Source organism: Stenotrophomonas sp. SKA14, from assembly GCF_000158575.1.
GTDB classification, from domain to species: domain Bacteria; phylum Pseudomonadota; class Gammaproteobacteria; order Xanthomonadales; family Xanthomonadaceae; genus Stenotrophomonas; species Stenotrophomonas forensis.
On record NZ_DS999412.1, the window covers coordinates 1,408,583 to 1,523,925 of the forward strand.

Genomic DNA, 115,343 nt, shown 5'->3' on the forward strand with positions numbered 1-115,343 from the left:
GCCAAGCCCCCAGGGGTGAGGGCGCTTTGCTTGCGAAGCACTGCTTCGCAAGCGCCCGAACGCACAGCCGCCAGCGGCTGGGCCGGACCCCGGAGGGGGGTTTACGGCGTCCCCTGCCAGCCCACACCGCCCCGGCCCACCCACAGCATCACAAGGCGCCAGCGCTTTGGCTCTGGCTGTTGCTGTTGCTGTTGCGCCTCTGCCTGCCGCAGGCATCGGCCCTCCCACCACCCGCACCCGATACAATGGCCGTCTGCCGTAGACCGGCATCCCGTCCCTGAGCCAAAGAGTTGCCCATGTCCATCGTCCGCATGACCGACCTCGACCTCTCCGGCAAGCGCGTGCTGATCCGCCAGGATCTGAACGTGCCGATCGAGAATGGCCGCATCACCTCCGAACAGCGCATCACCGCTTCGCTGCCGACGCTCAAGCGCGCGCTGGAGCAGGGCGCGGCGGTGATGGTCACCTCGCACCTGGGGCGCCCGAAGGAAGGCGTGTGGAGCGAGGCCGATTCGCTGGCGCCGGTCGCCGCACGCCTGTCCGAACTGCTCGGCCGCGAAGTGCCGCTGGTGCGCGACTGGGTCGACGGTGTCGACGTGCAGCCGGGCCAGCTGGTGCTGCTGGAAAACTGCCGCATGAACGTGGGCGAGGGCAAGGATGACGAGGCCCTGTCGAAGAAGTACGCCGCGCTGTGCGACGTGTTCGTGATGGATGCGTTCGGCACCGCGCACCGCGCCCAGGCCTCGACCCATGGCGTGATCCGCTTTGCTCCGGTCGCCGCCGGTGGCCCGTTGCTGATGGCCGAACTGGACGCACTGGCACAGGCGCTGGGCGCGCCGGCCAAGCCGTTGCTGGCCATCGTCGCCGGCAGCAAGGTCAGCACCAAGCTGGAACTGCTGGCCAACCTGGTCGGCAAGGTCGATCAGCTGATCGTCGGTGGTGGCATCGCCAACACCTTCATCGCCGCCGCCGGCTACAACGTCGGCAAGTCGCTGTACGAACCGGACCTGCTGGATACCGCGAAGAAGATCGTGGCCGATGCCAAGGCGCGCGGCGCCGACATTCCGCTGCCGGTCGACGTGGTCACCGCCAAGCAGTTCCTGCCCGATGCCGCGGCGGAAGTGAAGGCGGTCGACGCCGTCGCCGAGGACGATCTGATCCTGGACATCGGCCCGCAGACCGCGGCTCAGTACGCGCAGCTGATCGAGAAGGCCGGCACCGTGGTCTGGAACGGCCCGGTCGGTGTGTTCGAATTTGAAGCCTTCAGCAAGGGTACCGAAGCGCTGGCCCGCGCCATCGCCAGCTCGAAGGCGTTCTCCATCGCCGGCGGTGGTGACACCCTGGCCGCCGTCGACAAGTTCGATATCGCCGGCGATGTCAGCTACATCTCCACCGGCGGTGGTGCGTTCCTGGAGTTCCTGGAAGGCAAGACGCTGCCGGCCGTGGCGGCCCTCGACGCGCGCGGCGCATGAGCACCGACCGCAGCAGGGATGTCCTGTTCTTCGACCTCGACGGCACGCTGATCGATTCGCAGGTGGGTATCACCGCCTGCATCGCCTACGCGCTGCAGAAGATGGACCATCCGGTACCGCCGCAGGAGACACTGCTGGGCTGGATTGGTCCGTCGCTGCGCACCACCTTCGCGCCGTTGTTCGTTGAACCGGCGCGGGTGGAACAGGCGGTGGGCTACTACCGTGAACGCTTCGACGCCGAGGGCTGGCGCGAGCACACGGTGTACCCGCAGGTGGAAGACACCCTGCGCACGCTGCATGGTCGTGGCCACCGCATGGCGGTGGTCACCGCCAAGAACGAACCGCATGCGCGCCGCATCCTTGCCCACCTGCCATTCGGCGGGCTGTTCGAGGAGATCATCGGTTCGACCCTGGACGGCTCGCGCAGCCACAAGCCGGAGCTGGTCGGCGAGGCGCTGCGCCGGCTGCAGGTGCAGCCCGCACAGTGCTGGATGATCGGCGACCGCCGCATGGATATCGAAGGGGCGCGTCACCACGGCCTGCGCAGTGTCGGTGTGCTGTGGGGCTTTGGCGGCGAAGCGGAACTCACCGAGGCCGGCGCTGGCCAGTTGGCCCGTGAGCCGGCGCAGCTGGAAACGCTGCTGGCCTAGCTCCCTGTAGAGCCGGGCACGGGTTCGGCTCTTCAGAACGCCCTGCGCCAGCGTATGTCCGGACCATGTCCGTTCCATGACCCGCGAAGTCAGGCAGCACAAGGCTGTAACCGTATACATGCGGCGTGAAGGATGTGCTAATTTCCGTTCTTTATCGGGAGAGGCCCCTTCACCATGTTCGAGCGTCAGCGTCGCACCAAGATCCTTGCCACCCTCGGCCCGGCCACTGATCCGCCGGGCGTGCTGGAGGATCTGTTCCGCGCCGGCGTCAACGTGGTGCGCCTGAACTTCAGTCACGGCGATCCGTCCGGCCAGGCCAAGCGTGCCGCCGAAGTGCGCGCCGCTGCGGCCCGCGTCGGCGTGGAAGTGGGCATCCTGGCCGATCTGCCGGGCCCGAAGATCCGCATCGAGCGCTTCGCCGAAGGCAAGGTGCAGCTGAAGGCGGGCGACCGCTTCGACCTGATCGCCAGCGAGAACGCCGGCCCCGGCAGTGCCAGCCAGGTCGGTGTCAGCTACCTGGGCCTGCCGCAGGACGTGGGTCCGGGCGACGTGCTGCTGCTCGATGACGGCCTGATGCAGCTGCAGGTGGTGGAAGTGCAGGGCGAGCGCATCATCAATACCGTGCTCAACGATGGCGCGCTGTCCGACCGCAAGGGCCTGAACAAGCAGGGCGGCGGGCTGTCGCTGGGTGCACTGACCGAGCGCGACAAGGAGCTGATCGGCATCGTCGCCAAGATCGGCGTGGACTTCATCGCCGTGTCGTTCTGCCGCAATGCGCAGGACATGAATGATGCGCGTGAGATCGCCGAATCGCACGGCTGCTATGCCGCGCTGGTGTCCAAGATCGAGCGCACCGAAGCCATCGAGAACCTGGAAGAGATCGTCGAAGCCAGCGACGTGGTGATGGTGGCGCGTGGCGATCTGGGCGTGGAGATCGGCGACGCCGAACTGCCCGGCCTGCAGAAGAAGATCATCAAGGCCTCGCTGGCGCAGAACAAGGTGGTGATCACCGCCACGCAGATGCTGCAGTCGATGGTGGAAAGCCCGATCCCGACCCGCGCCGAAGTGCTGGACGTGGCCAACTCGGTCATCGATGGTACCGATGCGGTGATGCTGTCGGCCGAAACCGCCGCCGGTGCCTATCCGGTCAAGGCAGTGGAAGCGATGGCGCGCATCTGCCTGGGCGCCGAGCGCCAGTTCCAGACCGAGACCGACTTCAACGCCTCGCCGCGCAACCTGGAGCGTGCCGACCAGGCCATCGCCATGGCCACCATGTTCCTGTCGCAGCACGTGGGCGTGCGCGCGATCGTGGCGATGACCGAATCCGGCGGTACCGCGCGCTACCTGTCGCGTTTCCGCGCCAAGGCACCGGTGTTCGCGGTCACCCGCCACGACGGCGCCCGTCGCCAGATGGCGCTGATGCGCGATGTCTATCCGATCAATTTCGACAGCCGCGGCCTGACCCCGCGCGAAGCCGCACGCGGCAGCATCCGCCTGCTGGTGGAATCAGAACTGCTGCAGGCCGGTGACCGCGTGGTGTTCACCAGTGGCGAGCACATGGAAACCCTGGGTGCGACCAACACCCTGCGCCTGCTGGAAGTGGGCGAGGACGGCCGCGCCAGCGGCCTGGGCGATCTGTAAGAGACGGACTGCATCGGGCCGGAACCCTGCGCCGGTCCGGCCCCGGGGCCGGACGCCAACGTGGCTCTGGCCCGGTCGTGGCAGGTCAACGTCTGTCCTGTGCGGACATTGGAATCGTTTCCATCCTGGCCTCGACGTCGAGGCAACGGGTGGCGGGGCTATACTTACGTTTTTCCCGCACCCGCCACAGGAAGTACATGAGCATCGAACAGCTGGCTGAAACCGCCCAGGCCATGGTTGCCCCGGGCAAGGGCATCATCGCGATCGACGAATCCACCGCTACCATCGCCAAGCGTTTCGCTGGCGTCGGTATCGAGAACACCGAGGAGAACCGTCGCGCCTACCGCGAACTGCTGCTGACCACGCCGAAGCTCAACGAGCACATTTCCGGCGCCATCCTGTACGACGAAACCATCCGCCAGTCGACCAAGGACGGCGTGCCGTTCGCCAAGTACATGGCCGACCACGGCATGATTCCGGGCATCAAGGTGGACAAGGGTGCGCACCCGCTGGCCGGCTGCCCGGGCGAGCTGGTGACCGAAGGCCTGGACGGCCTGCGCGAGCGCCTGCAGGAGTACTACAAGCTGGGTGCGCGCTTCGCCAAGTGGCGTGCGGTCATCAACATTGGTGAGAGCATCCCGTCGGGCACCTGCATCGAGTCCAACGCCCACGCGCTGGCCCGTTATGCCGCCCTGTGCCAGGAATGCGGCCTGGTGCCGATGGTCGAGCCGGAAGTGATCATGGACGGCGACCACGACATCGAGACCTGCTACGAAGTCACCGAAGCCACCCTGCGCTCGCTGTTCGACGCGTTGTACCAGCAGAACGTGCTGCTGGAAGGCACCATCCTGAAGGCATCGATGGTCATCTCCGGCAAGGGCTGCGACGAGCAGGCCGACGTCGAGGAAGTGGCCGAGTCGACCGTGATGTGCCTGAAGAGCACCGTGCCGGCGATCCTGCCGGGCGTGGTGTTCCTGTCCGGTGGCCAGAGCGACGAGCAGTCCACCGAGCACCTGAACGCGATGAACCAGCTGGGCAACCTGCCGTGGCCGCTGAGCTTCTCCTACGGCCGCGCCATGCAGCAGGCCGCACTGAAGCTGTGGGCCAAGGACATGAAGGGCAACTACGCTGCTGCCCAGAAGACCGTGTACGAGCGCGCCAAGGACAACGGCCTGGCCGCGCTGGGCAAGTGGAACGGCTGATCGGTTCCATCGCTGGATGAACAAGGCAACGCCGGCATCATGCCGGCGTTTGCTTTTGCGGGTATCTTTTCCGCCCCCGCGTACCCGGCCGGTACGTGGGAATGACATGGAAGGCCAAGGAGAAACAACATGCGTTTGGCAGCACTTACACTGACCGTTGCCGCGGTCCTGGTCGCCGGCGGTTGCAACCGCATCGGTGCGGGCATGGATGCGGGCAAGGCCGCGTCGCTCGAATTCGACAAGCCGGTGTCCGGCGAGATCACCACGCGCAGCGGCATCAACTTCAACGACGGCAGCCATCACCAGCTTTACCAGATCAAGCTGGACGACAACGACCTGGTTGGCCTGAAGCTGACCGGCAGGCTCAGTGGTTCGATCGCCGTGTTCAACAACGGCAGCCTGGTATCCACCAGCACTACCGTCTACGAGCGCGAAGGCGACGTCTCGCTGGCATTCCGCGCCAATGGTGGCGGCACTTACCAGGTGGCGGTCAATGCCGATGGCCCGTCCGCTTTCGGTCCGTACCGCCTGCGTGCCGAGAAGCTGAAGCCGTATGACGGCAAGCCGCTGGTGGGTAGTGGCGAAATCGTCGACATGCTGGCCAGTGACTCGCAGGACTACACCCTGCAGGTGGAGAAGGAAGGCCTGTACGAGATCCGGCTGGTGTCGGATGTCTTCGATCCGGTGCTGAAGGTGTCCGGCCAGGGCGTGGATGCCGAGAACGACGATGGCGGTGACAGCACCAACTCGCGCCTGAGCCTGTCGCTGAAGCCGGGCAAGTACACCCTGAGCGCGCGCGGCCTCGGTGACGGCGTCAATGGCATGTTTACCCTGTCGGCCACCCGCATCGAACTGCCGGGCAATCTGGTCGAGCGCGATGGCACGCCACTGCCGACCTCGGGCAGCGTGTACACCATGCTCGACAGCGAAGGTCGCCGCCGCTTCCTGCTGACCCTGGACCGTGCGGCCGATGTGCGCCTGGATGCGATCTCCAGCCAGGTCGACACCGTGCTGCGCGTGGTTGGCGCCAATGTCGAGCTGTCCGACGACGATGGTGGCAATGGCACCAACGCGCGCCTGCAGGAAACGCTGCCGGCCGGCCACTACACCGTTGACGTGACCAGCCTGAACAACGGCGCCGGCCTGGTGGAAGTGCGCGTGCAGGTGGATGGGGCAAGCGCCGAGGGCGCCGCTGCCTCGGCGGCACGTGCCGCTGCCGACGCGGCGGCCGTCGCCGACGATGACGCTGCAGTGGAAGCGGCGAGCCGCTGAGGCAGATCCACACCCTGTGTGGATGACATCGACGATGCAACGGAAAAGGCCGGGCAATGCCCGGCCTTTTCCTTTCCGCGAAATAGTGTGGCTCAGTGTGCGGCGGCGAAGCCTGTATCGCCCAGTGGCGGCAGCAGCGGGCTGCGCGCTTCGCTCTCCATGCTCTGCCCGGCGGCTGCCAGTGCCTGCTGGTAGGCCTTGGCGGTGGCGGTATTGAACGCAACCAGCACGATGCGCATCGGCTGTGCATGGCTGCGCTGCCACGCCAGCGTTTCGGTCACCGCAATCTGCGCGGCCTGGTACAGCGGATAGCCGTACACACCGCAGCTGATCGCCGGGAACGCGATCGACTGCACGCCCAGCGACTCCGCCAGCTGCAACGACTTCCAGTAGCAGTTGGCCAGCAGCGCCGGTTCGTCACGCTGGCCGTCGTGCCAGACCGGTCCCACCGTGTGCAGCACATGCCGCGCCGGCAATGCGTAGGCGCCGGTGGCGCGCACTTCGCCGGTCGGGCAACGCACGCCCGGGCGAAGCTCCGGCAACTGTTCGCATTCGGCCAGCAGTGCCGGGCCGGCCGCGCGATGGATCGCACCGTCGACACCGCCGCCACCGAGCAATGTTTCATTGGCCGCGTTGACGATCGCATCCACCGCCAGGGTCGTGATGTCGCCCTGCCAAACTTCGATCTTCATGCGTCCGTCTCCTGCCTGTGAGGTGATCCGCGCAGCATCTGCGCCGGCTGTTCCCACGGTAGGGGACAGGGCATCGATACTGCGTCATGACCGTCTCACGCGCTGCGATCCGACGGCCTTCACGCACGATGGCGGGCGGCGCCTTCACGCAGGCTGAAGCAGGTGGGGTTTGTGACGGGTGGCAACGCCGGGCCGCGCCCGGCGGTATGCGTCACGGCAGCCCGGCCAGCCAGTCGTCGTCAGACCCTTCGTTCACATCGGCGAACAGCGGCGTGGAGAAGTAGCGTTCACCGGTGTCCGGCAGCATGGCCAGGATCACCGAGCCCGGTTCGGCACGCGCGGCCACATCCAGCGCGCTGGCTACGGTGGCGCCGGCAGAGATACCGACGAAGATGCCTTCCTCGGCGGCCAGGCGGCGCGCGGTGGCGATCGCGCGGTCATCTTCGACCGACACCAGTTCGTCCACCACATCGCGGTTGAGCACGTCGGGCACGAAGTCCGGCGTCCAGCCCTGGATCTTGTGCGGCTTCCAGTCATCGCCCTTGAGCAGAGCGGCGCCGGCCGGTTCGGTGGCAATGATGCGGGTCTGCGGGCGCGCGACCTTCAGCACTTCGCCCACACCGGTGAGCGTGCCACCGGTGCCCCAGCCGCTTACGAAGTAGTCCAGCCGCTTGCCGGCGAAGTCGCGCAGGATCTCGGCGGCGGTGGTGTTGCGGTGATACGCCGGGTTGGCCGGGTTGGCGAACTGGCTGGCGAGGAACCAGCCATGTTCTTCGGCCAGTTCGCGCGCCCTGCGTACCATGCCGCTGCCGCGTTCGGCGGCCGGGGTCAGGATCACCTTGGCGCCATAGGCGCGCATCAGCTTGCGGCGTTCCACCGAGAAGGTCTCGACCATGGTGGCCACGAACTTGTAGCCGCGCGCGGCGGCGACCATTGCCAGCGCCACGCCGGTATTGCCGGAGGTCGCCTCGACGATCGTATCGCCCGGCTTGAGCAGGCCACGTGCTTCGGCATCGAGGATGATCGCCAGCGCCAGGCGGTCCTTCACCGAGCCGCCCGGGTTGAACGACTCGACCTTGGCGTAGAGGCTGACCTGCGGTGGCGCCAGGCGCTGCAGCTTGACGATGGGGGTGTTGCCGACGGTATCGAGGATGGAGTCGTACAGGGCCATGGAAGCGCTCCGGAAACGGGGCCGCGCCGGGCTTCGGCGGGCGAAGGGGGAGGGCTGGCTGTTCAGGCCAGCGGCTGCCGGCTGACCGTAGCGCCGGCATATGACGCCCGGAAATGACCAGATGCCTTTCTTAAACAACCTTTGGTTATAAGCTGGTGACGGCAATAGACCCTAGAGTGGACCTCCGCCCCTTGCGCCCCCGCCTCCCATGACGCTGACCCAGCTGCGCTATCTGGTTGCCATCGCCGACGCCGAGCTGAACATCACGCTGGCCGCCTCGCGCGTGCACGCCACCCAGCCGGGCCTGTCCAAGCAGCTCAAGCAGCTGGAGGACGAGCTCGGCTTCCTGTTGTTCGTGCGCAAGGGGCGCAGCCTGGAATCGGTCACCCCGGCCGGTACCGAGGTCATCGCCCGCGCCCGCGCGGTGCTGGCCGAGGCCAACAACATCCGCACCTATGCCGCCAACCAGCGCCGCGAGAGCCAGGGCCAGCTGATTCTGACCACCACCCACACCCAGGCGCGCTTCGTGCTGCCGCCGGCGGTGGCGGCGATCAAGCAGGCGTACCCGCAGGTCAGCGTGCACCTGCAGCAGGCCGGTGAAGCCGATGCGCTGGACCGCTTGAACCAGGGTGACGCCGATATCGCCATCATCAGCACGGCCGGTGGTGAGCCGACCGATGGCATCGCCGTGCCGTTGTTCCGCTGGCGGCGTCTGGTGGTGGTGCCCAAGGGCCACCCGCTGGACCGCGCCGGCCGCGCGCCGGACCTGGCGGCGCTGGCCCGGCAACCACTGATCAGCTACGAATCCTCGACGCGGCCGAATTCCTCATTGCAGCGTGCCTTTGCTGCCCACGGCCTGGTGCCCGACCTGGCGCTGACCGCGCTGGATGCCGATCTGATCAAGACCTACGTGCGTACCGGGCTGGGCGTGGGGCTGCTGGCCGAGATGGCGGTCAGTTCCAACGATGAGGACCTGCGCTCGTGGCCAGCCCCGGCGCCGATCACCGAGTGCATCGCGTGGGCGGTGCTGCCGCGCGACCGCGTATTGCGCGATTACGCGCTGGAGCTGGTGCACGTATTGGCACCGCAGATCGATCCGCGCGATCTGCGTCGTGTGCTGGATGGCAACCAGGCTGCGGCGTGGCCGGTTCCCCCGACCTGGGAGTCACTGACCCAGACCATCACGGTGTGAGGTGGGTCGAGCAGGGCTTGCAGCCCTGCACCCGCGGTAGTGCCGGCCGCTGGCCGGCAACCTCAACAGCAACAGCAGAAGCGGCGTTCCATGGGATGGCGGGGCGGTGTCGGAGTGCGGGGACGCCGTAAACCCATCCATGGGGGCTTGGCCGCGGCATCCATGCCGCGGACACCCCGCACTCCGACACCGCCCCACCTCTGACAGATTTCTACGGCTGTCGGTGGGTGTCGACCTTGGTCGACACGGTGGATCCACGCCATGCGTGGATGCTTTTCGATTCCAATTCGAAATATTCGATTCCGATGGAGATTCATCCACGCATGGCGTGGATCTACTGCAGATCGCGGGAATCTGTCGAAGGCGGGGTGGGTCCGGTTGCGGGAGTGTCCGCGGCATGGATGCCGCGGCCAAGCCCCCATGGGTGAGGGCGCTTTGCTTGCGAAGCACTGCTTCGCAAGCGCCCGAACGCACAGCCGCCAGCGGCTGGGCCGGCCTGGGGGTTTACGGCGTCTCCCGCAACCGGACCCACCCCGCCATCCCACGGACTGCCCGCTTCTGACGTTGATGTTGATGTGGATTCGGCGGGTGCAGGGCGCAGCCCTGCCGATAACCCCCTCCTGCGACGGTTCGTCGCACGGGTAACCCTGGACCCGGCTCTACACTAGCGGGGTGACTCGCCTGTCCCGCCCGCACCGCCTCCTGCTCCAGCTCGCCGTCCTGGCGACGCTGCTGATGGTGCTTGCGCCACTGGTCAGCCGCGCGCTGCAGGCACAGCCGATGGATCATGCGGCAATGGTGGGCATGGACCACGCCGCAATGGGCCATGACATGCAGGACATGGCCATGCCCGGGCACGATCACGACAGCGCAGCGTCGGCAACGCCCAGCCGACCGGCCGACCCGCACGCCATGCATGGCGAAGCCTGCGAATACTGCGTGCTTGCCATGCGCCTGCTGCCGTGGCTGGCGGTGCTGGTGCTACTGTTGCCGCTGCTGTGGCGGCCGCGGCTGGCGTTCCCGTGGTCGCAACGCGTGCTGCCCGCCGCGCGCTGGCCGGCACATGCCGCGCGTGGGCCGCCGCGCCTCTCCACCGTCCGCTGATGTCCTTATCGAATCTGCCGCACGACGCCTGACCGGGCGCCGTGCGCGCGTGCGTACCCTGGAGCTGTTCCGATGAAAATGACTTCCCGCCCCGCGGGCGCCTATGCGCGCCTGCCGGTTGCCCTTGGCCTGGCCGTGGCCGCGTCACTGGCCCACGCCGCGCCCGCCGACGAGGCGCGCACCCTCGACACGATGGTGGTGACCGCCGCCGCACCGTCTTCACCACTGCACTGGGTGACCGATCCGCGCCTGCCGCGGCAGCCGGTACCGGCCAGCGACGGTGCCGATTACCTGAAGACCGTTCCCGGCTTCTCGGCCATCCGCAACGGTGGCACCAACGGCGACCCGGTGCTGCGCGGCATGTTCGGTTCGCGCCTGAACATCCTCAGCAACGACGGCAACCTGATCGGTGCCTGCCCGTCGCGCATGGACAATCCGCTGTCCTACATCGCCCCGGAAAGCTTCGACCGGCTGACCATCATCAAGGGGCCGCAGAGCGTGCGCTGGGGCGCGGGTGCCTCGGCTGGCACCGTGCGCTTCGAACGCGATACGCCGCGCTTCGAGGAACCGGGCCTGCGCGCCGATGCCAGTGCGCTGGTCGGTTCGCGCAACCGCAACGACCAGGTGCTGGACCTGACCCTGGGCAACCCGACCGGTTACGTGCGCGCCAGTGGCAACCGTTCCGAAGCCGACGACTACAAGGATGGCCACGGTGATGTGGTGCCGTCGAAGTGGCGCAAGTGGAACGGCGACGTGGCCATCGGCTGGACACCGGATGCCGACACGCTGCTGGAGATCTCCGCCGGTGCCGGTGATGCGATCGCGCGCTACGCCGGGCGAGGCATGGACGGCGCGGCCTTCGAACGCACCAGCTATGCCGCGCGCTTCGAGAAACGCAACCTGCCCGGCGCGTGGGACACGGTGCAGGCCAACGTGTACTACAACGAGGCCGACCACGTGATGGACAACTACACGCTGCGCACGCCGAATCCGCACAGCATGATGCCGATGCCGATGGCCTCCAACGTGGACCGCCGTACACAGGGCGGCCGGGTCAGTTCCGAATGGCGCTGGCAGGACGTGCAGCTGGTGGCCGGTGTGGATGGCGAAGACAGCCGCCATCGCGGTCGCATGGGCATGGGCCGCGACACCTACCGCCAGGCCGCCTGGGAGACCGATGCCAACTTCCGCCGCTATGGCGTGTTTACCGAGATGACCCTCGGTGCCGGCACCGACCAGCGCTGGATCACTGGCCTGCGCATCGATCGCGCCAGCGTGCGTGACGAGCGGCAGTCGATCCGCGGGATGATGGGCAGCATGCCCAATCCGACCGCGGGCCAGCGCCGGAAGGAATGGCTGGGCAGCGGTTTCCTGCGCTACGAACAGGACCTGGCCGATGGCCTGACCTGGTATGCCGGCCTCGGTCGCAGTGAGCGCATGCCCGACTACTGGGAGCTGTTCTCGCCCGACCATGGCCCGGCTGGCGCGCTGAACGCGTTTGCCGGCATCCAGCCCGAGCGCACCACCCAGCTCGACGTCGGCCTGCAGTACAAGGGGCCGCGCGTGCAGGCCTGGGTCTCTGCGTATGCTGGGCAGATCCAGGACTACATCCTGTTCACCTACCACGGCAGCGGCATGATGGGCATGAGCCAGGCCAGCAACGTCGACGCACGCATTGCCGGCGCCGAGGCGGGGCTGGAAGTGAGCGTGGCCGAACAGTGGAAACTGGGTGGCACGCTGGCCTACGCCTGGGGCGAGAACCGCGACCAGCAGCGTCCACTGCCACAGATGCCGCCACTGGAAGCGCGTTTGAGCGCGAACTGGGAAGGCCAGCGCTGGAGTGCCGGTGCGCTGCTGCGCGCGGTGACCCACCAGCACCGTGTCGCAGATGGCCAGGGCAACGTCGTCGCCCAGGATCTCGGACCGAGCGCCGGCTTCGCCACGTTCGCGCTCAATGCCGCCTACCGTTTCAGTTCGCAGCTGCAGCTCAGCGCGGGTGTCGACAATCTGTTCGACCGGGCCTACAGCGAGCACCTGAACCTGGCCGGCAGTGCCGACTTCGGCTTCCCGGCCGACCCGGTGCGCATCAATGAGCCGGGGCGCAGCGTGTGGATGAAGGTGAATTACCGGTATTGATCCCTTCGTGTCACCGGTAGCGCCGGGCAATCCCCGGCGCTGCAGGCGCGGCTGGATACACCCCGACACATGCCGACACTGCCCGCGGCAGCCTTGCACGGAACGGGTTCAAGGCGCTATCGCGGCCCTGGTTCCACGCCGGTAAACGCTTGGCACATACCGCTTTTGCAGGCGCTTGCCTACACTCGGCGGCCGTGGATCAATCAGGACCGTTCATGTTGGCTCGTATCGCTTCGACCCTGGCCCTTGGCCTCAGCCTGGCCGTGCTGGCCGGGTGCGCAGGCAAGCAGGAGGCCGCCGCGCGTCGGCAGGGCGAAGCGGTGCCGGTGACCGCGCAGGTGGTGCAGCCCACGCAGTGGAACGACACCCTGCAGGCGCTGGGCACGGCCAAGGCACGCGAGTCGATCAGCGTGACCGCCAAGGTCAGCGAAATCGTCGAGAAGGTGCACTTCGAAAGCGGCCAGCACATCGCCGCCGGTGCGCCGATCGTGACCCTGCGTGGGCAGGCCCAGGAAGCGGCGCTGGTGCAGGCGCAGGCCACCTTCCATGAGGCCGACCAGCTGTACAAGCGCCAGCGCGAACTGGCCACGCAGCGCCTGGTGTCCAGCGCCACGCTGGATACGCAGAAGTCGATCCGCGATGCCGCCGAAGCGCGCGTGGCGCAGATGCAATCGGACATCGGTGACCGTCGCGTGCGCGCGCCGTTCGCTGGCGTGCTCGGCATCCGCCAGGTCAGCCCGGGCACACTGCTGACGCCGACCACGGTGATCGCCACGCTCGACGACATCGAACACATGCATATCGATTTCCAGGTGCCGGAAGTGGAACTGGCCGCGCTGGGCGTGGGTGACAAGGTCAGCGCCACCAGCGTGGCCTGGCCCGGCCGTACCTTCGAGGGTGTGGTCAGCACCATCGATGCGCGCATCGACCCGGCCACCCGCGCGGTGACCGTGCGCGCTGATTTCGCCAACGGCGACCACGCACTGCGCCCGGGCATGCTGCTGGACGTGCGCCTGTTCCACCCCGAACGCGCGGCGCTGGTGGTGCCGGAAATCGCCGTGGTGCAGGTCGGCCGCGATACCTTCGTCTACCGCATCAAGGCCGACGACAGCGTCGAACGGGTGGACGTGGTCACCGGCGCACGCCGTGCCGGCGTGGTCGAGATCAAGCAGGGCCTGGAGGCCGGGCAGCGCATCGTGGTGGATGGCACCGGCAAGCTGCGCCCGGGCCTGAAGGTCGCCGCCAAGGACGCCGCACCGGCCAGCGGTGCCAAGCCGGCTGACGCGCCGGCGCCGGTCGCCGCCGAGGGCCACGGCGGATGAAGCTGTCCGACATCTCCATCCAGCGGCCGGTGTTCGCCGTGGTGATGAGCCTGTTGCTGCTGGTGCTGGGCGTGATGTCCTTCACCCGCCTGACCCTACGCGAGCTGCCAGCCATCGATCCGCCGATCGTCTCGGTCTCGGTGGACTACACCGGCGCTTCGGCGGCGGTCATCGAAAGCCGAATCACCCAGGTGCTGGAAGATGCGCTGGCCGGCATCGAAGGCATCGATACGATCAACGCGCGCAGCACCAACGGTCGCTCGCAGGTCAGCATCGAATTCACCTCCAACCGCGATATCGAAGCGGCGGCCAACGACGTGCGTGATGCAGTCAGCCGCGTCGCCGACCGCATGCCGGAGGAAGCGCGCCCGCCGGAAATTGCCAAGGTCGAAAGCGATGCCGACCCGATCATCTGGTTCAACATGGTCTCTTCGACCATGGACACGCTGGAACTCAGCGACTACGCCGATCGCTACGTGGTCGATCGCTTCTCCAGCCTCGATGGCGTGGCCCAGGTCCGCATCGGTGGCCGCCAGCGCTACGCGATGCGTATCTGGCTGGACCGCGACCAGCTGGCCGCGCGCGGCCTGACCACCGGCGACGTGGAAACCGCGCTGCGCAACGAGAACGTGGAACTGCCGGCCGGTCGCATCGAATCGACCGACCGTGATTTCACCCTGCGCGTGGAGCGCAACTACATCAAGCCGGAAGACTTCGCGACCATCCCGCTGGGCAAGGGCCGCGACGGTTATGTGGTGCGCATGGGCGACGTGGCGAAGATCGAGCTGGCCTCGGCCGAGCGCCGCGCCTACTACCGCAGCAACGGCGAGCCGGGCATCGGCCTGGGCATCGTCAAGACCTCCACCGCCAACTCGCTGGACGTGGCACGTGTGGCGCGCGCGGAAGCCGAGCGGGTTGCGTTGACGCTGCCCAAGGGCACGCAGATCTTCGTCGCCTTCGACAACACCACTTTCATCGAGGCAGCGGTGGACCGCGTCTACGCCACGCTGGTCGAGGCGATGATCCTGGTGCTGGCGGTGATCTGGCTGTTCCTCGGCAGCTTCCGCGCCGCACTGATTCCTGCGGTGACGGTGCCGGTCTGCCTGGTGGCCGCCTTCATCGCGCTGTACGCGTTCGATTTCTCGATCAACCTGCTGACCCTGCTTGCCCTGGTGCTGTGCATCGGCCTGGTGGTGGACGATGCGATCGTGGTGGTGGAGAACGTGCAGCGCCGCATCGACCTGGGGGAGCCACCGCTGGTCGCCTCCAAGCGCGGTACCGCGCAGGTCGCCTTCGCGGTGATCGCCACCACCGCCGTGCTGGTGGCGGTGTTCCTGCCGGTGGGCTTCCTGGAAGGCAACACCGGGCGCCTGTTCCGTGAACTGGCGGTGGCGCTGGCGGCGGCGGTGGCGTTGTCCGCCTTCGTCGCGCTGACGCTGACGCCGATGATGGCCTCCAAGCTGCTCAAGCCGCACACCGGGCAGGCGCCGCGCGGCCTGCATGGCTTCGTCAACCGCAACCTGGAGCGCCTGGCCGGCGCCTATGGCCGTGTGCTGGACCACCACGTCGACCGCACCTGGATCTACCTGCTGGTGATGGTGGCCGCGCTGGCCGCCAGCTGGGGCCTGCTCAAGCTGTTGCCCTCGGAACTGGCCCCGGCCGAAGACCGGGGTTCGTTCCAGATCATGATCGATGGCCCGGAAGGCGCCGGCTACGACTACACCGTGCAGCAGGTGCAGCAGGTGGAAGCCATGCTGGCCCCGCACGTGGGCGCGGACAAGCCGATCGTGCGCGCCAACCCGCGCGTACCCGGTGGTTGGGGCGCCAGTGAGGAAATGCACACCGGCCGTGTGAGCATCTTCCTGCAGCCCTGGCGGCAGCGCAGCGAAGGCACGCCGGACGTGGCCAACGAACTGCAGAAGGAGCTGGACACCATCCGCGGCGTTCGCGTGCGTACGCAGGTGGGCGGGGGCCTGGTGCGCAGTGGCGGGCAGCCGTTCCAGATCGTGCTGGGCGGGCCTGAATACGCCGAAATCGCCCAGTGGCGTGACCGTATCCTGCTGCGCATGGCCGACAATCCCGGCCTGGTCGGCCCGGACTCGGACTACAAGGAAACCCGGCCGCAGATGCGGGTGAACATCGACCGCCAGCGTGCGGCCGACCTCGGCGTGCCGGTTACCGCGATCGGTTCGGCGCTGGAAACCATGATGGGCTCGCGTCGCGTCACCACCTTCGTCGACAACGGCGAGGAGTACGACGTGCTGGTGCAGGCCGGCCGCGATGGACGCACCAGCCCGGCCGACCTGGCCGCGATCCGCGTGCGCGCCACCTCCGGCGAGCTGGTGCCATTGTCCAACCTGGTCACGCTGAGTGAAGTGGCCGAGGCCGGCACCCTGAACCGCTTCAACCGCCTGCGCTCGATCACCATCACCGCGGGCCTGGCGCCGGGCTATCCGCTCGGCGAGGCCATCGCCTGGGCGCAGAACGTAGCGCGCGAGGAACTGCCGCAGTACGCGCAGGTGAACTGGAAGGGCGAGTCGCGCGAGTACCAGAGCGCCGGTGGCGCGGTGCTGCTGACCTTCGCCATGGCGCTGCTGGTGGTGTACCTGGTGCTGGCTGCGCAGTTCGAGAGTTTCATCCATCCGCTGACCATCATGCTGACCGTGCCGCTGGGCGTGCTCGGCGCGCTGGTCGGGTTGTGGGTGAGTGGGGGTACGGTGAACCTGTTCAGCCAGATCGGCATCGTCATGCTGGTCGGCCTGGCCGCGAAGAACGGCATCCTCATCGTCGAATTCGCCAACCAGCTGCGTGACGACGGGCGCACGGTACGCGAGGCGATCATCGAATCGGCGATGGTGCGCCTGCGCCCGATCCTGATGACTTCGATCGCCACCGTGGTCGGCGCGGTCCCGCTGGTGGTGGCCGGTGGCCCGGGTTCGGCCAGCCGTGGCACGATCGGCATCGTGATCATCTTCGGCGTGACCCTCTCGACGTTCCTGTCGCTGTTCGTGGTGCCGGCGTTCTACGCGCGATTGGCGCCCTATACGCGTTCGCCGGAAGCGGTGAAGCGCGAGCTGGAAAAGCAGGAAGCCGCGTCGCCGTCGGTGGGCGGCCATGCCTGACCCGGCGCAGCGCCTGTACGGCGAAGGCTTCGTGCTGAGGCCGTGGTGCAGCGACGACCTGGACTCGTTGCTGCGCCACGCCAATGACGCCGAGGTCTCGCGCGGCCTGCGCGACCGCTTCCCGTTCCCGTACACCCGCGAGGATGGCGAGGCGTTCCTGGCCGGCCGCGTACTGGCGCCCGGAACGCTCAACCTGGCCATCGAGATCGACGGCCAGGCCTGCGGCAGCATCGGTGCCCAGCAGGGCAGCGCCGAGCGCGCGCACATGGCCGAGCTGGGCTACTGGCTGGGCCAGGCCTACTGGGGCCAGGGGCTGATGACCCGCGTGGTCGGTCTGTTCGCCCCTTGGGTGATGGACGAACTGCGCCTGTTCAGGCTGCAGGCCACGGTGGTCGATTTCAACCTCGGTTCGGCCCGGGTGCTGGAAAAGAACGGTTTCCAGGAAGAGGGCATTGACCGCTGTGCGGTCTACAAGCGTGGCGTCCTGCACGACCTGCGCCGCTTTGCCCGGGTACGCATGCAGCTGCCCTGAGCGGCGAATTCCTTCTGGCGCTACCGCAGCGGCCTTCGATCAGGGAGAATCGACCGGTCCCCTCCAGCCGACGGGACGTCCTTACAACCCGCCGACTGGAGAGAGCGCGCGTGGAAGCTACCGTACATTTCATCAACAGCATCATCTGGAGCAAGGCACTGATCTTCATGTGCCTGGCCGCCGGCCTGTTCTTCAGCCTGCGCACCCGCTTCATGCAGATCCGTGGTTTCCTCGAGATGTGCCGCCTCACGGTCAAGGGTGAGAAATCCGACGCCGGCGTGTCCTCGTTCCAGGCCCTGGCGATGTCGATGGCCGGCCGCATGGGCATCGGCAACATCGCAGGCGTGGCCACCGCCATCGCCTTCGGCGGCCCGGGTGCGATCTTCTGGATGTGGGTGATGGGCTTCCTCGGCGCGTCCACCTCGTACGTGGAATGCACCCTGGCGCAGATCTACAAGACCAAGGATGCCGAAGGCCGCTACCGCGGTGGCCCGGCCTACTACATCGAAAAGGCCATGGGCCTGAAGTGGTACGCGCTGGCCTTCGCCATCGCCACGATCATCGCGGCCGGCTTCCTGATGCCGGGCGTGCAGGCCAATGCCATTGCCGACAGCATCATCAACGCCTGCCGCGGCACCGCGCTGTGCGGTCCGCTGGATGGCCAGACGCTGGGCATGGAATCGGTGCAGGCGCTGAAGCTGGGCATCGGCATCGTGGTGGGCCTGCTGCTGGGCGTGGTGATCTTCGGCGGCGTCAAGCGCATCGCCAACTTCGCCGAGGTGGTGGTGCCGTTCATGGCGGCGGCCTTCATTCTGACCGCCATCGTCATCATGGTCATCAACTACGACCGCGTGCCGGAGATGTTCGGCATCATCTTCAAGAGTGCCTTCGGCACCCACGCCGCGTTCGGCTCAATGATGGGCCTGGCGGTGGAGTGGGGCATCAAGCGTGGCATCTATGCCAATGAAGCCGGCCAGGGTTCCGGCCCGCACGCGGCCGCGGCTTCGGAAGTCTCCCATCCGGCCAAGCAGGGCTACGTGCAGGCCTTCGCCATCTACTTCGACACCATGATGGTGTGCACCGCCACCGCGTTCCTGATCCTGGCCAGCGGCACCTACAACGTGTACTCGCCGGTGGAAGGCGCGCCGCCGCTGTTCCAGGGCCTGGCCGGCATTCCGGAAGGCGCGGGCTATGCGCAGGCCGGCGTGGAAGCGGTGCTGCCGGGCTGGGGTTCGGCGTTCGTCTCGATCGCCATTTTCTTCTTCGCCTTCACCACCATCATGGCGTACTACTACATGGCCGAGACCAACCTCAGCTATGTGAACCACAACAAGAAGCGCCCGCTGACCGTGCTGGTACTGCGCCTGGGCATCATCGGCATGGTGGTGTTCGGTGCGTTCCACAACGCGACCCTGGCCTGGGCGCTGGGTGACATCGGCGTTGGCCTGATGGCCTGGCTGAACATCATCGCCATCCTCATCATCCAGAAGCCGGCGATGCTGGCCCTGCGTGACTACGAACGACAGAAGAAGCTGGGCCTGGATCCGGTGTTCGACCCTGATGCCCTGGGCATCAAGAACGCCGATTTCTGGCGCCAGCGCAAGCAGGAGAGTGTGTAAGTGAACAACCCTTGGAACAACCGCCGCCCGTCCGCCCGTCCGCCGCGCGCAACACCGTTGCCGCGTCCGGAGGTGCCGGCTACGGGCGGTGGTGGGCGCGGCAGCAGCGACGAGCTGCGCCTGTACGGCCTGAATGCCGTGCTGGCCGCGTTCGACGCGCGGCCGCAGGCGCTGCGCAAGCTGTACCTGCTGGAGGCGCGCATCCCGCGCCTGCAGCCACTGCTGAAGTGGTGCGTGGCCAACCGCGTGGGCTATCGCGTGGTCGAGGACGGCGATCTGAACAAGCTCGCCGGTACCACCCATCACGAAGGCGTGGTGGCCGATGTGCTGCGCGCACCGGCACTGCCGTTGGCGCAGTGGCTGCAGCAGGTCGGTGACGGCCCGGCACTGGCGCTGTGGCTGGACGGCGTGGGCAACCCGCACAACCTCGGCGCGATCCTGCGCTCGGCAGCGCACTTCGGTGCCAAGGCGCTGCTGCTGCCCGAAGGCAGCACGCTGGCGCTGTCCGGTGCCGCCGCGCGCGTGGCGGAGGGCGGTGCCGAAGCGGTGCCGCTGGTGCAGCTGCCGGCCACCGCGCAGGCGATGGCGCAGCTGCGGGACGCCGGTTTCGGCCTGGCCGCGACCCTGGTCGAGGGCGGTGACGATGTGTTTCGTGCGGCGCTTCCGGCGCGGCTGGTGTATGTGATGGGTGCCGAGGGCGAGGGCATGGACCGTGCACTGGCCAGCCAGTGCGATCAGCAGGTCTCGATCCCCGGCAGCGGAGCGGTGGAAAGCCTTAACGTGGCGTCGGCCACCGCAGTACTGCTGGCGCAGTGGGCGAGCCGTCGCGACGGCTGATACCGCCGCGACACCGTCCCATTGACGACCTGGACCCGGCCCCCGTGGCCGGGTTTTCTTTTGCGCCATGCAGAAGCGGACGTGCCGCGTTGCCTGCCAAGCCGATTACGTCACTACGCGTTGCATCAAGCACGCTTGATCGAGGATCAGGTGTTTTTAGTAATTGTCTCATTGTCGAGCCATATCCCGCATCGCACGGTGGATCTCCATCCAACGTCGAACAGGAGTGGTTCCCATGCATCGAGTCAAACACCCCACGATGCGCGCATCCCTGCTGCTGGCCCTGTGCGCGTTTGCCGCACCGGCGGTGCAGGCCGATGAGCGAAGCCTGGACGGCATCAACTTCACCGGGCCGCTGATCACCCCGAATCCGGCCGGCCTGCCGCAGGGCAACTGGTACATCGAGCCCTATCTGGTGCGGGTCGACAGCCGCGAACACTATGACGACAACGGTGACCGTCGCCGCAGCGCCGAGCGCAGTGGCGCGTGGGCAACCGTGGTGCCGATCATCTATGGCTTCAGCGACCGGGTGATGGGCCAGGTCAACCTCAGTGCGACACGTTCCGAATCCGGCAGTGCACGCAGCAGTGGTTTCCGCGCTGGCGACACCACTGCACGGCTGCAGTACCTGCTGCAGGCGCCGAACGCCGATGGCACCCGCCCCGCCATCTCGGTCGCGCTGGTACAGCGCTTCAGCACCGGCAGCCATGACCGCATCACCGGCAATCCGCTCGATGCGCAGGGCGACGGTGTGCAGCGCACCACTGCTGCCCTGGGCGTGCAGCAGGTGGTGTGGCTGGGCAACGACCGCCCGCAGTGCCGGCCCCGCTCCCTCGCGTACCGCCATTTCCGGCACCAGCGTCTACGGTACCGACGACAGCTTCCAGGGCCACATCGCGCGTGGCTCGGTGCTGGGGCTGTCGGTGGGCGCCGAGTACAGCTTCAATTCGCGCTGGGTGGGGGTGATGGAACTGGCCGCCAGCCGCGAGACCGGCCAGCGGCTGAGTGGCTTCGCCCGCAACGGTGCGGGGGTAATCGAGCGCATCGACGAACGCCGCCCGGCCAGCCGCAACGTCAGCCTGGCGCCTGCCGTGGAGTATCACTTCAGCCCCTCGCTGGGGTTGATTGCCGGCGTCGAATTCACCGTGGCCGGGCGCAACACCGGGCGTATCGTCAGCCCCCAGGTCGCCCTGGGCATGTTCTTCTGAGGGGCCGCCGATGAACATCGAATCCATCGTCAATGCGATCCTGGGTGTGGTCTGGAGCCCTTACCTGGTGGTGCTGTGCCTGCTCACCGGTCTGTACTTCAGCGTGCGTACCCGCTTCATCCAGCTGCGCGCGCTGCCGGACATGCTGCGCCTGGTGCTCCGCCATGAACGCTCCGAGTCCGGGGTGTCACCGTTCCAGGCACTGTCGATTTCGCTGTCCAGCCGGGTCGGTGTAGGCAACATCGCCGGCGTGGCCATGGCCATCGCCTTCGGTGGCCCCGGTGCGATCTTCTGGATGTGGGTCGTTGCCTTTCTCGGTGCCTCCAGCGCCTTCATCGAATCCACCCTGGCGCAGATCTACAAGGACCGTGATGCCAAGGGCCAGTACCGCGGCGGGCCGGCGTACTACATCGAGAAGGGCCTGGGCCAGCGCTGGTATGCAGTGCTGTTCGCGCTGGTGACCGTGCTCGCCGGCGCCATGCTGGCAGGGACCCAGTCCAATGCCATCACCAGTGCGGTGAACGAAGCCTGGGATGTGCCGGTGATGACCACCACCGTGGTGCTGCTGGTGGTGCTGGGCATCATCCTGATCGGTGGCGTGCGGCGTATTGCACGGGTCGCCGAATGGGTAGTGCCGCTGATGGCGGTGGCCTACCTGATGGTGGCCGCAGTGGTAATGGTGCTCAACGCGGAAAAAGTGCCCGGCGTGATCATGCTGGTGCTGAACAGCGCATTCGGCGTGGACGCGGCTTTCGGCGCGATGATCGGCACCGCCATCCAGTGGGGCGTTCGCCGCGGCGTGCTGTCCAACGAGGCCGGCATGGGCAGTGGAGCGCATGCGGCTGCCGCCGCCGAAGTCTCGCATCCGGTCAAGCAGGGACTGGTGCAATCGTTCTCGATCTACATCGACACGATGGTGGTGTGCAGCGCAACCGCATTCCTGATCCTGTCCACCGGCCTGTACAACATCTACGACCCGGCGGTGAACGGCGTTCCCGATGAGGCCCGCCTGCTGCTGGCCAATCTGCCGGGTGTCGAGGCCGGGCCGCGCTTCGTGCAGCACGCCGTGGAATCGGCGCTGCCAGGCTTCGGCCGTTCATTCGTGGCGCTGGCGATCCTGCCATTCGCGTTCACCACCATCCTGGCGCTGTACTACATGGCCGAGACCAACGTCAGCTACCTGTGCCGGGATCGTCCTTCCCGGTGGGTGATGGGGGCATTCCAGCTGCTGTTCCTGGCAGTTGCCGGTTACTCGGCAGTGAACAGCGCAACGGTGGCGTGGTCGCTGGGCGATATCGGGGTGGGCCTGATGAGCTGGCTCAACATCATCGCCATCCTGCTGCTGCAGAAGCCAGCGCTGGCGGCATTGCGCGACTACGAACAGCATCGGCATGCCGGTACGGAACCATTGTTCAATCCACAGCGGCTGGGCGTGCGCAACACCCGTGTGTGGGAGGGCTGACACGATCGGAGTCAGATCCCTCGCCAGGGCGAGGGCTCCTGACCCACGCCACGCCCTGTGGGTGCGCCATTGCCCGGTGGGTGCGAACCTCGGTTCGCACCGCTCTTCCCGCTGCGTTCGCCGGGCATGGCCCGGCGCCAGCGCATCATTCGTTCGGCGGCGTGGTCGCCTTGGCCTCGCTGCCGAAACCACCGTCAGCTTCGGCGGCCAGGTACGCGAATACCGTGTATGCAGCCACGTTCTGCGCCAGGGCCTTCGGGTCGATCTTGTCCAGCGTGTCGTCGGCGGTGTGATGCAGGTGGAAGTAGTCCGAGCCGTCCTGCGCCAGCCACGCCCACGCACCGCCCTTGGCCGCCAGCGGGCCGACATCCGGCCCCGGGCCGCCCTTGTCGGCCTGGTACTCGATGCCCAGCGGCTTCATCACTTCGGCGATCTGCCGGGTCGCTTCGCGCGAGCCTTCCGGGTTCGGCGAACCGGTGTTGAAGGCATAGATGCGGCCGGCACCGAAGTCGCTCTCGGCTGCCAGCTGATGCAGGGCCACGTCCTTGGCGTGCGCTTCGGCGTAGGCCTTGCCGCCGTACAGGCCCTGTTCCTCGTTGGCGAAGGCGATCACGCGAATGGTGCGCTTCGGCGCCTGCTTGAGCTGGCCGATCAGGTGCCCGGCCGCCATGGTGATGCCCACGCCCGCGCCGTCATCGACCGCGCCGGTGCCCAGGTCCCACGAATCCAGGTGACCGCCGATCACCACCACTTCCTTGGGCAGGCTGCGGCCGGTGATCTCGCCGATCACGTTGTACGAGGTGGCCGTGCCATCCCAGCCGCAATCCAGCGCCACCTTCACCGTGGTGCTGCCACGAGCCAGCAGGCGCGCCAGCTGATCGGCGTCGGGCACCGACAGTGCTGCCGACGGCACCGGCGTCAGGCCTTCATCGAAGCGGGTGATGCCGGTGTGCGGCACGCGATGCGAGTCGGTACCCGCCGAGCGCATCAGGAAGCCGACCGCACCCTTGCGGATCGCCTCCGACGGGCCCTTGCTGCGGATCGCGCCGCCACGGCCGTAGTCGCGGCCATCGCGGAACGGCAGCATCTGGTAATCGACGAAAGCGATCTTGCCCTTCAGCGAGCCGGCCGGCGCCGCCTGCAATGCGGCCAGGTCGGCAAAGCGCACCACCTCGGCTTCAACGGTGCCGCCCGGGCTGCCGCCCAGCGCGGTGATCTGCAGCGGCTGCGGATTCCTGCCGGTCACGGCGGCATGTTCGCTGCGGCGTTCCCACTTCGGGAAGGTCACCGGTTCCTTCCATACCTTGTCGAAGCCGAGTGCCTTGAACTTGGCTTCGGCCCAGGCCACGGCGCGGGCATCGGCCTCGCTGCCGGCGATGCGCGGACCGATCTCGGTGGTGAGCGATTCGACCACTTTCCAGCCGGTGTCGTCAGCCAGTGCCTGGTCGCGCAGCTGTGCGGCGGTGGCCAGCGAGGCCGGGGGCAGGGTGGTGGTGCGCGGCGCCGCGAAGGCCGGGGCGGCCAGCAGGGCGAGGGAGGATGCGATGGCAAGCACGCGGCGACGCATGGACAACTCCGGGAAGGGACCTAAGCCTTGGAGCTTAACAGTCGTTCAGGCGTGCGCATGGGCGGGAGGTCATGGCTGGCGCGAACGCTGTTTTCCGCCACGTCCGGCAAAGCGAAAGCCCCGCGATGGCGGGGCTTTCGGTAGTCGCGGTAGTGCCGGCCGCTGGCCGGCACCAGGGTTGTTCCGACCTTGCCGGCCAGCGGCCGGCACTACCGGCAGGCGACCTTATTTCTTCAGGCTGTCGCGGATCTCGCGCAGCAGCACCACTTCCTCGGCCGGTGCGGCCGGGGCGGCTTCCTGCTTGCGCGACAGGCGGTTGATCGTCTTCACCACCAGGAAGATGGCGAACGCCACGATCACGAACTGGATCAGCGTATTGATGAAGTCGCCATAGCCGATCACCACCGCCGGGATCTCCTTGCCGTCGGCACCGATGCTGGCCGGTGACAACGTCCAGGCCAGCTGCGAGAAGTCCACCTTGCCGATCAGCAGGCCCAGCGGCGGCATGATGATCTTCTCGACCAGTGCGGTCACGATCTTGCCGAAGGCCGCGCCGATCACCACGCCGACGGCGAGGTCAATGACGTTGCCGCGCATCGCGAATTCCTTGAACTCGGTGAGCATTCCCATTGTTGTTTTTCTCCGGTGGGGGAAGTGGACAGCGCGCAGGGTAGCGCAGGTGATGTCAGCCGGCGATCACGCCGTGGCGCTCGGCCACGTTTTCCAATCGGGCACTGAAGCGGTCGCCGGGCTTCAGCGCAGCCACCCCGGACGGGGTGCCCATGAACACCAGGTCGCCGGCGCGCAGCTGCCACAGCTTGGACAGCTCATGCAGGATCTCCGGCACGTTCCAGATCATCTGGTCGAGCAATGCCTGCTGGCGCACTTCGCCGTTGACCTCCAGCGACAGGTTCAGCGCGGCCAGGTCGCCAACCTCGGCGGCGTGGACGATCTCGCTGATCGGCGCGGAGGCATCGAAGCCCTTGGCCGCATCCCACGGATGACCCTTGTCCTTGGCGGCCGCCTGCAGGTCACGGCGGGTCAGGTCCAGGCCGACGGCATAGCCGTAGACCAGTGCATCGGCATCGGCCACGGCCAGCTCGCCGGCCGGTGCGTCACGGCCGATGGCCACCACCAGTTCCACTTCGTGGTGCAGGTTGGCAGTCGCCGGCGGATAGGGAATGGCATCGTCATGGCCGACCACGATCGCATCGGCCGGCTTGCTGAAGAACATCGGGCGGCCGCGATCATCGGCGGCCGGCACCGCCGCGCCCATTTCACGGGCATGGTCGGCGAAATTGCGGCCGACGCAGTAGATGCGGTGCACGGGGAAACTGCCGCCGCCCACGACCGGCACACGCGGCAGGGCAACGGCAGGGATCACATCGGAGACATCGGACATGCGGGCATCCAGGAAGGGCGTGCCCGCAGTCTAGAACGCATGGCGCCCGCCGTCAGCGGGCGCGTAAGGCATGGATCAACGCGAGGCTGGCAACACCGGCTTGCGCACCACGCGGTACTCGCCCTCGACCACGGTCGGATCGACCGGACGGGTGGTGCCCGGCTTGCGCGAGGCCAACAGCTTCCACGCCAGCCCGACCAGGATCATCGCCGCACCAACGAACACGCCGATGAAGACCATCGCGGCCAGGATCGCCAGGCCGAGCAGGCCCACGGCAACACGCACCAACGGATGACGCGGCTTGCGCGGCGCGAACAGGGTGCGGAACTGGGTGAAGGCGGATGCGCGATTGAACATGGCGGCTCGATAGGCTGGGATCAGCGAAAACAGAGTATCGGGACGCGCCACTGTCATTGAGTGAAAAACTCGTTAAATATAGCCTGTGCTTATTACGAATCAATGACTTGTGTTCATCCTGCAGCCAGTCACCTGAGCAGGCGTGCGACAATGCCGCTTTACTGTCCGAGCCTTCGCCATGACTGCCGCTGCTGCCCTGATCGCCCTTGATGCCATTGCCGATGGCGCGTTTGCCGAGGTCGAAGCGGTGGTTGATGGCGATGCCGAGTCGGTGGTGCTGTATCGCGACGGCGCGCAGGTGCACGCCTTCCTGAACATCTGCCCGCATGCCGGCCGCCGCCTGGACTGGGCGCCCGGGCAGTTCCTGAAGAGCCGCGAAGGCCATCTTGTGTGCGCCGCGCACGGTGCTTCGTTCGCGGCGGACAGCGGCGACTGCATCGCCGGCCCGTGCAAGGGCGACCGCCTGCGGGCCGTGCCGGTGGACGTGCGCGACGGGCAGGTCTACCTGGCCTGAGGCCACCGGCGTGCGAACCAAGGTTCGCACCCACAGGATCAATGGGTATCCAGAGATTCATCCACGCATCTGGCAGATCGCGGAAATCTGTCGAAGGCGGGGCGGGTCCGGTTGCGGGGGCGTGAGCCGCATGGATGCGGCGACCGAGCTTACATGGATGTACTTGCAGCGTCCCCCGCAACCGGACCCACCCTGGCACCCCACAGGAAGCCAGCTTTTGATGTTGACGTTGCTTCGGCGGGTGCAGGGCGCAGCCCTGCCGATCAATCCCCTCAGAACATCAGGTTGATCATCAACACCACCACGCAGGTGTAGATCAGCGACAGTGGGCCGCCGACCCGCCACATCTCGCGCGGGGTGTAGTTGGCCGGACCGGTGATCATCGAGATCACCGGATTGGAGGCCGTCATCAGGTTGTTGGACGCCGACAGCGCCACGATCAGCGCGAATGCGGTCGGGCTGCCGCCGGCAGCCAGCGCCAGGTTCACCGCGATGGGGACCATCACGATGGTCGCGCCCACATGGCTGATCACCAGCGAGAAGGCCGTGGTCAGCAACGCCAGTGCCACTTCCAGTACCCACAGCGGAATGCCGGTGGGCAGCTTGTCGATGGTGTGCCCGGCCACCCATGCCGCCGCGCCACTGGAGTCCATTGCCCAGCCCAGCGGAATCAGCCCGGCCATCATGAACACCGTCTTCCAGTTGATCGAGGCATAGGCCTCGTCCATGCGCAGCACGCCGGTCAGCAGCATGCCGGCGACACCGGTCATCAGGGTCAGCGCTACCGGCAGCTTGCTGGTCAGCGCGATCAGGATGGTCAGCGCGAAGATCGCCATCGCGATCTTGAACTTGTGCGGGCGCTGCTCGCCGGTCGGGTAATCGGTCACCACCACGAAGTCCCGGCTCCTGGCGGCCTGTGCCAGGTCGGTCCAGATGCTGTGGAAGACCAGCATGTCGCCCGCGCGCAGCTGCACGTCGCGCACGTCTTCGCGGATCACCTGTTTGTCGCGGTTGATCGCCAGCAGGCTGATGCCGCGTTCCTTGCGCAGGCGCAGGTCGGCCGCGCTCTTGCCGATCACGTTCGAGGTCGGCGGCACCACGGCCTCGGAAATGCCGGCGCGGCTGGGGTTGAACAGGTCGCCCAGGTGTTTCAGGCGCGAGGACATGCGCAGGAACTGATTCTGCGCGAAGTCGCTGATCTGCTGGCGCGGGCCCATCGCACCGAGCACGCTGCCGACCCAGATGCGCATCTCCGCCGGCGGTGCCAGGCGGGTGTCGTTGCCGGTCTTCAGGGCCAGCATCAGCGGTGCATCGTGCAGGTTCTCCGCTTCGCCCAGGGTCATGCCCACCAGCGGGCTCTCGGCGCTGACCACCAGCTCGAACACATCACCTTCAATGCCGTAGGTCTTGGCGAAGTAACTCTCGGTACGTGCCGGGGTGACCCCGTCGTTGACCAGGTTCTCTTCCTCGATCAGCTTGCGGTCGCCGTAATAGCGGAAGTACAGCAGCGAGGCGACCAGCAGCGCCACGCCGATCGGCAGCGGCGCGAACATGCGCAGCGGCTCGATGGTGGCCAGGCCCGAGGGCAGGTTGTTGTTGGCCGAGGCCAGCAGGTCGTTCAGCAGGATCAGCGGCGAGTTGCCGACCATGGTCAGCGCGCCGCCCATCACGATCGCCGCCGAGATCGGCAGCAGCAGGCGCTGCAGGGTCAGCCCGGTGCGCGCGGCCAGCCGCGAGGCGACCGGCAGGTACAACGCCATCACCGACGGGTTCTGCATGAAGGACGAGTTCAGGCCGGCAATGGCCGTGGTCATCATCAGCAGCCGCTGTTCGACACCATGGCCGCGCCGCAGCAGCCAGGCGGCCAGTCGGTTCAGCGCCCCGGTGCGGTCCAGGCCCGCACCGAGGATGGTCGTGGCGATGATGCTCATCACCGCGTTACCGGAGAAACCGCCGAAGATCTCCTCCGGCGCGATCAGCCCGGTGACGCCGAGCACCACCAGCACCACCAGTGCGACCACGTCGGCACGGATGCGCTCGAACAGGAACATCGCCATCGTGAAGCCGACCAGCCCAAGCACGAGCTTCATGTCGTTGGTCAGCGTCAGCGCGGTATCCATGTGGGGCGCGGCGTCCTCAGGCGATCGTCAGGTGCGGTCGTACAACAGGTCCCAGACGCCATGGCCGAGCTTCTGGCCACGGGTCTCGAAGTGGGTCTGCGGGCGCCAGTCCGGGCGCGGCACGCTGCCCCGCGGGCCGGCACGGTTGACCAGTCCGGCGGTGGCGTCGAGCACGTCCCACATCTGCTCGGCGTAGTCCTCCCAGTCGGTCGCGCAGTGCAGGCGGCCACCCGGGCGCAGCTTGCGCACCAGCAGATCGGCGAACGCCGGCTGCAGCAGGCGGCGCTTGTTGTGGCGCTTCTTGTGCCACGGGTCCGGGAAGTAGATGCGCACTTCATCCAGCGCGCCGTCGGCGATCTCGTTCTGCAGCACTTCCACCGCATCGTGGTGGTACAGGCGCACGTGGTCGGCGTTGTCGTCGGCCAGCGCGTTCAGCAGGCGGCCCACGCCGGGCGCATGCACCTCGATGCCAATGTAGTCGCGCGACGGATCGTGCTGGGCCGCGAAGCGCAGCGCGGCACCGTTGCCGAAGCCGATCTCCAGCACCTTGTGCGCCGGGCGGCCGAAGGTGGCGTCCAGATCGCGCGGCTGGCCGTTGTAGTCGATGCCGAAACGCGGCCAGCGTTCGTCGAACGCACGCTGCTGGGCGGGCGTGAATCGGCCCTGGCGCAGCACGAAGCTGCGCACTTCACGGCGGCCTTCGCTGACGGTGAAGGGCTTGGGCGGGGCCTTGGAGCCGGCGCTGTCGAAAGGATTGGTCATCAGCCGATCAACCCATCCAGCGGGGAGGACGCGCTGGCGTAGCGCTTGCGCGGGATGCGCCCGGCCAGGAAGGCCTCGCGGCCGGCCTCGACGGCTTTGCGCATCGCGCTGGCCATCAGCACCGGGCTGCGTGCGCCGGCGATGGCGGTGTTCATCAGCACGCCGTCGCAGCCCAGCTCCATCGCGATCGCCGCATCCGAGGCGGTGCCGACGCCGGCGTCGACGATGATCGGCACCTTCGCGTCTTCGATGATCTGCAGCAGGTTGTACTTGTTCTGGATGCCCAGGCCCGAGCCGATCGGCGCGGCCAGCGGCATCACCGCAGCGCAGCCGATCTCTTCCAGGCGCTTGGCCAGGATCGGGTCGTCGGAGGTGTAGACCATCACCTCGAAGCCGTCCTTGACCAGCTGTTCGGCGGCCTTGAGGGTCTGCACCACGTCCGGGTACAGCGACTTCTGGTCGCCCAGCACTTCCAGCTTGGTCAGCTTGTGGCCGTCCAGCAGCTCACGGGCCAGGCGGCAGGTGCGCACGGCGTCCTCGGCGGTGTAGCAGCCGGCGGTGTTGGGCAGGATGGTGTAGCGATCCGGCGGCAGCACGTCCAGCAGGTTCGGTTCGCCCGGGTTCTGGCCGATGTTGGTGCGGCGGATGGCCACGGTGACGATCTGGGCGCCTGCAGCCTCGGTGGCCAGGCGGGTTTCTTCCAGGTCCTTGAACTTGCCGGTGCCGGTCAGCAGCCGCGAGCCATAGGTCTTGCCGGCGATCACCAGCGAATCGGGGGAGACATGAACGTTCATGGCGCGATTATCGCTTATCCGCCTGAAGATGGGGTCACGCAACCAAAGGTAGTGCCGGCCGCTGGCCGGCAGATGTGAGGCGTCAGGCAGCATCGGATTGCCGGCCAGCGGCTCGCACTGCCCGGAATGGTTTCAACCGCCGCCCAGCGCGTGCACGATCTCCACTACGTCGCCCTCGGCCAGGACATGCTCGCCATGGCGGCTGCGGCTGACGATCTCGCCGTTAACCTCCACCGCCACCCGGCGCTGCAGCAGCTGCTCGGCCTCAAGCAGGTCGTGAAGGGTCGCCGAAGCGGGCAGGGTACGGGGTTCGCCATTGAGCTGGATGTTCATCGGCGCATTGTCGCTGATAGCCCGCCAGGATCGGAACCGTTGCAATCTGTTCCAGATGCCACGTCCTGCACAGCACGTTGGCGCAGGGCCGGGTGACAATCCATGCGGCGGCGCAGCGTGAGCAAAAGGCGGCGCGGTGAAACCATTCACCGTGCGCCGGCGTACGTCCGCCGGGTCCTCAACGATTTCCCCACAGGAGTTCTTTACATGCTGCTCAGCAAACGCCCGATCCGCTCCCTGATGGCGGCCGCGATCGCGCTGGCCGCGGTTCCGGCCATGGCAGGCGAATCCCCGTATACCCACGCGGTGTTCTTCGGCGACAGCCTGACCGACGCCGGCTACTTCCGCCCGCTGCTGCCGCCGGGCGTGCAGCCCGTCACCGGCCAGTTCACCACCAACCCGGGCTGGGTGTGGTCGCAGCAGGTGGCCAACTACTACGGTGTCAACGGCGCGCCCAATGGCAACGGCCAGAACGGTGACAACTACGCCGTGGGCGGCGCCCGCGTGTCGGTGGAAGGGAGCGGCGGCCTGGGTCCGATTCCCTCGCTGAAGTCGCAGGCTGCTCGTTACCTCGCCGCAAATGGCGGCAAGGCTGACGCAAATGCCCTGTATACCGTGTGGGGCGGCGCCAACGACCTGTTCGCGGCGGCGGCTGCGCCGGCACAGGCGCAGGCCATCATCGGCGCAGCGGTCACCGACCAGATCGCCCTGGTCGGCGCGCTCAAGCAGGCGGGTGCGCAGTACGTGCTGGTGCCGAACCTGCCCAACGTCGGCCTGACCCCGTCCTTCCGTGGCCCGAATGCCGGTGCCGCCACCGCGCTGTCGGCCGGTTACAACAAGGCCCTGTACGGTGGCCTGAAGCAGGCCGGCATCGAGTTCATTCCGCTCGACACCTTCACCGTGCTGGGCGAAGTGGCCGCCAACCCGGCCATGTACGGCTTCACCAACGTCACCAGCACCGCCTGCAAGATCGATCCGACCAATCCGACGCAGAGCATCCTGACCTGCAACCCGACCAGCTATGTCAGCCCGGATGCGGCCAATACCTATCTGTTCGCCGATGGCGTGCATCCGACCACGGCCGGCCACCAGCTGCTGGGCCAGTACGCGGTCTCGGTGCTGGAAGCCCCGCGCCTGCAGCAGGTACTGAGCCACTCGGCACAGACCATCGGCCGTTCGCGCGCCGACCAGGTCAGCATGCACCTGGGTGGGCGTCCGGCCGACGGCCTGTCCTGGTGGGGCGGCGTGCGCGGCGATCTGCAGCGCTACGACCACGCCGACCTGTACGACGGCCTGGCACCGGCCGGCCTGTTCGGTGTCGACTGGGCGCGCGACGGCATGGTGTTCGGCGGCTTCGCCGGCTTCGGTCGCCTCAATGCCGACTTCGGCAACAGCCGCGGTGACTTCACCCAGAAGGACACCACCGCTGGTCTGTTCGCCGGCTGGTACCACGACCGCATCTGGGTCAACGGCCAGGTCAGCTACACCTGGCTGTCCTATGACGTGAACCGCAAGGTCCAGCTCGGCCCGGCTACCCGCGAGCACGGCGGTTCGCCGGACGGCAGCAACCTGACCGCAGCGCTGAACGCCGGTTACGAGTTCGGCACCGAGGGCGGCTTCCGCCACGGCCCGATCGCCTCGGTGATCTGGCAGAAGGTGAAGATCGACGGTTACACCGAAAGCGCCGCGACCGGCACCCTGGCCACCGCGCTGGGCTATGACCGCCAGAATGTCGATTCGACCGTTGGCCGCATCGGCTGGCAGGCCCGCTTCGACGGTGGTGCGGTCAAGCCGTACGCGCAGCTGACCTACGACCACGAGTTCGAAGACAACAAGCAGGCCAGCGCCTGGCTGCAGACCCTGCCGGAACTGGGCAGCTATCGCGTGTCGGGCCTGAACTTCGACAAGAACTACGCCACCGTGGTGCTGGGCGCCCGTACCGAACTGTTCGGCCTGCAGAGCAACTTCGGCGTGAGTGCTTCGGCCGGGCAGAAGCGTGCCCAGGACGCGACGCTGTTCGCCAACTTCAGCGGCAGCTTCTGACCCACGCGTCATCCCGGGCACCACACGGTGCCCGGGATGCCTGACAACAGCGCCGGACCGTGTCCGGCGCATGCGGCGCGGCCAACCATTGCGCAACACCGGCCCCAGCGCATAGACTTTCCCCCGCAACGCGGGCGTAGCTCAATGGTAGAGCTGTAGCTTCCCAAGCTACTGACGTGGGTTCGATTCCCATCGCCCGCTCCACTTCGACTTTCCAGGGACTTCCACCGGAGTCCATAGAACGCCGTAAGTCATTGTCAGGATTGAGGATTTCCACCCAACCTCGATCCACTGACATCCAGCGAAATCCACTCCCAGCCGGTTCTAACTGGTACGTTGAGCGGTACATTGGCAATGCGGAGGTTCCCAAAACCGTATTGTTGCTGGAGGAGCCGGGGTTCCGTCGGGAACATGGCATCCAACTCGCTTCGCAGGAGTTGGGCTCATGCTTTCAGACCTCCAGGTTCGACAGGCCAAGGTGACCGGCAAGGCGTACTCGCTTGTCGATTTCGACGGTCTCTACTTCCACATCTCCGCCACCGGCTTCAAGGCCTGGCACTTCCGCTTCACTTGGGGCGGCAAGCGCGAGCGCATGTCCTTCGGCGGCTATCCCGCGCTTTCCCTGAAAGACGCTCGTAATCTGCGCGACGAGGCCCGGGCAATGCTGGCCAAGGGCATCAACCCGCATTCGGAGCGCAAGCGCAAGCGCCACGCCATCGTCCTGGCGGGCGAGCACACCTTCCAGGCCATCTACGACAAATGGCTGGCCCACCGCAGCCTCTCTCTGGAAAATGAGGGCCGCCAGAGCACGCCCAAACAGATCGGGCGCGTCTTCGCCAAGGATGTGTTTCCCGTATTGCGCCACCTGACCATCTATGACGTCACCCGCGCCCATCTGCTGGACATCATCGGCAGAGTGGAAAAGCGTGGCTCGCTGTCGGTCGCCGAGAAACTGCGCACCTGGTTCAGCCAGCTATTCACCTACGCCTCGGTGGTGGTGCCCAACATGGGCGACAACCCGGCCAAGGATTTGGATGTGGTGGCGATGCCGCTGCCGCCGGTCGAGAACAACCCCTTTTTGCGCATGCCCGAGCTGCCGGCCATGCTGCAGACGTTGCGCAAGTACAGCGGTCGCCTGAATACGCAACTGGGTCTACGTCTGCTGCTGCTCACGGGCGTGCGCACCGGTGAATTGCGCTACGCCACGCCCGATCAGTTCGATCTAGAACGCGGTCTGTGGATTATCCCGGTTGTCAGGCTCAAGCAACGCAAGCAACTCACCAAGAAGAAGCGCCAGCGCTTCGCCGACATCCCGCCATACATCGTGCCACTGTCGTTGCAGGCACAAGAAGTCGTTCGTCATCTGCTGGGAAATCTGAAGCCAGCGCAGGTCTATCTCATCCCCGGTGATTGGTGCCTGAAAAACCCTCTCAGCGAGAACACGCTCAATGGCGCGCTCAAGCGTATGGGATATGAAGACCAGCTCACTGGGCACGGCGTTCGCGCCACAATCTCGACCGCGCTCAATGAATTGGGCTATCCGCCCAAGTGGGTAGACGCCCAACTTTCGCATGCCGATCCGGATCGGATCAGCGCGACCTACAACCACGCCGAGTACGTCGAGCAGCGCCGCGTCATGATGCAGGACTGGGCCGACCGTCTGGACTTGTTCGAGCAGAATCAGGTCGAAGTTGCCAGCACACACCTGACCATCACGCTGCAGGGCCTGCCCACGATTGCCGGACAGGCGGCAGCGCAGCCGCCCGCCCTGAATCCAAACGCCCCTCAGTTGATCGTTGCGCCTGCACCGGATGCGCCAGCGGTTCCAGCTTCCGTCTATCGACTTTCGGCGGTGCATCTGCCCGAGTACGCGCGACCCACGCTGTCAGAGGTGCAGCGCGAGCGCTTGCAATTGCTGGAGATGTTCGAGGCGCCTCACAACCTATCAGTCGCCGATTACGCCAAGCTGGTTGGCAAGTCCCGCCGCTGGATCACTTACGAGATTCAGGCCGGCAATCTCCTGTCGATCCATCTGGGTCACCGTGGGCAGCGCGTCCCGGACTGGCAACTCGACCCCATCAAACGCAAGCTGATTCAGGCTGTCCTGAAGCTGGTGCCGCGCGGCATCGACACTTGGCACATCTATCACGCACTGCTGCGGCCATACGATGCCCTGGGCAAGTGTCCAGTCATCGAGGCAGTCGATCCGACCAACCTGCATCTTGCAGCTCGACTGGTCGCCGCACATGCCATAGAAACCGATGAGCTTGCAGAGCAATCGGAGGCGTCTCCGGTGCTGGCCAGGCAGACTGTAGAGCGCCTGGTAAAAACGGCAATGTTGGTTGATACGCCCGAAGATCTAGTCGCCCGTTGAGCTGAGGCCGGACGGCAGCACCGTCCGGTCAAGGTCAAAGCAGGGAACAAAGGTTGATCGCTTCGCATGACCAACCCTCCGTCTTCTGCGCGGCCAACTCGCAATGTTCAGTAGCAGGTAGCGTTTCGCGTCGAATCTGCGCCTGGCAGTCACCATGGGCGACTTCTCTGTGATGCTATCTCGCTATATCAGTATCCAGATCGGATATGACGCCAGCAGATTTCCGTTGCCAATCCCAAGCCCCGAGCAATAGATTCCGACCGCTCGCCGCTTTTTGAAACCGCTGGCGTATCAGACCATACCGATACGGTTTTGCGGGAGCCGCAACTTCTCACGATCCTGATAGCGCAAGCGTCACTGTCGAGCCGCGACGGACGCTCGATTTTCTTGTGCTCGATGGATTTTTGCACATCGAGCACACAACGCCTACTCGTTGCGCGAACTGATCAGAAGTAATCAAAAGCGGGTGTCATCACTCGCGTCTTGCGCGGACAACAGGCCGACCATGAGGACGGCTGCAAAAGCAGTCGGCCCTGTAGTTCTTCTCCTGGAAGGAGACGGAGCATGCACGAGAACAAAAATGATGCACCAACATCAAAGGTGTTCTACCGCCCGCTCGAAGCATCCATCCGCTGGGCCGGACTGCTGCGATACGAGCAGGTGATCCTGGCTTCGGTCTCGTCGCCTATGAATCTGCCGCAGTCGCTGGACTGCCCACGTTTGGGCGAACTGCGGCTGTACACCGACCGCATCTATGACGGCATCCTCAACGGGGAACTGCCCTTCGGGCAGCACGGCATCACGACGCGCGACACCGCGTTGATCGAATCGCCTGATCTGACGGTACGCCATGTCGATCTGAAGTGCTGGATGCGCCAGCACTACCCCGAGCAGCGGCCCGGCTTTCTCTTCTCCCGCGGCGAGCGCATCACCCATCCCTTCATCTCTCTGGAAACAGGGCAAGCCATGCTGGTCGAACGCCAGGCTTTGAAATCCGTCCTGGAACAGACCAAACGTCAGCTTCGCGAGTTGCAGGACAAGCATGACGCGCTGCTCAAGCAGCCCACGGTGATTCCGGCATGCGCGCAGTGTCCGATCAGTGATCGAGCCGAGGCCACCTACCTGAACATCGTTGGCGGCCTGTTGGAGCTGATGCTCGGCCAGTCGCCATCGGGCACGCCGTACTCCAGCTTCAAGACGCAGGAGGCCGTGGTCAGCGCGCTGGTCGCCCATCACAGCGGTGCCATGGGCATCGCGGAGCGGACATTGAACGGCAAGTTCGCCACCGCCAGGCGCCGGCTGCGTAGCACTTCCCTCTGAGATTTGCCAGCTTGTATGTGCAGTCGCGGAGATTGCATTTGCAATGTCTTTTCGCAGCCGTGTCTATTGAATAGAGGTCACGCCAACAAACGCCACTGAGCGTTCAGGAGTGACCGCCATGTCGCAAACACCTGTACTGCAGCCAAACGAGCGCCGCATCCTGCGCCTGGAAGAAGTCGAAGCGAAATCCGGTTTCAAGCGCGCCCACATCTACAACCTGATGAAGAAACGCCAGTTCCCGCAGGCGCTGCGTCTGGGCGTGCGCGCCGTGGGCTGGGATTCCATCGAAATCGATCAGTGGATCGACGAGCGCGTCAATAACCGGGCCTGACCCGTCCTCCCGCGGACTTTCCATCCTCATACGGAGAACGCCATGCAGGTCGTATCCATCATTTCAACCAAAGGTGGGGTCGGCAAGACCACCACGGCTGCAAACCTGGGTGGTCTCGCTGCGGACGCCGGGCTGCGCGTGCTGCTGCTCGATCTCGATGTGCAGCCCACCTTGTCCTCCTACTACGAGCTGGCTCACCGCGCGCCGGGCGGTATCTATGAATTGCTGGCCTTCAACGAGCGCGACCTCGACCAGCTTGTGTCCCGCACGATCATCACGGGCCTGGACTTGGTGCTCTCCAACGACCACCGAGGCGAACTGAACACCTTGCTGCTGCACGCGCCAGACGGGCGCCTGCGGCTGCGGCATCTGCTTCCGGCGCTCAAACCCCTCTACGACCTGGTGCTGATCGACACCCAGGGCGCGCGCTCGGTACTGCTGGAGATGGCGGTGCTGGCCTCCGACCTCGCGCTGTCGCCAGTGACCCCAGAAATCCTCGCCGCCCGCGAGCTGCGGCGCGGCACCATGCAGTTGCTCGCGGACATTGCGCCGTACCGGCAGCTGGGCATCGAGCCGCCGCCGCTGCACCTGCTCATCAACCGCGTCCATCCGGTGTCCGCCAACGCCCGGCTGATCCAGCAGGCGCTGCGCGATCTGTTTCAAGACCATACCGACATCGGCGTGTTGGCCACCGACGTGCCGGCCATTGAGGCTTATCCGCGTGCCGCGACGCGCGGCCTACCGGTGCATCGGGTCGAGTACCGCCAGCCAGTGGGCAGAGTCGCTCCCGCCGCGCTCGCCACCATGCGCGATCTTGCTGGCGAATTGCTCCCGCAGTGGCAGGATCGATTTGCCGCAGTGTCCGGCCGTCCGCCACAGCCTCTTGATACCAGGAGGCCCCATGGCCAACGCACATGAACTGGCCCGAGGCCACAGCCGGCTGCGCGCCCTGATCGAGTTCGCCGTCGGCGAAGGCTGGCACGTCAAGCGCACGGCGGGCGGTCACCTCAAGTTCACCAAGGCAGGCTGCGCCGCGATCTACACCAGCTCGACGGCCAGCGATCACCGGGCAGCCCTCAACGCCCGTGCGCAGATCCGTCGCGCCGAGCGCGAGACCCGATCCCTAGCGCAGGGGGGCGGCCATGACTGAGATCACCTCCCAGCAGATGGCCGGCAAACTGCTCGCGTCCGGGTTCGAGCGCAGCGGCCCGTCAGCAACGACCTTGAGCGACCCGATCGCCGACACGCCCATGATCGTGACGCTCGACCAGTTGCGCCCCTACGACCACGACCCGCGCAAGAAGCGCAATCCGGTGTACGAGGAAATCAAGGCATCCATCCGCGAGCGTGGCCTGGACGCGGCTCCGGCCATCACCCGGCGGCCCGGCGACGATCACTACATCATCCGCAATGGCGGCAACACGCGACTGGCAATCCTGCGCGAACTCTGGTCGGAGACCAGGGACGAACGTTTTTTTCGGGTCTCATGCCTGTTCCGCCCATGGCCCGAGCGTGGCGAGATCGTCGCGCTCACCGGGCATCTTGCGGAAAACGAACTGCGCGGTGGCCTCACCTTCATCGAGCGCGCTTTGGGCGTCGAGAAAGCGCGCGAGTTCTACGAACTGGAAAGCGGCCCCACCCTGAGCCAATCCGAGCTGGCCCGCCGCCTGGCCGCCGACGGATACCCCGTGCAGCAGTCGCACATCAGCCGCATGGCCGACGCGGTACGCTACCTGCTGCCCGCAATCCCGACCGTGCTCTACGCCGGCCTGGGGCGTCACCAGGTCGAGCGGTTGTCGGTCATGCGCAAGGCCTGCGAGCGCACCTGGGAGCATTACGCCAAAGGCCGCTCACTGGTTCAGGGCTTCGACGAATTCTTTCAGGAAGTGCTGTCGCAATTCGATGTCCAGGCCGACGAGTTCTCTGCGCAGCGCATACAGGACGAGCTGATCGGCCAGATGACCGAATTGCTGGGTGTTGATTACGACGTGCTCGCTCTGGACATGACCGAATCCGAGAGCCGCCAGCGTGCCTTGGTCAGCGAGCCGACGTCGCCCCCGACGCCGCCTGCCTTGCCAGAGCCAGAGGCCATCGCGCGCCCGCCTGTCAATACCGCGCCACCCACCACGATGCCGACGGCAACTCCCTCGACGGGCGAGAGCGACGCGGATGCCAGTCATTCGGGCGCAGTCAGTTCGGCGGTATATGACGACCTGCTTCAGGAGCACATTGTCTCGCCGGCGCCGACAACCGAGCGGCTTGAGTCCATCCAGCGCATGGTCGCCGACCAGTTGGGCGATGCACTGCCGCACGATTTCTCGGCGAACGTCTTGCAGTCCATCCCGGTGCAGGCTGGCGGGCTCTATCCGATCTCGGATGTCTGGTACATCGCCCCCGGCCTGGACACACCCGAGCACCTGCGCATCCACGTCGCGCAGTTTGCCCGCGAGATTGCGGTCGAGGCAGACCTGGGCGAGTGCATCGATGACCGCCCAGACGGCATCGGCTTCGCCTGCCGTGCTCGCACCACAAACCCAGCGCCGCTGGGCCGTGCCGTCCATACGCTGTTGGCTTGCCTGGCCGGTCAGCAGCCCGCCGACGTCGGTCTGGACAACGGGCAAGTCATCATCGACCTGCCGGCGCTGCTGCACGGCCAGGGCGACGCAACCGGGCGATTGAGCGACACCGCGCTGGTCAAGCTGTTCCGCCTGCTGCGACTGGCCCGCCGCCTGCTCGATCTCGAAGCCGGCACTGCGGACTCTGGAACCTAAGCGAGGGAGGCCAGCATGTCCACAGCACACCCACTCAACCAGGCTGTCATCGCCCAGGCCCTCTATGACCTGCGCAATGGGCAACTGCGCCGCTGCAAACTGATGGGGTTTGGCGAGGCAGAGTTGGACGCCCTCAAGCATCCCGCGCTGATCAGCGTGCTGGCCAACGCCAACGTCTCCTGGTGCTCAGTGACGGTCAACCGCGAAGTGCTGCGGCGGCTGCTCCAGCAGGCGCAGGACGTGGAGAAGGAAATCGCCACAGTCGATCGCATGCTCAGGCTGGGCGCGAGCACGGAGATGGTCAGCAAGTTCTATGGCTTGACGCATCAGGAAGTAGCGCTTCGCCGTGAAATCCTCGGTCTGCCCAAGCGCAAGGGCCGACACCCCGTGCTGGACGAGGAGCAGGACACGGAGCTGTGGCGGCAATGGAAGGCCGTGACCAACAGCAGAACGGTCGATCTCGAAGACGAAACCTCCATCCTTGATGCCGCCATGGACTTGGCCGAAGGCATGTCGCTGCCTCTGTCGGTGGTCTGGGCCTCGATCAAGAGCTGGGTCGATCAGGGATTGGCTTGAGTCATGGCTGTGGACGACACCGTACCACGAGTCCGACGCCAAGGCCCCATCGCACTCGCAGAGCTGTTCGATGCTGCGCTGAAAGACCTTGTGCCCAAGCCCGCCCCCAGCGCACCTGCGTCTACACCTGCACAGTCGCCCACGCCCACCTCCGGCGATGCTTTCCTCTTCAGTGGCAACCGGCACGAGACGGTGCCACGCAAGTTGTTCCTCGACCGCCGCCTGACGCCGCTGGAACGAAACGCCTGGCAAGTGTTCCGGCTGATGCTCAACGACGACGGCGTGACCGCATTTCCCACCTACGAGCAGTTGCGGCCCTGGCTGGCGTCCATGCCCTGCGCAGGCCAGGCCTCGCATGAAACCGTGGCACGAGCGCTGACACTGATGCGCCTGACCCGCTGGCTGAGCCTGGTTCGGCGACGGCGTGACCCCAAGACCGGTCGCATCCTTGGCAATCTGTACGTGCTGCACGACGAACCCCTGACACCGTTCGAGGCCATGCAGCTCGACCCGGACTACCTGCAACTCGTCAGCCAGGCGCTCGGCCATTCTGCCAAGGCCGTGCAGATCGTGGGCCTGAACACGCTCAAGGAAATCGGTGAAGACCCATTACTGGCCGGACGCACCCTCCCGTCACGGTTGCAGGTGATGGCCGAACGTCTCGCCAACCAGGACCTCACGGCCAGCGATAGTTATCCACAGGAGGACGCCATTCACGATTCCGAAGAAGGGGCTCCGAGCCTTCTTCGGAATGGCGAACGACCCACTACGGATTCCGAAGCAGGGCTGAAACCCGCGCCAGACGTCTCTCTTCGGAATCCGAAGCAGGCCCGTACAGTACGTAGTAGTTGTATTAATGAAATACGTACTACTGCGCAGGCGCGCGCACTGGGCGATCTGCAATGGCCCAAGCGCTTTGCGCAACTGAAGGCGGAGCAGCAGGCGGGTGCCAAGGTGGCATTGCAGCAGGTTGATCCCTCGCTGAGGCAGGACGTGCTGGACGAATGGGCCGCGCGTTGTAGCAACCACGGCATCCGCAATCCCGCTGGGTATCTGTTCGGCATCATCCAGCGGGCCATCCACGGCGAGTTCAATGCCTGGACCAAGAAAGACCCGCCACCGGCACCCACTCAGCCAAACGAACGGCCACCACCCGCACCGCCACCCCAAACGCAGGGTAAGCCGGTGCCACCAGAAGTCGCCAGGCAGCACATCGAGCGGCTGCGAGATCTGCTCGCCAGCAAGTGAGCCGACCGACAAGGCGGTGAAGTGGACGCCCATGGATGCCAGTAGAGCTATCCCCTGGGGATAGTTCCACCGTTGGGGCGGATGCCGTGCAGTCGCAGGCCTCCCCTCGAACATCTGCCGCAGCATCGGTGTTGTCCGCCCTGATCCCGACGCGCAGCGTTCGCTGGCCCTGCATGGAGTTATCCCCTGGGGATAGCTCGCGCCGCAGGCGGCCACCACGCGCTGAACCGGGGTCTGGCTGGTTTCGGTTTGTTGACTGACTGCCTTCCGCTTCCTGCCGAAGCTGACCGCTCCTTTTCCCACAACGAGCGGACACCATGGCAACCAATGAACCTCTGCAACTGAATCTCGGCTCCCTGCGCAGCGCGATGTCGCTGACACTTCACACGCACCACGCTTCGCGCATCTGGCATGGCCGTGCCGCCGCCGAGGGGCGACCGGGCATCGTCGGCCTGAACGGCTACATCGCCCAAATGAACAAGATGCGGCGCGGTTCGGAGCAGGACGACCCGTACTCGGACTGGTGGATGCTGCGCATCGAAGTCAAGCTCGACCAGACCAAGACTACGCTGCAATCGCTGCGTGAGCAGGTGGATCAGGCGCTGGCGAGCGTGCCGCCGGCACTCAGCCTGGGCGAGAACCTCAACGTGCAGCCCGTCAAGTTGCCGCTGTTCGTCAATGCGCAGCTCGGCTTTGCCGCCGTCTATCTGCTGGCCGACTACGACGACATCGCCCGCAAACTGATCCTCGCCCACCACACGGCGCTCATCGACCGCAGCACCTTGGAGCGCTGGCTCAACGAGGGCGCCCATGCACTGCGCAGCCTGTTCTCGCTGGCCCAGCAATACCGCTATTCGGGCTGTACGCGCGACGACTTCGTGTCAAAGAACGCCGCAGCACGGGCGGCGTTGGAGAAATTCGGCGAACTGCCGCAGGACGTGCTGGAAGGCACGCTCCGCTCGAAGTTCGCGCCGCCCATCGTGCGCCGTGGCCTGCAACAGCGTGTCGAGAGTCCTGCTGCAGCGCCTGCCCCCAACGACGAGGCCGCCACCGACGAGCCCGCCACTGACGCAGCACCCGAAATCAGCGCCGGCGAGGTCGAGGGCGAGCAGGCATGAGCGATCCGAACCGCGAACCCCGCTACTTCCAGGGCCTGCAACAGGCAGCCTTCATGAAGCTGGAACACGCTGCCTCTCTAAAAGGCCTTTTAAAGCCTTTTAAGGGTAAGGGGGATCTTGAGGCCTGGGCCAGCCAGTGCTTCGCCATGCGCGACGAGCTGATTGGCTTGGCGCAGCGGCAGGTGCTGCAACAGGTAGTCGGGCATCCCTTCCACCTGCTGCCCGTCGACCTGGCCCAGCAGACCACTGGCGCAGGCACAGCGTTTTTGCGCTGGCGCAAGCACGACCGCTCAGCCATGGGCGTAGCCCTGTGGCAGGAATTGATGGCGAGCACCGGCACGCCGGTCAACCTGCTGGCCGAGCTGCACGCGATCGAGCTTCAGCGCATCACGCTGAACATGCAGATCAGCCTGTTGCACACCCTGGGCAGGCAGGCCCAGGAGTGCGCCAGCAAGGCCGCCAAGGCGGAAGACGCCTACCTGCGCCGGATCGCATCCATTCCCGCTGCGATGCGCGATCGGTGATTGCGTCAATCATTCCAGCAAGCGCCCGGCACCGACGCAGCACGGGTATTTCAACCACCATGGAGATTGCAACATGAGCACGCATTTTTGGGGCGAAGGCAACATTGGCTCCCCGCCCGAGTACCGGGAGTTCCCCAACGGCAACGACGAGCCGCGGCGCTTGCTGCGGCTGAACGTGTATTTCGACAACCCCGTCCCCACCAAAGGCGGCGACTTCGAGGATCGCGGTGGCTTCTGGGCGCCCGTGGAAATCTGGCACCGCGACACCGCGCACTGGAAAAACCTCTACCAGAAAGGCATGCGCGTCCTGGTTGTTGGCCGCATGGAGCGCGAGCCCTGGACGGACAACGAAGATCAGCCGCGCGAGACCTGGCAGATCAACGCGCGCAGCGTCGGCATCCTGCCGTTTCGCATCGAGTCCGTGACCCTCAGTCCGAAGCCGCAGGATGCGGAGGCAAAGCCCCAGGCCGCCCAGGAACCGGCTGTGCCAAAAGAGCCGCGGCGTAGGAAGTGACCCGGCATGGGCCGGCCACTGTTCGCAGCTCCATGCACCCGTGAGCTATCCCCAGGGGATAGCTCCATCTACGTCCACCGGCTTCCACGCGCTCCCGAAAATCGCGGCTCCCGGCTCGCACACCCCGGCTGCACGCTATCTCCGCCCCAGCCATTCCATCCTGTGAAAGTGGTCGCCACCGCTTGCGACTTGTTTGCTGCCGCCCCTGGCTGTGCCCGGCATCCTCGATTCCAGCAACTCAATGAACCACGGAAATCGGATGGACGGACATGCGCCTGTTCTTGTGCGAGAAGCCCTCCCAGGGCAAGGATATTGGCCGGATTCTCGGCGCGACGCAGCGCGGTGAAGGCTGCCTCAACGGCTCCGGCGTCACGATTACCTGGTGCATCGGCCATCTCGTAGAAGCGGCAGCACCCGAGGTCTATGACGCGGCGCTCAAGCGCTGGTCGCTGGAGCAGTTGCCCATCATTCCCCAGCAGTGGCGGGTCGAGGTCAAACCCAAGACCGCCACGCAATTCAAGGTCGTCAAGGCGCTTCTGGCGAAGGCGACCCATCTCGTCATCGCCACCGATGCCGACCGCGAGGGCGAGCTGATCGCCCGCGAGATCATCGACCTGTGCGGCTACCGTGGCCCCATCGAGCGCTTGTGGCTATCGGCGCTCAACGATGCGTCGATCCGCACCGCGCTCGGCAAGCTGCGACCGTCGTCCGATACGCTGCCGATGTATTACTCGGCGCTGGCGCGTTCGCGGGCAGACTGGCTCGTCGGCATGAACCTCAGCCGTCTGTTCACGCTGCTCGGGCGGCAGGCGGGCTACGACGGCGTGCTGTCGGTCGGACGTGTCCAGACCCCGACCCTCAAGCTGGTCGTGGATCGCGACCGCGAAATCGCGGCTTTCAAGTCGGTGCCGTTCTGGGCCATCGACGTGTCTCTGTCCGCAGAGGGTCAGGCTTTCGCCGCGCAGTGGGTTGCGCCCGATGATTGCACCGACGACGCCGGTCGCTGTCTGCAACAGCCGGTCGCCCAGCAGGCGGCGCAGCAGATTCGCGCTGCGGGCAGCGCCCAGGTGGTGTCGGTCGGGACCGAGCGCGTGCGTGAAGGCCCGCCCCTACTGTTCGATCTGAGCACCTTGCAGGAGGTCTGTTCCAGGCAGGTCGGGCTGGACGTGCAGGAGACATTGCAGATCGCCCAGGCCCTGTACGAGACGCACAAGGCCACAACCTACCCGCGCTCGGACTCCGGCTACCTGCCCGAAAGCATGTTCGCCGAGGTGCCCATCGTCCTGGACAGCCTGCTCAATACCGACCCGTCGCTGCGCCCGATCATGGGGCAGCTCGACCGCTCCCAGCGCTCACGTGCATGGAACGACGGCAAGGTCACGGCGCACCACGGCATCATTCCGACGCTCGAACCCGCGAACCTCTCTGCTCTGAGCGAGAAGGAACTGGCGGTGTACCGGCTGATCCGGGCGCATTACCTGGCGCAGTTCCTCCCGCACCACGAGTTCGACCGTACCGTGGCTGAGTTTTCCTGCGGCCAACAGACGCTGGTGGCCACTGGTAAACAGGTGGTCGTCAAGGGTTGGCGTCTGGTGCTGGCCGAACCGCAAGCGGATGAGGACGGCGACGACACGGCGCGCAGCCAGGTGCTGCCCCCACTGCGTGAGGGCTTGGCGTGCCAGGTGGCCGAGGTCGAGATCAAGGCGCTCAAGACGATGCCGGCCAAGCCCTACACCCAGGGTGAATTGGTCAAATCAATGAAGGGCATTGCGCGCTTCGTGACCGACCCGCGCCTGAAGCAGAAGCTCAAAGACACGACGGGTATCGGCACCGAGGCGACGCGAGCCAACATCATCAGCGTGCTGATCGCCCGTGGCTACATCGTGAAGAAGGGACGCTCCATTCGCGCATCGGATGCGGCGTTCACGCTGATCGACGCCGTGCCTGCGGCGATTGCAGACCCTGGCACGACGGCAGTGTGGGAGCAGGCGCTCGACATGATCGAGGCCGGACAGCTCACCCTGGACGTATTCCTCAGCAAGCAGGCCGCCTGGATTTCTCAGTTGATCGCGCAGTACGGCTGCGTGTCCCTGTCCATCAAGCTTTCCCATGGGCCAGCATGCCCGCAGTGCGGCGCAGCGACGCGCCAGCGCACCGGCAAGAGCGGCCCATTCTGGTCGTGCAGTCGCTACCCAGACTGCAAAGGCACGCTGCCGGTCGAATCCGGTACGCCCAAGCGTGGCGCTTCGCGCTCGCGTAGCAGCGGCCGCAAAGGCGCCTGACCGACTCCGTTTCCCGTGGGCCGCACCCTGTTTCAAAGGCGTGGCCCGTGTCCCGCACGCCCCTGCGGGTCGCCCAGCGCGCAACGCCTTCTTGTCCGTGTGCGCGTCCCGTCCAGCCGTCCCCGGCTGCGGGACCTGAAGGTATCTTTTCCGCGAACCGTCTCCCGCGTGTTCTGCTGGTCTGTGTTTCTCCCGCCCACTGCGAAGGGTCCCCCGATGGCTTGCCAGGCAGCGCGAGCCACCCGGAGACCCTTTGTGGTCAGCGGTATTCGGTGCCGGCGCCCACCGGCGCAAAAACGGGCTCCCTTTGTGCGCGGATGTGCGCCAGACGATGCCGGCCCCAGCCACGACATGGGCCGGGTGTGATTGCTGATGAGCAGACGGTTCTAGCGACGACCGGGCCTGCAACAGCCCACGGGTGGTTATTTCCTCCCGAGCCGAAGGTCAGCGAGCCTTCGGCTCCTTTATCTCGTCGATCAACGTTCCGAGCCAATGGCCGGCCACAGCAACAGGAAACCGACGCATGCAACAACCGGAGAAAGTACGAGCCGCATTCGAGCGCGACCTTGGCAACAAGGTGCTGTTCATCAAGGGCGGCAAGCTGCTGTTTATCGATGGCATCAACCTCAAGGCCATCGCCGACCGTAAGGCGTATTTCGCTTCGCTGCGTGCGCGGCAGGAGCAGCCCATTGTGGTCCTGGCCGAACTGGGACAGGACGAGGCATTCGCCCTGTGGAAGCAGCATGTCCTGGGCGACGCGCCCGAGTGAGCCAACGCACCCGCACACCACCCTGACAACCCGCACTCGATGCGGGTTTTCTGTCTCTGCGCCGATCAATCCGGGCTGGGCCGAATGCCGTTTTGCAACTGACGCAGCGCGGCCCCCGCATGAAGCTGCCCGCATGTTCGCTGATTCGTCAGCACATGCCAGCAGCCATGGGTTCCAGGCTGCCGCGGGTTCTTCCCGCGTAACCCGCCAGTCCGTATCGCATCAAGTCTGCGGACGCGCGTCCCCGTGACGCCGATGCTTTTTATCCACCGCGTGCGGGAGCTGCCATCCCGTGAGGGACAAGGCCTCGCTTTTCCAAGGAACCTACCCATGTCCCACAAAGCCTCTTTCAGCCAGTTGGCCTTGACCTATTGCGGCAAGTTCCTGCCGCTCGAAGTCCTGCAAAGCGCCGCCGGCCACTACATCGGCACGCGCGATACCGAAGGTCCCGTTTCGCGGGAATCGCACGAGTACTTCCGCAGCCATGCGGCGGCTCAACGTGCCCTCGAAAGAGGCGGCTGGTCCCAGCTCGCCATTCCCTGATCCAACTGGAGGAATCACGCCATGAATCAACTGCTGCCGCAGGAAGTCGTCGATCAGATCATGCGGGAAGAGCAGCATTTCGCTGCCGCGCCCCAAGCCTTCTTCGAGGCCTGGAAGCGTGGTGCCGAGATCGCTGGCCCCGAATGGTTCGGCGACGGCACCCGTGACGGCCTGAACCAGGCCAAAAGCAAGTGGGATCTGCGTCCCAACATGCTGCGGCTCAACGATGCCCTCGGTGTCCTGAGCAGCGGGCAACGCATGTTTCTGTCCGCCATGGTCAGCTTCTACAACGCGCACGAGGGCGGTGCCATGCTCAAACGCTGCCATTTCCACGGGCTGTCGGATTTCGACGGTCTCGACCTGGAACGCCGCCAGGTCATTGCCGACTTGATGCTGAACTACAGCGGCTGGTGAGCCCGTTTCTGGCACACCCCCGTCTTTTCGTTCCCCACGAGGGACATGCACCTACACGGTCATGTCCCTCGATTTCCTTTCCGTTGCCCAGCGTAAGGCGGCTGAATCAAAGCCAACGATCACCTCTGCCTGACGCATTTTCCCCTTTCAACCCACCGGGTCCAATTCCCGGTGGCGGGAATTGGCTCCATTATTCAATCTGGAGCGTCCCCATGTCTCAGAATCCCAATCCCTTTGTTCGCGGCTACTGGAATTTGAAAATCGTCCGCACGCTGTCCATCAGCTACGAGGACGGAAGCCCGCCTGTCTGGCGAAATATCCACCCGAGCCAGCAACACCTGTCCGACCAGGAACTGATTTCATCGTCCTGCATCGTCATCAGCGATTTCGCGGTGGTCACGAACGGCTCTGAACCTGTGAGTGCCGAGGTACTGGCCGAATGCGATGCCGATGAAGGTGTTAACGGCGAAGGCGTGATCGGTGCCGTGGTCTATGCCATTCATGGCGAGGACTTCGACGGTCGCCTGATCCACGTTGGTGACAGCTATTCGGTCGAGGCCGCGCGGGAAGTTGTGCGGCGCCTGAGTTTCGAGACCGGCTACTACAGCCGATGCTGGGAGATCAGCAGCGCACACATCAGCCCGGAAACCGGCCAGTACCTCGCCAATCTGGCGGACCTTGCCACGCCGGAGGCCTTTTTGTTCATCGCCTTTCGGGTTCCGTACAGCCCGGCGATCGGCGTCAAGCTGATCTCCACGCCCTGGACGGACAAGAACCTGGAGTACGCCGATGGCATCAGCGCCGAGCAGCTTCGGCAGGAGCACCGCAGCAAGGGCATGCCCGACGACCTGGCGAACATCCTGGAACTGGCTGGCCAGGCCGATGTGCGCATCCTCATCCTCGACGCTGACGCGCCCGTGTTGCTGGGCCTGCCGCTGGCCGAGTCCTAGCAAACACACCACGCGCCCACCTTCCTCTTTGCCCTCCATGCCAGCCTGTCTCCTTTCTGGGAGCCAGGCTGGTCCTATTTCATAGGAGCACTTTATGTTCCCCGACCTCATCTCGCCCGCACGCGACTTCGAGCATCAGCTTGGAGCCTGCGTCAACGCCATGAGCCAGGACGACGCCATCGGCCAGATCCTGGTATTCGAGCGCTTGAGCGGCATGCTGCACATGCGCCATCTAGCCAGCGCCGATCTGGCAGACACCGACATTGATGCCTACGAAATGGTTGTCTTCGACGGTGGTAACACCGGCGGTGACACGTGGAAGCACGTGTTCTTTCCACGCCAGCGCGAACACTACTTCGTGTACCAAGCCTGACCACCCAGCCCCTTTCGAGGGGCCTTTTCTTGTCGCGACGCAGGAAAGCGGGTGCGGCGCGGTGCGGTTTCCTGAGCGCAGGCGGCTCACTCAAGGGCCATCCTTGCCCCATGTTCGTCGGCGTTGCCGACACATGCCCAGGCAGTCAAGACCTTCAAGGCTGCAAGCGCGGGAAACCGTGCTGGTTGTTTCTTCCTACGGACGCATCGCGCCCATTCACCCACAAGGGACCTCTCCCTTGCGGGCGGGGAATCCCTTGTTCTTCCTCAAGGAGATTCACATGGATCGCTCTCTTATCAAGACCCTGATGCCTTCGCTGGTCGCAGGCCATGTGCCCCGCAACGTGCGGTCGTTCAAGTACCGCGTGTTCGATGATCAGCCACAGTCCTCGACACTGGGCTTTGTCATCGATCCCCAGCCCTTCGACGGCAAGGTGGTCGCAGCCAGCGAGGACGCCATCGTCGTCAAGCTCAAGCCCAGCGAGTTCGCGGTACTCGATCCCAACCTGGTGACCAGCATTCCCAGCGAGGGCACCAAGGTGCATGTCCAACCCTATGCCCGTCGTCGTTTCGACGGTCTGCGTGCGGACACGCCAGAAGAGCGCACCGAGATGATGTCCGACGGCACTCCCTACACCGTCAAGACACACATCCTCGGCTCCGCGCCGGCCAAGCTGCCCATTCCCGAGCCGCAGTGTATGGAACTGGGTCAGCTCATCGAGCAGTTGGAGGAAATGTCGGCGCCCGACGGGTTCCGGCGCATCACCCACATGCTGGTCGATGCGGGCGCCCACGACTTCACCTGGGTCGATCCGAAGCCGGCCAAGATCATCGAAACGCCTCCGGCGATCAGTTTCACGGTTTCGACCGCGAAGTTCGACGGTCGGGTGACGATCCTCTACCAGCGCGGCAGCGATACCTATGCGGTGGAGCTGTGCCGCGACGGCGAGTTGGTCGTTCGGCACGACGAGGTGTATTTCGACATGCTCGGCGAAGTGCTGGAGCGGCTCATCGACGACGGGCGCTGGCGTCTGATCGATGTGAGCGTGATCGGCGCGGAGACGTCCCGACGGCGCCGCGCTGTACCGGCGTAACACCACGAAAAGAACCAGGCGACATGCCCCCCACAGGCTCTCCCTCCATTCGGAAGGAGGGCCTTTTTTCTGCCGTGTGAGATTTCATCAAAGGGAATCGCCCGAATGCCGATTGATGGCTGTCTCGCGCGCGAGGCCCGGCCATGCTGAGCCCATGCCTGCTGACGTTGTCAGCGACATGCCAGGCAACCATCGGTCTTCGAGGTTGCGGCGCAGTTCCCACTGCGTGACCGAGCCAGCTCGCACCGCATCCATCCGCGAGCGGCCACCAGTCTCTGGTGGTGGATGCTTTCGCCTTATCAACCCATCGCGGGGTTACGCACCTTTCCCCGCAGCGTGGGGCCGGTGTGTCTCCGCTTCATCCCTATGGAGATTCACCATGAGCACCACGTCCAACGAGAAATCGTATTTCGACCTCCACACCTCGGGCATCGGTTACATCCAGCGTGTCCGTGAAGTGCCTGTTCGGGGCGGCCGCCGTGCGCAGCCTTTCCTGGCATGCACCATCGCCGCGTTGGTCGGTTCCGCAAAGGACCCCAGCTATCGCTATTTCGACGTCAAGGTCTCGGGTGCCGAGGCCAAGAAGCTGGTCGAGCGCTACATCGGCGTTGACGATCCCAAGCAGCGCCCACTGGTGCGCTTTCGCCTCGGCGACCTGTGGGGCGATGCGTACATCCGCGACAAGGGTGAGCAGAAAGGCCAAGCCGCCGCGTCCCTCAAGGCGCGACTGCTCAAGGCCGAGCCGCTTGACCGGGCCGAACTGGCTTCGATCAGGCAGCACGAGCTGGTCACCCGCGGCATCGGCTACCTCAGCCGTCCGAAGGACGTCACGCCCAAAGATGGCGACCCGTTCCTCTCTTGCACCGTCGCCGCTCTGGCCGGGCCTGTCGATGAACCGGAGTATCGGTACTTCGACACCATCGTCACCACCCCTGAAGCCGAGCATCTGGTTCGCCGGTGCGTGCAGGCCATCGAAGGGGACTGCAAGGTGCTGATCGCCTTCCGTCTCAACGACATGAAGATCGATCCGTACATCCGCACCAAGGGTGAGCGTGCCGGAGAACCGGCCGCAAGCCTGGAATCGACACTGATCCACATTGGCCTGATCAAGATCGACGGCACCAAGGTCTATCCGACGAGCCCCGCGCAAGCCGATACGCCGCCGGCCCAGGACGCTCCCGCGCCCGAAGCCGAGGACGCCGACACCGCTGCCGATCAGCCTGCCGAGCCCGCCGAGCGCGAGCCCGAAGGTGAAGTCGAGGAGCAGGAGCCGGCATTGGCTGCTTCGTTCTGATCGGCAAGGCCCTCGCGGGCCTTGTCGTTTTCCCAATCGCTAAGGAGAACCATCATGGCAGCCACATCGGCATCCGAGAGATCGGTTTCGCCCATCGTCGTCCCCGGCCAGCTCACGCTGCGTACCATCCGCGGCAAGAACGGCCCCTTCACGGTCGGACGCCTCGCCACGCACCTCGGTACGTTCGAGGTCAAGGACCCGGAGCTGGAGCAATACCCCGAAGGCAAGTACGACGGGGAGTTCATCATCAGGTACATCTTCCCGAAGTCCTACCCGGTCGGTGGCGGCATGCGCTTCGAGATCCGTGCCAGCCTGGACGGAATGACGCTCTACGACATCGACAAACTGAGCCGTGACGAGGCACGCAGCTTCGCCACCCAGGACCTCGATCCAGTTGATGAAGAGTTGGGCGCACAGCCTGCAGTAACGCCGGCAACACCGGCCAAGCCCACCAAAACCTCCAAGCCCGCCAAGCCCGCACCCGTGCAGGCATCCACGGACCCGCTGGTCGATACCACGCCCTTCGGCGTGGATGCGCCGACGCCCGCTGCGGCAACTGCTCCCGGCAGTACCGAAGATGGCGACGTCGCGCTGTTCAGCTTGCTTTGGCCGCTGGGCGAGTCCGTGAAACTGGATTCGACCATCGACCGCCGCACCCTGCGCACGCAGATCGCCCGCCTTGGCGAACTGGGCTACGCGCTGGACTTCAAGACGCAGGAGTGGAGCCGCCAGGCCGAACTGCAACCTGCGTAGTACTGGGCACCGCATCTGCCGTGTTCATCCACCCGCCGGGGGTCTTCCCCACCGGGGAGGCTTCTGGCTCAATTTTTCCAGGAGGCCTCTCATGGGCTGGTATTTCTCACCCCAATCGCGGTCTGAACTGATCGCGGAGCTGATCGCACCGCAAGAGACCGAGCGCGCCAGCGTCAAGGTCATCGCCCACGCGCTGCATGGCAACGTCCTCTGGTCCGTTGCGCAAGTCACAGCCAAGGCCGAAGGCGTACACCGTGATCTCACACCGGGCCAATCCCTGTGCACCATCCGCTGCGATCTTCTGGAACGCAGCGGCGGCCAGTGGGGCTACAAGCCGCTGGACGAATCCATGCACCCGTACTACTACTCGTGCCCGCTGTCCTATCTGGACCTCGCACCGGAGCAGTCCGCCGAATGGCGTGCAGGCGTTCGCGCCTACCACGCACGGCGGCGCACATCCAAGGCGACCACCGCTCCAGATGCGACGCTGACGGTCTGAACCAGGGCGTTTTTCCTTCCACCCCAAGGGCAGCACTTGCCCCCTGCGGGCGGTGCTGTTCCCGTTCATCCGAGGACACCACCATGCCCGCAAACACTTCTTCCACCACGCTGTACCGCATCGACGAATGCCCGGACGTGATGGCCGACGCTTGCGTCGGCGATGACCAGGGCAACCTGATCTTTCTGTCGATCTGGGCGCGAGACACCGCCGCCCAGCAGTTCCTGGCTCGCCTGACCCTCGGGCGCGACGAACAGGGGCTGGAGCAGTTCCACGTCATCACCGACCAGGGCGGCAGCGTCCCGGTGTTCGTCGGCAACGTCGATCGCCTGGAAAAGCGCATGACCCGCGCCTACCGGCGAACGCTGTTCGGTTCGCTGTCCAACGTGTGGCTGTTCGATCGGCGCTGCGTCAAGCCCGACAAAGCCAACGCCAGCGCACTGGCATTGCTGCCCCGCGATAGCGACCACCGGCTTGACCGCCTGTGGACATTGGTGCAGGACACCTGCCCACTGCCATTGCTCGACCACTGGCGCGAAACCGTGCTGGAACTGCTGCAAAGCCACGAGATGCTGACCCGCCTGCCATTCGCCCTCGGGCCTTTGGTGGGCCATCAGCTCGCCATCGACGTGCCGGCGCTGACCCAGGCGCTCGGCTCGCTGATCCGCAGTGACGTGCTCACCGCCTACCCATACCCGGCCAAGATTTGGACGCCGGAAACGGCAGCGGCTTGAACCACCTGCGCAGGCACGCCAAGGCCCGCCTGCGCCATTCATCCCGCCAACCAGGAGACTTCCATGGCGCTCATGTTCCCGCGGCTCGCCCGCAACTTTGTGAAGAACGGGTACTTCCCGACCGACGAACCGACGCTCGAAAGAGCCCTCAATGCACTGATGCCCAGTGCGCCTGAATCCAATGGGCCGATGTGCATCCTCGACCCCTGTGCCGGCGAAGGCGTGGCAATCGCCGAAGCGGCTCATGCCCTCGGGCGCGAGCAGGCCAGGGCGTTCGCCGTCGAGTTCGACGCAGAGCGGGCGCGCCATGCCCGCATCCTGGTCGATCACTGCCTGCACGCGGACCTGATGGATACGATGATCTCCAAACAGTCCTTTGGGCTGCTCTGGCTCAATCCGCCGTATGGCGACCTGTCCAAGGACGTCAACGGCAACATTGGCTATCAGGGTCAGGGCCGTGCCCGCCTCGAAAAGCTGTTCTACCAGCGCACGCTGCCCCTGCTGCAGTACGGCGGCGTGCTGGTCTTCATTGTCCCCGGCTACGTGCTCGACGCGGAGCTGGTCGGCTGGCTGACGCGCCACTACACAGACCTGCGGATCTACCGAGCGGTGGAAACGCAGTTCAAGCAGGTGGTGATCTTCGGACGCCGGGTGCGCCAGCGCGAGCAGACGCCCGATGGCGTCAAGGCCGTGCGCAATCTGCTGCTGCAGGTTGGGCTTGGCGAAGTCGAAGCCGAGGAACTGCCGAGCGAATGGCCGTTCCTGCCGTACATCGTCCCCGCCAGCCCGGCGGAGCCGGGGCATTTCTTCCGCGTGACGATGGAGCCGGAGCAGTTCGCCGATGAGGTTGGCAGGCTGCAAGGCCTCTGGCCGTCGCGAGATACCCCTTTGGGGGCCGCGCAGCAGACGCTGCGTCCACCGGCGCGGGCCTTGTCCCACTGGCATCTCGCCCTGGCTCTGGCTGCGGGCGCGATCTCGGGAGTCGTGCAATCCAAGACGGGGCGCGTGCTCGTCGTCAAAGGTGACACCCACAAGGACAAGACGCTCCAGCGGGAATTCACCGAACGCGACGACGGCTCGATCGCCGAGACGCGCATCCTCACCGACAAGTTCGTTCCTGTCATCCGCGCTTGGGACATGACGCCGGGTTCCGCCACGCGGGGCGAGGTGTTGACCATTCGCTGATCGCTTCTCCACCGCCGACGGTTCGCCGTCGATTTTTTCCACCCACCGGGGTCCAGTCGCCCCGATGGGGTGCCGTGGCCCCTCCATCTCCAGGAGCCTTCCATGGCAGCCCAAGCACTTTCCATCAGCCAGACACCGAGCCTGCGCTTCTCGCCAGGCCAGGTGGTTATGACCATCGGCGTCGATGACCTGGTCCAACAGGGCCGGCTCAACCCGACGCCCTATCTGCGCCGCCACCTCGGCGGCGATTGGGGCGACCTCGACGACAGCGACAGGCGGCAGAACGATGCCGCGCTGAAGTCCGGTGAGGATCGCCTGTTCTCTTCCTACCAGGTCACACCCGGCCTGAAGCTCTGGATCATCACCGAATGGGATCGCAGCGTCACCACGTTGCTGTTGCCCAGCGAGTACTGATCTTCTCCAACGCGGGGCCACCGACACCCCGCAAGGGTGCTGTAGCCCCTTCACTCCGAAGGAAGCCACATGACCTCCAACCAACATGACAAGCACCGCCGCAAACGGCTGTTCGAGATCGGTGCACTGGAGTTCAGCGAAGGCGTCGAACGCCTGATGAACGAAGGCCGGCTCGATCCCATGCCGTTTTTCGAACGCCACATGCGTGGCGACTGGGGCGACGTCGCGGACTACCAATGGCAGCAGAACAACGCTGCGTTGGAGTCTGGCGAACGCCTCGACTCGTTTTACGTCGTCACCCGTGACCTGAGCATCCGCATCTTCACCGAAGCAGATCGCAGCGCGACCCGCATCGTGCTGCCGTCCGAGTACTGACCCTGAGTTGTCACCGCAGGCCACGAGCGCCTGCACTGTCCAACCACCGACGGTTCGCCGTCTCTCTTCCCATCACGGGGCATGTCATCGCCCCGCTGGGGTGGTGCATGCCTCATTCTTTCTTTGGAGCATCACCATGTCCCTCGATCTCGACACCACCGCCAACGATGCAGCGTCCGTACAGGGCGAACTGCTCGAAGCGGAATCCAACCCTCTCACCCTGAGCCTTCAGGATTTCGTCGGCGAGTTCGGCGACGAACTGCTCGATTCTCTCAACCGTGCCAACCCACCGGTCTATACCGGCCAACCACAGGCACAGCGACAACTCGTCGTTGCCAGCCTCAAGCGCAAGCTGTTCCCAGCCCAGGTCGAAGTTGTCCATGCCGCCGCCGAGCTGCTGGTCGATCAAGGCGAACGCGCTGCGATCGTCAACGGTGAAATGGGCTGCGGCAAGACGACCGTCGGCATCGCCACGGCCGCCGTGCTCAACGCCGAAGGCTACCGCCGCACCCTGGTGCTTTCGCCTCCCCACTTGGTCTACAAGTGGCGGCGCGAGATCCAGGAGACGGTGGCCGGCGCCAAGGTCTGGGTGCTCAATGGCCCGGACACGCTGGTCAAGCTCATCAAGCTGCGCGAGCAGTTGGGGGTGCAGCCCACGGGCCAGGAGTTTTTCATCCTGGGGCGCGTCAGGATGCGGATGGGGTTCCACTGGAAGCCGGTCTTCAACCAGCGGCGCACCCGCCACGGCGACGTGGCGGCCTGCCCGGACTGCGGCACACTCATCACCGACCTCGACGGCGAGCCGGTCAACCCGATCGGGCTCGAAGCCGAGGAGTCCCGCAGGAAGTGCAGCCACTGCGCCGCGCCCCTGTGGACGCTGATCCGCCCGCGCAGCCTGTCCGGCAGCGACCAGTCCTCGGTCGTCCTCAAAGCCTTGAAGCGCATCCCGACCATCGGGGAAGTCACCGCGCAGAAGTTGATGCAGAAGTTCGGTGACGGCTTCCTGGCCTCGATGCTGGGTGACAACATCCATGAGTTCATCAACCTCATGGATGGCAACGGCGAGCTGGTGTTTTCCGACCGTCAGGCCACGCGCATGGAACGTGCGATGGCCAACATGGAGTTTGGCTTTGGCGAGGGCGGCTACCAACCGTCCGAGTTCATCAAACGCTACCTGCCGCAAGGCACGTTCGACCTGCTCATCGCCGACGAGGCGCACGAGTACAAGAACGGTGGCAGTGCCCAGGGCCAGGCCATGGGCGTGCTGGCGGCGAAGGCTCGCAAGACCTTGCTGCTGACCGGCACGCTAATGGGCGGCTACGGCGATGATCTGTTCTACCTGCTGTTCCGGGCACTGCCAGGACGGATGATCGAAGACGGCTACCGCCCGACCACGAGCGGCAGCATGACCTCGGCTGCGATGGCGTTCATGCGCGATCACGGCGTCCTCAAGGACATCTACTCCGAGAGCGCCGGCACGGCGCACAAGACGGCCAAGGGCACCAAGGTATCGGTGCGCACGGTCAAGGCTCCCGGCTTCGGCCCGAAAGGCGTCTTGCGCTGCATCCTGCCGTTCACGATCTTTCTCAAGCTCAAGGACATCGGTGGCAACGTCCTGCCGCCGTATGACGAGGAGTTTCGTGAAGTCCAGATGGACGTGGCGCAAGCTGCGGCCTACCGCGATTTGGCGAGTCGGCTGACCGCAGAGCTGAAACAGGCTCTGGCGCGACGCGATACGACCTTGCTGGGGGTGGTGCTCAACGTGCTGCTGGCCTGGCCGGATTGCTGCTTCCGGTCGGAGACCGTGGTGCATCCGCGCACGCGCAACACCTTGGCGTTTGTCCCGGCTCAGTTCAATGAGTTCGAGATCAGCCCCAAGGAGCGTGAGCTGATCGATATCTGCAAAGCGGAGAAGGAACAGGGCCGCAAGGTTCTGGCCTACACGGTCTATACCGGCACGCGCGACACCACGTCGCGCCTGAAGGGGCTGCTGGAGCAGGAGGGCTTCAAGGTGGCGGTACTGCGCGCAAGCGTGGATGCCAGCCGCCGAGAAGACTGGATCGCCGAGCAACTGGACCGTGGCATCGACGTGCTCGTCACCAATCCCGAGCTGGTCAAGACGGGACTGGATTTGTTGGAGTTCCCGACGATTGTGTTCATGCAAAGTGGCTACAACGTGTACTCGCTCCAACAGGCAGCACGCCGCTCCTGGCGCATCGGGCAGAAACAGCCCGTGCGCGTGATCTACCTCGGCTATGCCGGTTCCTCGCAGATGACCTGCCTGGAACTGATGGCCAAGAAGATCATGGTCTCGCAGTCCACCTCGGGCGACGTGCCCGAATCGGGGCTGGATGTTCTGAATCAGGACGGTGATTCCGTCGAGGTCGCACTGGCCCGGCAATTGGTCACCGCCTGATTTCCACGCCATCGCCGGCCTAGCGCCGCCGGCTTTCTATTGTTCACAACTTGCAGCCCCACTCGCGTTCTTCGTGGGCGGGGCTGCGTTTTTTCTTTGGCGTGCTACGGCAGCCACCCTGCAATTGATTCGCGAAGTACACCGTTTTTCGTCCCATATTGCGGCTTAACTGCAAATCCGCCTATTGATCCATGAGCTACTGGTTGTGCGCAACAACGGGTGCGTCTGTACCGCCTGGACGATACGCAGTAGGCATCCGGGTCGCCCCTGAAACCGGGCACCACCCAGTTCGCATTCCTGGCTGACCGCACGGCACCGTGCCGCCAAGGTATCGGCATCGCAACAGAAGAGCCGATGCCATGCCCGCAACCTATGTATCCCGACGTCTGGTCGGCGCTGGTCTCCTGGCCGCAGCGCTGGCCAGCGGCTGCGCGACCACCACCGCGCCGCTGGTGCCAGACGCCATAGAAGGCGTCTCCTCCGCTCTCGAACCCGAGGCACCCGAGTTCATTCCCGTCGTGCGCTATGGCCGCTACACGCTGGTCGAGCTGGCACCCACGGCGGCGCAGCGTGACTTGCTGTTGCAGACCATCGACGTGTCCATGCCCGAGGACACCCGCACCACGGTGGGCGATGGCCTGCGGCATGTGCTCAAACGCAGCGGCTACCAGCTTTGCGAGACGCCTCGCGCCGTGACCGAGTTGTATGCGCTCCCGCTGCCGGCGGCGCACCTGCATCTTGGCCCCATGACCTTGCGCGATGCGCTGCTCACCCTGGCTGGTCCGGCCTGGGAACTGCATGCGGATGAACGGGCACGACAGATTTGCTTTGAGCAGCCTGGAGGCAGTGCGACCGCCGAGCACGCACACGAGCCGTCTGCTGCCGAGGCGGTGCAGACGTTTCCGCTGATGCCTTCGGTTTCGGGGGGCCAGCCATGAATGCCGCGCAGTCTCCCCGCCGCCCGATCACCGCCGTGGTGTTGCAAAGCCTGATGTGGCTCTGGCTGATCAGTCTTAGCGTTTTCGTCGCTCTCGGCTACCAGGCGGTGAACGAGCAGGCCGACCAGAAGCGGCTTGATTCCCGCCTGCAACGTCTCGAAGCGCAGGCGGCGAGCCTGGCCGAGGCCATTGGGGCCATCCAGCAGCGTCCAGCCGTCGCAACGGCGGCTGACCTCAAAGACACCCGCGAACTCCTGGAAGCGCGCGCTGCTCAGGTCGAGAAAACGCTGAGTGGCTATGCCGCTGCCGAAGACCTTCAGGCGCTGCGCACCGAGGTCGAGCAAATCAAGACGCGCCAGACCGTTGCGCGCGCCGCAGCACCCGCTCAGCCGCGCTCACCGAGCAGGCCCACCGCCAAACCAGAACCGCCGCCACTGCCATTTCGCATCGTCGGTGCCGAGCTTCGCGCTGGTCAACGCAGCCTGTCCGTTGCGCCGAGCGCCGGGTACTACACGCCCAACCAGCTTGAGGTGCTGCTGCCCGGCGATTCGCTCGGCCCATGGCGCTTTCAGGCGGTCGAGGGCAACTCCGCCGTGTTTCAGGCCGGCGACCAGACCCGTCGCGTGGCGATCCCTTGAGCTGAGGACACGACATGAAGCCCGCTATCATCCTTTCCGCGCTTCTGCTCGCGTCTGCCCAGTTGCCCACCTGGGCGCAGCAGCCGGACACGGCTCCCGCCGGCAATACCCAGAGCCAGGAGCGTCCGCTGGTCACTCGCGCCTTGAACGACCGTGTGGCAAGCAACTGGGGCCTGCAACCGCAAGAGTGGGCGCGCTATCGCGAACTGATGGACGGGCCGCTGGGCATCTACTCGCCCAACCTGGACCCGCTGTCCGCCCTGGGCATCGAGGCGCGCACCGACGAGGAACGGCTCCGCTACGCAGAGCTGCAGGTGCAGATCGAGGCACGCCGTGTCGAGAAGCTGCTCGCCTACCAGCGTGCCTACGACGAGGCCTGGCAGCGCCTGAATCCCGGCATGCAGCGGGTGAACCTGCCTGACGACAAGTCCGACACCGGCACAAGCGCCAATCCCTTGCGCGGTTCAGGCCGCACGGCAGTGTTCATCAAGGACGGCTGCGCGGCCTGCGGGCAAATCGTGCAGCGCCTGCAATCCTCTGGTACCGAGTTCGACCTGTACATGGTCGGCAGCCGCCAGGACGACACACGTATCCGCGACTGGGCCAAGCGCGCGAACGTCGATCCGGCGCGCGTGCGCAGCGGTGGCATCACGCTCAACCATGATGGCGGGCGGTGGCTGTCGCTGAGCTTGCCCGGAGACCTTCCTGCGGTCGTGCGCGAGGTGAACGGTCAATGGCAGCGCCAGCCGTAGCGGCCACCTCCGTTTCGCAGTGCTTGCGCGCACTGGTGATCGCGGCGGGCCTGTGCGCCTGCGCCGCCCATGCCCAGGAGCTTCCGCCACCGGCTTACCAGCTTGCCGCACAGCGCGCGGGCATCCCCTCGTCGGTGCTCTACGCCGTGGCCTTGCAAGAGAGCGGCATCCGACGCAATGGACGCATCGTCCCGTGGCCGTGGTCGCTCAACGTCGCCGGTCAGTCTCACCGCTTCGCCACCCGTGCCGACGCCTGCGCCGGTTTGCAGCAGGCGATGCGCTCCACGTCGCACACGCGCATCGACGCGGGCCTGGGTCAGATCAACCTCGGCTACCACCAGCAGCGCTACGCCAGCCCGTGCGACCTGCTCGACCCATACAGCAACCTCGCCATCGCCGCTGAAATCCTGAAGGAGCAGCACACCACTGGCGAGGACTGGTTACTGGCAATCGGTCGCTACCACCGTCCTGCGGGCGGAGAGCCTGCCGCCCGCTATCGGCGCAGCGTGTCGCGCCACCTTGCCCGTGTGCAGGGCACGCGCCCAATCGCTGCGGCCCTCGCCGCGCACCTGGAGACATCCCCATGACGAAGTTCCCTCTGGCCAACCTCACACTGAAGTGCCTGCTCGTGCTGCTGGCGGCTCTGCCGCTGGCCTCGCGTGCCGGAGAGCCGCTGATTGTGGTCGAAGACCGTGGCGGCACGTCGGCGCTGCCGTACTACGAGGCTCTGAACCTTCAGCCGCGCGCCGATGCCCCGGCCCGACCGCCCATCCCGATGCTCCCGGTGCCCGCCACGCCCATGGACGAGGCCGCGATGTTGCCGGTGCGCAGTGCCAAGCTCACGCCTGGCACCGTCGCGCGGCGGGTGATCGAGGCACCGGGCCTGCGGCCTTTCGTGGTCGTCGGCGACGACGCGGCGTCCCACGCCTGGCTGCGCAGCCAGGCAACATCGCTGCGCGAGCGCGGCGCGGTGGGTCTGGTGGTTAACGTCGAGACCGTGCAGGGCCTGGCACGGCTGCGCACCCTGGTGCCCGGCATGCCCCTTGCGCCTGTGGCCGGCGACGACCTGGCCGAGCGCCTGGGTCTGCGGCATTACCCGGTGCTGATCACAGCCACCGGCATCGAGCAATGAAGCCATGTCGGGGAAACAGCCGGTCGAGGTTTTGCTGCGCCCAGCGGTGGAGTTCTATACCGTCGCGGCGTGTGCAGGCGCCGCGTTTCTGTCCCTGGTGGCCCCGTGGTCGCTCGCGCTGAGCCCCGCAATGGGCGTCGGCAGTGCGCTGGCGTTCTGCGCCTACGGTGCCATTCGCTACCGCGATGCCCGCGTCATCCTGCGCTACCGGCGTAACATTCGCCGCTTGCCGCGCTACGTGATGACCAGCAAGGACGTGCCGGTCAGCCAGCAGCGTCTGTTCGTCGGGCGGGGGTTTCTGTGGGAGCAGAAACACACCCATAGGCTGATGCAGACGTACCGACCGGAATTTCGCCGCTACGTCGAACCAACGCCGGCTTACCGGCTGGCGCGCAGGCTGGAGGAACGGCTGGAGTTCGCGCCGTTCCCGCTGTCCCGGCTGCCTGCGCTCACGGGCTGGGATGTGCCTTTCAACCCGGTGCGCCCGCTGCCGCCTGTGGGCGGCCTGCCGCGCCTGCACGGCATCGAACCCGATGAGGTGGACGTCAGCCTGCCGCTGGGTGAGCGCGTCGGGCATTCGCTGGTGCTGGGCACCACGCGCGTGGGCAAGACGCGGTTGGCCGAGTTGTTCGTGACCCAGGACATCCGGCGCAAGAACGCCGACGGCGAGCACGAGGTCGTCATCGTCATCGACCCCAAGGGCGACGCCGATCTTTTGAAACGGGTGTACGTCGAGGCCAAGCGTGCGGGCCGCGATGGCGAGTTCTATGTCTTCCATTTGGGCTGGCCGGACATTTCCGCGCGCTACAACGCCGTGGGCCGCTTTGGGCGCATCAGCGAGGTGGCCACCCGTGTTGCAGGACAACTCTCCGGCGAAGGCAACAGCGCGGCATTTCGCGAGTTTGCGTGGCGCTTCGTCAACATCATCGCCCGCGCCCTGGTGGAACTGGGGCAGCGCCCGGACTACATGCTGATCCAGCGCCATGTGATCAACATTGACGCGCTGTTCATCGAATATGCCCAGCACTACTTCGCCAAGACCGAGCCCAAGGCATGGGAGGTGATCGTCCAGATTGAGGCCAAGCTCAACGAGAAGAACATCCCGCGCAACATGATCGGGCGCGAAAAGCGCGTGGTGGCGCTGGAGCAGTACCTCTCGCAGGCGCGCAACTACGACCCGGTGCTCGACGGCCTGCGCTCGGCAGTGCGCTACGACAAGACCTACTTCGACAAGATCGTCGCATCGCTGCTGCCGCTGCTGGAGAAGCTCACCAGCGGCAAGATCGCCCAGCTTCTGGCTCCGAACTACTCCGACCTGGCCGACCCACGCCCGATCTTCGATTGGATGCAGGTGATCCGAAAGCGCGCCGTGGTCTATGTCGGCCTCGATGCGCTGTCCGATGCCGAGGTCGCTGCGGCGGTCGGCAATTCCATGTTCTCCGACTTGGTTTCGGTCGCCGGCCACATCTACAAGCACGGGATCGACGACGGCCTGCCGGGCGCATCGGCTGGTACGCGCGTGCCGATCAACGTCCATGCCGATGAGTTCAACGAGTTGATGGGCGACGAGTTCGTCCCGCTGATCAACAAGGGCGGCGGCGCTGGACTGCAAGTCACCGCGTACACGCAGACCCTCTCGGACATCGAGGCCCGCATCGGCAACCGCGCGAAGGCCGGTCAGGTGATCGGCAACTTCAACAACCTGTTCATGCTGCGCGTGCGCGAGACGGCTACCGCTGAATTGCTGACCCGGCAATTGCCGAAGGTCGAGGTCTATACGACCACCATCGTCAGCGGCGCGACCGACAGCTCCGACATTCGTGGAGCGACAGACTTTACGTCAAACACCCAGGATCGCATCAGCATGTCCAGCGTGCCGATGATCGAGCCATCGCACGTCGTCGGCCTGCCCAAAGGCCAGTGCTTCGCGCTGCTGCAGGGTGGCCAGCTTTGGAAGGTTCGCATGCCGTTGCCCGCGCCAGACCCGGATGAAGTGATGCCGGCGGACTTGCAGCAACTGGCCGGACACATGCGCCAGAGCTACAGCGAGGCCACGCAGTGGTGGGAGTTCACCAGCTCCCCGGTCTTGCAGGACGCGGCCTTGCCGAACGACCTGCTCGATGAGGCGGCCATCGCCACACCCATCACCGACACGGGCGACACGGCCAGCGAAGAGGCCGCGCCATGAGCGACGCCGCCTCGACTGCGCAGCGTGAGCAGAACCGTCGCCAGGGCCTGATCGTCGGCACCATTACCTTGCCGTTCCGGCTGCTCGGGGTGCTGGTCGGCTCGCTGCTGTTCTCTATCCTGATGGAGTGCATCGGCATGCACCTGTTCTGGAAGGATCAAGGCTGGCAGCACTCTCAGCAAATGTTGCAGTACGAGCTGGGGCACCTGTCCAACCACTTCACGCGCAGCGTAGTCGTGCAGGAGCCGGGGCGCACGGCGCATGAGTTGGTGGACACTGGCTACGAATGGGTGTTCGTGCGATCGGGGCTGCTGGAGCGCATGAGCCAGACCGCCGAGCGCGCCCGTGCGCCCAGCCAGGGGCAAGCGCGGAACTTCCGCTACTTCATCAGTCAGGTCTATGTCTGGACGGAGAGTTACTTGATCGCCGCAGCCTTCACGACGCTTACTTTCCTCGTGCGCCTGCTGGTCCTGGCGCTCACGCTGCCGCTGATCTTCACAGCAGCGTTTGTTGGTTTGATCGACGGCTTGGTGAGGCGTGACGTTCGCCGGTTCGGCGCGGGCCGCGAATCCGGCTTCATCTACCACCGAGCGAAAGCCAGTCTGATGCCGCTGGCCGTGCTGCCTTGGGTGACGTACCTGGCGCTACCGATCTCGGTGCATCCGCTGCTGATCCTGCTGCCCAGCGCCGGCTTGCTGGGGCTGGCCGTGAGCCTGACTGCAGGGAGCTTCAAGAAGTATCTCTAGGCCATCAATCCGGTCATCCGCAGGTTCTTATTGTTTGCGGCCTGATACGCCTCTGATCGCCACGATCAAGCCATTGCTGATCACACAGGAATGGCGCGATGTTGGCTCCGATCTGGCTGCGCGCCGCGTATCGCGGCGTGCCCACTTTTCTCGTGACTGCCCTGCTGCTGGGGCAGTCTTCGATGGCGTTGGCCGAATCCCCGGCACAGCGCCAGGAGCTGGTCGCTGCGCTGCGCCAGCTCGATGCGCTGGAGCGCACCGTCGCGGGCGGCGCTGCACAGGTTCCCATCCAGCCGGGCGAGCGCTATCACTTCGATTACCCGCAACTGCTGGCTGACCTGGCGCGCGTGCGCGCCGGCATCCAGGCCTATCTCACACCGTCGCGCGCCCAGCCGCGCGACCTTTTCGAACTGGCTGGCGAGTACCGCACCGAGCGGGCCGCCCCGCCATCGCTGCCGACGACTGCGCAGGGCAGACCATGAACGGTGCCCAAGTCTCGGCATTTCAAGCCAACAGCGGCATCGCGCCGGCCGCGATGGCGACCGTCCTGGTCGGCGTCGTGTTCGCGGTTCTGCTCGTCTGGGGCGTCTGGGCCATCCGAACGGCCTACGTGGGGTGGGCCGAGAACCGCCTCAACCAACGCCAGTTCCTCGGCGTCTGCATCCGCTTCATCGCGATGTACCTCGTGCTGACCTTCTTCCTCCTCTCCTGACCTGAAGGGTTTGACCATGCAAAACCGCATCCTCTCTACTCGTTTTGCCCAACGCGCCGCTGTGGCGCTGGGTACCGTTGCGCTGCCCGCGCTGTCGTTCGCGCAAGGTCTGCCGCAATTGGAAAACCCGACCCGCGGCGCCGGCAGCGGCATCATGGACACGATCAGGAACTACGGCTACGACATCATCATGCTCGTGGCCCTCTTGGTGGTGGCGTCGATGTTTATTGGCGTGTGCTACCACGCCTACGGCACCTACGCGGAAATCCACACCGGCCGCAAGACCTGGGGCCAGTTCGGCCTCACGGTCGCCATCGGCGCTGTCCTGCTCGTGATCGGCATCTGGCTGCTCACCGAAGCCACCGGCATCCTGTAAGCGAGGACGGGCCATGTCCGAGCAACAGCATGTCCGTGCCGATGGGACGGTCACGTTCCTTCCACACCGGCTCAACAGGCACCCGGTGGTCGTGCGCGGCCTCACCGCCGACGAGTTGTGGATTTGCTGCGGCCTGTCCGGCGCTGCCGGCCTGGTGGTCGGCGTGCCGCTGTCCTGGGTGTTCCGCACGATTGCCATCGCGCCGACCTTTGTTGTCCTGGGCGTGGCCCTGGGCGTGTTCATCGGCGGCGGCATCCTGCGCCGCCTCAAGCGTGGGCGTCCCGACACCTGGCTGTACCGGCAGTTGCAGTGGCGCATCGCCACGCGCCATCCGCTGATGGCCGGCTGGGTGGGCGGCCATGTGTTGATCTCGCGCTCTGGCTTCTGGACTACCCGCAGGGGCACGCACGGGGACGCACGATGAGCCGTTTCAAGAACGAGATCACCCACCTGCAGGCGCACATCAAGACGCTTCGCCTGGGTGCTGGCGCGCTGGTCATCGTCGCCCTGGTCATGGGCGGAGGATGGTGGAGCGCACCGCGTGATCTGACCATCCACGTTCCGCCTGACCTGCGCTCCGGCAGTACCCGCAAGTGGTGGGAAGTACCGCCTGAATCGGTCTATGCGTTCACGTTCTACGTGTTCCAGACACTCAATCGCTGGCCCACAAATGGCGAAGAGGACTACCAGCGCAACCTCCATACGCTCTCGCCGTACCTCACCCCGTCCTGCCAGGCATTCCTCAAGGCGGACTACGACTATCGCCGCAGCACGGGCGAACTGCGCCAGCGGGTGCGCGGCATCTACGAAATCCCCGGCCGCAGTTATGGCGACAACCCCACGGCGCGCGTGCGTGTGATCTCCGACCGCGACTGGGTGGTGACGCTGGACATCAGCGCCGACGAGTACTACGGCGCCGAGCAGGTCAAGCGCGCCCTGGTGCGCTACCCCGTGAAGGTCGCACGGGTGGACGTCGATCCAGCACGCAACCCGTTCGGCCTGGTGCTCGACTGCTACGAGGGCACGCCCCAGCGCATCAGCGCACCGGAGCCGACGCGCCCGGTGCCTGGTGGCCTGACGCCGCAAGCGCCTCAAGGAGGTAATTCCCCATGAAGCCCATGAAGCATCCTGTGTTCGCGCTGCTGGGGCTGCTGGCCGTGGTCGCAGCACCTGTAGCCCATGCTGTGGAGATCCTGCGTTGGGAGCGCATGCCGCTGGCGGTGCCGTTGAAGGTCGGCCAGGAGCGCATCGTGTTCATCGACCGAAACGTCCGCGTGGGCGTGCCTGCGGGCGTCGGTGAGCGACTGCGCGTGCAGAGCGCAGGTGGCGCGATATACCTGCGTGCCAACGAGCCGATCGAGCCCACACGGCTGCAATTGCAGGACGCCGACACGGGCGCGTTGATCCTGCTCGACATTGCGGCGGAGCCGCCCAAGGACGGCGAGGCCGAGCTGGAACCGGTGCGCATCGTCGAGGGCAACAGCACACCAGCGCGCTATGGCGATCAGCCTGACGGTGTCGATGCGCCCCAGGCGCGCGCCCAGAATCAATCTGACACCCGTATGGCGCGACGCGAAACGCCAATTCCCGTCGTGCTGACACGCTTTGCCGCACAGAACCTCTACGCGCCGCTGCGCACCGTGGAAGCCTTGCCAGGCGTCATGCGGGTCAACCTGCGCCGCGACCTCGACCTCGGCACGCTGATGCCGACCTTGCCGGTGCGCGCTGTGGCGCTCGCGTCGTGGCGTCTGGAAGACCAGTGGGTCACTGCCGTGCGCCTGACCAACAACAGCAGCGACTGGATCAGCCTCGACCCGCGCGTGCTGCAAGGTGACTTTCTCACCGCCACCTTCCAGCACGAGGCGCTTGGCCCGCGCGGAACCCCCGAGGACACCACCGTCCTGTACCTGGTGACGCGCGGGCACGGCCTCGCGCAATCGCTGCTGCCGGCGATCCATCGCTTCGACCCCGCTGTGCATCTCCCGCAGCCCAAAGCAGCAGCCAGCGACGACAGGGAGGCCCGCCATGCGCAGTAACGGTCTCCTGAAGTGGCTGCTGATCCCCGTGGCCCTGCTGGTGCTGTTCGTCGCCATCCGGCTGTTCTCCGGTGGCGGTGCGTCGGCGCCGCCCACCGCAGATGGCAGCAGCAGGCTCACGCCGGAGGAAATGAAGGCGCTGGGCATCGAGGGCGATACCCCGCGCGACACCGTGGCGACGCTGGTTGCCCAGGTGAAGCAGTTGCGCACCGAGCTTCAGACCGCGCTGTCCGACAACAGGTCGCAGCGCGAGGAGAATCAGCGACTGCGCCAGCGCGAGGGCGCCATCGACCAGCGCATCAGTTCGGCCCTCGAATCCGAACGCTCCGACCTGCGCCGTGACCAGCAGCAGGCGGCCAGCACGCGCCAGCAGACCGAGGGGCTGCTCGCCGACCTGCAGCAGCGCCTGGACAGCATCGGCGGACGTGGCGGTGGCCATGCCGATTTGCCGGTGGGGCTGGGCCTACGTGACGGCGACGAGGCCGGCATGGAAGGCGGTATGCGCTGGGTGGAGCCCGACGACGCGAAACAAAGCGACGGGCGCGGCAGGTCGAATGGCGGCATAAGCTTCCCCACCAGCTTCGGTTCCGCACAGAGCACGCTGGAAACCACAGCGCAAACCGTGGCGAACGCGGGCGCACGCGCCGCTGGCGTCAAGAGCGCGACGCCCGTCTATACCGTGCCGACCAACTCGACGCTGATGGGGTCGGTGGCAATGACGGCGCTGATTGGCCGCGTGCCGATCGACGGCACGGTGAACGATCCATACCCCTTCAAGGTCTTGGTCGGGCCTGACAATTTGACCGCGAACGGTATCGACATTCCCGATGTGGCCGGAGCCGTGTTCTCCGGCACCGCATCGGGCGACTGGACGCTCTCGTGCGTGCGCGGCCAGGTGCGCAGCATCACCTTCGTGTTCCATGACGGGACCATCCGCACCATTCCCGAGGATCGCGAGGGCAACCAGCAGAACAACCAACAACGTGACGGCCTGGGCTGGATCAGCGACCCGCACGGCATTCCCTGTGTCAGCGGCGAGCGGCGCAGCAATGCGCAGCAGTACCTTGGCACCCAGGCGCTGATCACGGCGGCTGGCGCTGGCGTGGCCTCACTCATCGAATCCGACAACGGCAGGGCGTCCTATGTCGGCGCCGACGGCTCCATCGGCAGCGTGGGCATCAGCGGCCAGGAGGCCGTGGGGCGGATTCTCGCCAGTGGCGTCCAGGACATGTCGAGCTGGGTCAACAAGCTCTACGGCCAGGCCTTCGCTGCCGTTTATGTGCAGCCCGGTGCCAAGGTCGCCGTCCACCTCGAAAAGCCGCTCGCCATCGACTTCGACCCAGAAGGCCGCAAGGTCGATCACCGCGCAGGAGACAGCCATGCTCTCGAACTTGAATAGCTGGGCTCAAGGCCTGGCGCTGGCCTTGGCCGTCGCGCTGCTCGGCGGCTGCGCCACCAGCAAGGAAAAGTTGCTGACCCACGGCGACAGCACGATGATGGACATCTGGCAACAGAACGCCGGTGACGGCGGCGGTGGCGCCGGCCAGGTGGCGCGCAGGCAGTTGCTCGATGTACGCCAGAGCCTGCGCAGGCCGCTGACCGAGATGGATGTGCAGGCCGCACCTGCCGAGCAGATGCGCTACACGCGCACGGCGCGCAACGAGGTCTATCGCCAGTTCCAGCGCCTGCCCAACCCCGACCTCGTGATGTACGTGTATCCCCATTTGGCGGGCACCGACCCGGTGCCGATTCCGGGCTATACGACCGTGTTCCCGCTGTACCAGCGCGTGCAGTACGCCATGCCAGGCGAGCGCGTGGAGGACTACTGATGCGCTGGAGACTCCCCTGGCCGAAGCTGGCCGCACCGAAGCTGGACGCGTCCGGCGCTGGCGCTGACGAGCAGCCGGACGGCTGGCAGCGCCACGTCGAGGCACTGCGCCAGGCCGGCATCCCCGAACCCGGCGCGACGGTGCAAGGCCGCAGGCCGGCGACCCTGGCAGACGAGCAGAAGCTGTACGAGGTCGCGCCGTCGTTCGTGGAACTGTTGCCCTGGGTGGAGTTCCTGCCGCAGTCGAAAGCCATGTTGCTGGAAGACGGGCAATCAGTGGCGGCGTTCTACGAGCTGGTGCCGCTGGGCACCGAGGGCCGGGAACCCGGCTGGCTCGCGCAGGCCCGCGATGCCTTGGAAAACGCGCTGCAGGACAGTTTCGATGAACTGGACGAGAACCCCTGGGTGCTGCAGCTCTACGCTCAGGACGAGCCCAGTTTCGACCAGTACATGCAGACCCTGCGCGACTATGTGCAGCCGCGCGCCCGTGATACGGCGTTCACCGAGTTCTACCTGCGCTTTTTCGGTCACCACCTGCGCGCGGTAGCCAAGCCGGGCGGCCTGTTCGAGGACACGGTGGTCACGCGGCTGCGCTGGCGCGGCCAGACCCGACGCGTGCGCATGGTGGTCTATCGCCGCGTGACCGGCCAAGGGCAAAACAGCCGCCGCGGGCAGACGCCCGAGCAGATGCTCAATATCGTCTGCGACCGCCTGTGCGGCGGACTGGCGAACGCCGGCATTCAGGCCAGGCGCATGGTGGCTGCGGATGTTCACGACTGGCTGCTGCGCTGGTTCAACCCGCGTCCCACGTTGCTCGGGCCTGGGGCCGAAGACCGGGAGCGCTTCTATGCGCTGGCGCGCTACCCCGAAAGTACGGAGGCCGGCGAGGACGGCGAGATCGAACTGGCGAGCGGGCGGGATTTCAGCCAGCGGCTGTTCTTCGGCCAGCCGCGTTCCGACGTGGCGCACGGCACCTGGCATTTCGACGGCATGCCGCACCGCGTGCTGATCACCGACCGCCTGCGCATGCCGCCGGGCACGGGGCACCTGACCGGCGAAACCCGCAAAGGCGACGCCATCAACACGCTGTTCGACCAGATGCCCGAGGACACCACCCTTTGCCTGACGATGGTCGCCACGCCGCAGGATGTCCTTGAAGCGGACTTGAACCACCTGGCCAAGAAAGCGGTCGGCGAAACCCTGGCGTCGGAGCAGACGCTCAAGGACGTGCATGAAGCCCGCTCCCTGATCGGCAGCGCGCACAAGCTCTATCGCGGCACGCTGGCGTTCTACCTGCGCGGGCGCGATGAGACGGAACTGGATCGACGCGGCCTGGACCTGGCGAACGTCATGCTCAACGCTGGCTTGCAGCCGGTGCGCGAGGATGACGAGGTGGCCCCGCTGAACAGCTACCTGCGCTGGCTGCCGTGCTGCTACAACCCCGGTCAGGATCGGCGCAAGTGGTACACCCAACTGATGTTCGCCCAGCACGCGGCGAACCTCTCCCCCGTGTGGGGCCGCGCCCAGGGTACGGGGCACCCCGGCATCACGATGTTCAACCGCGGCGGCGGGCCGATCACCTTTGATCCGCTCAACCGCCTGGATCGGCAGATGAATGCCCACCTGTTTCTGTTCGGCCCGACGGGTTCGGGCAAGTCGGCGACCCTCAACAACCTCTTGAATCAGGTCACGGCGATCTACCGGCCACGGCTGTTCATTGTCGAGGCCGGCAACAGCTTCGGCTTGTTCAGCGATTTTGCCCGGCGCCTGGGCCTGACCGTGAACCGGGTCAAGCTCGCGCCGGGCTCGGGCGTTACCCTGGCGCCATTCGCGGATGCGCGGCGGCTGATCGAGACGCCCAGCGACGTGCAGACGCTCGATGCCGATGCGCTGGATGAAGACCTGCCACCCGATGCTGTGGCCATGGAGGCGGATGAGCAGCGCGACGTGCTGGGCGAATTGGAGATCACCGCGAGGCTGATGATCACCGGCGGCGAAGACAAGGAAGAAGCCCGGATGACGCGGGCCGACCGCTCACTGATCCGCCAGTGCATCCTCGATGCCGCAGAGCACTGCCACAGCAAGGATGACGAGAAGCGCACCGTGCTCACGCGCGATGTGCGCAACGCGCTGCGCACGCGCAGCCAGGACTCGACGCTGCCGGAAATGCGGCGTGTGCGACTGCTGGAGATGGCCGACGCCATGGACATGTTCTGCCAAGGCACGGACGGTGAAATGTTCGACCGTGACGGTTCGCCGTGGCCCGAAGCCGACATCACCCTGGTCGATCTGGCGACCTATGCCCGCGAGGGCTACAACGCTCAGCTCTCCATTGCCTACATCAGCCTGATCAGCACGGTGAACAACATCGCCGAGCGCGATCAGTACCTGGGCCGCCCGATCATCAACGTCACCGACGAAGGGCACATCATCACCAAGAACCAGCTGCTCGCCCCCTACGTGGTGAAGATCACCAAGATGTGGCGCAAGTTGGGGGCCTGGTTCTGGCTCGCCACACAAAACATCGACGACTTGCCGCGCGCCGCAGAGCCCATGCTCAACATGATCGAGTGGTGGATCTGTCTGTCGATGCCGCCCGATGAGGTGGAGAAGATCGCCCGGTTCCGCGAACTCTCGCCTGCGCAGAAGGCGCTGATGCTTTCGGCGCGCAAGGAAGCCGGGAAGTTCACCGAGGGCGTCATCCTCTCCAAGAGCCTGGAAGTGCTGTTTCGGGCCGTGCCACCGAGCCTCTATCTCGCGCTTGCGCAGACCGAACCCGAGGAGAAAGCCGAGCGTTACCAACTCATGCAACAGCACGGCATCAGTGAACTCGACGCGGCCTTCAAGGTGGCCGAGAAGATCGACCAGGCGCGCGGCATCGAGTCGCCGGCCTTGGGCCTGCCGCAATAGCCGCCGGAGACTGCCGTGAAACCGAAACATCCTTCCATTCCGATGCCAGTCCAGGCGCTCCGCCATCGGCGCTCGCGCAAGCGCTGGCCCTGGTTCTTGGCCGCTGGATTGATCGCGCTGCTGCTGATCTGGCTCGTGTCCCGCGCACCCAGCGAACCCGCGTCGTTGGCTCCCGCGCCGGTCAGTACCGCGCAGGTGGCCGGGCCGCCCTGGCAAATGGGCAACGCGCAGGGCCGGTTCACGCTGACGCTCTATGCCGACCTCGAATGTCCGTTCTGCCGGGAGTACTTTCCGCAACTCAAACGCTGGGTGGGCGCCAACGCGGACGTAGCCCTGCAATGGCAGCACCAGCCGCTGGCCGCGCACGAACCGGCCGCCTCTGCCGAGGCACGCCTGGCCGAGTGCGCCGCCGAAAGTGGCGGGCATGTGGCCTTTTGGCAGGCCATTGAATGGGTCTATGCGCACACGCGCAGTGACGGCCTGGGCTTGCCCGAGGGCCTGCGCTATCCCGGCCTAAACCCAGCCGTCGAGCAGTGTTTGGCCAGCGAGCGGCCCGAAACGTTGATTCGCGCTCAGGCCGAGGAAGCCACCAAGGGCGGCGTGACCGCGACGCCATCCCTGCGACTACACGATCGCCAGACCAGCCAGGCGATCCTGCTGCAGGGGCCTATCGAAGGCGATGCACTGCTGTCGGCCATGGACATGCTGGCAGCTGAGGATTCGGTCGTTTCACCCACTACGGAAATGCCTGCCGACGTCGTCGGCGACATGCCCAGGTAGCCCGCGGTCATTGAGGCTACGGCGCAGCACGCTGCGCTGACCGCTACCCGTTCGCCCCGCATCCTGGCCGCGAACGATCACCGCTGCTGCGGTGATGGATGCACCTTGTTCCATTCCCTGGAGGGCCTGCCCTCCAGGGGCATGTGCGCCCTCCGATTTCCCTGCCTGGAGGTTCGCCATGTCTGTCGTCATCAATGACTCCTGCCTGGAGTCGCTTTCCGATATTTCTGTTCAGAACGAGGACTGGATCGTCCAGCAAGCCATCGTGTTGCTGGAGCGACGGGTTTTCAAAGCAGGGCCACGTCTTGAACGGCCCGCTGCGGTCAGGGACTACCTTCGCTTGAAGCTGGTCGCCGAGCCCAATGAGATATTCGTCGTCGTGTTCATGAACAGCATGCACGACGTGCTGGCCGTGGAGCCGATGTTCCATGGAACGATCAATGCGACCTCGGTTTATCCGCGTGTCGTGCTGCAACGCGCTTTGCAACTGAACGCCGCTGCGGTCATCTTCGCCCATCAGCACCCCTCGGGCACCACCGAGCCATCCAATGCGGATCGCTTGCTGACCGAGCAGTTGAAGACGGCCTTGGCGCTTATCGACGTGCGGGTACTTGACCATTTCGTGATTGGTCAGGGCACACCGTACTCGTTCGCCGAGTCTGGTCTTTTGTAGGAAGGCCCGTGGTTCACTGATCACAGCGGGGGCTTCGGCCTCCGCTTTTTTCCATGCGGCAGCACCGAACAGGTATGCGGGGTGCCCGCGATGCGCATTGTTTGTTGGGGCGGCAGCGGGTTCGCGTTCGACTATGGCTCTGATCAACTTCCAGGGCACGCGACATGCCAGCATCTTTATTCCGCTTCGCATCCGGCTGGCGAACCCTTGGCCTGGCCGTTGCACTGCCGGCATCCTTGGCCGTTTTCAGCCCAGCCACCTTCGCCGCCGATGTGGTGGTCGTCACCGACAGCCGCCACCCGGTCAAGACCATGGGTGGCGAGCGGTTGATCGAGTTGGATGAAGGCCCGCGCATCGAAGCCGAGCTTTCCGCACAGCTGCCCGCCGATCCTGAGCAGGCCACGGCCATCGTCAAGCGCCGTCTGAACAACGGCGGTGCCGACCTCCAGCGCCGCATTGCTTCCGCATACCAGGGCGTCGCCGACGCATGGAGCCTGGGCGTCACCAGCATCCCGGCGGTCGTGGTGGATCAGCGTTACGTGGTCTATGGCGAGCCGGACGTGGCCCGTGCCGTCGCGCGCATCGAGCAACACCGGAGGCCGCAGCCATGACCCGACCCTTCGAGCGGATGCGCCGCCTGCGTGCTGGCGTGGTCTCAGTGCTGCTGCTCAGCGCCACGGGCAGCTACGCCCTCAACACCGCAACCATCGTTGGCTCAGTGGCATCGCCGGACTGCCTCGAATACCGCGTCGTCGGCATCTGCTACTGGCTCTACTGCACCTGGACGGGCTGCACGGTGCGCACATCCATCAAGGTCCGCCACTACATCCCCGATGCGGTCGTCTCCAGCTACAGCAACACCGGCGAGAACCCTTGGGTCGAAGTCCGGGCGATGAGCGCGCCCAACCCATCCGCGCAGGCCGGCGGGGACGGCACCACCAACGAAGACCACGAAAACAATCTCGCCAAGTTCAAGAACGCGGACGTCATCGGCCATCCCGGCGTCGAGGTGTTCAACCAGTTCGTCTCATCGTCGGGCTACTTCTGCGAGGGCGCGGGCACGGCGTTCATGCCGTATCTGCTCAGCACCCTGGACACACTGGCCTGGCGCTACAACGTGCCGGAGATGGCCTACCCGGAGGCACTAATTCCGGGCAGGCGCGAGGTCGGCGCGCGCACCACGATGAACCTGTGGGGCAACGTCTATCCGCGCGGCGGCTTCCTGCACCAGGCCGACGACCACAAGGCCGGCGCCGTGGTGGCCCAGCGCGCCGGCGATGTCGTCACGCGCCGTGGGCAGATTCACGTCTATCAGCCGCTGCTCGCCAACTCGCGGCCCGGTTACTGGCCTGCCGGCGCGCTGATGGAAGGCGATGCCTCGACGGGCAAGTGGCAGGAACTCACGCCCGTCCTGTCCTCGTCCTGCACGGTGTTCCCGCGCAGCGGCTTCCTGACCCAGGCGCAGCAGGGCGATTACGCCTGGGCGCTGTGGCGGCCCTATGCGTGCTGCGAACGTCGCGGCCAGGTATTCCTCGGCAGCGTCGATTTCCAATGAGGGTACGGCGATGAAGCGTCCTGAACTGACAAACCTCTCCACCAAGGCGTGCCGCCTGCTGCGTCCCACGGTATTGGCTGGGCTGCTGGCTGGCGCACTCGTTCTTGGCGGCGGCCTGGCGTGGGCGCAGGCCGGATTTCAGACCGGCGGCTCCGTGATCGGCGACGAAGTGATGTATTCGATTGGCGGCGGCAGCGCGGTGTCCATGGGCCGCGCGGCCGGCATGCGCTCGATCGGCGTTGGCGTGGGCTGGAACAGCAACCTGATCTGCGGCGACATGAGCATCCAGACCACGCTGCGCAACCAGCTCAACGGCGTCACCAACGGCTTTCAGCAGATCATGAGCAACGTGATCCAGAGCGCCACCAGCGCGGTGGCATCGCTGCCTGCGCTGATCATCCAGCGCGCCGATCCCGGCCTGTACAACCTGCTGACCAACGGCGTGCTGCAGGCGCGCCTGGATTTCGACCGCTCCAAGCTGACCTGCCGTGCCATGGCCGAGAAGATGGCCGACACGGCGGGCGGACAACTCGGCTGGAGCCAGATGGCCGAAGGCATGGCACTGCGCGATGCGGTGTCGAGCACGGATGCCGTGTCGGCAATTGAACAGGCGGAGACGCGCCGCGGCAACGACGGCGTGCCTTGGGTGGGTGGTAGCAATGCGGGCGGCGCAGGCCAGTCGGCCATCCGCGTGGTCGGCGACGTCACCCGCGCAGGCTACAACCTGGTCAACGGCCGCAGCGTGACCGACACATCGTCCATCGCTGCCGCCAGTTGCGCGAGTCTGTCTTGCCAGACCTGGACCTCGCCACAGCAGGCGACCGAATGGGCCACACGGGTTCTCGGCGAACAGGTGCAGCGCACTTGCGATGCCTGCACCAAGACCGAAACGGTGCCCGGCGTCGGGCTGACGCCGCTGATCCAGGAGGAGTACGAGGCAAAGCTGGAAGCCTTGCAGGAACTGGTCTCGGGAACGCGCAACACCACCTTCGAGAACCTGCGTGCGGCTGGCAGCACCTCGCTGCCCATCACACGCGGCGTCATCGAGGCGCTGCGCGACGAGCCGGATCAAGACCTGCTGGCGCGGCGCCTGGCCTCGGAGGTCGCGCTGGCGTCGGTGCTGGAGAAGGCATTGCTGCTCCAGCGCACCCTGCTGACCGGCAAGAAGGAGCCCAACGTCGCGGCGAACCAGTTGGCGGTCGAGGCCGTGAACCACGAGAGCGACACGCTCGACCAGGAAATCCGCAACCTCAAGACCGAGCTGGAGCTGCGCCGCGAGCTGGCGAACAACTCCCCCATGGCCATCATCCAGCGCCACGGCACGCGCGCGGCTGGCTCGCGTGGCATCTACGAAGGCGATCCCATTCCCGACCGCCTTGACCGGCTCCAGAAGGGCAATCCGGGAGGCAACCCATGAACCCGACGCGCGCCAGTTGGCTGCGCCCGCGCTGGCTGCTGAATCGGCGCGCGGCGAAGGCATTGCTGTGGACGGTGGTGCTCGTCGCCGCTGCCGTGGGCGCCAACATCGTCGGCATTTTTCTCGTCGGCAGCATTGACAACTGGGAGCGCTGGCTGACGGCCACGGCGGGCTACTTCCTGGTGTGGCGGCTGTGCCTGTATGGCGCAACCGCCTACGGCTGGGTCTGGATGCGTCGCCGGCTGCTGGCGCGTGAGGCCCAACGCGGGGCGGATAGGCAGGCGCGGCGGCGACTGCTGCGCAGCGAGATCGCTGGCGTCGCCGCCATTGTGGCGCTGGAAGCCAGCCTGTTGCTGCAGGCCGCTTGAGGGGAGATCGGGGTCATGACGCTTTTCACCACCGACTACTTGGAGTACTACCTGACGCTGGTGTCGTGGATCGTCCATAACGGCATCTGGGCCGTGCTGGTGGCGAGCGGTGTATTCGCGTTGCCTTTCATTGCCATCATCGTGCAGGAGTGGCTGAAGGCCCGCGCGGAAGGCGCCGACGAAGGCAACAAGGGCGTGCTCTCGGCTGCGCGCATCGAGAACCGGGTCTTCGTCGCCATCGTGGTGGTGATGTTCGCCGGCATCCCATTCATCGACGTGGATCTCAACACCATCCGCTACGACAGCTCGCGCTCGGCCCAATGCCAGGTCAGCGTGCCGCAGCCCACCGATACCGGCTGGTCGCAGTCCTTCAGCACTATCAACAACCAGTCGGCGAAGGTGCCCGTCTGGTGGGCCTTTATGCACACACTCTCGCGAGCAGTGACCGGTGCCTCTGTGGCGGCGATTCCCTGCGGCACCGACTTGCGGCAGATGCGCATGGAGATCGACGCGACCCGCATCGACAACCCGGTGCTGGCTCAGGAAGTGGCGGATTTCTCGCGCGACTGCTACGGACCGGCGCGCGCCAAACTCTTCATGCAGCGCCCGAACCTCGATGAGGCGCAGATGCACGACGTGACCTGGATCGGCTCGCGCTTCTTCACTGACACGGGCGGCTACTACGACACCTACCGCTCCAGCACACCACGCGATGACTGGCCTTACGACAGCAACCGTGATGCTGGGCTTGCGCAGGTGGCCAGCGGTGGCGGCTATCCGTCCTGCAGGCAGTGGTGGGCCGATGGCAGCAATGGCCTGCGTGCACGCCTGCTGGGGCAGGTAAACCCAAGCCTGCTGAATCGCCTGGCGGGCTGGGCCGGATTCCTGACCCGTGCCGATGTGGACGACTCGGTGATCCGCACCATCGCCTCGCCGAGGCAGCAGAAACTGAACCAGGGCAGCGTCTATACGGACTACGGCGGTCAGATCGACAAGACCCTGCCGAACATCGTAACGCGGGCCACGGGCGACGTCGGCATGGCTTTCGGCGCGATTGCCGCGTTTCCCGCCATGGACGTGGTGCGCCAGGCGCTGCCTATGGTGCTCGCCTTGCTCAAGATGGCGCTGGTCATCTGCATCCCGCTGGTGCTGGTCGTGGGCACCTACGACCTGAAGACCGTCGTTACCGTGAGCGTCGTGCAGTTCGCGCTATTCTTCGTCGATTTCTGGTTCCAGCTCGCGCGCTGGATCGACAGCACCATCCTCGATGCGCTCTACGGCTGGGGCTTCGGCTGGAACCGGCCACACAGCAACTTCGACCCGCTGGTGGGGCTGAACAACGCCTTTGGCGACATGCTCCTGATGTTCGTCACGGGAACGATGTTTATTGTGCTGCCTACGTTCTGGATCATGGCCCTGGCTTGGGCGGGCGTTCGCGCCGGTAACGTCTTACAAGGCCTGGCTGGAGCTACCGGAGATGCCAAGGCCGCTGGCGGAAAGGGAGGAAGTACCGCAATCAGCGCGGTGCCGAAGAAGTGAGCACAGCTAATCGTCCTGGACATGAGGGTCAATGCGAAAACCATCGTAGGTGTACAGGCCGAATCCGGCAGGCCCGTTTCGCCATTCTGGTTCGGGCAGTTCATCGTTCAAGTCGGCATTGCGCGCCATCCAGGCAACCACCATGACGAACACCAGTAGCAGCGCCATCCAGAAGACTGCATAGAACAGCAATCCCAGCACAACCAGCTTGACCGTCCACAGCAGCACGGTGGCACCTGCCATCGGCACGCCCTTGGATACCAACCAGTTCGACGCCCGCCGTTCGCCACGCGCATAGGCGCGCCACCCACGGCCAAAGCTGCGGCCGAGGCGTTCTGCGGTGCTGATGCGGGTCGTCGTGCTCATGGTCGTCACCTGCTACATGTGAAATCGCTACTCCAGTTTGCTCCAATCCTGCTTGCTTGCCTGTACCAATGCGCTCCATTCGTCCGGCGGGTTCCCGCGCCCGAGCATCTTCTCGAACACGGCATACGGGTCTGATTTGCTTCCCGAAGACCGCAGAGTCTGCTCATCGTTGACCCAGGCGTACACGATGACTTTGGCCTTCGAGTCGTAGCGGAAGAACAGTCGGTATCGCCTTCCGAGCTTGGCCCGCCGCCAGTGGCGATAGGCCGATCCCATGGTGTTGCCCTGGCGGTATTCGTCGCGCGCCGGATTACTCGGCACCACGTCTTGCATCAACTGGACCAAGGCCCGGAAGAACTTGACGTTGGCGTTCGATCCGAACCCTTCCGGGTCGTTCTCTTGGGCGCGCAGCACGGCCGCGCGCAGCTTCATCATCTGCTCGATCAGGTTGTCGTGGAACAGCAGTGACCAGCCATGCTGTTGCATCAGATCTCCACGTCCTCATCGAAATCATCGCCCAGGTCCACCTTGTGCCCAGCGTGCTCCAGCATGGTGCGAGCCAGATCCTCGGGCAGGCCACGCACATTTCGGCCCGCTTCAATGTCGCGGGCCAGCAGGGTCAGAAACGCGGCAATGGCAGGGTCCTCGTGCTCGGCATCAGCGCGGGTCACGACGACTTCGCCGCCGCGCAGGTCGAACGCAACTTTGCCGCCCGTATCCACCCCCAGCGCCTGCCGGATGGACTTGGGCAGCGTGATCTGGCCTTTGGAGGTCAGCGTGGCAACTTCGTGAATGGCAGGCATGGTGGCTCTCCTGATTGCGATACCCGCACGGTAAGGAAATTCCCTTACTTTGTCAATCTGAGGTCTCACGGCGTTCTCCCGAGTCCAAGAATCGGTCCATCGTAAGGCGTAAACAGCCAGCCTTCCTGCATCAATCCGGCCTGCCGCAACTCGTATTGGAGGTGGACGGCCGGCACCCGTCGCCCTATACCCAAAGGCTGTAAAGGGCCGAAATGGCAAGGGAATGGGGTGCAAGGGGAAAGGCCCTACCCGAAAAGGCGAAAAGGCCGCCCGCTTGCCCGCCACCAGGACACCCACATGCTCTCTCTGTTCCAGCGGAAACGGCCTCCGGTCGCTGCCGCTCCGTCGCCAGCACCCGTCACCGATCTCCCGAAAGGGCTGCTGCAACCGGAATCGGCCGCATCGCTGCTGGCGACACCGCGCCGGCAGAAGCTGCTGGAACACATCTGGCAGCGAACCTCGCTCTCGCGCAGGCAATTCGCCACCCTGTACCGCACGCCCCTGGAACGCTACGCCGAGCTGGTCCAGGCCTTCCCGGCCTCCGAGGCGCATCACCATGCCTACCCGGGAGGCATGCTCGACCACGGTCTCGAAATCGTCGCCTACAGCCTGAAGCTGCGGCAGTCCCATCTGCTGCCCATTGGCGCCAGTCCTGAGGACCAAGCGGCGCAGGAGGAAGCCTGGACCGCTGCAGTTGCCTATGCCGCGCTACTGCACGACGTCGGCAAGATCGCTGTCGATCTGCACGTCGAGCTAGCCGACGGCAATACCTGGCATCCGTGGCACGGCCCGCTGCGTCAACCATACCGCTTCCGCTACCGTGACGATCGCGAGTACCGGCTCCACAGCGCCGCGACAGGCTTGCTCTACCGGCAACTGCTTGACCGTGAAGTCCTGGATTGGCTCAGCTGCTATCCGTCGCTGTGGGCACCGCTGCTCTACGTCCTGGCCGGGCAGTACGAGCACGCTGGCGTGCTGGGCGAATTGGTGGTGCAGGCCGACCGTGCTTCCGTGGCCCAGGAACTGGGCGGCGACCCCACACGCGCCATGGCCGCGCCCAAGCACGCGCTGCAACGCAAGCTGCTGGAAGGGCTGCGTTACCTGCTCAAGGAGGAGCTGAAGCTGAACCAGCCCGAAGCCTCCGATGGCTGGCTCACCGATGGCGCGCTTTGGCTGGTGAGCAAGACAGTTTCCGACAAGCTGCGCGCGCACCTGCTGTCGCAGGGCGTTGACGGTATCCCGGCAAACAACACCGCCGTGTTCAACGTGCTGCAGGATCACGGCATGTTGCAGCCCACGCCGGACGGCAAAGCGATCTGGCGCGCTACCGTGACCAGTTCCACCGGCTGGACCCACTTGTTTACGTTGCTACGGCTGGCACCCGCGCTGATCTGGGAATCTGGTGAGCGACCAGCGCCCTTTGCCGGGACGGTGACGACCGACGCGGCACTGGCGGGCGAAGCTGCCGAGGCAGCGGCCACGCTTTCTGCGGACGGCGCAGCGTCCGCCTCCGAGAACCAAAACGCTCCGCCAGCGGAAGGTAGTGGCATCGTCTCGGCCTCTCCACCCAAGGCCCAGGCCAGCCCCGACGTCATGGCGGACATGCTGGCGATGGTGGGAATGGGGGATTCGTCAACCACCGAGCAGGATGTGGAAACCGCCCCGGACGAAGTACCCGCAGCTCTCCCCGATGCGACCCAGCCGCCCTTGGCCGCCGCTGCGCCTTCGTCACCGGCCTTCACGTCCTCGGCGACACAGCCATCCGGCGAGCACTTCATGGCGTGGCTGAAACATGGCATCGCCACGCGGCGGCTCATCATCAACGATGCGAAAGCGCTGGTGCATACCGTGAGCGACACCGCCTACCTGGTCAGCCCTGGCGTGTTCCAGCGCTATGCGCAGGAACACCCGCAGGTAGGCAAACTGGCCAAACAGGAGAACCTGCAGGATTGGCAGTGGGTGCAGAAGCGCTTCGAGCGACTGCAATTGCATCGCAAGCAACCAAGTGGCCTGAACATCTGGACTTGCGAAGTCACAGGCGCCAGAAAATCGAGGAAGCTACATGGCTATTTACTTATCAAACCAGAAATGGTTTTCGAATTTACGCCTCCAAATAACCCATATCTATTTTCAATGAAATTTCCCGGCCTATGAAGATCAAGATATGAAAATCATCTATCAAAATTAAATGGTCTCATCAGTATTTCCATCAGAAACACTAGATATGTGAATAGCGTTCGCACCATCGTCACCAGTGAGGTACAGGCGCAGCGCGTAGAGCAGATCGGGGGTGCGGTCGCCTGAGGGTTTCTGGATGTTGATTTTCACACGGGAGAAGAGCTTGATGTTGGACAGTGTGACAATTTCTGTCACTCGCTCGATTTTCTTGGCCAATTCCTTGGTGATTTTTTGATGCGGCTGAAGGAGAATCTTGATTTCGGGGGTGGATGATGCACGGGTGCGAAGCAGGCCGAGCAGAAGTTCAAGCGGTTCTGTCGTGGCGCGAATCCAGTTGCGAGCAGTCCACTCGTCTTTCCGGGGCGGATATTGCTTGATGTTGAGCATGATGTTCAGAGCATTCAGAATGGACTGCAAGTTGGCGAGGCTGAATTTCTCAACAAACTGCTGCTCTCGCCAGATGGCATAGGCCAAAATACTGAGCGCGTCATTTGACGGATTCGCAACGAGCTGGGATAGCAAATCTTTCTGCCATTGCTGCGAAACATCACCAAGCGCGAAGCCGACGGCTCGCAGGTCACGAATTTTCTGACCCTCAACCTGCCCGGTTATCCACTGAACGCAATTTTCAGGCGCATCCTTGTGCATACAGGCCATTAGAAATCGAATTTCATTCTTTACTTGCTCAGGAATGCCACTCTCGTTCAGCAGGGCAACGAGGTGTTCTCCTCTGGCCTTTATTGCGTCGGCAAACCCTTTCGGACATTCACGGTCTCCAGTCGAGCGCCCATCGCGCCAAACCTGAATGACAGGAAAGTAAAGTCTCTTGCGTATACTGGCAACCAGATTTTTTGCTGATTCTTCGTCAAAGTTTTTCAGACGCACTTCATCTTTGTATCTCGGCCCTGCCACTTTCCAGCCAGAGAATTTCCCATCGCGCTCCTGAAGCTCGAATGAAATTTCTGCCCCCTCAGTGAAGTCGGCGTAGCTCAGTTCATGAACAAAACTGTTCTGATGAATGAATACAGACTCATCGGTGGATTTACATGTAGCAAAGGTAAACTGCCCGCCTATTTTGTCGGTCAGCCACTTTCTGTTTACCGTGCCAGTCGTCCTCTGTTTGGGGCGGATGTAAAAATCACGGTCAAGCTGTTCAATTGCCCTTTCCACCCAGTCCAACAGATCAGAGGTTTTATTACTGTCTTGCTTCGGAAACCGCTGCAACTCCGCCCAAGTCATTGGCTGCGGATATTCCGGCGCAGGGGCATCGGTGATTTCTTCCGTGCGTCGCCAGGTAGCGCGGATGGGTGGGAAAGATTTGTCGCGCGGTGTGAAGACGAGTTTATAGGGATCATCCGCGCCGTATTCAAAGGTCAGGTTCAACTCGCAGTCAACCTTGTTTTCCAATGGGAAGGCGGGTGAATCGAGACGAGCAGAGAAACCGAAGTCGTCACCCTTATCGCCGACATAGAGCGGAAACGAGTAATGCGGCCTGCCAGCGGGCAGTGTGAAGAATTCATCAACCGGGATGGTGACGGGTTTACCCCGAATGGGTTTGACTGTCGTTCCGCGCAAAACCAGGTGGAATCGTTGCTGATGTCCATCCTTCATCACTTTGACTGAAAGCTCAGGAATCTGGTCGCGCCAAAGTGGAATATCAGCCACCTGTTGTTGTAAAGCATGTAGATGGATTCCGCCCATAACGGGGCTTTCCATCAAATTGATGCAGAACGCGAAATTCCCGATGTTTGGAATACGCTTCAGGTGTGCTGCCTCAATGAATGGGGGCTTTGCCGGGCGGATCGCATCGTGCCACCGCCCGTTGGCATCCAGCGTGATGATGTCGTAGCCGCTGCCACCTAGCCTTTCTGCTTCCTCGCCAGGGATAACAACCGGCGGGCAACGCTCCCAATAAAAGCCTTTGGTGATGGGAAGACGTTTCGCCAGGTCTTTGTCGCGCTTGGCGATGAGCTTGGTGGCGGTCGTCTTGCCGCCAATGGAATCAACGACGATGATGGCGTAACCCTCGCCCGTGATTTTGGCCGGGTCAGCTTGAGCGAACACGGCCGCCACACTTCGCGGCAACGGCTCGGCATTCGGGAAACGCGCGTTGAGGTTGCGACGGATGACTTCAAGCTCGAAATCGTTGAGAAAGTCAGGCGCAAGCCAGATGAGTGTATCGTTCTTGAACTCTTCGCGTAGCCGAGTAGTGAACGCGCGGGCGGCGGGGTCAAAAAGCTCAGTGGCGTTGTCTTTGGCGAAAAACAGATCTGGCGCAGAAATGGTGGTCGCATCGGGATTCAGCCAAACGGCATCGGAACCAAAGAGTTCGATGTCAACGGTTTCATTTTCGCGCTGCCACCTCTGCCAAAGAAAGGGGGCCGCCAGCGACTGCGCTCCTTTTCCGTCACCACTGGCATAGCGGGGATGCAGGGCTGTGATATCAACACAAATTGGTTCGGCACTCGCGCTTTGTCGCAAATGCCGGGGCATCTTGTACTTCACTTCCTTGAACAAAGGTGGCTTGGAAGTCCACGGAAGAATCTCAAACTTTTCATAATCGAATAGTAACGGTATCTCAGCAAAAAGATGCTTTCCATCAAGCCACATTTGCGCGCATTGCTGCCAAAGGCGCATGGTTTTCTCGCGGACATCCAGTTGAGAAAGGTCGCTGGTGATGTCCTCATCGAGGGTTTGCAGCCAGCGCCATGCATCCCACACGTGACGGTAATCTCGGTGTGCTAGTAGCGTGTTGTTAGGTGGCAGATTTTCCCAATTGCCGATGGCTTGCGCCTCATCAGAACGCAACCATAAGTAGATTTTTGATAGAAGCTCATCCTCTTGACCGAGACAATCACCGCGTAAATCAAGCATTTCCGCAAGGCGAATGGCAAAGGCTTTCAGCAAGCGATTTTCCGGCAGGTCGACGGATTGAAAACGACGCACAGCCTGTATGTAGGGGTTACCTGCCAGTTTTTCCCGAATGGTACGACCCGGACGATTACTCAGCTTAATAAAACTGTTGGCATCCAGTTCACGCACAGCATGAACAGGCAGTAGAGCGTGTTCGCGGCGAGGACTTTCGTTGAGAGAATGAAATAATCGCTCGACAGAAGCGCGGCAGTGTTCCGTTATGCGCCAAAGGCGGTCACGGGTTATCTCACTCGCTTCTGGCTGTGCGACTTTGGCGAGGAACCCTGACAAGGATTTCGGCAGAGCCGCGCCGGTCTTAGGATCGAAATCCGTGATTGAACCAAACCAATTCATTTGCTCAAGCAGTTTTTTGGCAAGTTTTTCTTTGGCACGGAAGTCGGTATAGATTTTTTCTAGAGTAATACTCATTGCTTGGCGTGAATCCTTCCTGCTCTGGCATTTTCTTCAAGTTTCACGCGCAGCTCATCTCGTTGCTCTGGTGTCTTTAAGTTCCACATTTTATGACGCTTGTCTGAATCTGGTTCATCTTTCATAAAAAGGGAGTGTGGCAATTCAGCATTGTCCGAGTCTCGACTGGCCGTGGATCTATCATTGGTTTCCGTGTCACCGACGTTTAGGTAATTTGCCGACTGCCAAATAAACTGACCATAGCCAAGATCACAGGCAAGGTCGAAATCCTCTGTCAGATTGAATGAGTTACTGCCGATTCCTGTAACGAGTTGTCCACGAATCCTGTCCAGGCACTCTGTCTTGCTCTTGCCGCGTGTATCAATACCCCGCAATTTGGGCATGACCTTCTGCACGAGTTGATCCTCGAAGGCGACATGCATAGCTCTGGCAAGCGCATCTTTATCGCGTGCAGCACGGACATCCGGGTAATTGGCCATGTAGTATTCAATGGATTGCCAAACGCGGTGACCGAGGGCACGGCCTGTAACCGCTAAAGAAGCATTGATTGCTTCAATGAATTTTTTGAACGGGCTGACTTGATCGTCGGAGAAGTTGCTGCCCTGTGCTAGCCAACTCTGCCACGACGTTTTGTGTAGCGCCGGGCCTCGATTTTTGTCATCAAGTGGAGCAAGCTTCAGGCGGCGTTTGAGTTCCGTCGGGCGCGGAAAGTTGATGATGATGGAACGGTCAAGCACCTTGTCCGAAAGGGACTTGGTGGTTTCGTCCTGGTTCATCGTCCCTGTCCAGAGTACATTACGACCGAGGGGAAGCTTATAGGGTTCCATGCCGGCGCCAATTTTCACCGGTATGAACGGAACATCATCACCCTTTCTGCCACGCCGCAGTTCTAGCTTGCTCAAAAACTCTGCAAAATAAAGCTCAGGGTGTGCCAGATTCATCTCATCAAGCAGAACAAGACACACTGCGTCCTGCAATCCTGGATAATCTGCTTGTTTCAACGCTTCAATCAGCTCTTTGTCCTTCTCAGGGTCAAGTGCTATTTGCTGATCTGGCGACATACTCTGCCAACGTCTAATGCGCTGTTCATATTGTTCGCGGCCTGATATCTGACTTTGCGCGAGAAAACGCAGCACCGGCTGTGCATCGAATTTATTGTCTATGGAATTGAAAAAGCCCAGCATGGATTCCTGCGAATCCCAATTAGGCTGGACAGACAGCGGCTCGAAATAAATTCCGCCAAAGTGCGAGTAGAGGCGCGGCAGTTCGGATTTTCCGGTTCCGGAAACCCCTGCCAGGACAGTGAGCGGCGACCATTCCGCTGTTTTGAGAGCTGTATGAAAAGCTTTCAAAATACGTGGATTGAAATGTAGTCCGTATGTATCGCAAGCATTACCAATCCCAGTGAGCCAAGTTAGCTCATCGATCTCGTGCTGCACCGGCTGCTTGACCTTATCCACACTGATGTGCGGCATCTCAATTTCTTTGTAGCGAGCGGTAACTTCAGCAGGGCGCTCATAAGCTGCACGCAAACGCTTGAGTTCGGCTTGCGCTTCGTTGGCTGCTCCCTCGAAGATGGATGCCCTTTGCGCCAGAGATTTGTTTTCGGCGTTGAGCTCCGAGCCTTGACGGCGCAGCTCGCCAATTTCAGCGACCGCAGCCTCATTGGTGGAAAGTTGCCGTTCTAACTGGTCTGCCCGTGTTTTCTGATTTTTGGCTTCTGATTCAAGGGCTTGATACCGCTCGCGCATTTCCTCAGTAGGTCGGGTAGCAAGCTCCTCTCGTAGGCGTTTGAGTTCGTCAGCCTGGCTGTTCAGCGCACGCAGAATTTCAGCAGGGTCTTTGCCACCAAGTTGCAACTTTAACTGTTCGAACGCGCCGAGAAGTTCGTCTTGAGTTTTAAACGCCTCGCGCAGTCGAATGTTTTCCTCTTTGGCAGATTGCAGAGCAGCCTCTAGCGATTTTCGGCGATCCTCAACACGCCTCTCAACCTCATCGTCCAGTTGCTCGCTGCGCCTCTGGTTCTGCTGTTCCAGCCGTTGTTCTTTGCGTTCGAGTGTCCGCTCTGAAGTCTCAAGCTCTGCCTGTCTTCCTTCGACTTCGCTTTGCAAGGCGGAGAGTGCGCCTTTTTGTTTCTCAAATTCCGTGCGCTCTGCATTCAACTGCTTTCGAGCGTCACCCTGTTGTTTTGTCCATGCATCGCGCTCTTGGGCGATTTCTGTCCGAATGCGCTCCCGTTCGGCGTTTTCGGCATGGGCAACCGCACCCAGTCGCTTTGCTTTCAGCTCGGAAATTTCAACCTCCAACGCTGAAAGGTTTTTCTCTCGCATCTCGGCAATTGCTCTTTCGCCCTGGGCGCGCTTTTCACGCAGCTCATCATTCAGCGCGGCTCGTTCATCGGCAAAACCTGCATCACACTTTTGCTCAGCCTGCGTGACGGCCTGCTCGCGCTGCGCCAGCTTGGCCTTGTCTTGCTCGATGACTTGACGCTCTGCAGTCGCATCCCTTTCACGTGTAGCCACGGCGGTTTCACGGCTGGCGATTTCGCTTTCCTTGGTGTTTATCCAGCTCTCACGCGCGTTCAAATCGGCAAGCCGCTGGGCTTCGGTGTCGGGTTGGACGGGGCTGTTCATTTTCAAGATTCCATAAGTGTTCTGATAGTTGTGAAAGCAGCTTTGCGAAGCTGTGCGATGTTCTCTTTGGGCAATGGCAGCGGCTCGTTGCCATGCCCACGCCGAGCGATAAGGTTTGCCATATCGCCGATCAAGGACGGCTGCGTGTCATGAATTGCGGCAAGTTCATCAGCATCGCTCACCAGCAGCCATGCAAGAACGCAAGCCCCGAGCGTTTGGCTGCCGCCTTGCAATGCCTGGCGCACAGCCGATGTTTTGACGGTTCGCAGGCTCTCCGACAAGCCTTCGCAGAAACCAGCCTCAACAGCCTTGCGTTCAGCCGTGTCTTTGAGCTGCGCGTCACTGGTATCGGACGGCAGCCTGCCTGTCAAAGCTCTCTCAAATGATGACTGGATTGCGGCATAAAGGTCGCGGACATAGGCCAAAGCGTCATCCCCGTCATGGCAAGACTGGAAAAAACGTTCCGCGTGAACCAGCCGGTCTTGCAAGTTTGCGCCCAGGCGGTTGAACAACTGGTGGCCGAACTCCTCCTGAATGCTAGTGCGGGCATCCAGCAGTGCATCACCCTGCTCGTCCTTGTCTGGCGCGGTAGGAGGCGTGTCGGTAAACACGATGCCTGGCACAAGCGCATGAACGACTTCGCGCATGAACGAATCGTCAGTTAGTGCCTGCTGCGGTGCGTCTGCGCCGCCCTTGCCGTGGCCCTTCTCGTTGCGTTTGGCGTTGATAGCGAACAGGCGAGTGATGAGGTCTGAATACGCGGCCGCAACACGGCGCAAGGGATGCAAAGCGTCGTCTTGCGCTTGAAGCAAAGCTATGGCAAGAACCGTCTCTTGGAACGCGCCGCCGTCCTCAAATTCCCGCAGCTTACCTTCCCGAATCGGCCTGAAGCCAATCGGCGGCTGCTCAAGACCGAGGGCTTTCGCGGCCTGCTCAAGCAGGGCTGCGTGTTGGTCTTGCGTAGTGAATTTCAGCCTTGCAATAACGGAATCAACCGGTCTGCGGCAGCAGGTATAGAACAGCGCCCATTCGATTGCGGCATGGATTTGGGCGATGGAGCGGAACGGGCTATTCCGCAAGGGGCGCAAATTGGCGACGAGCTTCGGGTAGCGTTGCCGGTTGGCATCGTTGTCGAACGGCTCTTTGACCGTGGCATCCTGCTTTTCTGGACGAGGAGTGCTCAATGACTGCTTCCAACCATGCAGCCACGTGGTCAGGCTTTCCTCCTGCTCAAGCAACTGTTCGAACGATTTTTCGAGAATCAAGGAAAAACCGTTGCCGAATGGGTCGGCGATGCGGAATTCGCCATCGCTTTTCTGGATGGCGATAGGGCAGTCAAGGTGAAGCAGGTCGGGCTCGGCAACTATCGTGATCTGCTGGACTACGGGCATCTTGGTGTCCTTGCCGAACGCAGACGAGCGCTTTTTCATTGCGCGCAAAGTTCTGATTACATCACGCGGCGCGGGTATCGCTTTTCTTTGGACACCATCCCAGCGGATTATCCGGAAGTCTTTGTCCTCGTTTTCCTTTTTCCGCATGGGGTTTCTGTCGTCCAGCCAATGCAGGAAGGGCAGAATTTTTCCAGTGGCGAGTTCGCGGAACAAAAGCGCGGTAACGAATGCCGGGGCACATTCTTCTTCGCGCTCCCGCTCAATGATGGCATGGTGGTCGTCAATCAAGTCCTTGTCTTGCAAACGGAGCAGAACGCTCTTGACCAAATCGACTGGAATGCGGGTTTCATCCGCCAGCGCATCGGCGTTCATCAAGCCGACAGTTTCAAGCAGTTTCAGGATGACGCGTTCAAATGCGTTCAAGCCATCGCCATCGTCAAGAACTCTGGGCAAGGTCACGCGGTATACGTTCACCGGCCACGCGAGGTGGCGAGGCCTGCCGATGATCCCTCCGAAGGGGGCAGGTTTACCGTAATCAAGGAGCTTCAGCATGGCAGCACCACTCCTTGCTCGCGGCATAGTCGAAGGAAATCCACCAGTCCCGGCACAAAGTCCGCCGCGAGTTCACTTTGCAGCAAACCCGTATCGCCAACGACCACCAGTAGCTTCTTCTGACGACTCATCGAGACATTCAGGCGGTTGTAAAGGCAAAGGTGTCCGAACAACCCTGTGGCCTGCTTTTCACGGTCATCGCTCTTGGATTTCCAGTTATGCGGCAAGGTTCGCACCATTGAGAGGAAGACGACATCGAACTCCATGCCCTGGAATGAGTCCACCGTGCCGACGCGGAGTTTTCTCTCGTCGTCCGCGATGCTGCCGAGTTGTCTCTTGATGAGTTCGGCCTGCGCCTTGTAGAACGAAATCACGCCGAACGAGAGGTCTTTGCCTGCATCTGAACTCATCCACGCCTGCAATTGGCGGGCAATAACGGTGGCCTCTGCCGGGCGCGTCCAACTGGTTCCGCTGCGCTGGTGTCTGCCTTTCGCCGCTGGCACGTCCAGCCACACAGCAGGTTTACCGTTTATGCCGGGCAGGTTGTGGGCGAAATCGCTTTCAGGCCGTCCAGAGCCGAATTGTTCCGTCGGATCGAAGCGTTCATAAAAATTGCGGCTGATAAAGCTGCCGAGCAGTGGGTGCATCCGATACTGCTTGTCGAGCGTGACACGGCGGGAGATACCGTCGCCGTCTTCCAGCGTTTTCAAGCGGGTGGCGAACAGATACTGGAACATGGATTTCTTGAGCCAGTCAGTTTCATTCTGTGCCGGTTCGTCGGCCGATGCTGCCTCGCCAGCCTCCATTTGGCGTGCTACCTCCTCATCAATGATATGCGGCAACTGCCGATGGTCGCCCACCAGAATGATGCGCTTGCCTTGCGCCATCGGAACCATCAGGTCGCGGGGTGAAACGCGAGCGGCTTCATCCACGATGACATATTCGTATTCCATGCCTTTCTGGTTTTCATTGACGTCGCGCCCGACAAGCCCTTTGCGCTTTTGCATATCACGATTGACGCTCTGTTGGCTGGTGGCGGCAAAGGCAAAACTGTATTCGGACAGGGCATCTACCATGCCATAGGGGTTGCCTTCCAGTTCGGCCAGAAACTCGGCCAGCGCAGCAGATTTTTTATCCTTAGCCGAATACTCGGCGTTTTTGATGCGTTGTATGGCGAATTCTGCCAATGCAAGCACTGCGTCGTTCTGCTTTTCCACGCGAAAAATCGGTGGAGCGGTGAACCGGGCGAAGAGCCTCTTTTTCAACGCGACCAGGTTGTCCAAAAATGGCGCTGGGCCATCTTCATTGCGCCACAGACTGGCTTTGTCCAGCAGTTTGCGTTCGTCTTCTTCAAGCACATCACGCAGGTCATCCAGTGCGTCCATCGCCCTTTCTGGCCCGTCGTCAGAAAAGCTTTCATGGCGAACACGCAGACGGCGCGCTGCATCAAGCCATTGGGTGGAGCCATCGTTGAGGTTTTCCTCGTGCGCGAGCTTTTTCGCCAAATTCGCCGACCGCCGAGCGCCGTCTTCGCCAAGAATTACACTGCCGAGCGCTGTGATTTTCCCAGCAAGGTTGGCGGCGAGCGCGCGTGACGGGGCTTGGACATATTGCAGGCACAGGTTTTTTATTTCCCGCTCCTGCTCGGCTTCCGCAATCTGGGGATTGCGCTCGCGCAGTTCGGTGGCAAGCGAGCTGCACCAGGCTTCAAGATTGCGCTCGAAGGTGCTGAGATCGTCTTCCGTCGCGCCAGACCGTTTGCCGAATTTCGGCACGGGCAGGCTGTTGAGCGAGAGCCGCTCGATCATGTTTTCCACCGCATCGTGCTGAAAGCCGGTCAGCAGCACTTGGCCTTTGATGTTCGCGCCGCGCTTGTCGGCCATCTCGTTCAGCCGCTCCAGAATGGCGGCGATGACGGTGGTTTTTCCCGTTCCCGGCGGCCCCTGAATAAGCGCGAGATCTGGCGTATTCAGCGCAACCTCAATAGCCCTTTCCTGCATGACGGTTGGCGGATTGCGAAAGACCTTGTTGCGAACGAATGCGGTGAGTGACTGGACTTTTTGCGGCGGGCGGACTTGTGTGATTTGCCCCTGTTCCTCAATCAATAGCCCAAGCTGTGGATTGGCGGAACGGCCTTCCAGAATGGCTTGACGGGCCGCCATACGCCGTTTGATCTGGGTGGTTTCACCGGCCAGCGACAGGATGAGCGTGCCGGATTCCTTGGGCAGAGCCTCGATTTTGAGCGTAAGTACACGGGTTTCCTGGTCAAACCCGACGACATCAAGGTAGGTCTTTCCTTCACGTTGCTCGCGATTTCCGTCGCCCTGCTTGATCTTCTCCGCTTGCTCAATTCCACTTGCAAAATCCTTGAAGCTCAAGCGTTCATCTTTCAAATAGTCCGGCAGTTCATCCACCAACTCGACTTCAGGTACGGCACCGTTCCCCAGCGCTTTCAATGCAGAGTCAAGTGCCTGTGAAATGCGAACCGTGACGGTTCCATCCCGCTCCTGAGCCATCTCTGTGAATTGTAAAGCCCCCACTTCGCGCGCTTGCTTGAGCAGCAATTCGCCCTCCATGTCACCAAATTCATCCCACTTTTTCAGGTAGCTGTTGTCGTCTTGGGTAAGAGCGCGCATTTGCGCTTTGGCAAGAGTTTGCACTTGCCCTGCTTGTGTCCAATCGGCAAAACGCAGCCGGCCTTTGGCGAGGCGCAGGGCGCGGTCGGGTTCTTTTTTGGTCCTGGTTATGCGTGTGGCGATGTAGATGGTTTGGCCGCCTGGCATTGCTTTTTCGGTGGCAATGAAGCGGATACCTTCGCCAGTAACACAGAAAGCGTTTATTCGGGTCGGCTCCGCAGCTGCATCGCGTGGCGTGTCCTCGCCGACAGGTTTCAGTTCTTCATCAATCGCCGGGCCAGCAGTCAGGAAGAAAAATGCGTCGTTTCCCAGTTGGAAGCAGCAAAGTTCGCCCAGCCTCTTGTAAAGTGCCTCGCCCTTCGTCCGCATCTTTTCTTGCACATACTCATCCACACCGATTTCAACATCGCCCATTTCCAGGCAGACGCCAGTGAAAAAACCGATCTTCAGCTCGATGCTGCCATCGGCGGCAGGGTTTTCAAGTTGTGCAAGCAGGGAACGCCCACTGGCAAGTTCAGCGTTGAGGCGGCGGATGTCAACAGCCGCGACGGGGCGAACGAAAACAACCGCGTCTCTCAGGCGGATTTCAAATTCATCTGCGCGGGATAGGCTGGCCTCTACCGAGAATACTGGCTGCTCTTGCAGGGCTTCGACATTGTCAGACCGCTTGATGCGGACAGTTATGATGTTGACAGGAATGTCCTGAAACTTCATTTGCAGGCCTCCACGAACTCAAAGGTGAGGTTGTCCGGGAAAGGCAGCGTGCCCCGCACGGGGACTGCGGTTTTGGCCGCGAAGTTCAGCATGGCTTCGTATGCTGTGTTATCGAAATACTCGAATGAAAACGGGTGAAAAAGCCGCTGCGGCAATCTGAACTCCGTGGCACCACCAGGAATCAGGATTTCCCAACGTGGCGTTTTGACGCGAATGAAAGCCGGGCGCGCCGCGCCACAATACGGGCATTGCGCGTATTCATCGGCGAAATGGCTCATGCCACATTCGAGGCAATCCAGCGACTGATCCGCCGCCCTCGCAAGCTCCAATATCCAGAACGCCATTGTCGGGCGGCGGTGCGGCAGTTCACGTCCTGCACCGAAAGTTTCCTGAAACAGGCGGCGTAATCCTTCTGTTGCGACTAATACACGGGGCAGGCCTCCAACTCCTTCGTTGGAATCGTCATCTTCGTCATCCACGAAAGGCAAGAAACCAGCGAATGCCTGTTCGTTCAGATCGGTGGCAGTGCCATTGGGCGCAGGGTCGGCATCCCAGCCGTCTTCTTCATCTTCGGGCTCCAGTACTTTCTTGCCAATGAAAGGGTGGCAAAGCGCCAGTAGCTTGAATGTCATCACAGCGAAAGCCCAGCAGTCGGTTCGCGGGCGGGATTGGTCACGGCCCAGCACTACCTCCGGTGCACCGTAGCCCGGCGTATAGACGGACACGCCGCCGCTGGGTAACTCCAGGCGCATATTGTCGGCATCTATGAGCCAGACATCGGTGGTGTCGTCTTCGCCAATGAAAGCGTTGTTGGTGGAAATGTCGCCATAGACCAGTCCCGCGCTGTGCAGGCGGGCGAGGATGGCAGCGCACTTGGCAAGCGCGAGCGAACGGCGGCGGGTGGAGCCAGTTTGTGCGTAATGCAGCAGTCGCAGCGCCAGGTCCTTGTCAGGAATCTTCGTCAGCCATTGGGGCAAGGCTTGGCTTTGATCTTCCAGCTTCTTTTTGCTTCTGCCGTCCAAATCGAAACTGGCGAAGGGCTTCATGCCGCTCAACAGACGCATCACATAGCCCGGCTCGTCGCGCAGGATGGCGAGTGGCAGGGAAACGGGGATGCGCCGTGGTATGGGCAACAGGCGGACGTGCTGGAAGCGCTCGCGCAGATTGGCGTTTTTGTCCGGCTGGCCGGCTGCGTCCAGCGGCTGCTTGACGGCCAAATCCGCATCCTTGGTGCGATAGACCACGCCTTGTCCACCGCGCGCAAGCTCATCGGCCATCTGATGAACATTGTCGTATTCATCCACAAGTGGCTTCAGAGCCTGGTGTTCGGCGTTACTCATCTGCAACCTCCTCACTGCACAGGCAGGCGAGGGTTTTATCGTCGCTGTGCTTGGGCGTGGGCCAGTTTTCGAGCATCTCGTGGATGCGCCGGTTGGCACTTACCGGCGCGAGGGTTCGATGCGTTTCGGCGAAACTGCTCACAAACCCGTCAGCGTTATCCAAATCGTCAGCCACCCCATCAGTGCAGAGCAATACTGCGATGCACTGCTCCCCCGGCAGCGACAAATACTGCCAGTCTTTGGCGGAGACCTTGGAGGACAGCGCAATGGTGATATTGGAGAAGCCTTGTGTCTTGTTTTCCGACAGCGAAACGACTGATCCATCGGACTTGGCAATAGCGGCAAGTCCGTCGCCAAGCATCCCTAGGTGGATTACGCCATCCAGGCGTAGTGCGAAAAGACAGGTGGCCGCGCAATCGCGAGGTTCCAGCGGAGCGACAAGCCTCAGCCAGTTAGCTTGGATGTTGCTAAACAGCGCGTTGTGTTCGATTTCACCACTGGTGCAACAAGCCCGGGCTGCGAACTCGACGGCGAGACAGGCAGCATGGCTGCCGAAGCTGGAGAAGGGCTTGGAGCCAACCCCGTCGGACACGACGATGCCATCACCCCAAACATGGTGAAACTTCGCCCATGCATCCTGATTTGGCAAACCTTCGGCGATATGGCTCGGGCCGCGAACGCTTGCCCCAAAACTTTTCCAAAGCGTCATGCCCATTCCTCATCCGCCTGCAGCCAGTTATCGAGTACGGCGAGCACTTCTTCTGCGGCAAACACCTTTGCGCCTTTGAGCCCCTTGGAAAGATGCGGGTTGGCATCCGCGCCGATTTGGATGACGCGCAGCGTATCCGGCGGTAGGCCTTCCTGCCAGCGGCTCAGAGTCTTCACGCCGTCTCTTGTCCAGAATCCATCCGTGAGAATCAGAACCTTTCCATCCGGCTCGCTACCCAACAGTTGAACCAGCGCCTCGCCATTGGTGCTTCCATGGCAAACCAGCATTTCCACCGGGAGATCGTCCGTGACGCTCCAGTTCGGGATGCTGCGTGCCTCGCTGCTCCAAGCACAAAGGCGGATTTCCGCCTGTCCATACCCATGCCGCACCCATTGCGCCACGGTCGTGGCCAAGGTTCGCAGGATGAAGGGCTTGCCTCCTTCACTCATGCTGCCGGAGATGTCGCAAACCAAATGGAGCATCATGGCGTTGCCTCACTCGCTTCAGCCCGCTCAGTGATGCTGTTCATCATTGCCGTTATCTGCTCAGAAAATGATGCACCACTCCAAAGCATCAGCCTGGCATCTTTTATTTTTTTCTTGACCGACTCAGTATTTGGGAGAACACAGCAGGCAACGATACCGCGACCTTCAATTCCTCCGTAGAAGCGCACAAGGTTCTGCAGCTTCATAATCTGCTCTTGCGTTACATTGCCCGCCTTGCATTCCACGATATAAAGCGAATAACCGTCGGTGAATGTGATGTCCAGCTCGTTGTATTCAACACCGAAGCTCGAATAGCCTTTTGACTCTTCTAAATTCAAGTTCAGCTTGACATTGATGCGCAAGTCTTGAATGACTCCAGCATCCTCGTAGGGTTTGCACTGCAAATAAACAAACTCCTCGAACCAGCCGCCAGATAGGTATTTGGCGAAATCAGGCCATTTCTCAAATCTCAGATCTAATCCGTAGCCCTGGACGGATACTGCCTCCATGTCATCCAGCTTGAAATTGAAGCCGTCACGACAAATCTCGAATGGCCTGAATGCATTGTTATAGTCGGTCAGTTCTCTATAAAATCTACGCACCTTGTCACGATGCAGCCAAAGGGTCTCGGTCAGAAGTTGGCGACTTGGCGATATATCCTTCATGAAGGAACTGCCTGCAATCTCCAAACCATCGCTATTCAGGTGCAAAAATGTCTCGATTGAATCAATCTGCCTGATTTTTTCGCGCCGAACACTGTCAATGAATATGACGCGACGATTCTTGCTGTCAAAATAAAACGGAACAGCGCCCAGTTCACGTGCAGCAGAGAGCGCGCCAGCAAACATCAATTTTGTGCCGCCAGTTAAATTGATTCCAATTCGTGTTTTTTCTGGAAATTGCTTTGCCAGCTCGGTGATTTGTTCGTGAACAGCGCGATCATCCCAGGGGTCAACGGTAAGTTCATGCAGGTCCCGAGAGCCAATAAAGGTTTGCATACATGCAGCAGGGAAGTCTTTTGAGTTGACAAAAATGTGATGCGCCGACTCAAATTGCCGGATGCTCAACAAGGCAGGCATCCGTTGCTCACCAAAAAGATGGAATGTCACATCGAACCCGTTGGAGATGCCTCGGATCGCAGCCTGTTTTGAGCTGTGTCGCTCAAGCCACTCAGCAGGCAACGCTATGACTTCAGGTGCTTTGCCAATGATGGACGATGCTATGAGTCTTTTTTTGAGCTCAGGGTAGCTCAGCGCCGCGAGCGCCCAGACAAAGGCCATCACCGGAGTTCCTGGGCTGAGATAGAGCGTGACGAGCTTTTCACCTGGCTCCTGTTCAACCCCATCCAGTGCCCGCATTGCGCTAGCGTAAATACCTTCGGTGTCGTTGAGCTGGTAAAGTTTCTCGCTATTTAAACGGATCCTTGCGTTGCAGCCCAGGGCGGCGGCTTTCTTTTTCAGCCAGGCTTCAAAATGTTCATGTGCGACAGAGGTATTGGCGAACCTGGAGACAAACTGATTAGTAAGCTTCCAGTCTTTCTCTTGCCCCATGCTTCGTATTGACGCCAATTCAAGCGTGAACGTCTTCTGTGCCTCGATCAATTCGCTGGCATCATTATCCGTCCGGGTGTAACCCAGGATAATGATGTCCGAGTAGGACGCGCCCGCAAGGGCGCTCGCAATAGGGCCGTCGGTATTCTCAAACCCCAGAGACGCGCGAAAATCGGTGATTCCATACCACGTGAGCAGAAATCTCTTCATTGAGTGCTTTCCTGAACATATGGCCGGAACCATGTGATGTCATTCGTCATTTTGTTTACGAATACAGCTCGGCTCGGTTTTTCAATACCTTTGAACTTACCAACACCGCCACTCACAAGCGATCCGGCATCGTCTTCATTCATGCAGTACGCCACGCGCAATTCGAAAAAGGAGAAAAGGTCTTTGCAGGCACTGGCACAGCGCTGCCAACGGTCAACAAAAATAAATACAAACGTCCCCTTTCTTGGGCCGTCCTCGGCGAGACGCTTTAACAAGTCAGCCGGGGTAGGTGGTTCGCCAGGCTTGGGCGATCTAAACGCTGGGGCTGGCTGTAGTACTTTCTCGGAATCCAGGCCATCGATAATCAATGCTACGCGGCGATTCCCAATATCGTCTGATATCGCTTGAAGTGGTAGCTCGGATATATCGTCGAATATCTTGAGGCGTGCACCGAGCATCTGCGCTGCGGCTGAGAATCCTCCTCCTGGGGGGATCCCGCGCGCGTTGAAGTACACGATTTCATCAAAGCCATCGACGAAAGTCAGACTAAAAAGCGTAGCGGACAGGAGTCCATCGTGAATGTGGTCATTGTAGCCGCTGAATAGAACATTGAACGCGGATCGACGAGTAAGTGATACCGTCAACGGTTTTGAATCGAATGCGAGGTTTTCGCCCAAAAGAAGAGCTTCTTCATGCGCACAAGCTGTCTGATATTCAAAGGGAGACGGTATCTGCGGAAGGAATGCACCGCTGAAGATTTTGGTTTTTTCAGCCACCCCAGAAAGAGATGTACGCGCTATCAACTTCGTCAACAAATCACGTCGATGCTCACTTTCTCCGGCGAATGGAATCATGAACTTCACATTGCCGGATTTGGCACCATTAGCATTGTTGATGATGCCTTCAGGTGGGCTGCGCAGCTCTGCGGCTGCCCAATTCCCGCCCCCGAGGATCATTGCGGAGTCTTCCTGCCCACAAGCCAGTGCAATACGGCATCCCAACTGGGTGATGATGCTTCCGATTGACTGTGCGTTGATGCCTTTCAAAGTCTGAGTAGCCAGGAGGATGTGAATACCGAACGAGCGCCCCTGTTTCAAGAGCTTCGACAGCAACTGCTCAGCAGCTTCTGCCACCTGGCGACTTTCTGAGAACAGAATTTGGAACTCATCTATGACTAGCAGGACGCGTGGCAACCGTATCCCGCTTGATTTTCGGTATTCGCTGAAATCGTTGACATTTTTTGACTTGAATATGCGTGCACGCGTTTCCAGTTCATCCACAAGATGCCTTAATACAGTGACGCCATATTCAGGGTCACTTTCCGTAGCGACAAGGCGGGCTTGTGGGACTGGGGGAGTTGCGTAAATATTGAACTCAGTCGATTCCTTGTAATCCAGTAGATAAAGATCAAGCTCCTCGGTCGGGTATTTCTCGCATAACGTGTGAATCAAAACATGGAGCAGATTGGATTTTCCCGAGCCTGTCTTCCCCGCAAGCAGTACATGATGCTCGGAGTCCGTCGCGCCCAGTCTCAGGGGAGCGAAGTCGCCTGTGGTCGTCCAGCCGATGGGAATATCAAAGCCAGCAAGAGTCGTCTCACCCTTGCCGAAGCTCGTCCAGAGATCAGGCATCGTTTTCTTGAAGCGCGTCTTAGCAGCACAATCTTCAACGAGCTTTGCGAGAAAGCCATCCAGCACATCCTGTCGCGGCCATTGCTCCGGCTGGTATGTGAATGACAGCTCGCCAGCCCCAGCGCGTTGCAACAGATCATTCAGTTGCATGGTTGAGTTTTTCAGCGTGGCGTTGAGCTTTTCATATCGCCGGTCTTCCATGCGCTGCTCATCAATTGCAACGATGGGCAGCACGCCGCAGCGTGGACCGTTTTCAAAAATGCGGCCAAGAAACCAGAGAGATTTTTCCGACATCTGCTCTGGCACATCAAAAAGCACCACCACCTTGTAAGGTAATGAATTGCCGGGGTTGATCGCGTTGTATTCCGACCAGTTGGATGCCTTGTCATTGAACCGCTGCTGGATCAACTCCTCAATTTCGTCCGTCAGCTTTCCGAGCGCAGCTTCGATTTCATCCGAACGAGTAAGAACATGACCTTGCGGCACCAATTGCTCTACCTTCAGCAATGGCCGGAACGGCTCGACCGATTGCCCCTGCTGCAGGGGGTCAATCAGTGTCAACTCTACTTGACCTACTGGCAAAGCCTGCAGCAACCGTAACAAGAGACAATGCACGAGGCGTTTCTGCTCTGCATCGCCTTGTGAAAAAACAAGAGCACTGGATAAGGGGAATGAGATGAATTTAGGGGCCTGACAAGATAGCTTCTCAAAAGAGACTTGCTCCGTGCCAAGCACAAGACCTGCTGGAATTTCTGATGCCATCAATGGCTTATCTACACAAAAATCCACGAAGGCAGGTTGTTGTTGTCTGAGCTGCGAGCTTGCGTTCGCTATAGCAGTTGCATTTCTTTCCCACTCTTTGGAAAAACCTGCCTGCCAATTCGACCTCCTTATGTTTCGATTGCGTTCCTGGTCTTCGCTTAATGCTTTTTTGGTGGTATCGAATTCGCGGTCGATGCGCGCACAACCTTCTTGATAGTCCGCAACTGCCTTGTGTAGCTTGGAAATGATGCTCTGAAAATCCTTTGCGCTTCCACTCATTGATTCCACCCGCTGTCTTTGAATTGAAGCTCGCGAACGTCATTCAAAGTTCGATCAATGGCGAGCGATTGTTGCTGAAAAGCAGCATTGAAAATGCAGAGTGAATCGACTTCCTTGAGAATCGGATCAAGTACATCGGCAACAATGGACGCGCCGAACGTATCACGCACTCCCTCGCGAAATTTTCCAGCACACATCGCAGCCATTCCAAAAGCCTCATCAAACATCAGCTTCCTCCTCTTCCATATCACCATCGATTGGAAGTTCGAGAACATAGTGGTCAGCTACCGAGACTTTGGGAAACAGGGGTGCGCAAATAGTCCCAGGCAAAAGGTAGCTCGATTCGAACTCCGGGCTCTTGGCCCTGAGTTCGCTTAGAAATGCGCGCCACTCTTGCTCGGACAACTCAATCGATCTGCAATTAACTGTCAGCTCCAAGAGGCGTGCGGTGGACGCATCCACACCGTCCATATTTCCGACATTGACTGCACGCAGGAGAACATCAACCTCAGCTCGAACTTGCGCGAGAAGGTCATGGCTAATAATTGCGAAACGTATTTTCATGGTTGCTCCTCCTCGTTTTGGCGGATGAAATCAAGACAGGACTGATCTATTTCATTTTTCCTTGGCAGCATTCCCACCATCGGTGAGCCAGCTTCGCGCAGGGCATCGCGCAGTTCTTTCTGTTTTTCTTCTGGCAAATCGTGGATGTCTCGTGAGCAAAGAGTGCATTGCGCGTCTGCTTGCTTGTGCCCTTCGGCCTGAAAAATCATGTGATCTTTCTGCGAATAGAGGTATTCCGCCTTGCCGCATTTCACTTCGAATGCCATCGAGCCTCCCACAGGAGCCCCCATGCCCTCACCACGTCCCAGAATGACCGGAACCCGCAAGTCAGTGACTATCAAATCTGTTTTTGTGTAGCGTCCGTTATCGCCCACAAAGGTTCGCCCTTGCGTCTCGATCCGGCCGCCAAGTGGCGCAAGTGCGTGCCGAACTATCTGCTCCCCGAATTCACCGCTCAGGTGTATCCGTGCCTTACGTGCGACGATGTTTCGCTCTGCATCACCCTTGGCGGCTACCCATTGGTTCCGAAGTTTATCGACCTGCTTGCGATACGCTGGATCACGGTCGTAAAGATATTCCTGAAGCAATCGTCTCTGCTCTGACGATAGGTTCATGCGGTCTCGCAACATATCCGGAGTCACAGGGCGGCCATCTTTGGCAGGGTCCCATTTCAACCAAGCATGGAATTGCGCAGCGGACGGGTTTGTCGCGAGATAAGCATCCAGTGCTTGTTGCGCGGATATCAAGCGTGCAGTGCCAGCTTCAATCGCCTGATCGACAGTTGCCAAGTGCGCATTGCATGCTTGTAGGGTCTGCTCCAGGGTATGTTCCGCCATCGCCTCGGCCTGATTCGCAAGATCCACGCGCTGCTCCATGGATATGCGATCTCCTTTCGCCACCTCAAGCTCTGCTCTTGCTTGCTCCAGCATGCTCTGAGCCTGCTCAACAGCGGCTTCTGCTTCAGCCACGGCAGAGTCCTCGCCGGAGCAGTCCGGGCAACGTCCATCGTCATCGTGCGGCTGAGCAAGGCAAGCAGATAGCGCAGACTCGGCGGAAGAAAGCGAGCTCTGACTGCTATCGAGCGCTTGCTCAGCGCCGTCAACATTTTGCGTGGCGGCTTGCTCCTGCTGGATGGCACTTTCCAACATGCTTGCGCTGTTCTGCGCTTCTTCACGAGCCTCTGCGCATTTCTGCTCCGCAACAGCAATTTGTTCGCGGCATGCGGCCTCTAGCGCCTCGCGCACTGACTGCAGATCGCGCACGAGGTCTTCCAAATTCTCCACTTGCCCAATTGAAACTTGTGCCATTGCGACCTCGCTGCCCTTAGCTTTGCAAATAATCCCGCAGCCGCGCCGCGAGCGCTGCCAGATATGGAACCTGCTCAGACGCGTTGTCGTTGAAGTGTTGCAACTGCTGAACGAGCGCGTTGTAATCCTCCTCAAATCGCGCCCGCTTTTCGTCTTGCCAGGTGTCTCCGAGTGAAGCAAAGGCACCGTTAAGATTGCCGACAGCATCGTTGAGCGAATCAATAAATTGTTGTAACGAATATGCGAAGCGCTCAAGTTCTTCTGGATCGCCGATTGCTTGTGCCATTACCAATACCCTCCATCTTCTGTCGAAGAACTTTGTGTCACAGAGTTCTGTTTATCCTGGCGTGCTTCGATTGTGGCCGGCTGGATGTCAATGGTGCTCGCTTCAGGTACATTATTTGGCGTCTGTGACTTCGTGCGAATGGTCACCGACATGGTGACAAACTTGAAGAAGTCACGTAGCTGCTTGGCGTTCTCTGCGTAGAAGAGGCGATTCGAGGTGCCTTCGATAAATTTCCCAAGTACCGCCTCGTCAGCATCAGCGCCTATCGCCATTGCCAAACGGTCACATTTTGCAGAGCGTCCGTCGCTAATAAACGCGTTCAGAGGTTTTTCCCACGCATCATTAGGCCCACCATCAGAGACCAATACGACCGTTGGACGATACGCACGCGAAGGAATGACATCTTTGTCTTCGATCATCGCTTTGGCCATTTGCAATGCCGTGCCAAGCGGAGTCATGCCGCCAGCTGAAAGGTCCTGCCAATGAATATCGCTGGCGCTGGCAAGCGGCTGATGCAGCGCTACCTGAGAACCGAAAGTGATGATCGCAACATGGATTTCAGTTTCACCGTTCTCGGTGTCGCTGAACGTATCCAACATATCGCGAACGGCATCATTCACATTGCGGATTTTCTCTCCGCTCATGCTGCCGCTGACATCGAGAAGAAGCACGACTGGTAGAGGCTTCGCTTTCGGTGCCGTGAATTTCGACGGGTCGAATGGGATATTGCTCATATAAAAACTCCTTTATTCAAAGCTACGGTGTCCGCTCGTGTGCATGACGAAAACTTATCGTGCCGTCGCGACGGCAGAACCTACCCCTTTGCCGCCTCGGTCAAAAGATCACCAACCGAGCGCGCAACCACATACCGGGCTGGGTTCTCGCCGCCCTCCAGCGCAGTGAAATGCGCCTTGCCGCATTCGATCTTGGCGCTTTCCTTGTCGCGCATATCGTCGGTGAACAGGCTGCTCTTGGTTTCCACCACAAAATACAGGTGCTGAGTGCCGTCTTCTTCCACCAACACGGCCCAGTCGGGGTTGTAGGTGCCCAGCGGCGTGGGCACTTTGAACCAGCCTGGCAACTTGGCGTAGAGCTTGATGGCGTCGTTCTTCTCCAGCCCATCGGCGAAATCCCGCTCAGTGGTCGAGTCGTACACCACGTGCTCGTAGATCGACTTCTGGGTATCCAGCAGCATGTTCTTGAGATAGCCGGTGAGCTCTTCCTTCTCGAACAGCTCCTGCGCATAGACATGCTGGTCACCCAGCTTCTGGTACTTGATGCCATCGACCAGGGCCAAGCGCTTGCAGCGGTTGATGGTTTCGGCAGTCAATTCGATGAACTGCTGCGGATTGCGTTTGAAGTCGTTCAGGCGACCGCTTCCCGTCAGGATGCTGACGATGGTGCGCCGGGTGAGCTGGGTGCGATCCTGAAGGTCGGTCAGCAAATCCGGCAGCTCAATATCCGCCTCGTCCAGCACCACGGTCGCCGCGCCCGCTTTCTCCGTCGCGGCGACACCCGCCTTGCCGATAGAGATGTCGGCCTTGCGCCATTGCAGTCGTGCTTTGGCAATCACCGGGGCCTTCTGCAACGCTGCGATGCAATCCGTCACCAACTTGGCGTTATCGAACTGCACGCGGTACGTTGTTTGGTGCTTGATGCGGTCCCACAGTGCCTTGAACTCGTCACTCAGATAAACGGCCTTGCCATCCTTGCCCTTGCGCAGCGGCACTTGCCTGCGTTCATCGGCATTTTTGATATCGAGCCGGCCCGACACCTTGCGCAGCACTTCAGCAATCTGGGCCTTTTGCGCATCAAACTCGTCCGGCAGTTCCAAGGTGCCGTTCTTCAGCGCCGTTTTCAGTGAATCCTGCACCTTGCCTTTGGCATCTATATGGCCGGCGGCTTTCAGGTGCTCCCACAGTGCCTTTGATTGCTCGATGCCCAGCGGTGCGGCGTGCCCATCAGCGCCAGTCACGGCAATGGCGGCAAATTGGTGCTGCTCCACGATGCCAAAGCGGATGCCTGTGTCTTTCTCGATTTCCTTCTGCAGGTTTTCGGCAAACTGTTCGTAGTTTTCCGTGGCCACCACGGTCAGGGTGTTGACCTCAAAGCCGCGTACCCGCTCGCCATCCTGGTTGACGCACAGACGCAGGCCACGGCCAATGGTCTGGCGGCGCTCGCGCTCGGTCTGGATGTCGCGCAAGGTGCAAATCTGGAACACGTTGGGGTTGTCCCAGCCTTCCTTGAGGGCGGAGTGGGAGAAGATGAACTTCAGCGGCGTACCGAAGGACAGCAGCTTCTCCTTCTCCTTCATGATCAGGTTGTAGGCGCGTTCGGCATTCTCCCGGTTACCCGCATTGTTCTCGGCGGTGTCAGTCCAGCCGCCTTTCTTGTCGATGGAGAAATAACCGTTGTGCACTTCTTCGGCGGCGGACTCCAGGTCGATCTCGGCAAACAAACTCTGGTAAGCCGGCAACTTGGCGGCACGGCGATATTCCTCCTCGAACATCTGCGCATACACACCCTTGACCGGCTGGCCGTCCGCATCGTACTGACGATATTTGTCCACCGCGTCGATGAAGAACAGGCTCAACACCTTGATGCCCAGCGGGCGCAGGTGCTTCTCCTTGTCCAGGTGTTCCTTGATCGTGCGGCGGATCATCTCGCGTTGCACGGCAAGCGCATCCACATCACCGTGGGCTTGGCCAGGTTGCAAAAACACCTCGCCACCGGGGTAGCGCAGCTCCATGAACGCTTCGCCCTTGGCCGTGTTGATCTCGCCGACGCGAAAATCGGCATAGATCGCGCGGCCATCGGCGCTCTGCTGGAGGTCGTCGCCGTCGCTGACCGTCACTTCAGCCCGCTGCACACCAGTGGCGGTCTGTTTATCTAGCTCGACCTTGGCGCTGATGCGGCCGCGCTTGTTTTCCACCTTCACCAGGCGCACAAAGGGCCTGTTGTGCGCGTCCTCTACCGTGGCCGACGCCACCTCGATCTGCTTGACCAGTTTGCGCTCGTAGGCATCGACGGCATCGAGGCGAAATACCATGTGGTGCTTGTCCACATGGGTAGCGGAGTAGCGCAGCGTGCAGAGCGGGTTCATGGCGTCCAGTGCTTCCTTGCCACGGCCTTCCATGCCGCCGTCCACGCTTTGCGGCTCATCCACGATGATTATCGGCCGGGTTGCCTTGATCAGGTCGATGGGCTTCTCGCCGCCGGTTTTCTCGCTCTCTTTGTAGAGGTTGTTCACATCCTTCTTGTTGATGGCGCCCACCGTCACCACCATGATCTGGATGTTGGAGCTCGTGGCGAAATTGCGCACCGGCCCCGGCTTACCGGAGTCGTATAGGAAGTAATCGAAGGGTACGCCCGCGTAGAGCCCCTTGAAGTGTTCCTCGGTGATCTGCAGGGTTTTATAAACACCCTCCTTGATCGCCACTGAAGGCACCACGATCACGAACTTGGTGAAGCCGTAGCGTTTGTTCAGCTCGAAAATCGAGCGCAGATACACATAGGTCTTGCCGGTGCCGGTCTCCATTTCCACAGTGAAGTCGCCCGAAGTCAGCGAACTGGAAGGCGGCAAGCCACCGCGCAACTGGATGTCAGCCAGATTCTTGAGCAGCTCGTCATCGAGCAGGGTCAAGCGGTTGCCAACGCCAAGGTCGGACTGCGCCACGCCCAGTGACATCTGCACGTCATCGGGCAATTTCATGGTCACCGTGAATTCGGTGCGGCAGACCTCCTGACCACGGAAAAGATCGCATACAGCCTCGATGGCCTGCATCTGGTAGTCGAGGTTGGGCTCGAAGTGCAGTTTCATGGCAAGCCCCCTTACAAGCTGCGCACGTTCTGGATGCCGTGTTGCTCCAGAATGGCTGCGAGATTGGTTTTGGCCACGTCATCGGCAAAGGCGCTGTCGCGGAACACGCAGGTGGTGTCACCGGCAGGGGCCAACGCCTTGTGCCAGCCGATGATGCCCTGGGCGAGCGGCTCTACCTGTTCGCGGGTGATGGTCTCAGCCAGGCACGCCAGCAGCACGCCGCCGCCAATGGCATGGACGTGAAGGCCTTCGATATTGCGCTGTTCGATGGGCACACACAGATCCAGCCCCAACTTGAGCAGCAGTTCGTAAAGCACATCAGCCTCGCTGCGACCTTCGAGCAGATGATCCTGATGGTCGAATAGTGTGGCTTCCAGATCGTCTGGTTTGGGATTCCAGACGCGGATATTGGAGGTGTCGAGCTTGAAGACGCGGAAGCCGGTGTCGCCCTGCCAGCCAGAGCTTTCAGCCTTAATCTTGGTGCCTGCGCGGCGTAAGCGCTCTTTAGTGAGTTCTGCGATAGAACGAGGCTTGGTGATCTGGTCGCAGAATTCGGCTGCATTTTTCTGCCCCTTATCCTCCGGATCGAGATACTGGGGGAGTTGAACAAGAATAAATCTACGGTTTCCTTCATCTAAGAAATTCTGTGCCATTACTGCATGACCAGTTGTTCCAGTTCCAGCAAAGAAATCAAGAATGATGTCCTGAGGAGACGCACCAATTGTTACAAAGTCACGAATTAATGAGCGAGGTTTTGGAGGGCTATCGAACACATTGCTTCCCAGCAACGATGAAATTTCGGCCGTTCCATTACTACTACTGTACTCAGGCTTGTAGAGAATCGATTTGGGCTTGCTGGTTGGGAGGTCGCCGAGAGTGGCTCGTTGTTTTTTGTAGATATTCTTTCCTGACCTACCTTCAACAACAATCAAGTTAAAGTTTTCATCGTTTATTTTCTTTTTGCTCCACGTCCAAGAGAGCTCTTCGCCTGCCTCTGAAACTGGCCATAGAGTTAAATCTGAACCTGAGCGAGGCTCATCATCAAGCGTCGCGTAGACTTCACCCTTTTCGTCAATAAAGACTGGAAACCACCCGTTAGGACGGCGCTCCCTCGATGCATCCTGCCCTGTCCGCCTTAAAGTGTCAGCGCGCTTGTAGAGGCCACGCTCATCTTCCAGCCAATCATCTAGCGATTCCTCTGACACTGGAAGTTGAAAAACCACACATTTTTCTTTATTCCGAGCATAAACAACTGTAAATTCATGAGTATCCGCGAAAGCGAAGGCATCGTTATTGCCTTTCAGATTCATGATAGTCGGCAGTAAGCCGATGAAGTTCTCTTGACCAAAAACTTCGTCCATAATTAGCCGCAAGTTAGTGGCTTCAGAAGAGTCAATGGAGATAATTATTAATCCACTATCGAGAAGAAGATTTTTTGCCAGCTTAAGTCGTGGATACATCATATTCAGCCAGTCGGTATGAAACCGCCCGCTGGCCTCGGTATTGCTGCTAATTCTCTGCCCACCTTCTACCTGTCCGGTCAGTTCCAGATAGTTCTTGATGTTGTCCTGAAAATTGTCCGGGTACACAAAATCCTTGCCGGTGTTGTACGGCGGGTCGATATAAATCAGCTTAACCTTGCCGGCATAGCTCTTTTGCAGCAGCTTGAGCACTTCAAGGTTGTCGCCCTCGATCATCAGGTTCTGGGTGGTCTCCCAGTCCACGCTGTCTTCCGGGCAGGGGCGCAAGGTGCCGGTGCTGGGCGTCAGCGCCAGTTGCCGCGCGCGGCGTTTGCCGTGCCAGTTGAGGCCGTACTTCTCATCGGCGTCGGTCACGCTGGCATCACCCACCAACGCCTTGAGCACGTCCACATTCACCGCCACGCCGTCCGCGCCTTCGGTAATCAATTCCGGGAACAGGGCCTTGAGCTGTTCGATATTTGCCGCCACCAAGTCGGCGGACTGGGCTTCGGGGCTGGCTGCCGTGAGTTTTTCCATGGTCTTCTCCGTCATTCGTTCAATCTTCAAAGTTGTCGGCGCGCAGCGGCCAGTTCGGCCTGGATGCGCTTGAGCGTCAGGTTCAGTTCTACCTGGCGCGCCAGTTGTTTTTCCTTGGTGGCTTGCGCTCGCAGGCGGCCGATCTCGTTCTCCAGCCGCTCACAATCAGCCAGCGCCTGCCAGCGGGCAGCCGCTTGTTCCGGGGTTGTGTCAGCCTGGTAGGTTCCCGTCAGCCGTGCCGCCTGCAAGGCCCACACGCGCTCCATCCAACCCTGATAAAGGGCATGCAGCGTGGTCTGGGGTTGGCGTGCAATCGACAGGGACTGCACGAAGGCGCGCTCGATTTCGGGGGCTATTGCGTCTTCCACTGCGGCGGTATCTTCGGTTGCGTGGGGCAGCGAGGCCAACACGGGGTCGCCGTCGAGCACGACCTTACCTGCCTCGTTCTGCGCCCAGCGTTTGTGCGCCAGCGAGAGGGTCAGTGCCTGGCCTTGCACAAGCAGCAACACGGGATACGGCACGGCCCGATGCATCAATTCGGCAAGGCGAGCGAGACTGGCGGGCTTGACGGTGCCACGCAGGGTCAAGCCAAGCACGGTGACTTCCAGGTATTCACGCTGCGCGTCCCGGTAGCTGGGTACGCCAATGGTGTTGGGCTTGAGTGCGGCAAGCCACTGGATTTCTTCAATGGCGTCCGTGATCAGGCGCTTGTCGGATGCCGTGGGCGCACCGTTCTCCAGCAACAGCTTCTTGGGGACGCGCTGATCCACCCGTGCGCTGTCGGGAAGACACAGTGCTGCAACGACATCCGTCCGGTTCATGACGACAGTTCCGCGCCAAAGGCCTTGATGGTTTCTTCGCTGTCGCGTCCGGCAATGGCTTTGCCCATGGCCTGTTCGATGAGCTTCAACAGCGCAGCAGCGCGTTGGCGGATGAAAGTATCAAAGTCGTCCGAGCGAAGTGCCTGTACCGGAATCACATGCGAAGTCAGGAACTCATCGAGACTGTCGGGGGCAACCTGCTTGGCCTTCTGGATACGGGCGAGGTAGACGCTGGGGGCATCGCCACTGATGAAGCGGTTGGTGCCTGCCGCCAGCGGAGCCTTGTTGACCACGCTGTTCCACTTTTCCTTGGGCAGCTTCTGCTTTTCGCACCAGGCGCGGGGAAAGACGTGGTGGATGTCGATGGCGTTGTTGAAGTAGGTATTGAGATCAATGGGCGTGCCGCTGGCGAAATCACGGCCACCGTGCTTCATGAGCAAGGCGGCCAGCCCTTTGTAGGCCGCAGCGAGGCGGCTTTGCAGGGAGAGCAGCCTTGTCGGTGCGAAGTTGGCATCGCGGACCGTGCGCGGTTCGCTGCCGCCTTCGACCCAGGCGACCACATCCTGGATGTCCATGCTAAAACGGGTTTCGTTGGCGCCACCGTACAGTTCGCCAAGCACACCACTCCAGTACCAGCGCAGCAGCTTCTGTTTGACGCCGTGTTGCGTCGTGCGGTCTGCCAGGTGAGCGCAGATGGCCGACAACGGTATGAGCTGTGTGGCATAGGGAAGGCTTCGGTCGTCGAAGATTTTTTCTTCTGCAAGCAACTCTGCTGCGCGCTTGAACCCTTGCTCCAGCGCGGGTTCGAACGCCTTGAAATCCGCCAACGGCAGCCGCAGCACGTCGGCGCGCTTGCAACTGACGGGCGTGCCCTGTGCCTTGTGCCTTTGATAACTGGCTAGCAGAGTCACTGCGGTGAGAAAGCTGGTGCCATCCACCGCCTTGAGCACGTCATGCTTGGCGGTCAGCCGATCCCGCCGGGCCTCCCAGTCGTCACGCAGATTGAATTCATCGGCTGCGAAGGTGGCCGTCATCAGCTCGAAAACGGTGAGCGTCACGCCGCCGGTATTGACCTTCTCGAACACCTGGCACACGGCTTCGCGTGGCGTGTCCTGGGTCAGTTCGATGGCGGGAACCTTGAACTGCTGGAAGCGTAGCCAGATGTCGTTGCGGAATCGTTGCATGAACTGCATCGCTTCCGCTGCGAACTGGTGATGGGCGCTGAAGCCGCTTTCCCAAGCCATGAAACCCTGAATATCGAAAAGCAATGCCACAGGGAAGAGGCGTTGGCTGTATTGCAAGTCTGGCGTGCTGACGTCCAGCTCAACCTTGCGACCGAAATCGGACGTGACTTGCAGCGTCTCCGGCACCGAGAGAACGGCTTCTTCGCGGTCTGCCGATTCGTCCAGGCATTGGGCCATGTCAAGGAAATACAGGCGGCGAATGTTCGCGCCTTTCTCCGTGCGCGTCGGCACGGGCTGGCCGCTGCGCAGCGCCAGGTACATCGAGGTCAGGCGTTGCTGACCATCAAGTACGAGGGTCTTTGGAGTAGGCGCAGGCTGCAGGTTGACGCCGGCAAACAGTCGGGGCTTGAACGGTACCCCACCTGCTTCCAGAAACATGACCGCGCCGATCGGGTAGGACAGCGAGAGGCTCGCGATCAACGACCGAATATGGTTGTCATCCCACACCCAGCCGCGTTGGAAGTCCGGAAGCTGGATCTGCCCCGATGCGATTCCATCGAGGACATCTTTCAATGCGGGTTCGGCGGTGCGAAAGCTCATGCGGGTCCTTGTAATCAAATACTTTGCTCATCGGGCAGCACGACGAGAAATGCCACCACCTCGAAGTCGTCACTGCCAGCGAACTCGCCCTTCATGGCGTGCGTGCCGCCAGGTGTGAAGAGGCTGGCAACGGCCCGTTCCTCATGCTTGCCGGCGACGGATGCCACGGCCGCCGCGAGCAGCTTCTGGGCGTGGCGCATGTCCTCACCGCTTTTTGTCGCCTTGTCGAAGCGCGCGCAGGCACTGTCATCCGGCCGTTCTCGCCCCAGCGCCAGGCGCTTGAGGCGATCCAGGATGCGCTTGGCCTGCGGGTAGGGCAGCAATACGTGGCCGTCATCGCCGACATGCACCAGGTAGTGCGGCGCGAGCGGGTAGTCGGACGACGCGGCGGATTTTGCCGTCGGGCCGCAGGCTTGCAGGCAAAAGATCACGCCAGGGGGAATGTCGGCATCCAGCGTGGTGGTGACCGCAAAAGCCCCCAGCGGCTGGGTGTCCAGCTTGCCGGGGTGGCTTTTAAGGAACTGCGCGAGGTCGATGCGGAAGTCGGTCAGGGTGAGGTCGGTGATCGCCACGCCGGTGGACAGATCTTCCATGTCGATCACCGTGTCCTGCAGCTTGAGCAGTTGCTTGCGCCGGTACTCCAGATCGTTCATGGCGTTGCCGGACTGCTGTTCGATCAGGTTTTCTTCGCCGGTGGCCGAGACATCGAGCAGCACCATGCGGCCGCTGACGCGCTGTTCCAGGTTGATGTATTCCTCCAGCTCCATGTTGGGCCAGAAGTTCACCAACTGGATGCGCTGGTTGGGCGAGCCGATGCGATCGATACGCCCGAAGCGTTGGATGATGCGCACCGGGTTCCAGTGAATGTCGTAGTTGATCAGCCAGTCGCAGTCTTGCAGATTCTGCCCTTCGGAGATGCAATCGGTGGCGATCAGCAAGTCGATCTCGCCTTCACCCGCCATGTCTTGCGGGCGCTCCTTGGCGCGCGGGGCGAAGGCCGAAAGCACATTGCCCATGCTTTTGCGCAGGCCCGGCAACGTGACCTGGATGCCGGCGCTGCCGGTGACGACCGCCGCATGCATGCCCAGCGTATCCCTGGCCCAGGGGGCGAGCTGGGCGTAGAGGTAGTGCGCCGTGTCCGAGAAGGCGGTGAACACGATGATCTTGCGGTTGGCTTTGCCATCGTGGCTGTTGATGGGCTGGGCGCATTTGCGGGCAATCATGTCGCGCAAGGCTGCCAGCTTGGCATCGCGAGCGGCATCCACTTGGCGCGCTGCCGCCAGCAGGGTCGCCAGACGGTTGCGGTCTTCCAGCAGGTCCTGCTTCCAGCGAATCAGATCCACATCGCCCAGCAGCACCTTGACCTTGCGCCCGACCAACAAGGTCTCGAATGCCGGGTCGTCGATATCGACGTCGGCAATGTCGATTTCCTCCAGCGCTTCGGCATGGGATTCGATGCGTGTCAGGGTGTTCTCTACATCCTTGAGTTGGCGCTGTACGGTCAGGGTGAAGGACGAAACACAGCTTTCCATGCGTTTGAGCACGTTCACACGCAGCAGGTGGATCAGGCTTTCTTCGCGATCCGCCTGACGGAAGAAACTTTCGCCGCCACGCACCTGGGTGCTGTACTTGGCGTCGTAGGCGGCCTGCTTGTGGGGCAGCACATAGCGCAGCGGCGCGTAGCTGGCGAGCGTGAGTCGGCGGATTTCCTGGTTGATGTCGCGGATGGCACGGAATTCGCCCGCAAGGTCCACGTCGGCCTTGATGTTGATGGGCGGCAGTCGGTCGGGGAAGCGGCCGGTCTCGCTGGTGCCGTAGTACTTCTCCACATGCCGCCTGGAGCGGGCAATGGTGAGATGATCCAACAGGGTGAAGTAGTCAAACCCCAGCATTTCAACCAACCGGGTGGGGGTCTTTTCAGCTTCGTCCAACGCCAGCCAGCGATTGAATTGCGCCTGCGCCTTGCGGGTCGTGGCCTCGATACTGGCGATGCCATGCTCCAGCAGAGCGGCGTCATCGCCTTCGGTGGCAAAGGCAATCTGGTTGCGCAGGTCGGCCAAGCGATTGTTCACCGGTGTGGCGGAGAGCATCAGCACGCGGGTCTTGACGCCTTCACGGATGATGCGTCGCATCAGGCGGTCGTAGCGCGATTCCTTGCCCTTGTGTGTGGCCTTGTTGCGGAAGTTGTGCGACTCGTCGATCACTACCAGGTCGTAGTTGCCCCAGTTCACATGTGACAGGTCGATGTCACCAGACACCCCGCCATCGCGCGACAGGTCGGTGTGGTTGAGCACGTCGTAGTTGAACCGATCAGCCGCAAGGATGTTGCGCTTGTCGTTGGCCTTGTAGAGCGTCCAGTTGTCGCGCAGGCGCTTGGGCGCCAGCACCAGCACGCGGTCGTTGCGCAGTTCGTGATACTTGATGATGGCCAGGGCTTCGAAGGTTTTGCCCAGCCCCACGCTGTCGGCGATGATGCAGCCGCCAAAGCGGTTCAGCTTGTCGATGGCACCCACCACACCGTCGCGCTGGAACTTGAAGAGCTTTTTCCACACCACGGTATTGCGGATGCCGGTGGCGGACTTGACGATGCGCTCCTCGTCCATCTCGTCACCGCTGTCCTGAAACAGGCGGTGCAGCATCAAGGTGTAGATGGTGAAGGGGTCACGGTGCTCGCCCAGGGCCTGCAGTGCTTCAAGAACGGATTCGCTCTCGTTGCTGTAGTCCTTGGAGTCGGTGGCAGCAGCACCCTGCAGGCCTGACCACTGTTGATCGAACCATTGGGCGAGTTGCGCGGCTTCATCGGCCGTTTCTGATGCCTGGATCAGGTTCAGCGGGTTGCCCGGCGTCAGGCCAAGGCCAGACGTACTGAAGGCGAACGAGCCCAGGACCACTTGTGCAGGGGCCCCGTCCGGACCGCGCATGACGGCGGCCCCCTGCGGCACCGATCCTGATGCTCGCCGAAGCGCCACTTTCTCATTGATCCATTTCGCGCACTGATTGGCCAGCCAACGTGCCTGCAGACGATTGCGTGAAGCGCGGTCGCCTGCCGAGCCCAGGAGGGCAAGTGCCTCGTTATCGGGAGGCACGATCAATTGGACTCGATCCAGAGCGGACAACGCCTCCCGGATTTCTGCAAAGGCGTAGAGAGAGAACGAAGGCGTTACACAGTCGAGTCGGTTGCCGTGCTTGAGGTGGGGCTGCATCAAGTCGATGACGCGCTGTGTTCCGGTGTTTTGGATCAGCTTCATGGTCGTTTCCGTTCAGTCAGCAATCGACGTTTCTGCACTCGGCGATGCATACCCCGGCGCCAGCACTGCATTGCGCACGCCGTAGATGGCGAGGTGGTCCTTCAACCAAAGCCGGTACTCAGGGCCGCGCAGGCTATGGTCGGGGGAGCAGTCCACACTCCATTTGCGCAGGATGTAGCCAGCGGTGGCGGCGCGCAGCTTCATGTGCAGCACGCCGCCTCGCATGCCGTAGTCCATTTCAGTGATTTCTGGCCGGGGCTGATCCGGGTGAGGAACCAGCTCCAGCTCGACGATCCGTGTCCATTGAATGTCCTGATCGCTCATCTCGTGGGGCGCCACGGGCTGCCCCTTGCGCACCACAGGACGCTTGATCCGGGTGATGACGAAATCCCGGAATTCCTGCGATTTGCGGTCGAAGGCACGGACGTGCCAGCGCAGGCCGTTGTCAATCAACGCGAACGGGACGATCTCCCGCACGGTGCGGCCACTGGAGATGGAGTGGTACTCGATCCCCATCGGGCATTCATAGTGGATGGCACGGGTCACGCTCGCCAGGATGTCCAGGTCAGGGTGGGTGAGCCGGGACGGGCTCTCGCTGGCCACCCAGGCCTTGATGTGCATCGGCTCACCGTCGCCAAACCCCTGTGTCAGCCACGACAACACTCGCTCGGGCGGGAAATCGAAGATCGGCTGGAAGCTCGGACCGAGGACGTAGAACTTGCCTTTGCCGTCGTAGTCGATGTTGCCGGGGGCGAGTTCCTTGTACAGCGCCAGGTCCCTGGACGCAGCAGCGGACTGGATACCAAACCGCGCGACCAAGTCCTGGCGGCGCATCTCCCCAATGAAGCGCACGCGCAACTCCACGAACGCGAGCCGGTCACGCTGTGGCTGGGTTAGATCGGCAAGCTGTTCGTGGGGCATCCTGGTTGGCTCGTTCGGGTTAGCGAATGCTTATGCAGATTTCTGCAGAAAGTATATGAGCTGCTTGAAAAGACGTCTATGAATCCAAGCGAGTTTGCTAGTACGCTGCATTATGATAACCATTTTTTGAGGCGCAAATGAATGATCTGTCACGGACGAGTAGGCGATCAGCCCAGCGGAGCGCACCAGGAACGGCGTGGAATGGGGTGCATCCAGCAGGCCATCGCGGACGAAAACTGATGCGAATAGATCCTTGATATGGAACAGGAGCACGGCCCATGGAACTGCGACACCTTCGCTGCTTTGTGGCTCTCGCAGAGGAGCTGCACTTCACACGGGCCGCCGAGCGCCTGCATATCGAACAACCACCCTTGTCCCGCGCCATCAAGGAGCTTGAGGACGACCTGGGCGCGGTGCTCTTCGTGCGCAACCGCCGGGGTACGGCGCTTACCGAGGCGGGCGCAACGTTCCTGCAAGACGTGCACAGGGTGTTGGCCGCGCTGAAATTGGCTCAGGAAAATGTCCGGGCGGTCGCGTCGGGCCTGAGCGGAAGCCTTCGAATCGCCATCTCCGACGGCGCAATCGATCCCCGGCTGTCAGGCCTCCTGGCCCGTTGTCGCGAGGAAGAGCCAGAGATCGAAATTCGCCTGTCCGAAGTGCCGCTGGCCGAGCAGTTGCGCGGGCTACGCTCGGGCGACTTCTCGATCGGCTTCGCGCACACTGCGGAGGTCGGCGATGACATCCTGACTGAGCCACTCTGGCACGACTCGCTGGTGGTCGCGGTGCCCGCCCGGCACCCCTTGCTTTCGCATAAGACCGTTCCGCTGCACAAGCTCGCGAGCTACCCTCTGGTCTTATGCGATCCACAGCTATACGAAGGCTACTACCGTGAATTGGCGCGGCTCCTGCGGCCGCTGGAGCGTGAGCCTGACGTCGCCGAGCATGTGTCTTCGCTGGACATGATGCTTACCCTGGTCGGTGCGGGCTACGGAGTTGGCTTCATCAGGGCAACCAGGGTCGCGGCGAGCCA

General features: G+C 62.7%; 100 protein-coding genes, 1 tRNA gene and 1 pseudogene (1 of these 102 cut by a window edge). 69 read left to right on the plus strand and 33 right to left on the minus strand.

From position 1 onward, the window contains the following. The first annotated feature begins 296 nt into the window (after positions 1-296). From SSKA14_RS06465 to SSKA14_RS06485, 5 genes are all read left to right on the plus strand, one after another. Positions 297-1,472, plus strand: a complete 1,176-nt coding sequence (locus SSKA14_RS06465; protein ID WP_008264673.1) for a phosphoglycerate kinase — start codon at positions 297-299, stop codon at positions 1,470-1,472. Continuing rightward, complete coding sequence (locus SSKA14_RS06470; RefSeq protein WP_008268758.1) at positions 1,469-2,122, plus strand: HAD hydrolase-like protein; 654 nt, start codon at positions 1,469-1,471, stop codon at positions 2,120-2,122. The genes SSKA14_RS06465 and SSKA14_RS06470 overlap by 4 nt, the downstream gene beginning before the upstream one ends. A 174-nt stretch (positions 2,123-2,296) precedes the next feature. Continuing rightward, positions 2,297-3,763, plus strand: coding sequence for a pyruvate kinase (gene pyk, locus SSKA14_RS06475; protein WP_008265283.1), 1,467 nt, complete (start codon positions 2,297-2,299; stop codon positions 3,761-3,763). 197 nt (positions 3,764-3,960) lie between these two features. Beyond that, entirely contained in the window at positions 3,961-4,965 is a 1,005-nt protein-coding gene (locus SSKA14_RS06480) for a class I fructose-bisphosphate aldolase (protein WP_006465625.1), read from the plus strand. A 129-nt stretch (positions 4,966-5,094) separates the two neighbouring features. Next, positions 5,095-6,237 (plus strand): hypothetical protein, encoded by a 1,143-nt coding sequence (locus tag SSKA14_RS06485; RefSeq protein WP_008264866.1) that lies wholly within the window; start codon positions 5,095-5,097, stop codon positions 6,235-6,237. Positions 6,238-6,329: 92 nt separating this feature from the next. Here the strand turns inward: SSKA14_RS06485 and SSKA14_RS06490 are convergent, their stop codons facing one another. Both SSKA14_RS06490 and cysK read right to left on the minus strand, forming a co-directional pair. Further along, positions 6,330-6,929: an O-acetyl-ADP-ribose deacetylase gene (locus SSKA14_RS06490; RefSeq protein ID WP_008268481.1), complete on the minus strand. Its 600-nt coding sequence runs from the start codon at positions 6,927-6,929 to the stop codon at positions 6,330-6,332. A 211-nt stretch (positions 6,930-7,140) separates the two neighbouring features. After that, positions 7,141-8,100: a cysteine synthase A gene (cysK, locus tag SSKA14_RS06495; RefSeq protein WP_008266373.1), complete on the minus strand. Its 960-nt coding sequence runs from the start codon at positions 8,098-8,100 to the stop codon at positions 7,141-7,143. Between the two features lie 208 nt (positions 8,101-8,308). Here cysK and SSKA14_RS06500 point away from each other — a divergent pair, with 208 nt between their 5' ends. The 10 genes from SSKA14_RS06500 to SSKA14_RS06550 all read left to right on the plus strand — a co-directional run bounded on the left by SSKA14_RS06500 (position 8,309) and on the right by SSKA14_RS06550 (position 22,634). Further along, positions 8,309-9,292 (plus strand): LysR family transcriptional regulator, encoded by a 984-nt coding sequence (locus tag SSKA14_RS06500; RefSeq protein ID WP_006465618.1) that lies wholly within the window; start codon positions 8,309-8,311, stop codon positions 9,290-9,292. A 672-nt stretch (positions 9,293-9,964) separates the two neighbouring features. Continuing rightward, complete coding sequence (locus tag SSKA14_RS06505) at positions 9,965-10,396, plus strand: DUF2946 domain-containing protein (RefSeq protein WP_040007188.1); 432 nt, start codon at positions 9,965-9,967, stop codon at positions 10,394-10,396. A gap of 72 nt (positions 10,397-10,468) precedes the next feature. Beyond that, positions 10,469-12,532 (plus strand): TonB-dependent copper receptor, encoded by a 2,064-nt coding sequence (locus SSKA14_RS06510; RefSeq protein WP_040007189.1) that lies wholly within the window; start codon positions 10,469-10,471, stop codon positions 12,530-12,532. Positions 12,533-12,747: 215 nt separating this feature from the next. Then, positions 12,748-13,854: an efflux RND transporter periplasmic adaptor subunit gene (locus SSKA14_RS06515; RefSeq protein WP_008267359.1), complete on the plus strand. Its 1,107-nt coding sequence runs from the start codon at positions 12,748-12,750 to the stop codon at positions 13,852-13,854. Continuing rightward, positions 13,851-16,976: an efflux RND transporter permease subunit gene (locus tag SSKA14_RS06520; protein ID WP_008268736.1), complete on the plus strand. Its 3,126-nt coding sequence runs from the start codon at positions 13,851-13,853 to the stop codon at positions 16,974-16,976. Before SSKA14_RS06515 ends, SSKA14_RS06520 begins: the two co-directional genes overlap by 4 nt. Next, on the plus strand, positions 16,969-17,508 hold the full coding sequence (locus SSKA14_RS06525; protein ID WP_008267490.1) for a GNAT family protein: 540 nt from the start codon (positions 16,969-16,971) through the stop codon (positions 17,506-17,508). The genes SSKA14_RS06520 and SSKA14_RS06525 overlap by 8 nt, the downstream gene beginning before the upstream one ends. 110 nt (positions 17,509-17,618) lie before the next feature. Further along, entirely contained in the window at positions 17,619-19,127 is a 1,509-nt protein-coding gene (locus SSKA14_RS06530; RefSeq protein WP_008265214.1) for an alanine/glycine:cation symporter family protein, read from the plus strand. Further along, positions 19,128-19,964 carry a TrmH family RNA methyltransferase gene (locus tag SSKA14_RS06535; protein ID WP_040007190.1) on the plus strand — a complete coding sequence of 279 codons (837 nt, stop codon included), beginning with the start codon at positions 19,128-19,130 and terminating at the stop codon, positions 19,962-19,964. Between the two features lie 707 nt (positions 19,965-20,671). Then, positions 20,672-21,172, plus strand: a complete 501-nt coding sequence (locus tag SSKA14_RS24060) for a hypothetical protein (protein ID WP_008265814.1) — start codon at positions 20,672-20,674, stop codon at positions 21,170-21,172. Between the two features lie 10 nt (positions 21,173-21,182). After that, positions 21,183-22,634: an alanine/glycine:cation symporter family protein gene (locus tag SSKA14_RS06550; RefSeq protein WP_008267269.1), complete on the plus strand. Its 1,452-nt coding sequence runs from the start codon at positions 21,183-21,185 to the stop codon at positions 22,632-22,634. A gap of 145 nt (positions 22,635-22,779) precedes the next feature. On the opposite strand, the gene SSKA14_RS06555 is transcribed toward SSKA14_RS06550, so the two are convergent. The 4 genes from SSKA14_RS06555 to SSKA14_RS06570 all read right to left on the minus strand — a co-directional run bounded on the left by SSKA14_RS06555 (position 22,780) and on the right by SSKA14_RS06570 (position 25,960). Beyond that, the gene (locus tag SSKA14_RS06555) at positions 22,780-24,201 is read right to left on the minus strand and encodes a M28 family peptidase (RefSeq protein WP_004154383.1); all 1,422 of its coding nucleotides are present in this window, start codon (positions 24,199-24,201) and stop codon (positions 22,780-22,782) included. 225 nt (positions 24,202-24,426) lie between these two features. Then, positions 24,427-24,831 carry a large-conductance mechanosensitive channel protein MscL gene (mscL, locus tag SSKA14_RS06560; RefSeq protein ID WP_004154386.1) on the minus strand — a complete coding sequence of 135 codons (405 nt, stop codon included), beginning with the start codon at positions 24,829-24,831 and terminating at the stop codon, positions 24,427-24,429. A 55-nt stretch (positions 24,832-24,886) separates the two neighbouring features. Continuing rightward, positions 24,887-25,603: a fumarylacetoacetate hydrolase family protein gene (locus SSKA14_RS06565; protein WP_006387611.1), complete on the minus strand. Its 717-nt coding sequence runs from the start codon at positions 25,601-25,603 to the stop codon at positions 24,887-24,889. 75 nt (positions 25,604-25,678) lie between these two features. Further along, positions 25,679-25,960, minus strand: a complete 282-nt coding sequence (locus SSKA14_RS06570; RefSeq protein ID WP_008266673.1) for a hypothetical protein — start codon at positions 25,958-25,960, stop codon at positions 25,679-25,681. A 178-nt stretch (positions 25,961-26,138) separates the two neighbouring features. On the opposite strand from SSKA14_RS06570, the gene SSKA14_RS06575 reads away from it, so the two are divergent. Beyond that, positions 26,139-26,474 carry a Rieske (2Fe-2S) protein gene (locus tag SSKA14_RS06575; protein WP_008265352.1) on the plus strand — a complete coding sequence of 112 codons (336 nt, stop codon included), beginning with the start codon at positions 26,139-26,141 and terminating at the stop codon, positions 26,472-26,474. Positions 26,475-26,746: 272 nt separating this feature from the next. Here the strand turns inward: SSKA14_RS06575 and SSKA14_RS06580 are convergent, their stop codons facing one another. The 4 genes from SSKA14_RS06580 to thiS all read right to left on the minus strand — a co-directional run bounded on the left by SSKA14_RS06580 (position 26,747) and on the right by thiS (position 30,483). Next, a complete protein-coding gene (locus tag SSKA14_RS06580) occupies positions 26,747-28,594 on the minus strand; it encodes an SLC13 family permease (RefSeq protein WP_008265947.1) in 1,848 nt (615 codons plus the stop codon). Between the two features lie 27 nt (positions 28,595-28,621). Beyond that, on the minus strand, positions 28,622-29,356 hold the full coding sequence (gene trmB / locus SSKA14_RS06585) for a tRNA (guanosine(46)-N7)-methyltransferase TrmB (RefSeq protein ID WP_008268324.1): 735 nt from the start codon (positions 29,354-29,356) through the stop codon (positions 28,622-28,624). Then, complete coding sequence (locus SSKA14_RS06590) at positions 29,356-30,150, minus strand: thiazole synthase (protein WP_008265101.1); 795 nt, start codon at positions 30,148-30,150, stop codon at positions 29,356-29,358. The genes trmB and SSKA14_RS06590 overlap by 1 nt, the downstream gene beginning before the upstream one ends. A gap of 132 nt (positions 30,151-30,282) precedes the next feature. Beyond that, complete coding sequence (gene thiS / locus SSKA14_RS06595) at positions 30,283-30,483, minus strand: sulfur carrier protein ThiS (protein WP_008265079.1); 201 nt, start codon at positions 30,481-30,483, stop codon at positions 30,283-30,285. 207 nt (positions 30,484-30,690) lie between these two features. Between thiS and SSKA14_RS06600 the strand changes: the two genes are divergently transcribed. The 51 genes and pseudogenes from SSKA14_RS06600 to SSKA14_RS06850 all read left to right on the plus strand — a co-directional run bounded on the left by SSKA14_RS06600 (position 30,691) and on the right by SSKA14_RS06850 (position 77,984). Then, a complete protein-coding gene (locus tag SSKA14_RS06600; protein WP_008264925.1) occupies positions 30,691-32,526 on the plus strand; it encodes an autotransporter domain-containing esterase in 1,836 nt (611 codons plus the stop codon). 130 nt (positions 32,527-32,656) lie between these two features. Next, positions 32,657-32,730, plus strand: a tRNA-Gly gene (locus SSKA14_RS06605). A 241-nt stretch (positions 32,731-32,971) separates the two neighbouring features. Beyond that, positions 32,972-34,900, plus strand: coding sequence for an integrase arm-type DNA-binding domain-containing protein (locus SSKA14_RS06610; protein ID WP_008264493.1), 1,929 nt, complete (start codon positions 32,972-32,974; stop codon positions 34,898-34,900). A gap of 564 nt (positions 34,901-35,464) precedes the next feature. Beyond that, on the plus strand, positions 35,465-36,220 hold the full coding sequence (locus SSKA14_RS06615) for a hypothetical protein (protein WP_008265643.1): 756 nt from the start codon (positions 35,465-35,467) through the stop codon (positions 36,218-36,220). Between the two features lie 118 nt (positions 36,221-36,338). Next, the gene (locus SSKA14_RS06620) at positions 36,339-36,551 is read left to right on the plus strand and encodes an AlpA family transcriptional regulator (protein WP_014603611.1); all 213 of its coding nucleotides are present in this window, start codon (positions 36,339-36,341) and stop codon (positions 36,549-36,551) included. A gap of 42 nt (positions 36,552-36,593) precedes the next feature. Next, positions 36,594-37,469 carry a ParA family protein gene (locus SSKA14_RS06625; protein ID WP_008268124.1) on the plus strand — a complete coding sequence of 292 codons (876 nt, stop codon included), beginning with the start codon at positions 36,594-36,596 and terminating at the stop codon, positions 37,467-37,469. Then, on the plus strand, positions 37,453-37,701 hold the full coding sequence (locus SSKA14_RS06630) for a hypothetical protein (RefSeq protein WP_008268494.1): 249 nt from the start codon (positions 37,453-37,455) through the stop codon (positions 37,699-37,701). Before SSKA14_RS06625 ends, SSKA14_RS06630 begins: the two co-directional genes overlap by 17 nt. Further along, entirely contained in the window at positions 37,694-39,322 is a 1,629-nt protein-coding gene (locus SSKA14_RS06635) for a ParB family protein (protein ID WP_014603610.1), read from the plus strand. Before SSKA14_RS06630 ends, SSKA14_RS06635 begins: the two co-directional genes overlap by 8 nt. 15 nt (positions 39,323-39,337) lie before the next feature. Next, positions 39,338-39,898, plus strand: coding sequence for a DUF2857 domain-containing protein (locus SSKA14_RS06640; RefSeq protein ID WP_008267477.1), 561 nt, complete (start codon positions 39,338-39,340; stop codon positions 39,896-39,898). Positions 39,899-39,901: 3 nt separating this feature from the next. After that, complete coding sequence (locus tag SSKA14_RS06645) at positions 39,902-41,146, plus strand: STY4528 family pathogenicity island replication protein (RefSeq protein ID WP_033940508.1); 1,245 nt, start codon at positions 39,902-39,904, stop codon at positions 41,144-41,146. Between the two features lie 317 nt (positions 41,147-41,463). Beyond that, positions 41,464-42,264, plus strand: a complete 801-nt coding sequence (locus SSKA14_RS06650) for a PFL_4669 family integrating conjugative element protein (RefSeq protein WP_008267528.1) — start codon at positions 41,464-41,466, stop codon at positions 42,262-42,264. Further along, positions 42,261-42,788, plus strand: a complete 528-nt coding sequence (locus SSKA14_RS06655) for a DUF3158 family protein (RefSeq protein WP_008268255.1) — start codon at positions 42,261-42,263, stop codon at positions 42,786-42,788. Before SSKA14_RS06650 ends, SSKA14_RS06655 begins: the two co-directional genes overlap by 4 nt. Before the next feature lie 73 nt (positions 42,789-42,861). After that, positions 42,862-43,302, plus strand: coding sequence for a single-stranded DNA-binding protein (locus SSKA14_RS06660; RefSeq protein WP_008267200.1), 441 nt, complete (start codon positions 42,862-42,864; stop codon positions 43,300-43,302). Between the two features lie 269 nt (positions 43,303-43,571). Then, on the plus strand, positions 43,572-45,584 hold the full coding sequence (locus SSKA14_RS06665) for a DNA topoisomerase III (protein WP_008265951.1): 2,013 nt from the start codon (positions 43,572-43,574) through the stop codon (positions 45,582-45,584). Between the two features lie 453 nt (positions 45,585-46,037). Continuing rightward, positions 46,038-46,353: pseudogene (locus SSKA14_RS06670) on the plus strand (hypothetical protein); the annotation flags it as partial. Between the two features lie 330 nt (positions 46,354-46,683). Further along, a complete protein-coding gene (locus tag SSKA14_RS06675) occupies positions 46,684-46,896 on the plus strand; it encodes a hypothetical protein (RefSeq protein ID WP_014603608.1) in 213 nt (70 codons plus the stop codon). Between the two features lie 21 nt (positions 46,897-46,917). Continuing rightward, positions 46,918-47,310 carry a hypothetical protein gene (locus tag SSKA14_RS06680; RefSeq protein ID WP_008267955.1) on the plus strand — a complete coding sequence of 131 codons (393 nt, stop codon included), beginning with the start codon at positions 46,918-46,920 and terminating at the stop codon, positions 47,308-47,310. 212 nt (positions 47,311-47,522) lie between these two features. Then, complete coding sequence (locus tag SSKA14_RS06685) at positions 47,523-48,260, plus strand: hypothetical protein (RefSeq protein WP_008264880.1); 738 nt, start codon at positions 47,523-47,525, stop codon at positions 48,258-48,260. Positions 48,261-48,354: 94 nt separating this feature from the next. Continuing rightward, a complete protein-coding gene (locus SSKA14_RS06690) occupies positions 48,355-48,633 on the plus strand; it encodes a hypothetical protein (protein ID WP_008267470.1) in 279 nt (92 codons plus the stop codon). 280 nt (positions 48,634-48,913) lie between these two features. Continuing rightward, positions 48,914-49,726 (plus strand): GTPase, encoded by an 813-nt coding sequence (locus SSKA14_RS06695; RefSeq protein WP_033940514.1) that lies wholly within the window; start codon positions 48,914-48,916, stop codon positions 49,724-49,726. A gap of 379 nt (positions 49,727-50,105) precedes the next feature. Beyond that, positions 50,106-51,020, plus strand: a complete 915-nt coding sequence (locus SSKA14_RS06700; protein ID WP_008268542.1) for a DUF3577 domain-containing protein — start codon at positions 50,106-50,108, stop codon at positions 51,018-51,020. 54 nt (positions 51,021-51,074) lie between these two features. Further along, a complete protein-coding gene (locus SSKA14_RS06705) occupies positions 51,075-51,773 on the plus strand; it encodes a DUF3275 family protein (RefSeq protein ID WP_008268776.1) in 699 nt (232 codons plus the stop codon). 91 nt (positions 51,774-51,864) lie between these two features. Then, entirely contained in the window at positions 51,865-52,272 is a 408-nt protein-coding gene (locus SSKA14_RS06710) for a hypothetical protein (protein WP_008265771.1), read from the plus strand. Positions 52,273-52,355: 83 nt separating this feature from the next. After that, a complete protein-coding gene (locus tag SSKA14_RS06715) occupies positions 52,356-53,006 on the plus strand; it encodes a hypothetical protein (protein WP_008268678.1) in 651 nt (216 codons plus the stop codon). A gap of 63 nt (positions 53,007-53,069) precedes the next feature. Further along, entirely contained in the window at positions 53,070-54,191 is a 1,122-nt protein-coding gene (locus SSKA14_RS06720; protein WP_033940515.1) for a DUF6094 domain-containing protein, read from the plus strand. Between the two features lie 102 nt (positions 54,192-54,293). Continuing rightward, positions 54,294-54,605, plus strand: a complete 312-nt coding sequence (locus SSKA14_RS06725; RefSeq protein ID WP_008265015.1) for a hypothetical protein — start codon at positions 54,294-54,296, stop codon at positions 54,603-54,605. Between the two features lie 69 nt (positions 54,606-54,674). Then, a complete protein-coding gene (locus tag SSKA14_RS06730) occupies positions 54,675-54,980 on the plus strand; it encodes a hypothetical protein (protein WP_008266046.1) in 306 nt (101 codons plus the stop codon). Between the two features lie 136 nt (positions 54,981-55,116). Continuing rightward, positions 55,117-57,396: a helicase-related protein gene (locus SSKA14_RS06735; RefSeq protein WP_014603605.1), complete on the plus strand. Its 2,280-nt coding sequence runs from the start codon at positions 55,117-55,119 to the stop codon at positions 57,394-57,396. Between the two features lie 359 nt (positions 57,397-57,755). Further along, positions 57,756-58,334 carry a PilL N-terminal domain-containing protein gene (locus tag SSKA14_RS06740; protein ID WP_014603604.1) on the plus strand — a complete coding sequence of 193 codons (579 nt, stop codon included), beginning with the start codon at positions 57,756-57,758 and terminating at the stop codon, positions 58,332-58,334. After that, positions 58,331-58,972, plus strand: a complete 642-nt coding sequence (locus SSKA14_RS06745) for a hypothetical protein (protein WP_033940516.1) — start codon at positions 58,331-58,333, stop codon at positions 58,970-58,972. The genes SSKA14_RS06740 and SSKA14_RS06745 overlap by 4 nt, the downstream gene beginning before the upstream one ends. Positions 58,973-58,986: 14 nt before the next feature. Beyond that, positions 58,987-59,724 carry a TIGR03759 family integrating conjugative element protein gene (locus SSKA14_RS06750; protein ID WP_014603602.1) on the plus strand — a complete coding sequence of 246 codons (738 nt, stop codon included), beginning with the start codon at positions 58,987-58,989 and terminating at the stop codon, positions 59,722-59,724. Further along, a complete protein-coding gene (locus SSKA14_RS06755) occupies positions 59,706-60,311 on the plus strand; it encodes a transglycosylase SLT domain-containing protein (protein ID WP_014603601.1) in 606 nt (201 codons plus the stop codon). The genes SSKA14_RS06750 and SSKA14_RS06755 overlap by 19 nt, the downstream gene beginning before the upstream one ends. Then, the gene (locus tag SSKA14_RS06760; RefSeq protein WP_008266518.1) at positions 60,308-60,856 is read left to right on the plus strand and encodes an integrating conjugative element protein; all 549 of its coding nucleotides are present in this window, start codon (positions 60,308-60,310) and stop codon (positions 60,854-60,856) included. Before SSKA14_RS06755 ends, SSKA14_RS06760 begins: the two co-directional genes overlap by 4 nt. A 4-nt stretch (positions 60,857-60,860) precedes the next feature. Beyond that, on the plus strand, positions 60,861-63,044 hold the full coding sequence (gene traD / locus SSKA14_RS06765) for a type IV conjugative transfer system coupling protein TraD (protein WP_033940518.1): 2,184 nt from the start codon (positions 60,861-60,863) through the stop codon (positions 63,042-63,044). Then, the gene (locus SSKA14_RS06770; RefSeq protein WP_008267465.1) at positions 63,041-63,790 is read left to right on the plus strand and encodes a TIGR03747 family integrating conjugative element membrane protein; all 750 of its coding nucleotides are present in this window, start codon (positions 63,041-63,043) and stop codon (positions 63,788-63,790) included. The genes traD and SSKA14_RS06770 overlap by 4 nt, the downstream gene beginning before the upstream one ends. A gap of 98 nt (positions 63,791-63,888) precedes the next feature. Continuing rightward, positions 63,889-64,272, plus strand: coding sequence for an RAQPRD family integrative conjugative element protein (locus SSKA14_RS06775; protein WP_008266900.1), 384 nt, complete (start codon positions 63,889-63,891; stop codon positions 64,270-64,272). Beyond that, complete coding sequence (locus SSKA14_RS06780; RefSeq protein ID WP_008266807.1) at positions 64,269-64,502, plus strand: TIGR03758 family integrating conjugative element protein; 234 nt, start codon at positions 64,269-64,271, stop codon at positions 64,500-64,502. Before SSKA14_RS06775 ends, SSKA14_RS06780 begins: the two co-directional genes overlap by 4 nt. Positions 64,503-64,518: 16 nt before the next feature. Then, complete coding sequence (locus tag SSKA14_RS06785; RefSeq protein WP_022579862.1) at positions 64,519-64,878, plus strand: TIGR03745 family integrating conjugative element membrane protein; 360 nt, start codon at positions 64,519-64,521, stop codon at positions 64,876-64,878. Between the two features lie 13 nt (positions 64,879-64,891). Further along, complete coding sequence (locus SSKA14_RS06790) at positions 64,892-65,302, plus strand: TIGR03750 family conjugal transfer protein (protein ID WP_033940520.1); 411 nt, start codon at positions 64,892-64,894, stop codon at positions 65,300-65,302. Further along, positions 65,299-65,991: a PFL_4703 family integrating conjugative element protein gene (locus tag SSKA14_RS06795; protein ID WP_008267835.1), complete on the plus strand. Its 693-nt coding sequence runs from the start codon at positions 65,299-65,301 to the stop codon at positions 65,989-65,991. The genes SSKA14_RS06790 and SSKA14_RS06795 overlap by 4 nt, the downstream gene beginning before the upstream one ends. 5 nt (positions 65,992-65,996) lie before the next feature. Then, positions 65,997-66,914 (plus strand): TIGR03749 family integrating conjugative element protein, encoded by a 918-nt coding sequence (locus SSKA14_RS06800; protein ID WP_033940524.1) that lies wholly within the window; start codon positions 65,997-65,999, stop codon positions 66,912-66,914. After that, positions 66,904-68,313 (plus strand): TIGR03752 family integrating conjugative element protein, encoded by a 1,410-nt coding sequence (locus SSKA14_RS06805; protein ID WP_014603598.1) that lies wholly within the window; start codon positions 66,904-66,906, stop codon positions 68,311-68,313. The genes SSKA14_RS06800 and SSKA14_RS06805 overlap by 11 nt, the downstream gene beginning before the upstream one ends. Further along, complete coding sequence (locus tag SSKA14_RS06810) at positions 68,294-68,743, plus strand: TIGR03751 family conjugal transfer lipoprotein (protein WP_008265628.1); 450 nt, start codon at positions 68,294-68,296, stop codon at positions 68,741-68,743. The genes SSKA14_RS06805 and SSKA14_RS06810 overlap by 20 nt, the downstream gene beginning before the upstream one ends. Beyond that, positions 68,743-71,652, plus strand: coding sequence for a conjugative transfer ATPase (locus tag SSKA14_RS06815; RefSeq protein WP_008265140.1), 2,910 nt, complete (start codon positions 68,743-68,745; stop codon positions 71,650-71,652). The genes SSKA14_RS06810 and SSKA14_RS06815 overlap by 1 nt, the downstream gene beginning before the upstream one ends. A gap of 15 nt (positions 71,653-71,667) precedes the next feature. After that, positions 71,668-72,432: a thioredoxin domain-containing protein gene (locus tag SSKA14_RS06820; RefSeq protein WP_014596091.1), complete on the plus strand. Its 765-nt coding sequence runs from the start codon at positions 71,668-71,670 to the stop codon at positions 72,430-72,432. A gap of 178 nt (positions 72,433-72,610) precedes the next feature. Beyond that, on the plus strand, positions 72,611-73,105 hold the full coding sequence (gene radC, locus SSKA14_RS06825) for a DNA repair protein RadC (RefSeq protein WP_012205990.1): 495 nt from the start codon (positions 72,611-72,613) through the stop codon (positions 73,103-73,105). Positions 73,106-73,269: 164 nt separating this feature from the next. After that, a complete protein-coding gene (locus SSKA14_RS06830; RefSeq protein ID WP_008266034.1) occupies positions 73,270-73,716 on the plus strand; it encodes a TIGR03757 family integrating conjugative element protein in 447 nt (148 codons plus the stop codon). Then, the gene (locus tag SSKA14_RS06835; RefSeq protein ID WP_012205991.1) at positions 73,713-74,660 is read left to right on the plus strand and encodes a TIGR03756 family integrating conjugative element protein; all 948 of its coding nucleotides are present in this window, start codon (positions 73,713-73,715) and stop codon (positions 74,658-74,660) included. Before SSKA14_RS06830 ends, SSKA14_RS06835 begins: the two co-directional genes overlap by 4 nt. A 10-nt stretch (positions 74,661-74,670) precedes the next feature. Beyond that, complete coding sequence (locus SSKA14_RS06840) at positions 74,671-76,077, plus strand: integrating conjugative element protein (RefSeq protein ID WP_008266424.1); 1,407 nt, start codon at positions 74,671-74,673, stop codon at positions 76,075-76,077. Next, complete coding sequence (locus SSKA14_RS06845; protein ID WP_008264618.1) at positions 76,074-76,445, plus strand: hypothetical protein; 372 nt, start codon at positions 76,074-76,076, stop codon at positions 76,443-76,445. Before SSKA14_RS06840 ends, SSKA14_RS06845 begins: the two co-directional genes overlap by 4 nt. 15 nt (positions 76,446-76,460) lie before the next feature. Continuing rightward, positions 76,461-77,984 (plus strand): conjugal transfer protein TraG N-terminal domain-containing protein, encoded by a 1,524-nt coding sequence (locus SSKA14_RS06850; RefSeq protein ID WP_008266205.1) that lies wholly within the window; start codon positions 76,461-76,463, stop codon positions 77,982-77,984. Between the two features lie 6 nt (positions 77,985-77,990). Here the strand turns inward: SSKA14_RS06850 and SSKA14_RS06855 are convergent, their stop codons facing one another. Genes SSKA14_RS06855 through SSKA14_RS06865 form a run of 3 tightly spaced genes read right to left on the minus strand, consistent with a single transcriptional unit; the run spans position 77,991 to position 79,153 of the window. Next, positions 77,991-78,350 carry a DUF3742 family protein gene (locus tag SSKA14_RS06855; RefSeq protein WP_008264713.1) on the minus strand — a complete coding sequence of 120 codons (360 nt, stop codon included), beginning with the start codon at positions 78,348-78,350 and terminating at the stop codon, positions 77,991-77,993. A gap of 27 nt (positions 78,351-78,377) precedes the next feature. After that, the gene (locus SSKA14_RS06860) at positions 78,378-78,836 is read right to left on the minus strand and encodes a type II toxin-antitoxin system YhaV family toxin (protein WP_008267277.1); all 459 of its coding nucleotides are present in this window, start codon (positions 78,834-78,836) and stop codon (positions 78,378-78,380) included. Then, the gene (locus tag SSKA14_RS06865; RefSeq protein WP_008265574.1) at positions 78,836-79,153 is read right to left on the minus strand and encodes a type II toxin-antitoxin system PrlF family antitoxin; all 318 of its coding nucleotides are present in this window, start codon (positions 79,151-79,153) and stop codon (positions 78,836-78,838) included. The genes SSKA14_RS06860 and SSKA14_RS06865 overlap by 1 nt, the downstream gene beginning before the upstream one ends. A gap of 297 nt (positions 79,154-79,450) precedes the next feature. Here SSKA14_RS06865 and mobH point away from each other — a divergent pair, with 297 nt between their 5' ends. After that, complete coding sequence (mobH, locus tag SSKA14_RS06870) at positions 79,451-81,307, plus strand: MobH family relaxase (protein ID WP_008264901.1); 1,857 nt, start codon at positions 79,451-79,453, stop codon at positions 81,305-81,307. A gap of 30 nt (positions 81,308-81,337) precedes the next feature. Here the strand turns inward: mobH and SSKA14_RS06875 are convergent, their stop codons facing one another. The 20 genes from SSKA14_RS06875 to SSKA14_RS06965 form a co-directional block, all read right to left on the minus strand. Continuing rightward, on the minus strand, positions 81,338-84,673 hold the full coding sequence (locus tag SSKA14_RS06875; RefSeq protein WP_008267353.1) for a cold shock domain-containing protein: 3,336 nt from the start codon (positions 84,671-84,673) through the stop codon (positions 81,338-81,340). After that, a complete protein-coding gene (locus SSKA14_RS06880) occupies positions 84,670-87,306 on the minus strand; it encodes a chromosome segregation ATPase (protein WP_008265595.1) in 2,637 nt (878 codons plus the stop codon). The genes SSKA14_RS06875 and SSKA14_RS06880 overlap by 4 nt, the downstream gene beginning before the upstream one ends. A gap of 2 nt (positions 87,307-87,308) precedes the next feature. Further along, complete coding sequence (locus tag SSKA14_RS06885; protein ID WP_023124772.1) at positions 87,309-89,249, minus strand: hypothetical protein; 1,941 nt, start codon at positions 89,247-89,249, stop codon at positions 87,309-87,311. Continuing rightward, positions 89,243-92,599, minus strand: a complete 3,357-nt coding sequence (locus SSKA14_RS06890) for an ATP-binding protein (protein WP_008266894.1) — start codon at positions 92,597-92,599, stop codon at positions 89,243-89,245. The genes SSKA14_RS06885 and SSKA14_RS06890 overlap by 7 nt, the downstream gene beginning before the upstream one ends. Continuing rightward, a complete protein-coding gene (locus SSKA14_RS06895; protein ID WP_014603592.1) occupies positions 92,596-93,939 on the minus strand; it encodes a serine/threonine protein kinase in 1,344 nt (447 codons plus the stop codon). The genes SSKA14_RS06890 and SSKA14_RS06895 overlap by 4 nt, the downstream gene beginning before the upstream one ends. Then, the gene (locus SSKA14_RS06900; protein ID WP_232281369.1) at positions 93,932-94,654 is read right to left on the minus strand and encodes a PP2C family serine/threonine-protein phosphatase; all 723 of its coding nucleotides are present in this window, start codon (positions 94,652-94,654) and stop codon (positions 93,932-93,934) included. Before SSKA14_RS06900 ends, SSKA14_RS06895 begins: the two co-directional genes overlap by 8 nt. Continuing rightward, positions 94,645-95,133: a hypothetical protein gene (locus SSKA14_RS06905; RefSeq protein ID WP_023124774.1), complete on the minus strand. Its 489-nt coding sequence runs from the start codon at positions 95,131-95,133 to the stop codon at positions 94,645-94,647. The genes SSKA14_RS06900 and SSKA14_RS06905 overlap by 10 nt, the downstream gene beginning before the upstream one ends. After that, positions 95,130-96,893 (minus strand): DUF1887 family CARF protein, encoded by a 1,764-nt coding sequence (locus SSKA14_RS06910; protein ID WP_023124775.1) that lies wholly within the window; start codon positions 96,891-96,893, stop codon positions 95,130-95,132. Before SSKA14_RS06910 ends, SSKA14_RS06905 begins: the two co-directional genes overlap by 4 nt. Then, a complete protein-coding gene (locus SSKA14_RS06915) occupies positions 96,890-99,565 on the minus strand; it encodes an FtsK/SpoIIIE domain-containing protein (protein ID WP_008268248.1) in 2,676 nt (891 codons plus the stop codon). Before SSKA14_RS06915 ends, SSKA14_RS06910 begins: the two co-directional genes overlap by 4 nt. Then, positions 99,562-99,792: a hypothetical protein gene (locus SSKA14_RS06920; protein WP_031757235.1), complete on the minus strand. Its 231-nt coding sequence runs from the start codon at positions 99,790-99,792 to the stop codon at positions 99,562-99,564. Before SSKA14_RS06920 ends, SSKA14_RS06915 begins: the two co-directional genes overlap by 4 nt. Beyond that, on the minus strand, positions 99,785-100,129 hold the full coding sequence (locus SSKA14_RS23305; protein WP_033940875.1) for a hypothetical protein: 345 nt from the start codon (positions 100,127-100,129) through the stop codon (positions 99,785-99,787). The genes SSKA14_RS06920 and SSKA14_RS23305 overlap by 8 nt, the downstream gene beginning before the upstream one ends. After that, positions 100,126-101,436, minus strand: coding sequence for a hypothetical protein (locus SSKA14_RS06925; protein ID WP_040007204.1), 1,311 nt, complete (start codon positions 101,434-101,436; stop codon positions 100,126-100,128). The genes SSKA14_RS23305 and SSKA14_RS06925 overlap by 4 nt, the downstream gene beginning before the upstream one ends. 16 nt (positions 101,437-101,452) lie before the next feature. Further along, positions 101,453-101,722 (minus strand): WXG100 family type VII secretion target, encoded by a 270-nt coding sequence (locus SSKA14_RS06930; RefSeq protein ID WP_012206006.1) that lies wholly within the window; start codon positions 101,720-101,722, stop codon positions 101,453-101,455. Continuing rightward, entirely contained in the window at positions 101,722-102,456 is a 735-nt protein-coding gene (locus SSKA14_RS06935; protein ID WP_012206007.1) for a VWA domain-containing protein, read from the minus strand. Before SSKA14_RS06935 ends, SSKA14_RS06930 begins: the two co-directional genes overlap by 1 nt. Before the next feature lie 80 nt (positions 102,457-102,536). Continuing rightward, positions 102,537-105,542 carry a DEAD/DEAH box helicase family protein gene (locus SSKA14_RS06940; RefSeq protein ID WP_008266576.1) on the minus strand — a complete coding sequence of 1,002 codons (3,006 nt, stop codon included), beginning with the start codon at positions 105,540-105,542 and terminating at the stop codon, positions 102,537-102,539. A gap of 11 nt (positions 105,543-105,553) precedes the next feature. Then, positions 105,554-107,539, minus strand: coding sequence for a site-specific DNA-methyltransferase (locus tag SSKA14_RS06945; RefSeq protein WP_033940889.1), 1,986 nt, complete (start codon positions 107,537-107,539; stop codon positions 105,554-105,556). 26 nt (positions 107,540-107,565) lie between these two features. Then, complete coding sequence (locus SSKA14_RS06950) at positions 107,566-108,360, minus strand: DUF4391 domain-containing protein (RefSeq protein WP_014603588.1); 795 nt, start codon at positions 108,358-108,360, stop codon at positions 107,566-107,568. Beyond that, the gene (locus SSKA14_RS06955; protein ID WP_008266060.1) at positions 108,357-110,144 is read right to left on the minus strand and encodes a DUF262 domain-containing protein; all 1,788 of its coding nucleotides are present in this window, start codon (positions 110,142-110,144) and stop codon (positions 108,357-108,359) included. Before SSKA14_RS06955 ends, SSKA14_RS06950 begins: the two co-directional genes overlap by 4 nt. Positions 110,145-110,158: 14 nt before the next feature. After that, positions 110,159-113,392, minus strand: a complete 3,234-nt coding sequence (locus SSKA14_RS06960) for a helicase-related protein (RefSeq protein ID WP_014603587.1) — start codon at positions 113,390-113,392, stop codon at positions 110,159-110,161. A gap of 12 nt (positions 113,393-113,404) precedes the next feature. Next, positions 113,405-114,313, minus strand: a complete 909-nt coding sequence (locus SSKA14_RS06965) for a WYL domain-containing protein (RefSeq protein ID WP_008267281.1) — start codon at positions 114,311-114,313, stop codon at positions 113,405-113,407. A 278-nt stretch (positions 114,314-114,591) separates the two neighbouring features. On the opposite strand from SSKA14_RS06965, the gene SSKA14_RS06970 reads away from it, so the two are divergent. Continuing rightward, positions 114,592-115,343: the 5' portion of a LysR family transcriptional regulator gene (locus tag SSKA14_RS06970; protein ID WP_008268675.1), read on the plus strand. Its footprint extends 139 nt past the window's final position; 752 of the gene's 891 nt are visible here — the first part of the coding sequence; it begins with the start codon at positions 114,592-114,594; its stop codon lies beyond the right edge, outside the window.

What these genes read in the sequence shown, in the direction of transcription:
- SSKA14_RS06465 (WP_008264673.1), top strand. Translation starts at nt 297, where the DNA reads ATGTCCATCGTCCGCATGACCGACCTCGACCTCTCCGGCAAGCGCGTG.
- SSKA14_RS06470 (WP_008268758.1), top strand. Translation starts at nt 1,469, where the DNA reads ATGAGCACCGACCGCAGCAGGGATGTCCTGTTCTTCGACCTCGACGGC.
- pyk (WP_008265283.1), top strand. Translation starts at nt 2,297, where the DNA reads ATGTTCGAGCGTCAGCGTCGCACCAAGATCCTTGCCACCCTCGGCCCG.
- SSKA14_RS06480 (WP_006465625.1), top strand. Translation starts at nt 3,961, where the DNA reads ATGAGCATCGAACAGCTGGCTGAAACCGCCCAGGCCATGGTTGCCCCG.
- SSKA14_RS06485 (WP_008264866.1), top strand. Translation starts at nt 5,095, where the DNA reads ATGCGTTTGGCAGCACTTACACTGACCGTTGCCGCGGTCCTGGTCGCC.
- SSKA14_RS06490 (WP_008268481.1), bottom strand. Translation starts at nt 6,929, where the DNA reads ATGAAGATCGAAGTTTGGCAGGGCGACATCACGACCCTGGCGGTGGAT.
- cysK (WP_008266373.1), bottom strand. Translation starts at nt 8,100, where the DNA reads ATGGCCCTGTACGACTCCATCCTCGATACCGTCGGCAACACCCCCATC.
- SSKA14_RS06500 (WP_006465618.1), top strand. Translation starts at nt 8,309, where the DNA reads ATGACGCTGACCCAGCTGCGCTATCTGGTTGCCATCGCCGACGCCGAG.
- SSKA14_RS06510 (WP_040007189.1), top strand. Translation starts at nt 10,469, where the DNA reads ATGAAAATGACTTCCCGCCCCGCGGGCGCCTATGCGCGCCTGCCGGTT.
- SSKA14_RS06515 (WP_008267359.1), top strand. Translation starts at nt 12,748, where the DNA reads ATGTTGGCTCGTATCGCTTCGACCCTGGCCCTTGGCCTCAGCCTGGCC.
- SSKA14_RS06520 (WP_008268736.1), top strand. Translation starts at nt 13,851, where the DNA reads ATGAAGCTGTCCGACATCTCCATCCAGCGGCCGGTGTTCGCCGTGGTG.
- SSKA14_RS06525 (WP_008267490.1), top strand. Translation starts at nt 16,969, where the DNA reads ATGCCTGACCCGGCGCAGCGCCTGTACGGCGAAGGCTTCGTGCTGAGG.
- SSKA14_RS24060 (WP_008265814.1), top strand. Translation starts at nt 20,672, where the DNA reads ATGACCGCATCACCGGCAATCCGCTCGATGCGCAGGGCGACGGTGTGC.
- SSKA14_RS06550 (WP_008267269.1), top strand. Translation starts at nt 21,183, where the DNA reads ATGAACATCGAATCCATCGTCAATGCGATCCTGGGTGTGGTCTGGAGC.
- SSKA14_RS06555 (WP_004154383.1), bottom strand. Translation starts at nt 24,201, where the DNA reads ATGCGTCGCCGCGTGCTTGCCATCGCATCCTCCCTCGCCCTGCTGGCC.
- mscL (WP_004154386.1), bottom strand. Translation starts at nt 24,831, where the DNA reads ATGGGAATGCTCACCGAGTTCAAGGAATTCGCGATGCGCGGCAACGTC.
- SSKA14_RS06565 (WP_006387611.1), bottom strand. Translation starts at nt 25,603, where the DNA reads ATGTCCGATGTCTCCGATGTGATCCCTGCCGTTGCCCTGCCGCGTGTG.
- SSKA14_RS06570 (WP_008266673.1), bottom strand. Translation starts at nt 25,960, where the DNA reads ATGTTCAATCGCGCATCCGCCTTCACCCAGTTCCGCACCCTGTTCGCG.
- SSKA14_RS06575 (WP_008265352.1), top strand. Translation starts at nt 26,139, where the DNA reads ATGACTGCCGCTGCTGCCCTGATCGCCCTTGATGCCATTGCCGATGGC.
- SSKA14_RS06580 (WP_008265947.1), bottom strand. Translation starts at nt 28,594, where the DNA reads ATGGATACCGCGCTGACGCTGACCAACGACATGAAGCTCGTGCTTGGG.
- trmB (WP_008268324.1), bottom strand. Translation starts at nt 29,356, where the DNA reads ATGACCAATCCTTTCGACAGCGCCGGCTCCAAGGCCCCGCCCAAGCCC.
- SSKA14_RS06590 (WP_008265101.1), bottom strand. Translation starts at nt 30,150, where the DNA reads ATGAACGTTCATGTCTCCCCCGATTCGCTGGTGATCGCCGGCAAGACC.
- thiS (WP_008265079.1), bottom strand. Translation starts at nt 30,483, where the DNA reads ATGAACATCCAGCTCAATGGCGAACCCCGTACCCTGCCCGCTTCGGCG.
- SSKA14_RS06600 (WP_008264925.1), top strand. Translation starts at nt 30,691, where the DNA reads ATGCTGCTCAGCAAACGCCCGATCCGCTCCCTGATGGCGGCCGCGATC.
- SSKA14_RS06610 (WP_008264493.1), top strand. Translation starts at nt 32,972, where the DNA reads ATGCTTTCAGACCTCCAGGTTCGACAGGCCAAGGTGACCGGCAAGGCG.
- SSKA14_RS06615 (WP_008265643.1), top strand. Translation starts at nt 35,465, where the DNA reads ATGCACGAGAACAAAAATGATGCACCAACATCAAAGGTGTTCTACCGC.
- SSKA14_RS06620 (WP_014603611.1), top strand. Translation starts at nt 36,339, where the DNA reads ATGTCGCAAACACCTGTACTGCAGCCAAACGAGCGCCGCATCCTGCGC.
- SSKA14_RS06625 (WP_008268124.1), top strand. Translation starts at nt 36,594, where the DNA reads ATGCAGGTCGTATCCATCATTTCAACCAAAGGTGGGGTCGGCAAGACC.
- SSKA14_RS06630 (WP_008268494.1), top strand. Translation starts at nt 37,453, where the DNA reads ATGGCCAACGCACATGAACTGGCCCGAGGCCACAGCCGGCTGCGCGCC.
- SSKA14_RS06635 (WP_014603610.1), top strand. Translation starts at nt 37,694, where the DNA reads ATGACTGAGATCACCTCCCAGCAGATGGCCGGCAAACTGCTCGCGTCC.
- SSKA14_RS06640 (WP_008267477.1), top strand. Translation starts at nt 39,338, where the DNA reads ATGTCCACAGCACACCCACTCAACCAGGCTGTCATCGCCCAGGCCCTC.
- SSKA14_RS06645 (WP_033940508.1), top strand. Translation starts at nt 39,902, where the DNA reads ATGGCTGTGGACGACACCGTACCACGAGTCCGACGCCAAGGCCCCATC.
- SSKA14_RS06650 (WP_008267528.1), top strand. Translation starts at nt 41,464, where the DNA reads ATGGCAACCAATGAACCTCTGCAACTGAATCTCGGCTCCCTGCGCAGC.
- SSKA14_RS06655 (WP_008268255.1), top strand. Translation starts at nt 42,261, where the DNA reads ATGAGCGATCCGAACCGCGAACCCCGCTACTTCCAGGGCCTGCAACAG.
- SSKA14_RS06660 (WP_008267200.1), top strand. Translation starts at nt 42,862, where the DNA reads ATGAGCACGCATTTTTGGGGCGAAGGCAACATTGGCTCCCCGCCCGAG.
- SSKA14_RS06665 (WP_008265951.1), top strand. Translation starts at nt 43,572, where the DNA reads ATGCGCCTGTTCTTGTGCGAGAAGCCCTCCCAGGGCAAGGATATTGGC.
- SSKA14_RS06675 (WP_014603608.1), top strand. Translation starts at nt 46,684, where the DNA reads ATGTCCCACAAAGCCTCTTTCAGCCAGTTGGCCTTGACCTATTGCGGC.
- SSKA14_RS06680 (WP_008267955.1), top strand. Translation starts at nt 46,918, where the DNA reads ATGAATCAACTGCTGCCGCAGGAAGTCGTCGATCAGATCATGCGGGAA.
- SSKA14_RS06685 (WP_008264880.1), top strand. Translation starts at nt 47,523, where the DNA reads ATGTCTCAGAATCCCAATCCCTTTGTTCGCGGCTACTGGAATTTGAAA.
- SSKA14_RS06690 (WP_008267470.1), top strand. Translation starts at nt 48,355, where the DNA reads ATGTTCCCCGACCTCATCTCGCCCGCACGCGACTTCGAGCATCAGCTT.
- SSKA14_RS06695 (WP_033940514.1), top strand. Translation starts at nt 48,914, where the DNA reads ATGGATCGCTCTCTTATCAAGACCCTGATGCCTTCGCTGGTCGCAGGC.
- SSKA14_RS06700 (WP_008268542.1), top strand. Translation starts at nt 50,106, where the DNA reads ATGAGCACCACGTCCAACGAGAAATCGTATTTCGACCTCCACACCTCG.
- SSKA14_RS06705 (WP_008268776.1), top strand. Translation starts at nt 51,075, where the DNA reads ATGGCAGCCACATCGGCATCCGAGAGATCGGTTTCGCCCATCGTCGTC.
- SSKA14_RS06710 (WP_008265771.1), top strand. Translation starts at nt 51,865, where the DNA reads ATGGGCTGGTATTTCTCACCCCAATCGCGGTCTGAACTGATCGCGGAG.
- SSKA14_RS06715 (WP_008268678.1), top strand. Translation starts at nt 52,356, where the DNA reads ATGCCCGCAAACACTTCTTCCACCACGCTGTACCGCATCGACGAATGC.
- SSKA14_RS06720 (WP_033940515.1), top strand. Translation starts at nt 53,070, where the DNA reads ATGGCGCTCATGTTCCCGCGGCTCGCCCGCAACTTTGTGAAGAACGGG.
- SSKA14_RS06725 (WP_008265015.1), top strand. Translation starts at nt 54,294, where the DNA reads ATGGCAGCCCAAGCACTTTCCATCAGCCAGACACCGAGCCTGCGCTTC.
- SSKA14_RS06730 (WP_008266046.1), top strand. Translation starts at nt 54,675, where the DNA reads ATGACCTCCAACCAACATGACAAGCACCGCCGCAAACGGCTGTTCGAG.
- SSKA14_RS06735 (WP_014603605.1), top strand. Translation starts at nt 55,117, where the DNA reads ATGTCCCTCGATCTCGACACCACCGCCAACGATGCAGCGTCCGTACAG.
- SSKA14_RS06740 (WP_014603604.1), top strand. Translation starts at nt 57,756, where the DNA reads ATGCCCGCAACCTATGTATCCCGACGTCTGGTCGGCGCTGGTCTCCTG.
- SSKA14_RS06745 (WP_033940516.1), top strand. Translation starts at nt 58,331, where the DNA reads ATGAATGCCGCGCAGTCTCCCCGCCGCCCGATCACCGCCGTGGTGTTG.
- SSKA14_RS06750 (WP_014603602.1), top strand. Translation starts at nt 58,987, where the DNA reads ATGAAGCCCGCTATCATCCTTTCCGCGCTTCTGCTCGCGTCTGCCCAG.
- SSKA14_RS06755 (WP_014603601.1), top strand. Translation starts at nt 59,706, where the DNA reads ATGGCAGCGCCAGCCGTAGCGGCCACCTCCGTTTCGCAGTGCTTGCGC.
- SSKA14_RS06760 (WP_008266518.1), top strand. Translation starts at nt 60,308, where the DNA reads ATGACGAAGTTCCCTCTGGCCAACCTCACACTGAAGTGCCTGCTCGTG.
- traD (WP_033940518.1), top strand. Translation starts at nt 60,861, where the DNA reads ATGTCGGGGAAACAGCCGGTCGAGGTTTTGCTGCGCCCAGCGGTGGAG.
- SSKA14_RS06770 (WP_008267465.1), top strand. Translation starts at nt 63,041, where the DNA reads ATGAGCGACGCCGCCTCGACTGCGCAGCGTGAGCAGAACCGTCGCCAG.
- SSKA14_RS06775 (WP_008266900.1), top strand. Translation starts at nt 63,889, where the DNA reads ATGTTGGCTCCGATCTGGCTGCGCGCCGCGTATCGCGGCGTGCCCACT.
- SSKA14_RS06780 (WP_008266807.1), top strand. Translation starts at nt 64,269, where the DNA reads ATGAACGGTGCCCAAGTCTCGGCATTTCAAGCCAACAGCGGCATCGCG.
- SSKA14_RS06785 (WP_022579862.1), top strand. Translation starts at nt 64,519, where the DNA reads ATGCAAAACCGCATCCTCTCTACTCGTTTTGCCCAACGCGCCGCTGTG.
- SSKA14_RS06790 (WP_033940520.1), top strand. Translation starts at nt 64,892, where the DNA reads ATGTCCGAGCAACAGCATGTCCGTGCCGATGGGACGGTCACGTTCCTT.
- SSKA14_RS06795 (WP_008267835.1), top strand. Translation starts at nt 65,299, where the DNA reads ATGAGCCGTTTCAAGAACGAGATCACCCACCTGCAGGCGCACATCAAG.
- SSKA14_RS06800 (WP_033940524.1), top strand. Translation starts at nt 65,997, where the DNA reads ATGAAGCATCCTGTGTTCGCGCTGCTGGGGCTGCTGGCCGTGGTCGCA.
- SSKA14_RS06805 (WP_014603598.1), top strand. Translation starts at nt 66,904, where the DNA reads ATGCGCAGTAACGGTCTCCTGAAGTGGCTGCTGATCCCCGTGGCCCTG.
- SSKA14_RS06810 (WP_008265628.1), top strand. Translation starts at nt 68,294, where the DNA reads ATGCTCTCGAACTTGAATAGCTGGGCTCAAGGCCTGGCGCTGGCCTTG.
- SSKA14_RS06815 (WP_008265140.1), top strand. Translation starts at nt 68,743, where the DNA reads ATGCGCTGGAGACTCCCCTGGCCGAAGCTGGCCGCACCGAAGCTGGAC.
- radC (WP_012205990.1), top strand. Translation starts at nt 72,611, where the DNA reads ATGTCTGTCGTCATCAATGACTCCTGCCTGGAGTCGCTTTCCGATATT.
- SSKA14_RS06830 (WP_008266034.1), top strand. Translation starts at nt 73,270, where the DNA reads ATGCCAGCATCTTTATTCCGCTTCGCATCCGGCTGGCGAACCCTTGGC.
- SSKA14_RS06835 (WP_012205991.1), top strand. Translation starts at nt 73,713, where the DNA reads ATGACCCGACCCTTCGAGCGGATGCGCCGCCTGCGTGCTGGCGTGGTC.
- SSKA14_RS06840 (WP_008266424.1), top strand. Translation starts at nt 74,671, where the DNA reads ATGAAGCGTCCTGAACTGACAAACCTCTCCACCAAGGCGTGCCGCCTG.
- SSKA14_RS06845 (WP_008264618.1), top strand. Translation starts at nt 76,074, where the DNA reads ATGAACCCGACGCGCGCCAGTTGGCTGCGCCCGCGCTGGCTGCTGAAT.
- SSKA14_RS06850 (WP_008266205.1), top strand. Translation starts at nt 76,461, where the DNA reads ATGACGCTTTTCACCACCGACTACTTGGAGTACTACCTGACGCTGGTG.
- SSKA14_RS06855 (WP_008264713.1), bottom strand. Translation starts at nt 78,350, where the DNA reads ATGAGCACGACGACCCGCATCAGCACCGCAGAACGCCTCGGCCGCAGC.
- SSKA14_RS06860 (WP_008267277.1), bottom strand. Translation starts at nt 78,836, where the DNA reads ATGCAACAGCATGGCTGGTCACTGCTGTTCCACGACAACCTGATCGAG.
- SSKA14_RS06865 (WP_008265574.1), bottom strand. Translation starts at nt 79,153, where the DNA reads ATGCCTGCCATTCACGAAGTTGCCACGCTGACCTCCAAAGGCCAGATC.
- mobH (WP_008264901.1), top strand. Translation starts at nt 79,451, where the DNA reads ATGCTCTCTCTGTTCCAGCGGAAACGGCCTCCGGTCGCTGCCGCTCCG.
- SSKA14_RS06875 (WP_008267353.1), bottom strand. Translation starts at nt 84,673, where the DNA reads ATGAGTATTACTCTAGAAAAAATCTATACCGACTTCCGTGCCAAAGAA.
- SSKA14_RS06880 (WP_008265595.1), bottom strand. Translation starts at nt 87,306, where the DNA reads ATGAACAGCCCCGTCCAACCCGACACCGAAGCCCAGCGGCTTGCCGAT.
- SSKA14_RS06885 (WP_023124772.1), bottom strand. Translation starts at nt 89,249, where the DNA reads ATGCTGAAGCTCCTTGATTACGGTAAACCTGCCCCCTTCGGAGGGATC.
- SSKA14_RS06890 (WP_008266894.1), bottom strand. Translation starts at nt 92,599, where the DNA reads ATGAAGTTTCAGGACATTCCTGTCAACATCATAACTGTCCGCATCAAG.
- SSKA14_RS06895 (WP_014603592.1), bottom strand. Translation starts at nt 93,939, where the DNA reads ATGAGTAACGCCGAACACCAGGCTCTGAAGCCACTTGTGGATGAATAC.
- SSKA14_RS06900 (WP_232281369.1), bottom strand. Translation starts at nt 94,654, where the DNA reads ATGGGCATGACGCTTTGGAAAAGTTTTGGGGCAAGCGTTCGCGGCCCG.
- SSKA14_RS06905 (WP_023124774.1), bottom strand. Translation starts at nt 95,133, where the DNA reads ATGATGCTCCATTTGGTTTGCGACATCTCCGGCAGCATGAGTGAAGGA.
- SSKA14_RS06910 (WP_023124775.1), bottom strand. Translation starts at nt 96,893, where the DNA reads ATGAAGAGATTTCTGCTCACGTGGTATGGAATCACCGATTTTCGCGCG.
- SSKA14_RS06915 (WP_008268248.1), bottom strand. Translation starts at nt 99,565, where the DNA reads ATGAGTGGAAGCGCAAAGGATTTTCAGAGCATCATTTCCAAGCTACAC.
- SSKA14_RS06920 (WP_031757235.1), bottom strand. Translation starts at nt 99,792, where the DNA reads ATGTTTGATGAGGCTTTTGGAATGGCTGCGATGTGTGCTGGAAAATTT.
- SSKA14_RS23305 (WP_033940875.1), bottom strand. Translation starts at nt 100,129, where the DNA reads ATGAAAATACGTTTCGCAATTATTAGCCATGACCTTCTCGCGCAAGTT.
- SSKA14_RS06925 (WP_040007204.1), bottom strand. Translation starts at nt 101,436, where the DNA reads ATGGCACAAGTTTCAATTGGGCAAGTGGAGAATTTGGAAGACCTCGTG.
- SSKA14_RS06930 (WP_012206006.1), bottom strand. Translation starts at nt 101,722, where the DNA reads ATGGCACAAGCAATCGGCGATCCAGAAGAACTTGAGCGCTTCGCATAT.
- SSKA14_RS06935 (WP_012206007.1), bottom strand. Translation starts at nt 102,456, where the DNA reads ATGAGCAATATCCCATTCGACCCGTCGAAATTCACGGCACCGAAAGCG.
- SSKA14_RS06940 (WP_008266576.1), bottom strand. Translation starts at nt 105,542, where the DNA reads ATGAAACTGCACTTCGAGCCCAACCTCGACTACCAGATGCAGGCCATC.
- SSKA14_RS06945 (WP_033940889.1), bottom strand. Translation starts at nt 107,539, where the DNA reads ATGGAAAAACTCACGGCAGCCAGCCCCGAAGCCCAGTCCGCCGACTTG.
- SSKA14_RS06950 (WP_014603588.1), bottom strand. Translation starts at nt 108,360, where the DNA reads ATGAACCGGACGGATGTCGTTGCAGCACTGTGTCTTCCCGACAGCGCA.
- SSKA14_RS06955 (WP_008266060.1), bottom strand. Translation starts at nt 110,144, where the DNA reads ATGAGCTTTCGCACCGCCGAACCCGCATTGAAAGATGTCCTCGATGGA.
- SSKA14_RS06960 (WP_014603587.1), bottom strand. Translation starts at nt 113,392, where the DNA reads ATGAAGCTGATCCAAAACACCGGAACACAGCGCGTCATCGACTTGATG.
- SSKA14_RS06965 (WP_008267281.1), bottom strand. Translation starts at nt 114,313, where the DNA reads ATGCCCCACGAACAGCTTGCCGATCTAACCCAGCCACAGCGTGACCGG.